This is a genomic window from Streptomyces griseoflavus (genome assembly GCF_014649995.1).
Classification (GTDB): Bacteria; Actinomycetota; Actinomycetes; order Streptomycetales; family Streptomycetaceae; genus Streptomyces; species Streptomyces griseoflavus.
On record NZ_BMUC01000018.1, the window covers coordinates 1 to 115,343 of the forward strand.

Annotated in this window: 102 protein-coding genes, 1 pseudogene and 1 riboswitch (1 of these 104 running past the window's edge); of the genes and pseudogenes, 70 read left to right on the plus strand and 33 right to left on the minus strand. The window is 73.2% G+C overall.

The features are described from left to right. Both IE172_RS29070 and IE172_RS29075 read right to left on the minus strand, forming a co-directional pair. Positions 1-230 (minus strand): annotated as a pseudogene (locus IE172_RS29070) (LPXTG cell wall anchor domain-containing protein); the annotation flags it as partial. 528 nt (positions 231-758) lie between these two features. Then, on the minus strand, positions 759-1,070 hold the full coding sequence (locus IE172_RS29075) for a chorismate mutase (RefSeq protein WP_190100309.1): 312 nt from the start codon (positions 1,068-1,070) through the stop codon (positions 759-761). A gap of 445 nt (positions 1,071-1,515) precedes the next feature. Between IE172_RS29075 and guaA the strand changes: the two genes are divergently transcribed. Next, positions 1,516-3,096: a glutamine-hydrolyzing GMP synthase gene (gene guaA / locus IE172_RS29080; RefSeq protein ID WP_190100310.1), complete on the plus strand. Its 1,581-nt coding sequence runs from the start codon at positions 1,516-1,518 to the stop codon at positions 3,094-3,096. A gap of 9 nt (positions 3,097-3,105) precedes the next feature. On the opposite strand, the gene IE172_RS29085 is transcribed toward guaA, so the two are convergent. Then, on the minus strand, positions 3,106-3,585 hold the full coding sequence (locus IE172_RS29085) for a pyridoxamine 5'-phosphate oxidase family protein (RefSeq protein ID WP_190100311.1): 480 nt from the start codon (positions 3,583-3,585) through the stop codon (positions 3,106-3,108). A gap of 163 nt (positions 3,586-3,748) precedes the next feature. Here IE172_RS29085 and IE172_RS29090 point away from each other — a divergent pair, with 163 nt between their 5' ends. The 3 genes from IE172_RS29090 (at position 3,749) to IE172_RS29100 (ending at position 6,687) form a co-directional block, all read left to right on the plus strand. After that, entirely contained in the window at positions 3,749-4,543 is a 795-nt protein-coding gene (locus IE172_RS29090) for a class II aldolase/adducin family protein (RefSeq protein ID WP_190100312.1), read from the plus strand. Between the two features lie 156 nt (positions 4,544-4,699). Beyond that, positions 4,700-5,986: a hypothetical protein gene (locus tag IE172_RS29095; protein ID WP_190100313.1), complete on the plus strand. Its 1,287-nt coding sequence runs from the start codon at positions 4,700-4,702 to the stop codon at positions 5,984-5,986. 170 nt (positions 5,987-6,156) lie between these two features. Beyond that, positions 6,157-6,687 (plus strand): DoxX family membrane protein, encoded by a 531-nt coding sequence (locus tag IE172_RS29100; RefSeq protein WP_190100314.1) that lies wholly within the window; start codon positions 6,157-6,159, stop codon positions 6,685-6,687. Here the strand turns inward: IE172_RS29100 and IE172_RS29105 are convergent. Both IE172_RS29105 and IE172_RS29110 read right to left on the minus strand, forming a co-directional pair. Then, positions 6,684-6,899, minus strand: a complete 216-nt coding sequence (locus IE172_RS29105; protein ID WP_190100315.1) for a hypothetical protein — start codon at positions 6,897-6,899, stop codon at positions 6,684-6,686. The genes IE172_RS29100 and IE172_RS29105 overlap by 4 nt on opposite strands. Further along, positions 6,886-8,292 (minus strand): PspC domain-containing protein, encoded by a 1,407-nt coding sequence (locus tag IE172_RS29110; RefSeq protein ID WP_190100316.1) that lies wholly within the window; start codon positions 8,290-8,292, stop codon positions 6,886-6,888. Before IE172_RS29110 ends, IE172_RS29105 begins: the two co-directional genes overlap by 14 nt. Before the next feature lie 179 nt (positions 8,293-8,471). Between IE172_RS29110 and IE172_RS29115 the strand changes: the two genes are divergently transcribed. Together IE172_RS29115 and IE172_RS29120 are read left to right on the plus strand one after the other, a co-directional pair. After that, positions 8,472-9,764, plus strand: a complete 1,293-nt coding sequence (locus IE172_RS29115; protein ID WP_190100317.1) for an ATP-binding protein — start codon at positions 8,472-8,474, stop codon at positions 9,762-9,764. Continuing rightward, entirely contained in the window at positions 9,761-10,504 is a 744-nt protein-coding gene (locus IE172_RS29120; RefSeq protein WP_190100318.1) for a LuxR C-terminal-related transcriptional regulator, read from the plus strand. The genes IE172_RS29115 and IE172_RS29120 overlap by 4 nt, the downstream gene beginning before the upstream one ends. Before the next feature lie 19 nt (positions 10,505-10,523). Here the strand turns inward: IE172_RS29120 and IE172_RS29125 are convergent, their stop codons facing one another. Continuing rightward, positions 10,524-11,573 (minus strand): C40 family peptidase, encoded by a 1,050-nt coding sequence (locus tag IE172_RS29125; protein WP_190100319.1) that lies wholly within the window; start codon positions 11,571-11,573, stop codon positions 10,524-10,526. A 362-nt stretch (positions 11,574-11,935) separates the two neighbouring features. Here IE172_RS29125 and IE172_RS29130 point away from each other — a divergent pair, with 362 nt between their 5' ends. Then, positions 11,936-12,289, plus strand: coding sequence for a hypothetical protein (locus tag IE172_RS29130; RefSeq protein WP_190100320.1), 354 nt, complete (start codon positions 11,936-11,938; stop codon positions 12,287-12,289). 31 nt (positions 12,290-12,320) lie between these two features. Here the strand turns inward: IE172_RS29130 and IE172_RS29135 are convergent, their stop codons facing one another. Beyond that, positions 12,321-13,493 carry a C40 family peptidase gene (locus IE172_RS29135; RefSeq protein WP_190100321.1) on the minus strand — a complete coding sequence of 391 codons (1,173 nt, stop codon included), beginning with the start codon at positions 13,491-13,493 and terminating at the stop codon, positions 12,321-12,323. A gap of 477 nt (positions 13,494-13,970) precedes the next feature. Between IE172_RS29135 and pcrA the strand changes: the two genes are divergently transcribed. Continuing rightward, on the plus strand, positions 13,971-16,454 hold the full coding sequence (pcrA, locus tag IE172_RS29140) for a DNA helicase PcrA (protein WP_190100322.1): 2,484 nt from the start codon (positions 13,971-13,973) through the stop codon (positions 16,452-16,454). 125 nt (positions 16,455-16,579) lie between these two features. Here pcrA and IE172_RS29145 read toward each other — a convergent pair whose 3' ends face one another. Together IE172_RS29145 and IE172_RS29150 are read right to left on the minus strand one after the other, a co-directional pair. After that, on the minus strand, positions 16,580-18,268 hold the full coding sequence (locus IE172_RS29145; protein ID WP_190100323.1) for a M23 family metallopeptidase: 1,689 nt from the start codon (positions 18,266-18,268) through the stop codon (positions 16,580-16,582). 180 nt (positions 18,269-18,448) lie between these two features. Beyond that, on the minus strand, positions 18,449-19,318 hold the full coding sequence (locus IE172_RS29150; protein WP_190100324.1) for an esterase/lipase family protein: 870 nt from the start codon (positions 19,316-19,318) through the stop codon (positions 18,449-18,451). Between the two features lie 395 nt (positions 19,319-19,713). On the opposite strand from IE172_RS29150, the gene icmB reads away from it, so the two are divergent. Beyond that, a complete protein-coding gene (gene icmB / locus IE172_RS29155) occupies positions 19,714-20,130 on the plus strand; it encodes a coenzyme B12-dependent isobutyryl CoA mutase small subunit (protein WP_189558344.1) in 417 nt (138 codons plus the stop codon). A 218-nt stretch (positions 20,131-20,348) separates the two neighbouring features. On the opposite strand, the gene IE172_RS29160 is transcribed toward icmB, so the two are convergent. Both IE172_RS29160 and IE172_RS29165 read right to left on the minus strand, forming a co-directional pair. Next, entirely contained in the window at positions 20,349-21,977 is a 1,629-nt protein-coding gene (locus IE172_RS29160) for a DUF5691 domain-containing protein (RefSeq protein ID WP_190100325.1), read from the minus strand. Positions 21,978-22,089: 112 nt separating this feature from the next. After that, positions 22,090-23,433 carry an SWIM zinc finger family protein gene (locus IE172_RS29165; protein WP_190100326.1) on the minus strand — a complete coding sequence of 448 codons (1,344 nt, stop codon included), beginning with the start codon at positions 23,431-23,433 and terminating at the stop codon, positions 22,090-22,092. A gap of 132 nt (positions 23,434-23,565) precedes the next feature. Here IE172_RS29165 and IE172_RS29170 point away from each other — a divergent pair, with 132 nt between their 5' ends. The 6 genes from IE172_RS29170 (at position 23,566) to sucD (ending at position 32,304) form a co-directional block, all read left to right on the plus strand. Beyond that, complete coding sequence (locus tag IE172_RS29170) at positions 23,566-24,663, plus strand: ATP-binding protein (protein ID WP_190100327.1); 1,098 nt, start codon at positions 23,566-23,568, stop codon at positions 24,661-24,663. Next, positions 24,660-27,008, plus strand: a complete 2,349-nt coding sequence (locus IE172_RS29175) for a DUF5682 family protein (RefSeq protein WP_190100328.1) — start codon at positions 24,660-24,662, stop codon at positions 27,006-27,008. The genes IE172_RS29170 and IE172_RS29175 overlap by 4 nt, the downstream gene beginning before the upstream one ends. A gap of 29 nt (positions 27,009-27,037) precedes the next feature. Continuing rightward, entirely contained in the window at positions 27,038-28,204 is a 1,167-nt protein-coding gene (locus IE172_RS29180) for a VWA domain-containing protein (protein ID WP_190100329.1), read from the plus strand. A 161-nt stretch (positions 28,205-28,365) separates the two neighbouring features. After that, the gene (locus tag IE172_RS29185) at positions 28,366-29,640 is read left to right on the plus strand and encodes a hypothetical protein (protein WP_190100330.1); all 1,275 of its coding nucleotides are present in this window, start codon (positions 28,366-28,368) and stop codon (positions 29,638-29,640) included. 581 nt (positions 29,641-30,221) lie between these two features. Next, positions 30,222-31,400 carry an ADP-forming succinate--CoA ligase subunit beta gene (sucC, locus tag IE172_RS29190; protein ID WP_189558339.1) on the plus strand — a complete coding sequence of 393 codons (1,179 nt, stop codon included), beginning with the start codon at positions 30,222-30,224 and terminating at the stop codon, positions 31,398-31,400. A gap of 19 nt (positions 31,401-31,419) precedes the next feature. Further along, positions 31,420-32,304 (plus strand): succinate--CoA ligase subunit alpha, encoded by an 885-nt coding sequence (gene sucD, locus IE172_RS29195; RefSeq protein ID WP_190100331.1) that lies wholly within the window; start codon positions 31,420-31,422, stop codon positions 32,302-32,304. A 93-nt stretch (positions 32,305-32,397) separates the two neighbouring features. On the opposite strand, the gene IE172_RS29200 is transcribed toward sucD, so the two are convergent. After that, positions 32,398-33,597 (minus strand): helix-turn-helix domain-containing protein, encoded by a 1,200-nt coding sequence (locus IE172_RS29200; protein ID WP_190100332.1) that lies wholly within the window; start codon positions 33,595-33,597, stop codon positions 32,398-32,400. A gap of 96 nt (positions 33,598-33,693) precedes the next feature. Between IE172_RS29200 and IE172_RS29205 the strand changes: the two genes are divergently transcribed. Beyond that, complete coding sequence (locus IE172_RS29205) at positions 33,694-35,385, plus strand: cell division protein PerM (protein WP_229886535.1); 1,692 nt, start codon at positions 33,694-33,696, stop codon at positions 35,383-35,385. 95 nt (positions 35,386-35,480) lie between these two features. Here IE172_RS29205 and IE172_RS29210 read toward each other — a convergent pair whose 3' ends face one another. Next, a complete protein-coding gene (locus IE172_RS29210; protein WP_190100334.1) occupies positions 35,481-36,296 on the minus strand; it encodes a hypothetical protein in 816 nt (271 codons plus the stop codon). A 387-nt stretch (positions 36,297-36,683) separates the two neighbouring features. Here IE172_RS29210 and purN point away from each other — a divergent pair, with 387 nt between their 5' ends. From purN to IE172_RS29295, 17 genes are all read left to right on the plus strand, one after another. After that, positions 36,684-37,322, plus strand: coding sequence for a phosphoribosylglycinamide formyltransferase (purN, locus tag IE172_RS29215; protein WP_190100335.1), 639 nt, complete (start codon positions 36,684-36,686; stop codon positions 37,320-37,322). Beyond that, positions 37,319-38,881 carry a bifunctional phosphoribosylaminoimidazolecarboxamide formyltransferase/IMP cyclohydrolase gene (purH, locus tag IE172_RS29220; RefSeq protein ID WP_190100336.1) on the plus strand — a complete coding sequence of 521 codons (1,563 nt, stop codon included), beginning with the start codon at positions 37,319-37,321 and terminating at the stop codon, positions 38,879-38,881. The genes purN and purH overlap by 4 nt, the downstream gene beginning before the upstream one ends. A gap of 181 nt (positions 38,882-39,062) precedes the next feature. Further along, entirely contained in the window at positions 39,063-39,722 is a 660-nt protein-coding gene (locus IE172_RS29225) for a ScbR family autoregulator-binding transcription factor (protein WP_190100337.1), read from the plus strand. 204 nt (positions 39,723-39,926) lie between these two features. After that, on the plus strand, positions 39,927-40,856 hold the full coding sequence (locus tag IE172_RS29230; protein ID WP_190100338.1) for a helix-turn-helix transcriptional regulator: 930 nt from the start codon (positions 39,927-39,929) through the stop codon (positions 40,854-40,856). Then, positions 40,853-41,674: an MBL fold metallo-hydrolase gene (locus IE172_RS29235; protein ID WP_190100339.1), complete on the plus strand. Its 822-nt coding sequence runs from the start codon at positions 40,853-40,855 to the stop codon at positions 41,672-41,674. The genes IE172_RS29230 and IE172_RS29235 overlap by 4 nt, the downstream gene beginning before the upstream one ends. Before the next feature lie 272 nt (positions 41,675-41,946). After that, complete coding sequence (locus IE172_RS29240) at positions 41,947-42,444, plus strand: flavin reductase family protein (RefSeq protein ID WP_229886538.1); 498 nt, start codon at positions 41,947-41,949, stop codon at positions 42,442-42,444. A 30-nt stretch (positions 42,445-42,474) separates the two neighbouring features. Then, on the plus strand, positions 42,475-43,596 hold the full coding sequence (locus IE172_RS29245; protein ID WP_190100341.1) for a Gfo/Idh/MocA family protein: 1,122 nt from the start codon (positions 42,475-42,477) through the stop codon (positions 43,594-43,596). An 81-nt stretch (positions 43,597-43,677) separates the two neighbouring features. After that, positions 43,678-44,826, plus strand: coding sequence for an LLM class flavin-dependent oxidoreductase (locus IE172_RS29250; protein ID WP_190100342.1), 1,149 nt, complete (start codon positions 43,678-43,680; stop codon positions 44,824-44,826). A 221-nt stretch (positions 44,827-45,047) separates the two neighbouring features. Beyond that, positions 45,048-45,704: an AAA family ATPase gene (locus tag IE172_RS29255; protein ID WP_190100343.1), complete on the plus strand. Its 657-nt coding sequence runs from the start codon at positions 45,048-45,050 to the stop codon at positions 45,702-45,704. Positions 45,705-45,750: 46 nt separating this feature from the next. Beyond that, positions 45,751-46,548 (plus strand): ATP/GTP-binding protein, encoded by a 798-nt coding sequence (locus IE172_RS29260; RefSeq protein ID WP_229886540.1) that lies wholly within the window; start codon positions 45,751-45,753, stop codon positions 46,546-46,548. Positions 46,549-46,631: 83 nt separating this feature from the next. Further along, entirely contained in the window at positions 46,632-48,098 is a 1,467-nt protein-coding gene (locus IE172_RS29265; RefSeq protein ID WP_229886542.1) for an MFS transporter, read from the plus strand. A 122-nt stretch (positions 48,099-48,220) separates the two neighbouring features. Next, positions 48,221-49,150 carry an AvrD family protein gene (locus IE172_RS29270; RefSeq protein ID WP_190100344.1) on the plus strand — a complete coding sequence of 310 codons (930 nt, stop codon included), beginning with the start codon at positions 48,221-48,223 and terminating at the stop codon, positions 49,148-49,150. Between the two features lie 119 nt (positions 49,151-49,269). Further along, positions 49,270-50,283, plus strand: a complete 1,014-nt coding sequence (locus IE172_RS29275) for a beta-ketoacyl-ACP synthase III (protein WP_190100345.1) — start codon at positions 49,270-49,272, stop codon at positions 50,281-50,283. A 69-nt stretch (positions 50,284-50,352) separates the two neighbouring features. Next, positions 50,353-50,631 (plus strand): acyl carrier protein, encoded by a 279-nt coding sequence (locus tag IE172_RS29280; protein WP_190100346.1) that lies wholly within the window; start codon positions 50,353-50,355, stop codon positions 50,629-50,631. After that, positions 50,621-51,391, plus strand: coding sequence for an HAD family hydrolase (locus IE172_RS29285; protein ID WP_190100347.1), 771 nt, complete (start codon positions 50,621-50,623; stop codon positions 51,389-51,391). Before IE172_RS29280 ends, IE172_RS29285 begins: the two co-directional genes overlap by 11 nt. 47 nt (positions 51,392-51,438) lie before the next feature. Next, a complete protein-coding gene (locus tag IE172_RS29290) occupies positions 51,439-52,419 on the plus strand; it encodes an NADP-dependent oxidoreductase (RefSeq protein ID WP_190100348.1) in 981 nt (326 codons plus the stop codon). A gap of 142 nt (positions 52,420-52,561) precedes the next feature. Next, the gene (locus IE172_RS29295; RefSeq protein WP_190100349.1) at positions 52,562-53,614 is read left to right on the plus strand and encodes an AfsA-related hotdog domain-containing protein; all 1,053 of its coding nucleotides are present in this window, start codon (positions 52,562-52,564) and stop codon (positions 53,612-53,614) included. 119 nt (positions 53,615-53,733) lie between these two features. Here the strand turns inward: IE172_RS29295 and IE172_RS29300 are convergent, their stop codons facing one another. Beyond that, complete coding sequence (locus IE172_RS29300) at positions 53,734-54,324, minus strand: hypothetical protein (protein WP_190100350.1); 591 nt, start codon at positions 54,322-54,324, stop codon at positions 53,734-53,736. A gap of 293 nt (positions 54,325-54,617) precedes the next feature. On the opposite strand from IE172_RS29300, the gene IE172_RS29305 reads away from it, so the two are divergent. The 9 genes from IE172_RS29305 (at position 54,618) to IE172_RS29345 (ending at position 66,834) form a co-directional block, all read left to right on the plus strand. Then, positions 54,618-55,472 carry a bifunctional methylenetetrahydrofolate dehydrogenase/methenyltetrahydrofolate cyclohydrolase gene (locus IE172_RS29305; RefSeq protein WP_190100351.1) on the plus strand — a complete coding sequence of 285 codons (855 nt, stop codon included), beginning with the start codon at positions 54,618-54,620 and terminating at the stop codon, positions 55,470-55,472. Beyond that, the gene (locus tag IE172_RS29310; protein ID WP_190100352.1) at positions 55,462-55,968 is read left to right on the plus strand and encodes a DUF3017 domain-containing protein; all 507 of its coding nucleotides are present in this window, start codon (positions 55,462-55,464) and stop codon (positions 55,966-55,968) included. The genes IE172_RS29305 and IE172_RS29310 overlap by 11 nt, the downstream gene beginning before the upstream one ends. Before the next feature lie 580 nt (positions 55,969-56,548). Beyond that, on the plus strand, positions 56,549-57,703 hold the full coding sequence (locus IE172_RS29315) for a helix-turn-helix domain-containing protein (RefSeq protein WP_190100353.1): 1,155 nt from the start codon (positions 56,549-56,551) through the stop codon (positions 57,701-57,703). 544 nt (positions 57,704-58,247) lie between these two features. Further along, positions 58,248-59,237, plus strand: a complete 990-nt coding sequence (locus tag IE172_RS29320; RefSeq protein ID WP_190100354.1) for a malate dehydrogenase — start codon at positions 58,248-58,250, stop codon at positions 59,235-59,237. Between the two features lie 283 nt (positions 59,238-59,520). Then, positions 59,521-61,041 (plus strand): aldehyde dehydrogenase family protein, encoded by a 1,521-nt coding sequence (locus IE172_RS29325; RefSeq protein ID WP_190100355.1) that lies wholly within the window; start codon positions 59,521-59,523, stop codon positions 61,039-61,041. Between the two features lie 196 nt (positions 61,042-61,237). Further along, on the plus strand, positions 61,238-62,779 hold the full coding sequence (locus IE172_RS29330) for a GMC family oxidoreductase (protein ID WP_190100356.1): 1,542 nt from the start codon (positions 61,238-61,240) through the stop codon (positions 62,777-62,779). Continuing rightward, the gene (locus tag IE172_RS29335; protein ID WP_190100357.1) at positions 62,776-63,921 is read left to right on the plus strand and encodes a quaternary amine ABC transporter ATP-binding protein; all 1,146 of its coding nucleotides are present in this window, start codon (positions 62,776-62,778) and stop codon (positions 63,919-63,921) included. Before IE172_RS29330 ends, IE172_RS29335 begins: the two co-directional genes overlap by 4 nt. Continuing rightward, positions 63,921-65,870 (plus strand): ABC transporter permease, encoded by a 1,950-nt coding sequence (locus IE172_RS29340; RefSeq protein WP_190100358.1) that lies wholly within the window; start codon positions 63,921-63,923, stop codon positions 65,868-65,870. The genes IE172_RS29335 and IE172_RS29340 overlap by 1 nt, the downstream gene beginning before the upstream one ends. A gap of 1 nt (position 65,871) precedes the next feature. Then, positions 65,872-66,834: an ABC transporter substrate-binding protein gene (locus IE172_RS29345; RefSeq protein ID WP_190100359.1), complete on the plus strand. Its 963-nt coding sequence runs from the start codon at positions 65,872-65,874 to the stop codon at positions 66,832-66,834. Positions 66,835-66,866: 32 nt separating this feature from the next. Here the strand turns inward: IE172_RS29345 and IE172_RS29350 are convergent, their stop codons facing one another. Then, positions 66,867-67,388: a carboxymuconolactone decarboxylase family protein gene (locus tag IE172_RS29350; RefSeq protein ID WP_190100360.1), complete on the minus strand. Its 522-nt coding sequence runs from the start codon at positions 67,386-67,388 to the stop codon at positions 66,867-66,869. A 46-nt stretch (positions 67,389-67,434) separates the two neighbouring features. Between IE172_RS29350 and pdxR the strand changes: the two genes are divergently transcribed. The 4 genes from pdxR to IE172_RS29370 all read left to right on the plus strand — a co-directional run bounded on the left by pdxR (position 67,435) and on the right by IE172_RS29370 (position 72,186). Then, the gene (gene pdxR / locus IE172_RS29355) at positions 67,435-68,817 is read left to right on the plus strand and encodes a MocR-like pyridoxine biosynthesis transcription factor PdxR (protein WP_190100361.1); all 1,383 of its coding nucleotides are present in this window, start codon (positions 67,435-67,437) and stop codon (positions 68,815-68,817) included. Positions 68,818-68,982: 165 nt separating this feature from the next. Next, complete coding sequence (locus IE172_RS29360; protein WP_190100362.1) at positions 68,983-69,336, plus strand: hypothetical protein; 354 nt, start codon at positions 68,983-68,985, stop codon at positions 69,334-69,336. 7 nt (positions 69,337-69,343) lie between these two features. After that, positions 69,344-70,528: a glutathionylspermidine synthase family protein gene (locus tag IE172_RS29365; RefSeq protein ID WP_190100363.1), complete on the plus strand. Its 1,185-nt coding sequence runs from the start codon at positions 69,344-69,346 to the stop codon at positions 70,526-70,528. Positions 70,529-70,598: 70 nt separating this feature from the next. Beyond that, a riboswitch (ZMP/ZTP riboswitch) is annotated at positions 70,599-70,705 on the plus strand. Then, a complete protein-coding gene (locus IE172_RS29370; protein ID WP_438817028.1) occupies positions 70,705-72,186 on the plus strand; it encodes a glycine hydroxymethyltransferase in 1,482 nt (493 codons plus the stop codon). It overlaps the preceding riboswitch by 1 nt. A gap of 65 nt (positions 72,187-72,251) precedes the next feature. On the opposite strand, the gene IE172_RS29375 is transcribed toward IE172_RS29370, so the two are convergent. From IE172_RS29375 to IE172_RS29385, 3 genes are all read right to left on the minus strand, one after another. Continuing rightward, complete coding sequence (locus IE172_RS29375; protein ID WP_190100365.1) at positions 72,252-72,974, minus strand: hypothetical protein; 723 nt, start codon at positions 72,972-72,974, stop codon at positions 72,252-72,254. A gap of 130 nt (positions 72,975-73,104) precedes the next feature. Continuing rightward, positions 73,105-73,977, minus strand: coding sequence for a hypothetical protein (locus tag IE172_RS29380; protein WP_229886547.1), 873 nt, complete (start codon positions 73,975-73,977; stop codon positions 73,105-73,107). Continuing rightward, positions 73,970-74,530, minus strand: coding sequence for an RNA polymerase sigma factor (locus IE172_RS29385; RefSeq protein ID WP_190100367.1), 561 nt, complete (start codon positions 74,528-74,530; stop codon positions 73,970-73,972). The genes IE172_RS29380 and IE172_RS29385 overlap by 8 nt, the downstream gene beginning before the upstream one ends. 131 nt (positions 74,531-74,661) lie before the next feature. Between IE172_RS29385 and trpS the strand changes: the two genes are divergently transcribed. Then, positions 74,662-75,675 (plus strand): tryptophan--tRNA ligase, encoded by a 1,014-nt coding sequence (gene trpS / locus IE172_RS29390; protein ID WP_190100368.1) that lies wholly within the window; start codon positions 74,662-74,664, stop codon positions 75,673-75,675. Between the two features lie 177 nt (positions 75,676-75,852). Then, positions 75,853-76,431 (plus strand): 2'-5' RNA ligase family protein, encoded by a 579-nt coding sequence (locus IE172_RS29395; protein WP_190100369.1) that lies wholly within the window; start codon positions 75,853-75,855, stop codon positions 76,429-76,431. Positions 76,432-76,453: 22 nt separating this feature from the next. Here the strand turns inward: IE172_RS29395 and dprE2 are convergent, their stop codons facing one another. Together dprE2 and dprE1 are read right to left on the minus strand one after the other, a co-directional pair. Then, positions 76,454-77,209 carry a decaprenylphospho-beta-D-erythro-pentofuranosid-2-ulose 2-reductase gene (gene dprE2 / locus IE172_RS29400; protein WP_190100370.1) on the minus strand — a complete coding sequence of 252 codons (756 nt, stop codon included), beginning with the start codon at positions 77,207-77,209 and terminating at the stop codon, positions 76,454-76,456. Between the two features lie 31 nt (positions 77,210-77,240). Then, positions 77,241-78,596: a decaprenylphosphoryl-beta-D-ribose oxidase gene (gene dprE1 / locus IE172_RS29405; RefSeq protein WP_190100371.1), complete on the minus strand. Its 1,356-nt coding sequence runs from the start codon at positions 78,594-78,596 to the stop codon at positions 77,241-77,243. Between the two features lie 133 nt (positions 78,597-78,729). Between dprE1 and IE172_RS29410 the strand changes: the two genes are divergently transcribed. Genes IE172_RS29410 through IE172_RS29425 form a run of 4 tightly spaced genes read left to right on the plus strand, consistent with a single transcriptional unit; the run spans position 78,730 to position 81,546 of the window. Continuing rightward, positions 78,730-79,263 carry a phosphatase PAP2 family protein gene (locus tag IE172_RS29410; protein ID WP_190100372.1) on the plus strand — a complete coding sequence of 178 codons (534 nt, stop codon included), beginning with the start codon at positions 78,730-78,732 and terminating at the stop codon, positions 79,261-79,263. Continuing rightward, on the plus strand, positions 79,260-80,204 hold the full coding sequence (locus IE172_RS29415) for a decaprenyl-phosphate phosphoribosyltransferase (RefSeq protein WP_190100373.1): 945 nt from the start codon (positions 79,260-79,262) through the stop codon (positions 80,202-80,204). Before IE172_RS29410 ends, IE172_RS29415 begins: the two co-directional genes overlap by 4 nt. After that, a complete protein-coding gene (locus IE172_RS29420; protein ID WP_229886549.1) occupies positions 80,201-80,638 on the plus strand; it encodes a GtrA family protein in 438 nt (145 codons plus the stop codon). The genes IE172_RS29415 and IE172_RS29420 overlap by 4 nt, the downstream gene beginning before the upstream one ends. Continuing rightward, entirely contained in the window at positions 80,626-81,546 is a 921-nt protein-coding gene (locus IE172_RS29425; protein WP_190100374.1) for a YihY/virulence factor BrkB family protein, read from the plus strand. The genes IE172_RS29420 and IE172_RS29425 overlap by 13 nt, the downstream gene beginning before the upstream one ends. Here IE172_RS29425 and IE172_RS29430 read toward each other — a convergent pair. Continuing rightward, positions 81,494-82,768, minus strand: a complete 1,275-nt coding sequence (locus IE172_RS29430) for a D-alanyl-D-alanine carboxypeptidase family protein (protein ID WP_229886551.1) — start codon at positions 82,766-82,768, stop codon at positions 81,494-81,496. The genes IE172_RS29425 and IE172_RS29430 overlap by 53 nt on opposite strands. A gap of 172 nt (positions 82,769-82,940) precedes the next feature. Here IE172_RS29430 and IE172_RS29435 point away from each other — a divergent pair, with 172 nt between their 5' ends. Together IE172_RS29435 and IE172_RS29440 are read left to right on the plus strand one after the other, a co-directional pair. Continuing rightward, the gene (locus tag IE172_RS29435) at positions 82,941-83,192 is read left to right on the plus strand and encodes an SCO4848 family membrane protein (protein WP_190100376.1); all 252 of its coding nucleotides are present in this window, start codon (positions 82,941-82,943) and stop codon (positions 83,190-83,192) included. Between the two features lie 24 nt (positions 83,193-83,216). Then, complete coding sequence (locus tag IE172_RS29440; RefSeq protein ID WP_229886553.1) at positions 83,217-84,554, plus strand: metallophosphoesterase; 1,338 nt, start codon at positions 83,217-83,219, stop codon at positions 84,552-84,554. Between the two features lie 187 nt (positions 84,555-84,741). Here the strand turns inward: IE172_RS29440 and IE172_RS29445 are convergent, their stop codons facing one another. Further along, entirely contained in the window at positions 84,742-86,265 is a 1,524-nt protein-coding gene (locus IE172_RS29445; RefSeq protein WP_190100377.1) for a sensor histidine kinase, read from the minus strand. Between the two features lie 26 nt (positions 86,266-86,291). Beyond that, positions 86,292-86,981, minus strand: a complete 690-nt coding sequence (locus tag IE172_RS29450) for a response regulator transcription factor (protein WP_190100378.1) — start codon at positions 86,979-86,981, stop codon at positions 86,292-86,294. A 164-nt stretch (positions 86,982-87,145) separates the two neighbouring features. Between IE172_RS29450 and IE172_RS29455 the strand changes: the two genes are divergently transcribed. Beyond that, on the plus strand, positions 87,146-89,578 hold the full coding sequence (locus tag IE172_RS29455; RefSeq protein ID WP_190100429.1) for an MMPL family transporter: 2,433 nt from the start codon (positions 87,146-87,148) through the stop codon (positions 89,576-89,578). Here IE172_RS29455 and IE172_RS29460 read toward each other — a convergent pair. From IE172_RS29460 to IE172_RS29485, 6 genes are all read right to left on the minus strand, one after another. Next, positions 89,571-90,392 carry a TetR/AcrR family transcriptional regulator gene (locus IE172_RS29460; RefSeq protein WP_190100379.1) on the minus strand — a complete coding sequence of 274 codons (822 nt, stop codon included), beginning with the start codon at positions 90,390-90,392 and terminating at the stop codon, positions 89,571-89,573. The genes IE172_RS29455 and IE172_RS29460 overlap by 8 nt on opposite strands. Positions 90,393-90,653: 261 nt before the next feature. After that, a complete protein-coding gene (locus tag IE172_RS29465; RefSeq protein WP_190100380.1) occupies positions 90,654-91,433 on the minus strand; it encodes a succinate dehydrogenase iron-sulfur subunit in 780 nt (259 codons plus the stop codon). After that, entirely contained in the window at positions 91,433-93,187 is a 1,755-nt protein-coding gene (gene sdhA, locus IE172_RS29470; protein WP_190100381.1) for a succinate dehydrogenase flavoprotein subunit, read from the minus strand. The genes IE172_RS29465 and sdhA overlap by 1 nt, the downstream gene beginning before the upstream one ends. Positions 93,188-93,206: 19 nt before the next feature. Then, a complete protein-coding gene (locus IE172_RS29475) occupies positions 93,207-93,689 on the minus strand; it encodes a succinate dehydrogenase hydrophobic membrane anchor subunit (RefSeq protein ID WP_189558302.1) in 483 nt (160 codons plus the stop codon). A 5-nt stretch (positions 93,690-93,694) separates the two neighbouring features. After that, positions 93,695-94,075: a succinate dehydrogenase, cytochrome b556 subunit gene (sdhC, locus tag IE172_RS29480; RefSeq protein WP_189558301.1), complete on the minus strand. Its 381-nt coding sequence runs from the start codon at positions 94,073-94,075 to the stop codon at positions 93,695-93,697. Positions 94,076-94,253: 178 nt separating this feature from the next. After that, positions 94,254-94,916 carry a 2-oxo-4-hydroxy-4-carboxy-5-ureidoimidazoline decarboxylase gene (locus IE172_RS29485; protein WP_403382056.1) on the minus strand — a complete coding sequence of 221 codons (663 nt, stop codon included), beginning with the start codon at positions 94,914-94,916 and terminating at the stop codon, positions 94,254-94,256. 194 nt (positions 94,917-95,110) lie between these two features. On the opposite strand from IE172_RS29485, the gene IE172_RS29490 reads away from it, so the two are divergent. From IE172_RS29490 to IE172_RS29525, 8 genes are all read left to right on the plus strand, one after another. After that, positions 95,111-96,685 carry a beta-N-acetylhexosaminidase gene (locus IE172_RS29490; protein ID WP_190100431.1) on the plus strand — a complete coding sequence of 525 codons (1,575 nt, stop codon included), beginning with the start codon at positions 95,111-95,113 and terminating at the stop codon, positions 96,683-96,685. 123 nt (positions 96,686-96,808) lie between these two features. After that, entirely contained in the window at positions 96,809-97,312 is a 504-nt protein-coding gene (locus tag IE172_RS29495; protein ID WP_190100382.1) for a hypothetical protein, read from the plus strand. Between the two features lie 108 nt (positions 97,313-97,420). Continuing rightward, positions 97,421-97,978 (plus strand): hypothetical protein, encoded by a 558-nt coding sequence (locus IE172_RS29500; RefSeq protein WP_190100383.1) that lies wholly within the window; start codon positions 97,421-97,423, stop codon positions 97,976-97,978. Positions 97,979-98,116: 138 nt separating this feature from the next. After that, entirely contained in the window at positions 98,117-98,512 is a 396-nt protein-coding gene (locus IE172_RS29505; protein WP_190100384.1) for a hypothetical protein, read from the plus strand. Between the two features lie 370 nt (positions 98,513-98,882). Beyond that, the gene (locus tag IE172_RS29510; protein WP_190100385.1) at positions 98,883-99,500 is read left to right on the plus strand and encodes an RNA polymerase sigma factor; all 618 of its coding nucleotides are present in this window, start codon (positions 98,883-98,885) and stop codon (positions 99,498-99,500) included. A gap of 239 nt (positions 99,501-99,739) precedes the next feature. After that, positions 99,740-100,609 (plus strand): hypothetical protein, encoded by an 870-nt coding sequence (locus IE172_RS29515; protein WP_190100386.1) that lies wholly within the window; start codon positions 99,740-99,742, stop codon positions 100,607-100,609. Positions 100,610-100,999: 390 nt separating this feature from the next. Next, the gene (locus IE172_RS29520) at positions 101,000-101,674 is read left to right on the plus strand and encodes an RNA polymerase sigma factor (protein ID WP_190100387.1); all 675 of its coding nucleotides are present in this window, start codon (positions 101,000-101,002) and stop codon (positions 101,672-101,674) included. Then, complete coding sequence (locus IE172_RS29525; RefSeq protein ID WP_190100388.1) at positions 101,674-102,723, plus strand: hypothetical protein; 1,050 nt, start codon at positions 101,674-101,676, stop codon at positions 102,721-102,723. The genes IE172_RS29520 and IE172_RS29525 overlap by 1 nt, the downstream gene beginning before the upstream one ends. Before the next feature lie 186 nt (positions 102,724-102,909). Here IE172_RS29525 and IE172_RS29530 read toward each other — a convergent pair whose 3' ends face one another. Further along, positions 102,910-103,764, minus strand: coding sequence for a L,D-transpeptidase family protein (locus IE172_RS29530; protein WP_190100389.1), 855 nt, complete (start codon positions 103,762-103,764; stop codon positions 102,910-102,912). Between the two features lie 309 nt (positions 103,765-104,073). Between IE172_RS29530 and IE172_RS29535 the strand changes: the two genes are divergently transcribed. Then, on the plus strand, positions 104,074-105,672 hold the full coding sequence (locus tag IE172_RS29535) for an acyl-CoA mutase large subunit family protein (protein ID WP_190100390.1): 1,599 nt from the start codon (positions 104,074-104,076) through the stop codon (positions 105,670-105,672). A gap of 61 nt (positions 105,673-105,733) precedes the next feature. Beyond that, complete coding sequence (leuE, locus tag IE172_RS29540) at positions 105,734-106,387, plus strand: leucine efflux protein LeuE (protein WP_190100391.1); 654 nt, start codon at positions 105,734-105,736, stop codon at positions 106,385-106,387. A 52-nt stretch (positions 106,388-106,439) separates the two neighbouring features. On the opposite strand, the gene IE172_RS29545 is transcribed toward leuE, so the two are convergent. The 3 genes from IE172_RS29545 to IE172_RS29555 all read right to left on the minus strand — a co-directional run bounded on the left by IE172_RS29545 (position 106,440) and on the right by IE172_RS29555 (position 109,939). Then, the gene (locus IE172_RS29545; protein ID WP_190100392.1) at positions 106,440-107,387 is read right to left on the minus strand and encodes a class I SAM-dependent methyltransferase; all 948 of its coding nucleotides are present in this window, start codon (positions 107,385-107,387) and stop codon (positions 106,440-106,442) included. A 240-nt stretch (positions 107,388-107,627) separates the two neighbouring features. Further along, on the minus strand, positions 107,628-108,962 hold the full coding sequence (locus IE172_RS29550) for a polysialyltransferase family glycosyltransferase (RefSeq protein WP_190100393.1): 1,335 nt from the start codon (positions 108,960-108,962) through the stop codon (positions 107,628-107,630). Then, the gene (locus tag IE172_RS29555; RefSeq protein ID WP_190100394.1) at positions 108,959-109,939 is read right to left on the minus strand and encodes a glycosyltransferase family 2 protein; all 981 of its coding nucleotides are present in this window, start codon (positions 109,937-109,939) and stop codon (positions 108,959-108,961) included. Before IE172_RS29555 ends, IE172_RS29550 begins: the two co-directional genes overlap by 4 nt. Positions 109,940-110,137: 198 nt before the next feature. On the opposite strand from IE172_RS29555, the gene IE172_RS29560 reads away from it, so the two are divergent. The 5 genes from IE172_RS29560 to IE172_RS29580 all read left to right on the plus strand — a co-directional run. Further along, positions 110,138-111,448: a DUF6716 putative glycosyltransferase gene (locus IE172_RS29560; RefSeq protein WP_190100395.1), complete on the plus strand. Its 1,311-nt coding sequence runs from the start codon at positions 110,138-110,140 to the stop codon at positions 111,446-111,448. Positions 111,449-111,492: 44 nt separating this feature from the next. Continuing rightward, entirely contained in the window at positions 111,493-112,752 is a 1,260-nt protein-coding gene (locus IE172_RS29565) for an acylneuraminate cytidylyltransferase (RefSeq protein WP_190100396.1), read from the plus strand. Between the two features lie 14 nt (positions 112,753-112,766). Beyond that, a complete protein-coding gene (locus IE172_RS29570) occupies positions 112,767-113,705 on the plus strand; it encodes an N-acetylneuraminate synthase family protein (RefSeq protein WP_190100397.1) in 939 nt (312 codons plus the stop codon). Between the two features lie 49 nt (positions 113,706-113,754). Beyond that, positions 113,755-114,825: a hypothetical protein gene (locus IE172_RS29575; protein ID WP_190100398.1), complete on the plus strand. Its 1,071-nt coding sequence runs from the start codon at positions 113,755-113,757 to the stop codon at positions 114,823-114,825. A gap of 331 nt (positions 114,826-115,156) precedes the next feature. Next, on the plus strand, positions 115,157-115,343 hold the 5' portion of the coding sequence (locus IE172_RS29580) for a M20 family metallopeptidase (protein WP_190100432.1). It continues 1,043 nt past the right edge of the window; only the first 187 of its 1,230 coding nucleotides appear in the window; the start codon lies at positions 115,157-115,159; the stop codon falls past the right edge of the window.

The window sequence follows — 115,343 nt, forward strand, 5'->3', positions numbered from 1 at the left end:
GGCGGGTTCTCGCCTTCCGCCGGGGGGTTCTCGCCCTCGGCCGGGGGGTTCTCGCCTTCGGCGGGCGGGTTCTCGCCCTCCGCCGGCGGGTTCTCGCTCTCGGTGGAGATCGTCGACGTGCTCGGCGTCTCCTCGCTGCCGGTCGCGAAGGCTGCCGGAGCCGAGAGCAGGGCGAGCGGCGCTATGACGGCCGTCGCGGCCGCTACGGCCATGGCACGGCGAAGCTTCATGAAGACCTCGGGAAGTCCGGTGTGCCGCGCGGTCGCGGCACGAACGAATGCGGGGAGGCCTCCGCGTGTGGGGCGCGGGTGAGGCCCTTGGTTCCGGTGGTTTGATCACCGAAGCCTGTGAATGGTTGTCCCGGATTTCACATGATTCTTATGTGACGTGGATCACTGACTGCTGGGGAGGGTGAGGGGTGCGGCGTCGTGCCGCCGTCCGGGCCCCCGGGGCGCGCCGCCGGAGGAGGCGCCGGCCGGTGAAACGCGTCGGCCGGCTCCGGGCGTCCCCGGAGCCGGCCTTCTGTCGAGTGACCGGGGTGGCTGTCCCCTGCCGCCCGGTCACCTGGCCGGAGCGAGGTCCCACGGCGTACGGCACGATCCGATCCGTACGCCACACCGCTCCGGCGAGCCACGCGTGGTGCTGCTCGGGCCCGCCCCTGGCTGGCACGGACACCGGTACCAACGAGGCGGACGGGGAGCGGGTCACGCACCGGACGGGTGAGAGCCGACGCGTACGCCTGTCCCCGGGACGCGGAATCAGATCCTGCCGCGGCACAGCTCCAGCAGGGTCATCGCGAGCGTGGTGCCGGGCTTGCCCAGGGCGTCCCGGTAGGTGGCGAGGATCTCCATCTCGCGGGAGAGGTTCACCCGCCGGCCGCCGGAGGCGATCCGTTCCTTCTGGATGACGGCCGACACGGCCATCCGTTCCTGCACGAGACCGATGATCCGGTCGTCGAGCGTGTCGATCCGCTCCCGTGCGCCGGTGATCAGTTCGGCGGCCTCCGTGGTGCGGGCGCCGGTCCTCTCGGCCGTCTCCGCGGTGGTCGGCTCGGTCGTGGTGGCGGTCATCTCGGGACTCCTCGGTGGGGTGAAGGGCGGGGGAGGTGCCCCGGAGCGACACGGTCCGGAGGAAAACGCCAGGCGCCCCGGACCTTGTCGGCCCGGGGCGCCTGGGAAGTCGCTTGTCAGTTGCTCAAGCAGCACGACCATGGCAGCCGGCGGGCCGGGTGCCATAGGTAAAGACGAAGGTCTGGTGCGTGAGCATGGGGCCAAGTATGCCCGGCGGGCCCCGGCTGTCCAACAGGGGCCGCATGGTGAGACGAGGGGCGCGCGCCGGGGGAGTGCCGGCGCCGTCCGGCGACCGCCTTCGTCCCGGCCCCTCCCCCGGGCCTCTGCGCCGGCCTCGGTCACGGCCTCTGCCCGGGGCCTCCGTCACGGCCCGGGGCGTGCTCCGCCGCCGTCTCGGTAGACTCGGGAGGCACAAGACCCCCGCCCCACCGCCGGAAGGCACCTCGTGTCATCAGCGTCTCCCGCTGCCAACGCGCCCGACACCGTTCTGGTCGTCGACTTCGGCGCGCAGTACGCCCAGCTCATCGCCCGTCGCGTCCGCGAGGCGCGGGTCTACAGCGAGATCGTGCCGAGCACCATGCCGGTCGCCGAGATGCTCGCCAGGAACCCGGCGGCGATCATCCTCTCCGGCGGCCCCTCGTCCGTGTACGAGGAGGGCGCCCCCCGCCTCGACCGCGAGATCTTCGAAGCCGGCGTGCCCGTCTTCGGCATGTGCTACGGCTTCCAGCTCATGGCCCAGAGCCTGGGCGGCCAGGTGGACAACACCGGAGCCCGTGAGTACGGCCGCACGGACCTGCACGTCTCCCGGAGCTCCTCCACCCTCTTCGAGGGAACCCCGGACGAGCAGGCCGTGTGGATGTCGCACGGCGACGCCTGTTCCGCCGCCCCCGAGGGCTTCTCCGTCACGGCCTCCACGGACGTCGTCCCGGTCGCCGCCTTCGAGAACGACGAGAAGAAGCTCTACGGCGTCCAGTACCACCCCGAGGTGATGCACTCCACGCACGGACAGCAGGTGCTGGAGCACTTCCTGTACCGGGGCGCGGGACTGACCCCGGACTGGACCACGGGCAACGTCATCGAGGAGCAGGTCGCCTCGATCCGCGAGCTGGTCGGCGACAAGCGCGCCATCTGCGGCCTGTCCGGCGGTGTGGACTCCGCGGTCGCCGCCGCCCTCGTCCAGAAGGCCATCGGCTCCCAGCTGACCTGCGTCTACGTCGACCACGGCCTGATGCGCAAGGGCGAGACCGAGCAGGTCGAGAAGGACTTCGTCGCCGCGACCGGCGTCCAGCTGAAGGTCGTGGACGCGCAGGACCGGTTCCTGAAGGCGCTGGCCGGGGTCTCCGACCCCGAGGAGAAGCGGAAGATCATCGGCCGGGAGTTCATCCGGGTCTTCGAGCAGGCCCAGGCCGAGATCATCGCGGACGAGGGCCCGGCCGTGGAGTTCCTCGTCCAGGGCACGCTCTACCCGGACGTCGTCGAGTCCGGCGGCGGCACCGGCACCGCCAACATCAAGTCCCACCACAACGTGGGCGGCCTCCCCGAGGACCTCGAGTTCAAGCTGGTCGAGCCGCTGCGCCAGCTGTTCAAGGACGAGGTCCGCATGGTCGGCCAGGAACTCGGCCTGCCGGACGAGATCGTCCACCGTCAGCCCTTCCCCGGCCCCGGCCTCGGCATCCGCATCGTCGGCGAGGTCACCAAGGAGCGGCTCGACCTGCTCCGCGAGGCCGACGCCATCGCCCGTGAGGAACTCACCGCCGCCGGCCTCGACCGGGACATCTGGCAGTGCCCGGTGGTCCTGCTGGCCGACGTCCGTTCGGTGGGCGTCCAGGGCGACGGCCGCACCTACGGTCACCCGATCGTGCTGCGCCCGGTCTCCAGCGAGGACGCCATGACCGCCGACTGGTCCCGGCTGCCGTACGACGTCCTCGCCAAGATCTCCACCCGCATCACCAACGAGGTGCGGGACGTCAACCGGGTCGTCCTCGACGTCACCTCCAAGCCGCCGGGGACCATCGAGTGGGAGTAGCCCCAAGGGCTAGGTCCGTCTGAGGGTCCGCACCGGCTCTCCGGGCTTCCAGACCTGGACGACCAGGTACTTCTCGTCCTCGACGCAGGTCCGTACGACCTCCGTCAGCTCGGTGCGGAAGAGGTGGAACGGCTCCGGCGGTTCCGCCTCTTCGGCGTACCGGGCCCGGGTCTCCGTGTCCTCGGCGGCGATCTCGACCGCCCGGCCGCCGATGCGGACGTCGCCGCCGCCCATGCCGGTGCCCTCGCCCGGGTTCGCCTGCAGCGCGAAGCGCGGGTCGCGGCGCAGGTCCAGCGCCTTGAGCGAGTCCGGCATCATGCCGAGCCACAGCTCCCCGTCGGAGAAACGGACCTCCAGGCCGGTGGTGCGCGGCGAACCGTCCCGGCGCAGGGTCGCGAGGACATGGTGGGTGTACGCGGCGAAGCGCTCCTCCACGGTCCTCGCCAGCTCCGGTTCCAGCGCGGTGAAGGCCGCCCAATTCGTGTGCATGGGCCGAGTGTGGCGGGGATACCGGACATCCTGTGTCGGGTAACGGCGGGCGTCCTCCGGACGGAGCAGCGGCCGCGTACCGCATCTTTACGGAAGAGAGCTGTCGTACGGCCCGGCCCGCAGGTAACTTCCGCCCCGTACGCCCACCCCCGCGGGAGGACTCATGCACGGGCCCACGCCGCCCCTGCCGCTGCCCACCGACAAGCTGCGCTTCCCCATGCCGCCCATGCACGCGTCGGCCGAGGACGAACGCCGGCACCGCAAGGAACGGCTCGCCGGCGCACTGCGGCTCTTCGGGCGGCTCGGCTACGAGGACGGTGTCTCGGGGCACATCACCGCACGCGACCCCGAGTTCAGCGACTGCTTCTGGGTGAACCCCTTCGGCATGCCCTTCCGCCACGTCACCGTGAGCGACCTGGTGCTCGCCAACCGGGACGGCCAGGTCGTCGAGGGCGGCCACCACGTCAACCAGGCCGCGTTCACCGTGCACGCCCAGGTGCACGCGGCCCGGCCCGACGTGGTCGCCGTCGCCCACTGCCACTCCGTGCACGGGCGGGCCCTCGCCGCCCTCGGTGACCTGCTCGACCCCATCACCCAGGAGAGCTGCGCCTTCTACGAGGACCACGCCCTCTACGACGCCTACAGCGGCGTCACCGTCGACGCCGAGGAGGGGCGGCGCATCGCGGGCGTGCTCGGCTCGCACAAGGCGCTCGTGCTGCGCAACCACGGGCTGCTCACCGTGGGGGACTCCGTCGACGCGGCGGCCTGGTGGTTCATCACCATGGAACGGTCCTGCCAGGTGCAGCTCACCGCCCGCGCGGCGGGCCGGCCCGTCCTCATCGGCCACCGGCCGGCGGTCGCCACACGGGAACAGCTCGGCGGGGACCTCGTCGCGTGGATCAACTACCAGCCGATGTGGCAGGAGATCAGCCGGAGCGAGCCGGATCTGCTGACCTAGACCGGGCGTGTCAACCGGGTGCCGCGAAGTTCACCCGTACCGGCCGGGCCTGCCGGACGGGGAGGCCGCGCGGTAGGGCACAATTCGCTCTCGTCGCAGGGGACTTGTGACGTGGGTGTCGACGGGTGTCAACGGTGGGGAAGGCGGGTTCCGGGCGTGGCGGTGCAGGAGGCCGGACAGAGCGGCGCGGACACGGGCGCGGGCGCGCACGGGGGCGGCTGCACCTGCGGGGACTGCCCGCACGGGGCGCGTGAGGGGCATCGGCGCGCGGTCGCGGCGTTCCTGCTGAAGCGGGACGAGTTCGCGGCCGGACACGGAGTGCCTGCCGCGGTGGCGCACTCCGCGTCCGCCTCTCGGCAGTGGGTGTCGGAGGAACTCACCCAGGCCGCGGAAGCCGTCGCCGTGCGGGGGCGGGCCGAGGGCGAGGCATGGCTGACACGGCTGTGGCGGTGGACCGCGGTCGTGGTCTGGGCGGGCGTGGTGCTGTTGCTCCTCGGGCAGGCGCTCACGGCGATCGGCGCGGGGTGGACCTCCGCGCGCACCGCCGGGCTGCTGGCCGCGGTCGTCGTCGCCGGCGCGCTGACCGCCGCGTCGTGGTTCCACCGGGCCCGCGGTGGCGCGCTGGCGCCCGTGATCGGCGAGGACAACCGGCTCTCCACCTCCCGTGCGGTGGCGGCCTGCTGGGTGCTGCTCGTCGCGTTCGCGGTACTCGTTCTGGTGGGGCGGCTGGCGGCCGCCTCCGGTCACCGGGAGCGCGACGCGCTGATCGACGGGCTCGAACTCGCCCGCGGTGCGGGCGTCGTGACCGTGCTGGCCGTGGTCTGCGGGATCGCCGTGCTGGTGCGGCGCGTGGTCGGGCTGCGCGTGCAGGGACAGCGGCTGCAGAAAGTGCGCGCGCACCGGCCCGGGGCGGCGGATCTGCTGACCGACGACGCCGGGCGGGGGAGCTTCGCCGACATCCAGTACGTCGTGATCAGCGGGGTCGCCCTGGCGTTCGCGGCGGTGCGGCTGGCCCGGCGGCCGGACCAGCTGCCGGATCTGCCGTGGGGGCTCGCGGTGGTGGTGCTGGTGTCGGCGGGGACGTATCTCGCGGGCAAGTACGCGGAGGGCGGGCGTCCGGTGATCCTGTCCGTGGTGCGGGCACGGGAGGCCGGGGACCTGGACGCGCCGATCCGCACCGGGGACGACATCGAGATCCGGGGCGCCGGGTTCGTGCCGGCGGGGGCCCAGGGGGCGGACCGGCTGTCGCGGATGGTGGTGCGGGTGGGCGCGGTGAACGTCCACGTGCCCCTGGTCCCGGTCACCGGCGGCTTCGACAACCCCACGGACGCCCTGCTGACGGTGCCGGTACCGGCGGAGGTGGAGCCGGGCCGGGTGGACGTCCAGGTGATCACCGCGGCGGGCGTGGAGACCAACCGGTACACGATCGACGTGACGGACTAGCGGGGCCCGGCTCCCGGCTTCCCGCGGGTTGCGAGAACGCCCCCGGCCCACACCCGGTCCCCCATCCGCTCAAGAAAAACCCGACACAGAGGGTTGAGGCACGACAGTTTGTCGTACGTATGGTCTTCGAGGAGGCCCTCCGGCATCACAGTGAGAGGCGGCGGACAGCGATGACTCACGGTATGCGCGCGGACACGCACCCCCCACACGCCGGAGACGACAGGGACTGGCGCGACACCGCCACCCGCTACGCCCTCCTCCCCCTGCGCCTCTTCCTCGGCGTCACCTTCATCTACGCCGGCCTGGACAAACTCACGGACAGCGCCTTCCTGAAGGACTCCGGGGCCGGTTCGATCGGCGACATGATGCGCGCCGTCCGGGACTCCTCCGCCATTCCCGCGATGGTCGACATGGCACTGGAGAGCCCCGTCGCGTTCGGCTGTGCCATCGCCCTCGGGGAAGTGGCCGTGGGCATCGGCACCCTGCTCGGTCTGCTCACCCGCCTCGCCGCCCTCGGCGGAGCGCTGATCTCCCTCAGCCTGTGGCTGACCGTGAGCTGGGCGGCCGATCCGTACTACTACGGCAACGACCTGCCGTACCTCATGGCGTGGATCCCGCTGGTGCTCGCGGGAGCCCCGGTGCTGTCCGTGGACGCCGCCCTGCGAGGGCGGCGACGCCGGCGGACGAGGGACGACCGCTAGCTCGCCGCGGTGTCCTCCTTGCCCCGGCGGCGTAGGCGGCCGGCCAGGGAGCCCACCGCGCCGGCCAGGCAGAGTCCCCCGGTCACGACCGGGATGACGACGAACCACGGGGTGTGCCAGGCGCCGCCCGCGTCGCCGGCGTAGGTCACCGCGGCGGCGACGAGGGCGACGCCGGCGACCAGCCTGCCGGGCTGGAACTCATGACGCAGCACGGCTCACCTCCGCCTGTCCCACGCCGACATGGAGTTCGATGTCGAGGGTGCCCGCCTTCTCGGTGCCCGCGGGCGGTCGCAGGGTCACCTCTTCGCGCTTGCCCGGTGCCACGTCCACGTCCTTCCGCTTGTCGCCGGGCAACTGGATGTCGCCCACCCCCACGTCGATGGTCAGCTTCACGATGGCGTCCCTCGGCACGATCACGTGGATCCGGCCCAGGCCGACGTGGAACTCCGTCGAGACGGTGTCGTTCTCGGGCACCCGTATCGCGGACAGGTCCAGTTCGCCCTCGCCCGCGCCCAGGTCGTACAGGGGACGTATCTGCGCGACCGTGGTGGGTCCCCAGGTCGTGCGCGTCCAGTCGGTGCCGATGTTCTCGGGGACGGCGGTCGAACCGGCCAGCAGGCCCGCCGTGACGACCGCGAGGACGACGGATCCCGCGCCGGTGCGGCCGAGGAACGCGCTGACGGCGATGCCGAGTCCGAAGACGGCGAGCGCGCAGGCGAGACCGGTCTGCAGGCTGGTGCCGAGCGGATGCGCCTCCCAGGTCAGACCGGTGCCCAGGCCGGCCGCGAGCAGGGCGAACAGGAAGACCCACCCGCCGATCCCGCGGGGCCCGCGCGGCTTCACCGGCCGGCGGGGCGGTGCGTACGGCGTGTCACGGGTGCCCGTGCCCGTGCCGGTGCGGGTACGGGTGCGGGTGTCGAGGCCGATGTTGACGGCCGCGGCGATGTCCAGGTCGCGGGAGTTCTCCGGCCCCCAGAGATATCCCGTGCCGCCCACATGGGTGCCGTCCTTGACGATCGGGTCGCGCCACCACGAGGGGAAGGCGTCGGGGACCGGCGGCGCCTGGGGCTCCGGCGGGGCGTCGGCGACGGCCTGGGCGGCGATGTGGTCGGGGCTGGGGGTGCCGCGCCGCCGCGACCAGTACCCGGCGCCGGCGAGCAGCAGGGACAGTATGACGGCGAAGCTCAGCACGCCGTCGTTGTTCAGCATGGAGAGGAAGACGCCGCAGCCGACCAGCGCGAACAGCACGGCCGTCAGGGTGTGGCCGTCGACCCGGCCGGTCAGCAGCCGGCGGATCTCGTTCTCCTCGTCGTCGTCGTACGGGACGAAGAGCCAGGCGAAACCGTAGAAGATGAGGCCGATGCCGCCGGTGGCGGAGAGGACCGCGAGGGTGATGCGGAAGATCACCGGGTCCATGTCGCACTGCCGGCCGAGCCCCGCGCACACCCCGCCGAGCATCTGGTGCCGGCGGTCCCGGCGGAAGCGGTGGTCCGCGTCCGCCGGGCCGGTCCCGCCGGGCGCGGCGTCCTGCGGCCCGGTGCCCCGGGAGGGGCGCGGGCCGGAGCCGGGCCCCGGATCCGCCGCGGCGTGCTGGTGATCGGTCATGGGTCCATGGTGACGGGCGAGCCGCCGTGGCGGGAGTCGGAACGACCCTGGCCGGACCCTGATATCGGTCCCTGAGCCGGGACAGGGAAGCGGACGGGGAACCGGCGGCGCGGAGATCAGGGGAGTCTCCGGGACGGACCCTGATGCTCCGGCAACCCGGGCGTGTGACCATCATTGGCATGTCGGAAGCCGCAGCAGCGCCAGTCGTCGAGCCGCGGCCGCCGCGCAAGCTCTACCGCAGCAGTGACGGACGCTGGCTCGGTGGCGTGGCGCGGGGGCTCGCCGGACACCTCGGGCTGCCCGTGATCTGGGTGCGTCTCGTCTTCGTCGCCCTGTTCATGGCCGACGGTCTCGGCGCCCTGCTGTACGCCGCGTTCTGGTTCTTCGTACCGCTCGGTGTCGGAGGGGTGGACGCGCAGAAGCAGACCCCGCCGGTGACGACCGAGACCGCGCCGGACGGCCGGCGCAGGCTCGTCACCCGCAGACCCGACAAGGGGCAGATCGTCGCCCTGCTGCTCATGGTCGTGGTGGCCATGGTCTTCGTGGGCAGCGTCGACCTGAACAACGGCACCAGGGCCTACCTCTGGCCGACCGTCCTGGTCGGCGCGGGTGTCGCCCTGGTGTGGCGGCAGGCGGACAACGCGCGGCGGGCCCGCTGGATGGAGGCCGGCCGCCGCCGGCGCACCGTCACGCTGCTGCGTGCCGTGGCCGGTGTGCTGCTGGTGACGGCGGGCGCCTCGGGCATCTTCGTCCTGCGGGGGTCCGGCAGCCACCTCGGCTCGGTGCTCCAGGCGGCCCTCGCGGTCCTCGTGGGCATCACGCTCCTCGCCGGCCCCTACCTGGTGCGCATGACGCAGGACCTCTCCGAGGAGCGCCTGATGCGCATCCGCGCGCAGGAACGCGCCGAGGTCGCCGCCCACGTCCACGACTCGGTGCTGCACACCCTCACCCTGATCCAGCGCAACGCGGACAACGCCGGCGAGGTGCGCCGGCTGGCCCGTGCCCAGGAGCGCGACCTGCGCGCCTGGCTCTACAAGCCGGAGGGCAACGGGAAGGACGAGGACGACGAGCCCACCACCCTCGCCGAGGCCGTGAAGCGCAACGCCGCCGAGGTCGAGGACAAGCACGGCGTCCCCCTCGAGGTCGTCGTCGTCGGCGACTGCCCGCTCGACGAGAGGATCGGCGCACAGATGCAGGCCGCGCGGGAAGCAATGGTCAACGCCGCCAAGTACGGTGGCGAGGGAGGCGCGGTGCAGGTCTACGCCGAAGTCGAGGGGAAGAAGGTCTTCGTGTCGGTCCGTGACCGTGGCCCCGGCTTCGACCTGGAGTCGATACCCGCCGACCGGATGGGCGTCAGAGAATCGATCATCGGCCGCATGGAGCGCAACGGCGGCACGGCGCGGCTGCGCGCGGTGCCCGACGGCGGCACGGAGGTCGAGCTGGAGATGGAGAGGGCGGAGAAGACGTCATGAGCGAGCCGACCGAGGCGAACGCGACGGCGGGAGCGGGGCAGGGATCCGAGTCCGGCGAGCCGGCCGGGAGCACCGCCGGACGTCATGTGCGGGTCGTCCTCGTCGACGACCACCGCATGTTCCGCACGGGGGTCCAGGCCGAGATCGGGCAGACCGCGCAGACGGGTGTCGAAGTGGTCGGCGAGGCCGCCGACGTCGACCAGGCGGTCACGGTCATCACCGCGACCCGGCCCGAGGTAGTCCTGCTCGACGTGCATCTTCCCGGTGGCGGCGGCGTCGAAGTGCTGCGCCGCTGCGCTCCGTTGATGGCGGACACCGAGCAGCCGGTCCGCTTCCTCGCGCTGTCCGTGTCGGACGCGGCGGAGGACGTGATCGGGGTGATCCGGGGCGGCGCCCGCGGCTACGTCACCAAGACGATCACCGGGACCGACCTGGTCGACTCGATCTTCCGGGTCCAGGAGGGCGACGCCGTCTTCTCGCCGCGGCTGGCCGGCTTCGTCCTGGACGCCTTCGCGTCGACCGACGCCCCGCCGGTCGACGAGGACATGGACCGCCTCACCCAGCGCGAGCGGGAGGTACTGCGGCTGATCGCCCGGGGATACGCGTACAAGGAGATCGCCAAGCAGCTGTTCATCTCGGTGAAGACGGTCGAGTCCCATGTGTCGGCGGTGCTGCGCAAGCTCCAGCTGTCCAACCGTCACGAGCTGACCCGCTGGGCGACGGCACGCCGGCTGGTGTGAACCGGGGGCGCGCGGCCGCTCAACTCACACGCGTGGCGCCCGCGAAGGGCATCTCGTCGACGGGGGCCAGGCGTACGGGCGCCGAGGGGTTCGGGGCGTGGATCATCCTGCCGTCGCCGACGTAGATGCCGACGTGGCTGATGCCGGAGTAGAAGAAGACCAGGTCGCCGGGGAGCAGCTCGGAGCGGGCGACGCGGCGGCCGGCGGCGATCTGGGCGTAGGTGGTACGGGGCAGGGCGACGCCGGCGGAGTGGTACGCGGCCTGGACGAGGCCCGAGCAGTCGAAGGCGTCCGGGCCGGTCGCGCCCCAGACGTAGGGGCTGCCGATCTTCTCGTAAGCGTAGGCGACGGCCTCCGCGGCGCGGGGGCCGGGGGCCCGGGAGGTGACGGAGACGGGGGCGGCCGGGCCGGCACCGGCGTCCGAGGAGCGCGCGGCCTGGCCGGCGCCGCTGCCGCGCTGCCCGGGTGCCAGGTCGGCCAGCAGACGGCGGGCGGCGGTCAGCTTGCCGGTGATCGTCTTCCGGTGCCGCTCCAGCTCTGCCCGGTGGGACGTCAGCGACTCCGCCTCGGCGCGGGCCGCCCCGCGCAACTGCTCGATCTCCCGGAGCCTGCTGCGGACGCGCCCCACCTGTGCCTTCTGGCGGCTGCCCACGCGTTCGGCGAGGGCGGCGCCCTCCAGGTAGCCGTCCGGGTCGTCGGTCAGGATCAGTTGCAGGGCGGGGTCGAGGCCGCCGCCCCGGTACTGTGCCGCCGCCACCGAACCGAGGGCCTCGCGCGCGTCGTCGAGCCGGGCCTTCCCGCGAGCGGTCTCGTCCTGCAGGGCGCGCAGCCGGCGTTGGGCCGACTCGGCCTTCTCCTTCGCGCCGTTGTACTTCTCGGTGGCGGCCTCCGCCTCCCGGTAGAGCCGGGCGACGTCGGCCCTGACCTGCTCCGGTGTCCGCTGGGGTTCGGCGAGCGCGGGCCCGTCGAGGCCGGTCGCGGCGGCCGCGCCGGCGAGGGCGACGGTGGCGGCGGCGCGGGCCGTGCGACCGCCCGCCGTGCGCTTCCCGGTCCTGCGGTGCGCTGCCACCTGAACTCCCTCTCTCCTCCACGGCCACCCCGGGCGGGCTGCCGTCCGGCGGTCCGGCGGCGGGAGTGCACAGGGGGAGCCGTCCGCCGCCGGACCGTCTTCGGCGGTGGTGTCCGGCTGCCGCCCTTGGCCCGGGCGGCGATGGTGAGCCGGTCACCTGGGGCAGGAGGCTAGGCCCCGCCGGGCGGCGCGGGTGGCGGGTTGTGCGGAAGTGGCGGGAGCGGACCGACGGGTGACCGTAAGTGACCGGGAGGCTGCTCCGGCTCTCCCGCTTCTACTCTGAGTGATGACCGATGAGGGGAAGGACGGCGGGGCGAGGGCGCCGGAGTGGTACGGGAGGCGTGTGGTTAGGCTCCGGCCTCATGGACGTACTCACCCACATCTTCGTCGGTCTGCACATCATCGGTATCGCGTCGCTGCTCGGGGGCTTCCTCACCCAGATGAAGGCGATGGGCGAGGGCACCGCCCGCTTCAGCCCCGCGATGCTGCACGGCGCGCTGACCATGCTCGTCACCGGCATAGCCCTGGTCGGCCTCAACGAGGCGCAGGACCACACCGTCGACCACGTGAAGATCGGCGTGAAGCTGGCCCTGCTGATCGTCATCCTCGGCCTGGTCTACGTGAAGCGCGACGACGAGAAGGTGGACAAGGGCCTGTTCGGCCTGGTCGGCCTGCTGACCGTGACGAACGTCTTCATCGCCGTGCTGTGGACCTGACCGCCTCCGCGCAGGTCCACTCCCGGCCGGGTCAGGCGGGGCGCACCACGCTGTGCACCGAGGACTCGCCGTCGTAGAAGATCGACTCCTCGCGGACGTACGTGCCGGGCTTCGGGGCGTGGATCATCATGCCGTTGCCGATGTAGAGGCCCACGTGGGTGACGTCGTCGTAGAAGAACACGAGGTCACCGGGTCGCGCCTGGGACACGGGGACCGTGGTGCCGGCGTTCACCTGGTCGTAGGTGGTGCGCGGCAGGGCGACCCCGGCGGCCTTCCAGGCGGCCTGGGTGAGGCCGGAGCAGTCGTAGGAGCCGGGCCCGGTGGCGCCCCACACGTACGGCTTGCCGATCTGGGCGCGGGCGAAGGCGATGGCCTTCTCGGCCTTGGTTCCGTACGAGGAGCCCGCCGAGGCGGACGGTGAGGTGGCCGAGCCGGAGGATCCGGTGCCGTCCGGGCCGCCGCCGTCCTGCTGGGCCGCCTCCTCCCGGGCCTGCTGCTCCGCCTGCTGCCGGGCGAGCTCGGCGGCCTGGCGGGCGGCCTCCTCCTGCTTCTCCTTCTCGATCGCGGCGAGCCGCGCCTTCTCCTCGGCGGTCAGCTTCGACATCAGCTCGCGCGCGTCGGTGAGCTTCTTCTGGACGGTGGCCTTGGCCGTCTTCAGGTCGTCCTGCGACTCGGTGAGCGTCCGGAGGCTCTCCGTGGCCTCCTGGCGCTTCTTCATCGTCTCGGACTGCTGGGTGACGTAGTCGTCGACCGCCTGCTTCTGGCGGCCGGTCACCCGGTCCATCACCTGGCGCTGGTCGAAGACGTCCTGCGGGGTGTCTGCGAGCAGGAAGGTCGCGGTGTCGGGGACGCCGGCGCCGGTCCGGTACTGCGCGGCGGCGAAGGAACCCAGTTCCTCGCGCGCGTCGTTGAGCTTCTGGGTGCGCTTGGCCACGTCGTCCAGGAGGGTGTCGACGCGCTTGCGCTGCTTGGTGGTCTTCTCCTTGGCCGCGTTGTACTTCTCGGTCGCCGACTCGGCCTGGCGGTAGAGGTCGCCGACCTTCTTCTCGACCTCCTCCAGACTCGGCTTGTCGTCGTCCGTGGGGGCGGCGTTGGCCGTCTGGGAGAGCAGGGCGACGGAGGTCAGGGCGGCCGTGGCCAGGGCCGGGGTCCGTATGCCTGCCACGCGCGTGCCGGGGGTGCGCGACTTGCGGTGCGACGCCAAGGGAGGCGACTCCTTCCACTGCTCCGCCTACCGGGTCAGCGGTGGGGGGCACCTCCCAGGCCGTCCAGGCACTGGGGGAGGGTTCGGGCGGGTGGTTCGGAAGGGTTGCCCTACGGCCGCTCCGCGCGGGAGCGGTCCGATTCACCCCAGGGATTCGGTGGGTCCCCGGCTCCGGCTGTCGCGGCGGACAGTGACGGACTCGGCGGAGGCCGCGCGGTCCGGCGAGGTTCGCCGGCGGGGGACGAGCGGCCTGCCCGCACCGTAGCCAACGGGTGTGGTGCCTGTGAAGGTTGATGGGTGATATGCCCGATACATTTTTGTGACCTTCCGCGACTGGTCACCCAGGGTGAGGGAGCGGTCCTGGAGGGTGGGCGTCCGCGCGACGGCCGGGGCCGGGAGCCCGCGCTGTCAGGGGACCGGGGGATGTTTCCGGGGTGGCACCTCGTTGTCGGTGGGGCACCCTAGACTCGGAGAGCGATGAGCAGCCTCTTTGACGACAGCTTCCTGGCGGACCTCCAGGCCCAGCGGAGCCCAGCGGACGAGCCCCCGCCACCGCCCGAGGACGAGCACGCGCCGGAGACCGTTCCGGACGACCTGTTCGGCGGGAAGTTCGACGTGCCGCCGGACCGGGACGCCTACTACCGCGACGGCGCCCCGCGCCCCGTGATCGACGCCGCGGCGCTGCTGGAAGGGCTGAACGACAACCAGCGCGCCGCCGTCGTGCACTCCGGCACCCCGCTGCTCATCGTGGCCGGCGCCGGTTCCGGCAAGACCCGCGTCCTCACCCACCGCATCGCCCACCTGCTGGCCGAGCGGCACGTCCACCCGGGCCAGATCCTCGCGATCACCTTCACCAACAAGGCCGCGGGCGAGATGAAGGAGCGCGTCGAGCAGCTCGTCGGACCGCGGGCGAACGCGATGTGGGTCATGACGTTCCACAGCGCGTGCGTGCGCATCCTGCGCCGCGAGAGCAAGAAACTCGGCTTCACGTCGTCGTTCTCGATCTACGACGCCGCCGACTCCAAGCGCCTGATGGCCCTGGTCTGCCGTGACCTGGACCTCGACCCCAAGCGTTTCCCGCCGAAGTCCTTCAGCGCCAAGATCAGCAACCTGAAGAACGAGCTGATCGACGAGGAGGACTTCGCCGCCCAGGCGACCGACGGCTTCGAGAAGACCCTCGCCCAGGCGTACGCGCTGTACCAGTCGCGGCTTCGCGAGGCGAACGCGCTGGACTTCGACGACCTGATCATGACGACGGTCAACCTGCTCCGCGCCTTCCCCGACGTCGCCGAGCACTACCGCCGCCGCTTCCGGCACGTCCTGGTGGACGAGTACCAGGACACCAACCACGCGCAGTACGCGCTGGTCCGCGAACTGGTCGGCACCCCCTCCGAGCACCCCGTCGACGTACCGCCGGAGGCCGAGGTGCCGCCCGCCGAGCTGTGCGTGGTGGGTGACGCCGACCAGTCGATCTACGCCTTCCGCGGTGCGACGATCCGCAACATCCTCCAGTTCGAGGAGGACTACCCGGAGGCGACCACGATCCTGCTGGAGCAGAACTACCGCTCCACCCAGACCATCCTGAGCGCCGCCAACGCCGTCATCGAGCGCAACGAGTCGCGCCGCCCGAAGAACCTGTGGACCAAGGCCGGCTCCGGCGCGCGGATCACCGGATACGTCGCGGACACCGAGCACGACGAGGCGCAGTTCGTCGCCGACGAGATAGACCGCCTCACCGACGCGGGCGAGGCCAAGGCGGGCGATGTCGCGGTCTTCTACCGCACCAACGCCCAGTCCCGTGTCTTCGAGGAGATCTTCATCCGCGTCGGCCTGCCCTACAAGGTCGTCGGCGGTGTGCGCTTCTACGAGCGCAAGGAGGTCCGGGACGTCCTGGCCTACCTGCGGGTGCTCGCCAACCCCGAGGACTCGGTGCCGCTGCGCCGCATCCTCAACGTGCCCAAGCGGGGCATCGGCGACCGCGCCGAAGCCATGATCGACGCCCTCGCCCAGCGCGAGAAGATCAGTTTCCCGCAGGCGCTGAAGCGCGTCGACGAGGCGTACGGCATGGCCGCGCGCTCGTCGAACGCCGTGAAGCGGTTCAACACGCTGATGGAGGACCTTCGTACGGTCGTCGAGTCCGGCGCGGGCCCGGCCACCGTCCTGGAGGCGATCCTCGAACGCACCGGCTACCTGGCCGAGTTGCAGGCGTCCACCGACCCGCAGGACGAGACCCGGATCGAGAACCTCCAGGAACTCGCCGCCGTCGCGCTGGAATTCGAGCAGGAGCGCGGCGAGGGCGAGTCGGTCACGCTGTCCGACTTCCTGGAGCAGGTGGCCCTGGTCGCCGACTCCGACCAGATCCCCGACGAGGACGAGGACGGTTCGGGCGTCATCACCCTGATGACCCTGCACACCGCCAAGGGCCTGGAGTTCCCGGTCGTCTTCCTGACCGGCATGGAGGACGGCGTCTTCCCGCACATGCGCGCCCTCGGCCAGACCAAGGAACTGGAGGAGGAGCGGCGCCTGGCGTACGTCGGCATCACCCGGGCGCGGGAGCGGCTCTACCTCACCCGGTCGACGCTGCGCAGCGCGTGGGGCCAGCCGTCGTACAACCCGCCCTCCCGCTTCCTGGAGGAGATCCCGGCCGCCCACCTGGAGTGGAAGCGGACGGGGTCGAGCGCGCCCGCGTCCTCCGGACCGGTGTCGGGGGTCGCGGCCTCGCTGTCGTCGTCCCGCTCCCGCTCGTCGGCCTCGGGCGCCTCCGGCTTCGCCACCCGGCGGACGGCGGAGAAGCCCGTGGTGTCACTGGCGGTCGGGGACCGGGTCACGCACGACCAGTTCGGCCTCGGCACGGTGGTCGGGGTGAAGGGCACGGGCGCGAACGCGGAGGCGACGATCGACTTCGGGGAGTCCAAGCCCAAGCGTCTGCTGCTGCGGTACGCGCCGGTGGAGAAGCTGTAGCCGAAAGCCGGTGACCCGCGAGCCCCGGCCGACGGGGCTCGCGGGTCACCGGCTGTTCGGTGCTGTCTGCCGTGCCCGGGCCGCCCGGCCGTCCGGGCCACCCGGACCGTTCGGAGCGCTCGGCCTCAGGAGGGCTCGAGGCCGTGGCTGCGCAGCCAGGCGAGGGGGTCGATCGCCGAGCCCCCGCCGGGGCGCACCTCGAAGTGCAGGTGCGGGCCGGTCGAGTTGCCCGAGTTCCCGGAGAACCCGATCTGGTCGCCCGCCTTCACGGTCGTACCGGCGGGGACCTGGTAGCTGGAGAGGTGGCAGTACCACGTCTCCGTCCCGTCCTTCGCCACCACGATCATCATGTTGCCGTAGGCGGAGTTGTACTGCGTGCGCACGGTGCCGTCGGTCGCTGCCAGGATCGGAGTGCCGTACGCGACGGGGAAGTCGATACCGGTGTGGACGGACATCCAGTTGATGCCGGACTGTCCGTAGTAGGCGCTGAGGCCGTGCTGCGCGACCGGGAGGGAGAACTTCGGGCGCAGCCGCTCCTTGCGGGCCGCCTCCTCGGCCGCCCGCCTGCGCTCGGCCTCCTGCTGCGCCTTGAGGTCGATGCGCTCCTGGGTGCGGCTGGCCCGGTCGGCGAAGTCGTCCGCGCCGGCGGCGAGGCTCTCCAGCTGGGTGTCCAGCTTGACGTTGGCGGCGGAGGGCTTCACCGGCTGGGCGTCGGCCGCGGCCGACGTCGTCTTCGCGTCCTGGCCGCTGTCCTCGGTCAGATCACCGACCGATGCGGCGGCGATACCGGCGACGCCCATCACACACGCCGAGGGCACGGCCACCGTCAGCAGCGCGGAGCGCTTGGCGGGGGTGCGGCGCCGGGAGCGGGAACCGGAGCGCGAGGCGGCGCGCGGCGGCGGGACGGGCAGGGTCTCCTCCTGCTCGTCGAGCAGGGCCACGGCGGGAAGTTCACCGGTGTCGCCCGCCTCGCCGTGCACCGGCTCGCCGGCGGTGGCGTCCTGGTACGAGTCCTGGCCGTACGCCTCTTGCCGGTAGGCGTCCTGCCCGTAGCCGGCCTGGTCATGGGACTCGGACCGGTCATAGGACTCGGACTGTTGCTCGTACCCCCCGGCGTGCGACTCGTCGGAGTCGGGGACGGCGGCCGGGTCGCCGCCGTCGGAGTTCCACTGCGTGGCGTCGTAGACGCCGCTGTCGAAGGTCTGTGTGCCCCAGTCCCACTGCTGGGTCGGCTCGGCGGGGCTCTCGGCCGGGTCGGGCTGGAGCCAGGCGCCGGCGTCCCACTGGCCGCTCGTCTCGGGCGAGCCCGCCTGCGGAGGGATCACCGTCATCGGCTGGTCGCCGGTGGTCCACGCGGTCGCGTCGTAGCCACCGGTGTCGTACGAGCCGGGGTGCTGTGCCGCGTACAGGTCGTAGTGGCCGCTGTCCTGGCCGCCCGCGGGCCAGTGCCCGGTGTCGTACGCGCCCGTTCCGTGGCCGCCGCCCGGGAGGTCCCCGAAGAGGGGATCGGTGGCGAAGCCTCCGGTGGTGTGAGCACCGGTGCCGTAGTGCGTGGCGTCGTAGCCGGCGGTGTCGTAGCCACCGTAGGCGGTGAAATCGCCGTACTGGGCTTCCTGGGTGCCGTACGACGCGTAGGGCGCCGAGTCGGCATCGGAAGCCGGAGCCGGGGTCATGGTCCCCGACGGGTGACGGTCGTTCACCAACTTCTCTTTCGCCTCGACAACAGGGGCTGGCAGAGCAGTGCGGCGACTGTACCCGGCGGTATGCGGGCGCGACAATCTTCCCCAGGTTTCGGCCGCGCAGGAAACGGGCATTCGGTCGTGTTTTGGGGGACGGCGGGCGCGGTCTTGGCTCTTTGTTCGAAACCTGTTCGAGGGTGGGGGCGGTCCGCAGGCCGTAAGTCGGCGCTGGCGGACCGTTGTTGTTCGGATGGGGGCGCTCGGAACGTGCTTGTCACGGGGGAGCGGGGCCGGGCGTGTCGCGCCCGGCCGTCCTCACGCCACCGTCAGGCCGCCCGCGCGGCCGGTGGACGGCTCGCCGGGGTGCGCCGTGTCCAGCGCCTCCCGGATGCCGGTGGCCACCGTCGGGTGCACGGGCAGGGCGAGATGGCCGACGCCGCTCACCCGGATGTTCACCGCGGTCAGGTCCGGGTGCTCGATGCACGCCGTTTCCAGCGGGTCCATGATGTGGTCGAGGTCGCTCCAGAAGGCGACGAAGTGCGTACGGCAGCCGGGCGCCGGCCGGGTGAGCTCTTCGAGCACCGGTGAGCCGGGGCGCATCTGCCGCACGATGGGGTGCGCGTTGGCCAGCGGCGCGACGCGCGTCCCGGAGTGCGGGGTGCCGAGCGTGACGAGGGTCCGCACGCGGGTGTCGCCGCCCAGTCGCTGCACGTAGTACCGGGCGATCAGCCCGCCGAGGCTGTGACCGACCACGTCGACCCGGCGGCTGCCCGTACGCTCGCACACCTGCTCTATGTGGCGGCCGAGGAGCTCCGCGGCGATGCGGATGTCGCAGGTCAGCGGCGAGTAGTTGAGCGACTCGATCTGCTGCCTGCCGTGCTGGGACAGGCTGCGGCGCAGCAGGAGGAAGACGGAGCGGTTGTCGATGAAGCCGTGCAGCAGCACGACCGGGGGCTTGGCCTCCGCCGGCAGCTTGGGGGTGCCCTTCGGTATCGGCAGCGCGGGGGCGTCCGGCCCGCGCCGCTCCTGGATGATCCCGGCCGGATAGAGGAGGACGTGGCCCGCCAGGATGGCCAGCTCCAGGGCGGTCGCCTTCAGCAGGGCGAGGGAGAGATCCGCCAGCCGGGCCGGCAGCAGACGCCGGCACAGGGGCAGGAAGGGAAGAGCTGCCTCGGTGACCTTCATGGCCGACCTCCTGTCGGCACGCGGAAGGACGGCATCGTCCCCCGTGCGCCCTCATGGGACGTCGTTACGAGAGCGGTCGACGGCGCGCGCGTACGAAGGGTGGAAGGGGCGCGCTGGTACGGCGACCTCGGTACGAATCCCTTATGCGCATGTTCCCACCGATGCCCATGCGTCGCACGAGCACAGGGTGTGCGGGCCCGGGAGCCCGGGAACGCTGCGCGGTGAACGTGTCCCTCTGTGTGATTTCCCCCTCCCTGGGCACCGCGAAACTGCCGGTTGCGGGATGCTGGAGATAACGTTCGTTCACTTCTCCGGCCGGTTCGGGCCGGGGTGTCCGTGCGATGTGTGCGGTACTGGTCGATACGGATGGATGTAGTCGCTTCATGGAGGCAGTGATGGGTGTGGCAGCCGGTCCGATCCGCGTGGTGGTGGCCAAGCCGGGGCTCGACGGCCACGATCGCGGGGCCAAGGTGATCGCGCGTGCGCTGCGCGACGCCGGTATGGAGGTGATCTACACCGGGCTGCACCAGACTCCCGAGCAGATCGTCGACACCGCGATCCAGGAGGACGCCGACGCGATCGGCCTGTCCATCCTCTCCGGCGCGCACAACACGCTGTTCGCGGCGGTCATCGAGCTGCTCGAGCAGCGCGACGCGGCGGACATCCTCGTCTTCGGCGGCGGCATCATCCCCGAGGCGGACATCCCTCCGCTGAAGGAGAAGGGCGTCGCGGAGATCTTCACCCCGGGCGCGACCACGGCGTCCATCGTGGACTGGGTCCGGGCCAACGCCCGCCAGCCCGCCGAGGCGTAGCCGGCCGCGTCCGGCGGGCGGCCATGCGGCGCCCGCACGCCCGAGCGGTGCCGGGCCGGAGGCGGCACGACGGCGGGTGCCGCCGTTCCGCACGGCCACCCGCGCCGGACGCGTGTCCCCGTGCCGCGCGGCAGGGCCCGCCGCGGGCGCTCGGGCACTCCCGTCCGGCGCAGGGGTGCCGGTGCCGCGGGCCGGGGGTCCGTCATGCGCGGGCCGGGTCAGGGCGCCGGCGGTGACAGCTCCGCGAGCATCGCCGCGCGCAGCCGCAGTGTCGTGACCAGCCGCTGGAACGCCTCCGACCAGTAGCCCCCGGCTCCTGGTGACGCGTCCTCCGGCTCGTCCGGTACCGCCAGGAGCGCGTCGAGGCGGCCGGCCTCGGACGGGTCCAGGCAGCGTTCGGCCAGGCCCATGACTCCGCTGAAACTCCATGGATAACTCCCTGCGTCCCGCGCGATGTTGAGCGCGTCGACCACCGCCCGCCCGAGGGGCGCGGCCCAGGGCACGGCACACACGCCGAGCAGCTGGAACGCCTCGGACAGGCCGTGCGTCTCGATGAACCCGGCCACCCACTCCGCCCGTTCGGCGGGGCCCAGCGTGCCGAGCAGCTTGGCGCGCTCGGCCAGGGACACCGCCCCCGGCCCGCCCGCCTCCGGGGCGGAGGGCTCCCCGAGCAGCGCCCGGGACCATGCGGGATCCCGCTGCCGCACCGCCGCCCGGCACCAGGCCGCGTGCAGTTCGCTCCGCCAGTCGTCCGCCACCGGCAGGGCGACGATCTCCCGGGGCGTACGCCCGCCGAGCCGCCGCGACCAGCTGCCGAGCGGCGCCGCCTCCGCCAACTGACCGAACCACCACGAGCGTTCGCCGCGCCCCGCGGGGGCCTTGGCCACCACCCCGTCGCGCTCCATGTGCGCGTCGCACTCGTGCGGCGCCTCGACGACGATGACCGGCGTGTCCCGCGTGCGGTCCACGGCCACACAGGCGCCCGCCCTGACCGCCATCCGCCGCGCCAGGGCCGACCCGGGCAGCGCCGAGAGCAACTCCGCCGCCGTCGCCCGCACGTTCCGGCTGCGGTCGGCAAGAGCCTGCTCCAGGAAGGGCTCGTCGTCCGGACCCAGTCCGGTGCGCAGCGAGTCCAGGAACATCAGCCGGTCCTCGGCCCGCTCCGTCGCCCAGGTCGACGCGAGGAGTTCGCGCGCGGCGGCCGGTTCCCGCGAGCGCAGGGCGCCGAGGACGGCGACCCGTTCGGCGAAGAGGCCCTCCTGCCAGAGCCGGCGCATGCCCCCCGTGTCGTGTCGGGCGGGCACGGACGTGCCGCCGCCCGGGGCGGACCGCAGGGCGAACCGCCAGTCCGGGTTGAGCCGGGCCAGCCACAGCGCGCGCGGCCCCGCGAACCTGAGCGCCGACGGGCGCAGGTCGGTACGGCCCCGCGCCGCGTCGAGCAGGGCGGGCAGGAGGGCGGGAGGCGGCGCGAAACCGCGGGCGTTCGCCACCGCCAGCCACTGGGGCAGCAGCTCCATGAGGTCCGGTGCCGTGCCCCGGCGGCCCGTGCCGGAGGCGCCGGGACGGTTCGCGAGCAGCATCGCGAGCCGGCGGGCGGCGGCCGGCGGCAGCGCGGGGCGCCGGTCCTCCGGCGCGGGCCCGGGACGTTCCGCGGCCGGTGCGGGCCGCAGCCCGGCCCGACGCCGCACGGTCGCCGCCGCCGCGGCGTCCAGCAGGACCGCGGCCGCCTGCCGGCCGGGCCCTACGCCCGCCGGGGCGCGCCGGTCCGTGCCCAGCACGGCCGTGGTCACCAGCTCCTCCCAGTCGCCCGGGAGGGCCGTGTCCACGGCGGCGGTCGTCCGGCTCATGAGCTTCCTTTCCGGCGGGGGTCCCGGTGCGGTCGGACACTCAGGTGGTCCGAGTGTCCCGTGATGTCCGAAAGATGCCTGGGGTGAGGAGGGGCGGTGCCGGGCGCCCCGCTCAGCACAGCGGTACCGCCTCACCGGGCCCCTCGGGCCATGCCGCCAAAGGGGTGAATCCCTGATGGCCGCATTCGCCGAAGACACTGACCGGGGCGCCGCCCGACAGGGCGACCAGGCGCCACAGGCCCGGCCGGGACCGCGCGGTGGGGGAGAGCGGCAGGGCCGTGTCCCCGTCGGCGTCGGCCAGCTGCCAGCCGTCCCCGTCCGGCACCGGCACCACCCGGTCCAGGGTCACCGGGACCGAGTCCAGCCAGGGGTCGTCGCGCAGCGCCTCGCCGTAGCGGGCGACCGCCCGTGGTGTCGACGTGCCCGACGGACGCACCGTCGTCGGCGCGGGGGCGGCGAACCGTTCCCCCAGGGCGGCCCTCGGCCCGGCCCCGCCGCGGTAGGCGGACAGCTCCGCGTCCAGGGCCTGCCCGACCGGCAGCGCGATCTCCGGGGCGCGGCCGGCCGGGCCGTAGGAGAGGAGCAGCGCCGTACGGCCCGAACCGGTGCCGTACAGCCAGATGCGGCGGGTCGTCAGCCGGCTGTCCGCCGTGTCGTACTGGGCGAGGACCAGCCAGTGGTCCCGTACGGGAGGGCCGTCCGCCGAGGCGGGCAGGCCGACACGGGTGCGGACGGTCGCGGCGAGCCCTTCCGGCAGCAGGTCGCGGCGCAGCCAGCCCCGGGCCAGCAGGTGCAGCAGCGCGCACTCCTCCAGCAGCCGGACCGGTCCGCCCGGGAGCGCGCCCAGTTCCCGCACCCGGGTGGCGAGTCCCGGCGCCTGGGCGTCGACCATGCGGGCCGCGGTCTCCTCCCACCGGCCGTGCCCCGCCTGCCCGGCCGAGGCCAGACCGGTCCGGAACAGATCCGTCAGACGCCGCTCCAGCTCCTCCGCTCCCGCCGTGACCCGCTCGGCCCGGCGCTCCGCCCTGCGCCGCGCCGCCTCGCCACCGGCGGCCCGGGGAGGGGAACCCGCCGCGTCCGCGGTCCTCCCCTCCCCGGCGCCGGTGCGCCGGCCCGCGACCCACTGCGCGGCCCACCGCGGTATCTCCGCCCGCGGCACCTTTCCCCCTCCGCCCGCCCAGAGCAGCAGCAGCCCGAGCGCGTGCTCGCACGGGGCCCCACGGCCCGGGCAACCGCACGTGTACGCGGGACCGGAGGCGTCCGCCGTGTCGACGACCGTCCGGTACGGCGCGCCGCCCCCGCCCCGGCACAGCCCCCACACCGTCCCCGAGCCGGAACAGCCGGCCTCCGACCACAGCCCGGCCGCGGCGGCTTCGGTCCCCGCGGCCCGTGACGCGGCGTCGGGCGCCAGTGCCAGCACCCGGTCCGCGGTCCAGCGCACCTCCTGCTCAGTCATGCCGACGAAATTAGATCCCCCCACTGACAATCGGCCCTGACGGTGCATCAGTGCAGGTCGGAGCGATTGTCAGTGGCGTGGTGCACGGTGGGTGACAGATCCGAACCGGCCGAACTGGAGGGGGACTCAGCCATGACTGTGCCTGTCGAACGGGACACGCTGCGGCCGCACGCCGAGGACGCCTTCGCCGCCGAACTCGCCGCGCTGGCCGCGCAGGACGACCGTCCGCGCCCCGCGCGCTGGAGACTCTCGCCGTGGGCCGTCGCCACCTACCTCCTGGGCGGCACCCTGCCGGACGGCACGGTGATCACGCCGAAGTACGTCGGCCCGCGTCGGCTCGTCGAGGTCGCGGTCACCACCCTCGCCACCGACCGTGCCCTGCTGCTGCTCGGGGTGCCCGGCACCGCGAAGACCTGGGTCTCCGAGCACCTGGCCGCGGCGGTCAGCGGTGATTCCACCCTGCTGGTGCAGGGCACGGCCGGTACCCCGGAGGAGGCCATCCGCTACGGCTGGAACTACGCCCGGCTGCTCGCCGACGGCCCCAGCCGGGACGCCCTGGTGCCCAGTCCGGTGATGCGGGCCATGGCGGAGGGCATGACGGTCCGTGTCGAGGAGCTGACCCGCATCCCGGCCGACGTGCAGGACACGCTGATCACGATCCTGTCGGAGAAGACGCTGCCGATACCGGAGCTGGGCCAGGAGGTGCAGGCCGTCCGCGGCTTCAACCTGATCGCCACGGCCAACGACCGCGACCGCGGGGTCAACGAACTGTCCAGCGCCCTGCGCCGCCGCTTCAACACCGTGGTGCTGCCGCTGCCGGGGACACCGGAGGCGGAGGTCGACATCGTCTCGCGCCGCGTCGGCCAGCTCGGCCGCTCCCTCGACCTGCCGGCCGTGCCCGACGGCATCGACGAGATCCGCCGTGTCGTCACCGTCTTCCGCGAGCTGCGCGACGGGGTGACGGCCGACGGCCGCACCAGGCTCAAGTCACCCAGCGGCACGCTGTCGACGGCGGAGGCCATCTCCGTGGTCACGGGCGGACTGGCGCTCGCCGCGCACTTCGGCGACGGGGTGCTGCGGGCCGGGGACATCGCCGCGGGCATCGTCGGCGCGGTCGTCCGCGACCCGGCGGCGGACCGTGTCGTCTGGCAGGAGTACCTGGAGACCGTCGTCCGCGAGCGGGACGGCTGGAAGGACTTCTACCGGGCCTGCCGGGAGGCCGGCGCGTGAGCGGAGGTAAGGCGGACACCACGGAGCCGCTGCTGCTCGGGGTGCGGCACCACGGCCCGGGGTCGGCACGGGCGGTGCGGGCGGCGCTGGACGACGCCCGGCCGGGCGTCGTGCTGATCGAGGGGCCGCCCGAGGCGGACGCGCTGATCCCGCTGGCCGCCGGGGAGGACATGCGGCCGCCCGTCGCCCTGCTCGCCCACGCCGTGGACGAGCCCGGACGCTCGGCCTTCTGGCCCCTGGCCGGGTTCTCCCCGGAGTGGGTCGCCATCCGCTGGGCGCTGGAGCACGGAGTCCCGGCCCGCTTCATCGACCTGCCGGCGGCGCACACGCTGGCCCGCGAGGAGGACGAGGGGCCGGCCCCCGGAGCCGGTGAGGGCACCGTGCCGGAGCCGGACGTGCGGACCGACCCCCTGGGGGTGCTGGCCGGGGCCGCGGGGTACGACGACGCCGAGCGGTGGTGGGAGGACGTCGTCGAGCACCGGGGCGTGGGGAAGGGGGACCCGGTCGCACCGTTCACGGCGCTGGAGGAGGCGATGACCGCGCTGCGGGAGGAGTGCGGCGGCGGGGGACACGGGCGGGACCTGGTCCGCGAGGCCCACATGCGGCTGCGGATCCGGGCGGCGCGGCGGGAGTTCGAGGACGGCGTGGCCGTGGTGTGCGGTGCCTGGCACGTGCCGGCGCTGCGCCGCGGTTCCCCCGTCGCCGCCGACCGGGCCCTGCTGAAGGGGCTGCCCAAGGTGAAGACGGACATGACCTGGGTGCCCTGGACCCACCGCAGGCTCTCCCGGGCGAGCGGCTACGGCGCGGGCATCGACTCCCCCGGCTGGTACGGGCACCTGTTCGACGCCCCGGACCGGCCGGTGGAGCGCTGGCTGACCAAGGTGGCCGGGTTGCTGCGGGCCGAGGACCGGATGGTCTCGTCTGCGCACGTCATCGAGGCCGTGCGGCTGGCGGAGACCCTCGCGGCGATGCGTGGACGTCCGCTGGCCGGGCTGAGCGAGACGACGGACGCGGTGCGGGCGGTGATGTGCGACGGCTCCGACGTGCCGCTGGCGCTGGTGCGCGACCGGCTGGTCGTCGGCGACGTCCTGGGGGAGGTACCGGCCACGGCGCCCGCCGTCCCGCTGCAGCGGGACCTCGCGCGGATCCAGCGCCGGCTGCGGCTGAAGCCCGAGGCGGCGGAGCGGGAACTGGATCTCGACCTGCGCAAGGACACCGACGCGGAGCGCAGCAGACTGCTGCACCGGCTGCGGCTGCTCGGCATCGCCTGGGGGGAGACCGCCGTCTCGCGCGGCGGCACCGGGACCTTCCGGGAGAGCTGGCGGCTGCGCTGGGAGCCGGAGCTGTCCGTACGGGTCGCCGAGGCCGGGGTGTGGGGGACGACCGTCCACGCCGCCGCGACCGCCAAGGCGGAGACGGACGCCGTCACCGCGCGGGGCCTCGACGCGGTCACCGGGCTCGCCGAGCACTGCCTGCTGGCCGGGCTGTCCGGGGCGCTGCCCACCGTGATGCGGATTCTCGCCGACCGGGTGGCCCTCGACACGGACGTCGGCCGCCTCGCCCGGGCGCTGCCCGCCCTGGTCCGCTCCCTGCGCTACGGGGACGTGCGCGGCACGGACACCGCGGCGCTGGCGGAGGTCGCCTCCGGGCTGGCCGGGCGGATCTTCGTCGGCCTGCCCCCGGCCTGCGCCGCACTGGACGCGGACGCCGCCGAGGAGATGCGCGGCCACGTCGACGCGGTCCACGGCGCGGTGGGCCTCCTCGGCGACTCGCCCGCACCGGACCACCGGACGCTCCGCGCCCGCTGGCAGTCGGTCCTGCGGACACTGTCCGCCCGGGACACCGTGCCCGGCGTCATCCGGGGCCGGTGCGTACGGCTGCTGCTGGACGGCGGGGAACTGGCGCGGGACGAGGCGGCGCGGCTCATGGGGCTCGCGCTGTCGCGGGGCACGCCGCCGGCGGACGCCGCCGCCTGGATCGAGGGGTTCGTCGGCGCGGAATCCGGCGGCGGACTGCTCCTGGTCCACGACGAGCGGCTGCTCGCACTGGTCGACGCCTGGCTGACCGGGATACCGGCGGAGGCCTTCACGGACGTACTGCCGCTGGTGCGGCGCACGTTCTCGGCGTACGAGCCCGGGGTGCGGCGCACCCTCGGCGAACTGGTCCGGCGCGGACCGGGAGCACGCGGGAGCGTGACGGGCACGGGCGGCGGCCCACCCGGCTTCGCGCCCGGCCTCGACACCGCCCGCGCGGACGCCGTGCTGCCGGTGCTGCGACTGCTGCTGGGCGGTCCGGACGCGGAGGACGAGGAGGCGGCCACCGGACCGGCCGGGCCGGCGGGATGACGGGCACGCACCGGGAGGAGGAGACGGGCATGGCGGGCACGACGACGGACCCGGCGGCGGGGGAGCGGCTGCGCAGATGGCGCCTCGTGCTCGGCGGGGACGCGGCCGACGGGACCGGCCACGCGCTGTCCGGGCAGGACACCGCGATGGACGGGGCGCTCGCCGCGCTCTACGGCACGGCGGACGGACCGCGGGCGGGCGGGGACCGTTCGGCGGCGCTGGGGGCGTCGGCGCCGTCGGTGGCCCGCTGGCTGGGGGACATCCGCACCTACTTCCCGGCCTCCGTCGTCCAGGTCATGCAGCGCGACGCCATCGACCGGCTCGGACTCGCCACGCTGCTGCTGGAACCGGAGATGCTGGAGGCGGTCGAGGCCGACGTCCATCTCGTCGGGACGCTGCTGTCGCTCGACAAGGCCATGCCCGAGACCACGAAGGAGACGGCACGGGCCGTCGTGCGCAAGGTCGTCCGGGACCTGGAGGAGCGGCTCGCCACCCGCACCCGGTCCACCCTCACCGGCGCCCTCGACCGCGGCGCCCGCGTCAGCCGGCCGCGCCACCACGACGTCGACTGGACCCGCACGATCGCGGCCAACCTCAGGCACTACCTCCCGGAACACCGGACGGTCGTGCCCGAGCGGCTCATCGGATACGGGCGCGCCTCGCGGTCGGTGCGCAAGGAGATCGTCCTGTGCGTCGACCAGTCGGGGTCGATGGCGGCGTCCGTCGTGTACGCGTCGGTGTTCGGGGCAGTGCTGGCGTCCGTGCGGGCGGTGGACACGCGGTTCGTCGCCTTCGACACGGCGGTCGTGGACCTCACCGACCGGCTCGACGACCCCGTCGACGTGCTCTTCGGCACCCGGCTCGGCGGCGGTACGGACATCAACCGGGCGCTCGCCTACTGCCAGTCGCGGATCACCCGGCCCACGGAGACGGTGCTCGTGCTGATCAGCGACCTCTACGAGGGAGGGATACGCGACGAGATGCTCCAGCGGGCGGCGGCGATGAAGGCGTCCGGGGTGGGGTTCGTGGCGCTGCTGGCGCTGTCCGACGACGGGGCGCCCGCCTACGACAGGGAGCACGCGGCCGCCCTCGCCGCGCTGGGCGTGCCGGCGTTCGCCTGCACACCCGATCTGTTCCCGGAGGTGATGGCGGCGGCGATCGAGAAGCGGCCGCTGCCGGTACCGGACGCGGGATGACGGCGCCGCACCCGCGACCGGGCCGGGGAAAACGGACATGACCGCCCAACGGTGACCCGGGGCTTGCGCGGGCTCGGGAGCCGCGTGCGAGGATCGGCGCCGTTCGACGCGGACCCCGATCGGTGTCCCCACTCGTCCCGCCGTCCGGGAGGAAGCCCCTCTTGACCCGGTCCCCGGCCCTGCCCGGTGCCGCCCCGCGCACGCTGCGCGGCGCGGCCGGGCGGCGTGCGGTCCGGCTGGCGCTGCTGGTGGGTGCGGTGTTCGTGCTCGGAGTGCTGTGCGGGGAGCGGGCACGGGCGGCGGACGACACGCCGGACGCGGGAACCTCCGCCGTCGTCGAAGCACGGGCGGCGAGCGGACCGGGTGCATCCACTGGATCGGGCGGGCCGACTGGACCGGATGGAGGCACCCCACCGACCGCGCCGACCGGATCAGCGGCACCGACCGCGCTGGCCGCACCGACCGCGCCGGCCGAATCGGCGGCACCGACCGTGCTGGCCGCACCGACCGTGCCGGCCGGATCGGCGGCACCGACCGTGCTGGCCGCACCGACCGTGCTGGCCGCACCGACCGTGCCGGCCGGATCGGCAGCACCCACCGCACCCACCGCACCGACCGCACCGACCGGATCAACCGGACCAAGCGGCTCGCCGAGCCCCGCTGCGTCCCCCGGCCCCCGTGTTCCGTCCCTCTCCGCTGCTCCCGGAGTGGTCGTCGGCGCCCTCACCGCGTCGCGTCAGGACGAGGCCGGGCGTCCGCTGACCGAAACGGTGGTCCGTTCCGTGGGCCGGCGGACCGTGCGACCGGCCGGCGACCTGGTGGGCGAGGTGGCCGGAGACCTGGGCCGGGCAGCCTCGGAGCTGACCGCCACCGTCGGGAAGCTGCCCGTGCCGCACCGGCCCGCGCCGCTGCCGGAATTCCCCCCGCTGCCCGGCCCGTCCGCGCCCGCCCTCCCCGGTAGCCCCGGGACGGGCCCGCCCGGCACGCGCCAGCCCACCTCCCCGCCCCCCGGCGATCGCGCTCCCGACGTACCTGACACCCCCGGCATCCCGGGCGCGCGGAGCGGACCGGCCGTGACCGCGCACCCCGTCACCCACGGCCAGCGGTCCACGGACGGGTTCACCGACGGCCACGGCGCGCCGTACGACAGCGGCCGCGAGGGCCGGGACGCCCAGCGGGCCGAGCGGGACGGCACCCGCGCGCCGGGCACCGGGCCCGCCCTGCTCGCCCCCCACGCTCCCCCCGGCGGCATGCCGGACGGCGTCCTGGGCGGCCGTTCGTCGGCGGACCAGGGCACTCAGCGGCACGGCGACGCGGGTGCCGTCCCGGCGATCCACCACCGGCCCGCCACCGGGCTCGTCCCCGGTGCCACGGCGCGCGCCGAGGTGTCCGGGACCCGGGACCGGTGCCGGGACGTCCCGGTCCCGCCCGCCTGACGAAGGCCCTCACCCGCCGCGGGACGAGCGCGTGAGGGTGTGAGCGGGCGGTCCCGGCGGATGATCTCCCCGCCCGGGCGGAAACCGCCGTGAACCGGACGGCGTTCGGTGCGCTTGTCCGTACCCGCCTCCCGCCCTCACCTGACTCACGGGTAACAAAGGACTCCGCAGAGCATCGGTAACCGGACAGTCGAAATCCGTCGGCTCGTCCGGGCGCGACCTCGCGGAGGGGTGACCGGTCCCCTTGGGGTGGGCCCGGTCGCCCCGCCATCCCGGAAGCCGGACATCCGCCCCTTCCGGGTGGTGCGGCAGGGCCTCACCGGGCCAACCCCAGCCCGGTGAGGCCCCTCACCTCCGGCACGCCGTGCCAGGGAGCGCGGCATCATGTGACAGGTATCACCGCTCACGTGTGACCCGCGATTTAGAGAGGTCACCCAAGCGGCGATAGCCTGCGAGATGGACATGCCGCGCGCTCGGACACCGTGTGCGCCTCCCTTGTGACACAGCGGACGTCACGTTGCCCTTCGCGGCACGCCCACGCATCCAACGAACCGCGAGATCACTGATAGGGACGGAAGCGCGTGGACCTGTTCGAGTACCAGGCGAGGGACCTCTTCGCCAAGCACGATGTACCGGTGCTGGCCGGTGAAGTCATCGACACGCCTGAGGCGGCCCGCGCAGCCACTGAGCGTCTCGGTGGCAAGTCCGTCGTCAAGGCCCAGGTGAAGGTGGGTGGCCGAGGCAAGGCCGGCGGCGTCAAGCTCGCCGCGACCCCGGACGAGGCCGTCGCGCGGGCGACGGACATCCTCGGCATGGACATCAAGGGCCACACGGTCCACAAGGTGATGATCGCCGAGACGGCTCCCGAGATCGTGGAGGAGTACTACGTCTCCTTCCTCCTCGACCGTGCCAACCGCACCTTCCTCTCCATCGCCTCCGTCGAGGGCGGCATGGACATCGAGGAGGTGGCGGCCACCCGCCCGGAGGCCGTCGCCAAGACCCCGATCGACGCCAACGAGGGTGTGACCCCCGCCAAGGCGCGCGAGATCGTCGAGGCCGCGAACTTCCCGGCCGAGGTCGCCGACAAGGTCGCCGACGTCCTGGTCACCCTGTGGAAGACCTTCGTCGCCGAGGACGCGCTCCTCGTCGAGGTCAACCCGCTGGCCAAGGTCGCCTCCGGTGACGTCATCGCCCTGGACGGCAAGGTGTCCCTGGACGAGAACGCCGAGTTCCGTCAGCCGGAGCACGAGGCCCTGCAGGACAAGGCCTCCGCCAACCCGCTCGAGGCGGCCGCCAAGGAGAAGAACCTCAACTACGTCAAGCTCGACGGTGAGGTCGGCATCATCGGCAACGGCGCGGGTCTCGTCATGAGCACCCTCGACGTGGTCGCCTACGCCGGTGAGGCGCACGGCGGCGTCAAGCCCGCCAACTTCCTCGACATCGGCGGCGGTGCCTCCGCCGCCGTCATGGCGAACGGCCTGGAGATCATCCTCGGCGACCCGGACGTCAAGTCCGTCTTCGTCAACGTCTTCGGCGGCATCACCGCCTGCGACGAGGTCGCCAACGGCATCGTGCAGGCGCTGCAGCTGCTCGCGGACCGGGGCGAGGAAGTCACCAAGCCCCTCGTGGTCCGCCTCGACGGCAACAACGCCGAGCTGGGTCGCAAGATCCTCTCCGACGCCAACCACCCGCTGGTGCAGCGCGTGGACACCATGGACGGCGCGGCCGACAAGGCCGCCGAGCTCGCGGCTGCGAAGTAAGGGACGAGGACACACAGCCATGGCTATCTTCCTCAACAAGGACAGCAAGGTCATCGTCCAGGGCATGACCGGTGCCACGGGCATGAAGCACACCAAGCTCATGCTGGCCGACGGCACCAACATCGTCGGTGGCGTGAACCCCCGCAAGGCGGGCACGTCCGTCGACATCGACGGCAACGAGATCCCGGTCTTCGGCACGGTCGCCGAGGCGATGGAGAAGACGGGCGCGAACGTGTCCGTCCTCTTCGTCCCGCCGGCCTTCGCCAAGGCCGCCGTCGTCGAGGCCATCGACGCCGAGATCCCCCTCGCGGTCGTCATCACCGAGGGCATCGCGGTGCACGACTCCGCCGCCTTCTACGCGTACGCCGTGGAGAAGGGCGACAAGACCCGGATCATCGGCCCGAACTGCCCGGGTCTGATCACCCCCGGTCAGTCGAACGCCGGCATCATCCCGGGCGACATCACCAAGCCGGGCCGTATCGGCCTGGTCTCGAAGTCCGGCACGCTGACGTACCAGATGATGTACGAGCTGCGTGACATCGGCTTCTCCTCCGCCGTGGGCATCGGCGGCGACCCGGTCATCGGCACCACGCACATCGACGCGCTCGCCGCGTTCGAGGCCGACCCCGACACCGACCTGATCGTGATGATCGGTGAGATCGGCGGCGACGCCGAGGAGCGGGCCGCGGCCTACATCAAGGAGAACGTGACGAAGCCGGTCGTCGGCTATGTCGCGGGCTTCACCGCGCCCGAGGGCAAGACCATGGGCCACGCCGGCGCCATCGTCTCCGGCTCCTCCGGCACGGCCGCCGCCAAGAAGGAGGCCCTCGAGGCCGCCGGCGTCAAGGTCGGCAAGACGCCGACCGAGACGGCGAAGCTGGCGCGCGCGATCCTCGCCGGCTGAGTCACCGGCACCCGCGCACCGTACGGGTGGGCCCGTTCCCCGGCAGGGGGACGGGCCCACCGTCGTCCGTGCCGGCGTTCACCCGGCGGCGGTTCATCCGGCCCGCGGCGTCAGCCGCTGCGTTCCGTGCGGCAGCTCCTCACGGAGGCTGTCCCGCAGCTCCCGCTGCTCCTGCGACAGCGGACCGGGCGCCACCCGCGGCGGCACGCCCCGGACCGTCTCCCCCGGAGGCACCGGCGGCTCGTACCGGGTGGGCGCCGTGTGCAGGGTGAGGGCCGTGGTGCCGATCAGGGCGACCGTGAAGGCGATGGCGGCCCTGGTCCAGAAGCGTGCCCGGCGCTCGCCGCCGCCGCGCACCGCGGGCGGCTCCGCCGCCCGCGGCCGGCCGGTGGAGCCCAGCTCGGCCAGCCGTCGGTGCAGCTCGCGCGGATCGGACAGTTCCGGCAGCCGAGCGGCGACGGTCTCCCGCGCGTGCACCAGCCGTCTGGCCGCCGCCTTGGTGGTGGCCTCGGTCTCCGCGGCCGTCTCCGGCAGACCGACACCGATCCCGTCGTACAGCAGCAGCGTGCGGCGGTACGGCGGCGGCAGGAGCAGCAGCGTCTCCAGGAGCGTGCGGTCGTCGTCATCGGACGGCGGAGGCTCGGGCCGCCGGTGACGGCGCCGGAACCGGTGCCACGGGGAGAGCGCCCACTCGTGCGCAGCCGCGCGCACCCAGCCGGCCGGGTCGGGGTCGCGGGCCACTTCGGGCCAGTGGTCCCAGGCCCGCTGGAAGGCGCGCTCCACCGACTCCAGCGCGAGGTCGCGGCGGCCGCCGAGCAGATACGTCTGCCGGACGAGGGCCGGGGCGCAGTAGGCGTACAGGGCGTCGAACGCCTGGGCGGGTGTCAGTCCGTCCGGGGCCTCCCCGGGGGCGGCCGGGGGCGCCTGGGTGAATGCCGACGGCTCCGGCGCGACACCGCCCGGGGGGCCGCCGGCCGGCTCGTCCGGACGCACCGTCACCACCGCCGCCGCGCCCTTTCTCCGCCGACGGCCCGGTGCGCGGTCCACGGCCCCGGCTCGCGCCTCCGCCCCCGGGCCGGGTGCCGGCGCCGGCCCGGTCAGCCCGGCCAGCAGCGTGGCGTACGCCTCCCGGGTCCGGCCGCGCGGGACGCTGCGGCCGGACTCCCACGCACGCACCGTCGCGGGCCGTACGCCCACCCGCGCGGCGACCTGAGCCCACGTCAGGGCGCCCGCCTCGCGCAGGCGTCGGCGTTCCGCGGGCGGGGGGAGCGGAGTGGCGGGACTCCGTGTCACTGGACACCCCTCCGTACGAAAAAGTACATAAACGTATATTGGGCGACACAGCGGGGCTTCGCCCGTTACACCGGGAAAGCGCGTGTCGTTGGGAGCATGGCGGGCGTGACGATGACCGCTCGCCGTTCCACACCGCCCGCCCTGCTCGTCCGGATGCGCGACCGCTCGCCCGGACTGGCCTCCGGCCTCCTCGGCGGTGCCCTCGCGGCCGGGCTCGGACTCGCGGCGTTCACCGTGCTGGTGATGCTGCTGTGGGTCAGCTCGCCGTACCCGGACAGCGGCCCCGGCGGCGCCCTGCACACCGCGGCGGCGCTCTGGCTGCTCGCCCACGGCGCCGAACTGGTCCGCGCCGGCACCCTCTCCGGAGCCCCCGTCCCGATGGGCCTCTCCCCGCTGCTGCTGCTCACGCTTCCGGTGTGGCTGCTGCACCGCGCGGCCCGCGACGCCGCGGACGGGGACGCGGGCGACGACGCCCCGCTGGTGCCCGGCCGTACGGCGCTGGCGGGCGTCGTCCTCGGCTACCTGGCCGTCGGCGTGCCCGCCGCGTGCTACGCCGCCGGCGGGGCGCTGCGGCCCGTGTGGGCGTCGGCCGCGGTGTGGGTGCCGCTGGTCGCGGTGGGGGCCGCCGGGACGGGCGTGTGGTCGGCGTACGGCCGCCCGAGCGGGCCGCTGGAACGCGTACTGGGCCGGGTGCTGCCCCGGGGCGCACGCCATCTGGTGCTCGGACCGGACGGACGCCCCGGGGTCGCGGCGCGCGCCGCGGCGGCCGGGGCGGCGGTGCTGGCCGGCGGCGGGGCGCTGCTCCTGGCGGTGTCGCTGGCCTGGCACGGGGAGGAGACGCGGGAGGCGTTCCTGGGACTGACCGAGGCCTGGTCGGGCCGGCTGGCCGTGCTGCTGCTCTGCGTCACCCTGGCGCCGAACGCCGCCGTCTGGGCCGCCGCCTACGCCCTCGGCCCCGGCTTCCTCCTCGGCGACGGCGTCCCGGTGACCCCGCTCGCCTCCGCCCCCGCCCCGCTGCTGCCGCCGTTCCCGCTGCTCGCGGCGGTACCGGACGCGGGGGCGGGAACGCCGTGGAACTGGGCGGCCGGGACGGTACCCCTGGCGGCCGGGGCGGTGACGGGGTGGTACGTCGGCCGGGGCGCCACGATCAGCGGACGCGCCCCGGCTCCCGTCTGGCCGGCCGGCCGGACCGCCGGGGCGGCGGCCCTGGCGGGCGTGCTCTGCGCGGTGGCGCTGTCCGCTCTCGCCGCACTCGCGGGCGGCCCGCTGGGGCCGGCGGCACTCTCCCGGTTCGGTCCGGTGTGGTGGCAGGTGGGAGCGGCGACCCTGGTGTGGGCCGGCGCGACGGCGATCGTCACGTCGCTGGCGGTACGGGTCTGGCGTGCCCGCCCGCGCCCCGGCGTCCCCGCGGTACACCTCCCGGCGCCGGCGGGACACCCCCGGCGCGGGGGCGGCGGACGCTTCCGCCTCCCGCGCCACGGCGCCGGCGGGCGGCCGGCCGCGACGGTCACGTCCCGCAAGCCGAAGGGGGACCCTGCCCCGGGCGGCGAGGACCCGGGCGAGCCGTACCTGTTCCTCGACCAGGAGTCGCCGGGGCGCCCCGCCCCGGAGCCGGGCGGCGGCGGTCCGGACGAGCCGTACCTGTTCCTCGACGAGGGCGCTCCGGACCGCACCGCCTCCGGCGCACACCGCCGGAGCACCGATCCGCGTCCGCCCGCGTCACCCGCGCACGGGGCGTCCGCCGTCCCGCACGCCGACGAGGGTCCTCCGTCACCGGAGCGCGGCTAGGGTCTGTCGTTCGGATCAGGCCGCAGGAAATCGCCGGTGCCTTGGACCCCCACGTCTGCGGTGTGATCCAAACGACAGGCCCTGGCCCCATGCGGTCACTCGCCTTCGCTCAGGAGGCCGCGGAGTTCCTTCGGCAGGAGGTCGCTGCAGCCGTCGCGCGCCTGCTGCGTGAGGGCGTCGTTGGTGCAGGTGTAGTAGTCGCTGTAGACCAGCTGGGCCGTGAACGACGCGGCGACCAGGGCGAGTGCCAGGGACGCCGTGACCAGACCGCTCACCGCGGCCGTGGTCTGCGGGCGGCCCTTCTGCTCGGGCGCCGGGGCGTCCGGGTCCTGTGCGCGGGGCTTGGCGCGCAGGGCGCTGATGGACCAGTACAGGGCGAGCGCGCCCAGCAGCAGCGCGACGTACGGCCAGTTGAAGAGGGCGAAGAAGAACGCCCACATGCCGGACAGCAGCGCGTACCGGGCCCGGCGCTGGGCCGGGTCCGTGGGGTCCCAGCGCGGGCCGGGAGCCTGCGGGCCGCCGCCCTGCCCCTCGGGGCGGCGCGGACGGTCCCCGAAACCGCCGGAGGAACGGCCGGGCTGCCGGTCGCTCCAGTTCCGGCCCCAGGGGGAGCGGCCGCCGCCCTCCCCGCCCGAGGGGTGCCTCGGCTGCCAGGGCCGGTCGGGAGTGCCCTCCGGCGGCGGCGCGAACGGATTGTCCTCCTGGGAACCCTGCGACCCCCGAGCGCCCTGTGCGTCCGGCGCGCCCCCGGTGCCCCGGGCGCCCTGGGTGTCGCGCTCGTCGTCACCGCCCCCGCCCCGGTGGGCGTCGGGCGCGGAGGAGGGGCGCTCCCGCAGCAGCACGGCGCCACGCTCCCCTCCCTGAGCCGACTGCTGAGGGAACGTGAGGAGTCGCAGGCTGCGGTCCGGCATCAAGTGAGCGTCTTCCCCTTAATGAAGCACGGCGTGGTCCGGCACGGCCGCCTCGCACGACGTATCGACTACGACTGAGCTGTGAGCTGGTGCGTTCCCGTCAGCTCTCCGCGGCCCGGGTCCGTCCTCCTGTGAACGCTCGGTGCGCGATACGCGTTCCCGCGCGCCACCGGCGATCCAGTCCCGGCGTTCCCGGACCGGCTCGTCCCAGACGCTACCTTCCGGCCGCGCCCCCGTCCCGTGGGGGCCGCCCGGTGTGCCGGTATCGTTGCTGACGGTCGGCCGCTTCGTAGGCTTCCCCGTATCCGGGGGCCCGAAGCATTCGTATGAATGTACAAAGCGCTGTGCAGCCGGCCGCGCAGACGCTCCCCGAGAAAGGGCCCCACCGTGGCCGCCAAGCCCGTGGCCGAGCGCGCCAGGCGTCTCGTCGTACTGGTCTCCGGATCCGGCACCAATCTGCAGGCGCTCCTCGACGAGATCACCGCCGTCGGCGCCGAGGCGTACGGAGCCGAGATCGTGGCCGTCGGCGCCGACCGCGAGGGCATCGAGGGGCTGGCCCGCGCCGAGCGCGCCGGGCTGCCGACCTTCGTGTGCCGGGTCAGGGACCACGCGACCCGGGAGGAGTGGGACGCGGCGCTCGCCGGGGCCGTCGCCGCCTACGAGCCCGACCTCGTCGTGTCCGCCGGGTTCATGAAGATCGTGGGGAAGGAGTTCCTCGCGCGCTTCGGCGGGCGGTTCGTCAACACCCACCCCGCGCTGCTGCCCAGTTTCCCCGGGGCCCACGGCGTGCGGGACGCGCTCGCGTACGGCGCCAGGGTCACCGGTTGCACCGTCCACTTCGTCGACGACGGCGTCGACACCGGGCCGATCATCGCGCAGGGCGTGGTGGAGGTCCGGGACGAGGACGACGAGAGCGCTCTGCACGAGCGCATCAAGGAAGTCGAGCGAAGGCTGCTCGTCGAGGTCGTGGGGCTCCTCGCCCGCAACGGCTATCGCATCGAGGGACGAAAGGTAGTTATCCAGTGACCGCCGAGAGCAACAAGCGGGCCATCCGACGGGCGCTCGTCTCCGTCTACGACAAGACCGGCCTCGAGGACCTCGCGCGGGGACTGCACGAGGCCGGCGTGGAGCTCGTCTCCACCGGCTCCACCGCCGCGAAGATCGCCGCCGCGGGCGTCCCCGTCACCAAGGTCGAGGAGCTCACCGGCTTCCCCGAGTGCCTGGACGGCCGCGTCAAGACCCTGCACCCCAAGGTCCACGCCGGCATCCTCGCCGACCTGCGCCTCGCCGACCACCAGCAGCAGCTCGAGGACCTCGGCGTGAAGCCGTTCGACCTCGTGGTCGTGAACCTCTACCCGTTCCGCGAGACCGTCGCCTCCGGCGCCACCCCCGACGAGTGCGTGGAGCAGATCGACATCGGCGGCCCGTCCATGGTGCGCGCCGCCGCGAAGAACCACCCGTCCGTCGCGGTCGTCACCAGCCCGGCGCGCTACGCCGACGTCCTCGCGGCCGTCCGCGACGGCGGCTTCGACCTCACCACCCGCAAGCGGCTCGCCGCGGAGGCCTTCCAGCACACGGCCGCCTACGACGTCGCCGTCGCCTCCTGGTTCGCCTCCGACTACGCCCCCGTGGACGAGTCGCGGTTCCCCGACTTCCTGGGCGCCACCTGGGAGCGCAAGAACACCCTGCGCTACGGCGAGAACCCGCACCAGCCGGCCGCCCTGTACGTGTCCGGGACGGGCGGCCTCGCCGAGGCAGAGCAACTGCACGGCAAGGAGATGTCGTACAACAACTACACCGACACGGACGCCGCCTTCCGTGCCGCGTACGACCACGACGCCCCGGCCGTCGCGATCATCAAGCACGCCAACCCGTGCGGCATCGCGACCGGCGCGGACGTCGCCGAGGCGCACCGCAAGGCGCACGCCTGTGACCCGCTGTCCGCGTTCGGCGGCGTGATCGCCGTGAACCGCCCGGTCAGCAAGGAGATGGCCGAGCAGGTCGCGGAGATCTTCACCGAGGTCATCGTCGCGCCGGACTACGAGGAGGGCGCCCTCGAGGCGCTCACCAAGAAGAAGAACATCCGCGTCCTGCGCGCCCCCGAGGCCCCGTCCGCCCCGGTCGAGGTCAAGCCGATCGACGGCGGCGCGCTGCTCCAGGTCACCGACCGCCTCCAGGCCGAGGGCGACGACCCGGCCGGCTGGACGCTGGCCACCGGCGAGGCCCTCTCCGAGGCGGAGCTGGCCGAGTTGGCCTTCGCCTGGCGGGCGTGCCGCGCGGTGAAGTCCAACGCGATCCTGCTCGCCAAGGACGGCGCCTCCGTCGGCGTCGGCATGGGCCAGGTCAACCGCGTCGACTCCGCGAAGCTGGCCGTCGAGCGGGCGGGCGCCGAGCGTGCGGCCGGTTCCTACGCCGCCTCGGACGCGTTCTTCCCCTTCCCCGACGGACTGGAGATCCTCACCGGGGCCGGCGTGAAGGCCGTGGTCCAGCCCGGCGGCTCGGTCCGCGACGAACTGGTCGTCGAGGCAGCGAAGAAGGCGGGCGTGACGATGTACTTCACGGGGACGCGGCACTTCTTCCACTGACACACGGAGCGGTTCGGCCGTCCGGGGGCGGCGCCGCGCGGAGACGCGCGGCGCCGCCCCCGTTGTCGTTCGGCGCCCCCATGGGTCGAAGGCCCGCGCTCCAGGTAACATACAGATCTACCTGTTTTTTTGGGTTCAACGTCCGGTTACCCGCCCGTCGCTCACCTCGGAGACTCCGTCCATGCCACGTCAGGAACGAGCCGTGCGGACCAGGGCGCTGCTGCTCAGGTCGGCCGCCGAATGCATCAAGGAGCACGGCTACGACGGCTCCAGCACCACGGAGGTGCTGCGACGGGCGGGCGTGACGCGGGGGGCGCTCTACTTCCACTTCCCCTCCAAGGAGGCGCTGGCCGACGCCATCGTCGAGTACCAGATGCCGCTGCTGCGGCCGCTGTCCGCGGACTGCCCCCTGCAGGCCGCCATCGACCTGACGCTGTCCTACGCGCGGCTGCTGCAGACGGACGTGATCCTCCAGGCCGCCGTGCGGCTCGCGACGGAGGAGACCTCCTACCATCCGGGCACCCGGCCCTACGTGTGGTCCCAGGAGACCGTCGGTGACCTGCTGCGACAGGCCCGGAACCGGGGCGAACTGCTGCCGCACACCGACACCGACGAGATCGCGGTCCTGGTCGTGGGGTCCTTCACCGGCATCCAGCTGCTGTCCCAGTTGTCCACCGGGCGGGCCGACCTGCTGTACCGCGTCTGCGTCCTGTGGCGGGCCGTGCTGCCCGGGATCGCCGCCCCCGGGCTGCTGCTGCGTCTGCGGACCGACGAGCAGCGGGCGGAGGAGCTGGAGCAGGCCGACCGGGCTCACGGCCGGGTGCCGTACGACGCGGGGTGACGCCGGAGGCACTCCGGGTGACGAGCGTCACACCCTCGAAACCCGTCGGCTGAAAATATTCGTCACACGGAAACAAACAGACGAGTAGGTTTGTTTAAGACGCCAGGCGGCACGGGGGAGCCGCACGACGCCGACACCTCCCCCTGCTCCGCCACGATCAGAAGGGGACCGCAACCGATGGGAAATGCTGCTTCCGCCAGGCGCGTGGCACCTCCGCACCTCCTCGAACTCGGCCGGTTCCTCATGGCGCGGCGGGCCGAGGTGTCCCCGAACCAGGTGGGCCTCCCGGACGCCGGCAAGCGCCGCACGCCGGGGCTGCGCCGGGAAGAGGTCGCGCTGCTCGCCGGCGTGGGCGTCTCCTGGTACACGTGGATCGAACAGGGCCGTGCCGAGAACGTGTCGGGCGAGGTGCTGGACTCCATCGCCCGGGTGCTCCGCCTCAGCGAGAACCAGCGGCTGTACCTGCGTCAGCTCGCCGGCGTACAGGCCGTGCCCCTGCTGCCGCAGGCTCCGCCGGAGGCGGAGGCCATGCGCCCGTTCGTCGAGAACTGGTGGCCCAACCCCGCGTACATCGCCGACCACGCGTGGAATGTCGTGGTGGCCAACGCGGCCGCCGAGACGCTCCTCGGCATGGGCGAGGAGCACTCGGGCTGCTCCCGCGTCGGTGAGGGGCGGGCTTCCGGAGCCCTCACGGGCCGGCGGCCGTACAACATCCTCCGGGAGTTCTTCACCAACGACGACGTCCGGTCCGCCTACCCCCTGTGGGAGAAGGTCGCCCCGAGCGTCGTGGCCCGCTTCCGCAGCCAGGCGGCGCTGCACATCGAGGACGCGGCGATCCCCGCGCTGGTGAGGGAACTGCGCGTCGCCAGCCCCCTGTTCGCGCAGCTGTGGGACCGGCACGAGGTGCTGGAGGACTCCTGCGGCCCCGAGGTGCTCACCCACGCGGCCGTCGGCGACCTGCACTTCACCCGGGCCACGCTCGACTTCACCCGCCGCATCGCCCTGCGGATGACGGTGTTCCTGCCCGCTCCGGGCACCGGAACGGAGGCGGCGCTGCGCAGGATGTCGCACCTGACGCTGGAGCGGCGGATGAGCGGCCTCGGCTCCGGCGACCTGGTGGGGGAGGCCCGGTGAGCACCGCGGTGAACCGCCATGTGACCGACCTGGTCCGCGTCGAGCTCGGCACGCACCGGCTGACCTACCTCCCGGACGGTCATGTCCAGCTGAACCCGCGGGCCTGGTTCCCCGACTCGCCCGAGGCGTTCTGGGCGGACCACGCCGGCCACCTCGACGAGGAGGGTTTCCTGCCGGCCTCGGTCGGAGCACTGCTCGTCGAGTACCGGGACCGGGCGATGCTCTTCGACACCGGCTTCGGACCGGCCCGCATCCCCGCGGAGCACACGATCCCGCCCCTGGGCCGGATCGAGGGCGGCGGCCTGCCGGACGCCCTCGCCGCCGCGGGGAGCACCTGGGAGGCGGTGGACACCGTGGCGTTCACCCACCTGCACGACGACCACGTCGGCTGGGCCGGGCAGGAAGGGCTGCGCGGGGCGCGGTTCGCGGCCTCGGCGGCGGAGTGGCGTGGGGCCCACCGGCGTCCGGCGGGGCAGCCGGTGGCCGTGGAGGACGGCCAGGAGGTGTTCCCCGGGGTCACGGCACTCGCCACTCCCGGGCACACCCCGGGCCACCTCTCGTACCTGATCCGCGGCGGGCCGGACGGACCGGACGCCGTGGTGGTCGGCGACGTGCTGCACTCGGCCCTGCAACTGGCCGACCTGACCTGGCGGGCGGCCTCCGACATCGACCCCGCCGAGGCCGTGCGCAGCCGTCACAAGGTGGTGGCGGAGCTCTCCCGGCCCGGCGTGACCGGCTTCGCCGGCCACTTCTCCGGCGCGGTGTTCGGACGGCTCTCCGCCTCCGGCAGCCGACTGCGGTGGCACCCGCTCGGCTGAGAACACCTCTCCCGCACGGAAGACCACGACCCCGACGGCCGCCGGTTCCCGGCGGCCGTCCGCCGTGTCACGCGCTCCCGCGACGCCGCCGGGCGGGACACCGCACGCCGTCGCGTCCGCGCCCCCGCACAGCCCGGGTCCCGCGGATATTCCCCGTCCGGGGACAGATGGCCGTTCCCTTCTGTTGGCGCGACCAATATGTTCCTTGCGCACTGGTAGGGCGCCGGGGCCCGGCTGAGCCTGGAGGCATGTCCTCAACGGTTGTTACCCCGATGTCCTCCACGGCACCGGTCGAACCGCGGCGGCTGCGCACCGTCGCCGGACGGTTCACCACCGGAGTGGTGGCCGTGACGGCACTGCGTGGCAGCGACGGCGCCCCGGCAGGGCTGGCCGTCAACTCGTTCACCTCGGTGTCCCTGGACCCGCCGCTCGTCCTGTTCTGCGTCGGCAGGACCAGCAGCAGCTGGCCCGACGTCCGGTCCGCCGGCCGGTTCTGCGTGAACATCCTCGGCGAGGCCCAGCGCGATCTCAGCGCCCGTCTCGCGACCAGCGGCACCGACAAGTTCGGCGGCGTCTCCTGGCAGCCCTCGCCCGGCGGGGCGCCGGTGCTCGACGGCTCGATCGGCTGGATCGAGTGCTCGGTCGAGGAGGAGATACCCGCCGGCGACCACGACGTGGTGATAGCCCGCGTCCATGACCTGGACACCCACCAGGAGGACGCGCCGCTGCTGTTCTTCGGCGGCCTGTACGGGCGTTACGCCCGGCTCTGACCCCGTTTCACAGGAAAGGACGATGCATTCGTGAAGCACACAGCGGCCCCGCTCGGCGTGGGGATCGTCGGACTCAGCGCGGACGGCGGCTGGGCGGCACGCGGTCACCTGCCCGCGCTGAGGGCCGTCGAAGGATACGAACTGCGTGCGCTGACGGCGTCCACACCCGATTCCGCGCGCAAGGCCGCCGCGGCGTTCGGCCTGCCCGAGTCGGCCGCCGGCACCGACGCCGCCGCCCTCGCCGCCCGGGACGACGTCGACCTGGTGGTGATCACCGTCCGGGTGCCCCGCCACCGGGAGCTGATCCTGCCCGTGCTGGAGGCCGGGAAGACGGTGCTCAGCGAGTGGCCCCTGGGCAACGGCCTGGCCGAGGCCGAGGAACTCGCGGCGCTGGCGGCCGGGACGGGCACGCGGACGGCGGTGGGCCTGCAGGCCCGTTCCGCTCCCGTGGTCCGCTACCTCCGGGACCTCGTCGCGGGCGGCTTCGTCGGTGAGGTGCTGTCCACCACCCTGGTGGGATCCGGCGGCGGCTGGGGCCCCGCGGTGGCGGAACGCGCCGCGTACACCGCGGACCGGGCCAACGGCGCCACGCTGCTGACCGTCCCCTTCGGGCACACCCTGGACGCGCTGACGATGGTGCTGTCCGGTTTCGCGACGGTGACCGCCACCACGGCGACGCGGCGCCCCCGGGTACGGATCGCCGAGACCGGCGCCCCGCTGCCCATGACCGCCGAGGACCAGATCGCCGTGACCGGGCGCCTGGAGAGCGGGGCGGTCGCCTCCCTGCACTACCGGGGCGGCTCGTCGCGCGGCACCAACCTGCTGTGGGAGATCAACGGCACCGAGGGCGACCTGGTGCTGACCGGCGACTCCGGCCACCTGCAGTTCGGCCAGGCGGAACTCCGCGGCGCCCGGGGCGACCGGCGCGAGCTGCGCCCGCTGCCCGTGCCCCGCGACTACCTGGCGCCGGACGGCCTCGACCGCCTCGCGGCCGTCGACGGGCCCGCCGGCGTCGTCGCCCACGCCTACCACCAGTTGCGCGCCGACCTGCGGGATGGCACGTCCGTCGTGCCGGACTTCGCGCACGCCGCCGTGCACCACCGGCTGCTGGACCGCATCACCCGCGCGGCGGAGACCGGCACCGCGCGGTAACCCCCCGCCCCGGCGCACCCGAGCCGCGCTCGCCCGGCGCACGACGGTGGCCGCCACCCCCCTTCCTACGACAGGAGAACCATGCACACCGGCTTCGGAGCCTTCCTCTCCCCCCTCCACGCGCCCGGACAGGACCCGCACCTGACCATCCGCCGTGACCTCCGGCTCGTCGAGCACCTCGACGAGCTCAACTTCGACGAGTGCTGGTTCGGCGAGCACCACTCCCTGTCCTGGCCCACGATCGGCGCCCCGGAGACGATGATCGCGGCCCTCGCCGAGCGGACCCGGCAGATCAAACTGGCCAACGGGGTGGTGACCCTGCCCTTCCACCACCCGTTCCACGTCGCGACCCGGGCGATCATGCTGGACCACCTGACGCGCGGCCGGTACATCCTCGGTGTCGGCCCCGGCGCCACCCCCAACGACGCCCACATGCTCGGACTCGACCTGGGCGAGCTGAAGCGCATGGCCCGCGAGGCCGTCCCCACCGTCGTCGAACTGGTCAACGGCGAGGAGCGGATCAGCGAGAAGACGGACTGGTACACGCTCCAGGACGCCAAGATGCAGCTGCCGCGCTACAGCAAGCCCGGCATCGAGATCGCCGTCTCCAGTGTCGGGACCCCCAACAGCCCCCAGATCGCGGGCAAGTACGGCCTCGGCCTGCTCTCCTTCGGAGCGCCGCCGCCCGGCTGGCCGGCCGTCGACCTGGCCCGGCAGTGGAGCTACGCCGAGGAGTCGGCCGAGGAGCACGGCCGGACCGTGGACCGCCGCAACTGGCGCATCGCCGTGCCCCTCCACATCGCCGAGACCCGCGAGGAGGCCTTCCGCGACGCCCGCGACGGGTTCGGCCAGTGGCTGCACGGCTACTGGGGCGAGGCGGTCGGCGCCGATGTCCTGGGCGGCCTCGAGGGCGTGCCGGAATCCCGCCACCTGGAGGCGACCGTCGAACAGGGCCGGGCCGTCGTCGGGTCGGTCGAGGACGCGGTGGAGGCGATCCGGCACCTGCAGGAGACCACCGGCGGCTTCGGCACGCTCCTCACCTACGTCGTCAACTGGGCCTCCTTCGAGAAGGTGAAGCGCAGCTTCGAACTGCTGGCGACCGAGGTGGCGCCCCGGTTCACGGGCTCCGCCGACCGAGGTCTGGAGTCGGTGCGGTGGAGCACCGAGAACCGGGCCCTGTTCCCGCACACCGAACCGCTGCGCGCGCGCCTGGCCGCGGGCACCCGCTGACCGGACCCCTCACCCGCTCCCCCTCCCAGCGCCCGGCACGCCGGCCCACCGGCATGCCGGGCGCGCCGGTGTTGCGGAATTGTCAATTCCATGTTCCGTTCCTTCGTAATGACGTACCGTGTGGTCGCGGTTTCGATTCCGGATTCCCGGCATCCTGTTGGTCGTGGCAATAGCGTTGATGGCCACTGGTTCGAGCCAAAGTCCCCTGTGATGCTTGATCCGTGACGAAACGAATCGCCGTCGTAGGCGCCTACGGATCGGGAAAGACCACGCTTTCCACGGCGCTCTCGCATCTGACCGGACTGCCCCGCACCCACGGTTCGCCCATGCGGGAGCCGATCGGGGGCGAGGGCCGCAGTGTGCACAACTGGACCGACGGGCAGCTCGTGCAGCTCACCGTGAACCGCTACGCGGAGCGCCTGCTCGGCGAGGCGGCCCACCCGGAGGGCTTCGTGTCCGACGGTTCGGTGGTGCACGAGTGGGTGTACGCCAAACTCCGCCTGGTGGCCGGCTCCTGTCCGGGCACGTGCACCCCGCTCGAGGACCGGCACCGCAGCACCACGACGGCCGCGCTCGAAGCGGCGGTGGACGACATCGGCCTGCTGATGAAGCACCACGCCGGCACCGCCTACCAGGCGTTCGTGCACGTGCCGGTGGAGTTCGGGCTGGCACCGGACAACCGCCCGGTCAGCGAGAACTTCCGGTACCTGTCCGACTCCCTGCTGCTGCCCGCCCTGGAGGCCACGGGCGTCCCCGTGCACACCGTCCACGGCGACGTGGCCGAGCGCCTCGCCCAGACCGTCAAGCACCTGGGGCTCCAGGACGCGACGGTCATGACGGCCGAGGAGGCCGCCGCACTCGCCGCCCCCACCCGCTGACCCACCCACCGAGCCCCGTGGCTCCCTTTCGTGAAGGTGACCATCTGTGTCCGCGCTCGAAGTACCCAGTTTCAAGGAAAACCCCAAGCTGAAGCTCGCCATTTCCGGCACGTACTCGACGGGTAAATCGACGACGACCGAGGCTCTTTCCATAGCCACCGGAATACCGCGTACGCACGCCAAGACGTCCCGCGAACTGCTGGTGGACCTCGTTCCCGGTAAAACCGTCATGGAACTCAACGCCATGGAACTCGTGAAACTCGGACTGCGCCGTTTCGAGGAGCGCGTGCACAACGAGTCGAGCGGTGACGCGTTCATCTCCGACGGCGGCGTGTTCCACGAGTGGGTGTATTTCGAGGCGCGGATGCGCGTCGGCATCAACCCCGGCGCCGACTGGTGGTTCAAGGGCATCAAGAAGGTCATGGGCCTGCCGGTGAAGCACTTCTACCAGCGCTACACCGACACCCTGGGCGACATCACCCGCGCCCGCGCCAAGCGGATCTACGACGCCTACGTGCACCTGCCGGTGGAGTTCGACATGGAACCCGACGGCCACCGGCCCGTCTCCGAGAAGTTCCGCCGCCTCTCCGACGATCTGCTCATCGAGGCGCTGGAGCGGATGGACATCCCCTACCGCGTCGTCGGCGGTCCCATCCCGGACCGGATCGAGAAGATCGTCAAGCTCTTCGACCTGCCGGTGGTGGTCCCCATCGAGGAGGCCATCGAGGAGGCGCAGCGCCGCGTCAAGGCCGACATCGAGGACCTCAAGGCCGACGCCCGCTTCCACGAGGCCCAGCGCCAGAAGAGCCTGGCCCGCCGCGTCGCGTACGCACTGCGCTACTGACCCGCGCCGTCCCCGCCCGCCCCTCGACGGGGCACTGACTTCCCCTTCCCGTCCCCCCGACGTCAACCACGAAAGGAACCGGCGTGTCCGGCATCAACTCGACACGGCCGCGTCATCTGGGAGCGGTGCTCGCACTGCTCGCGTTCGCCCAGATGATCATTGCGATCGACTACAACATCGTCTTCGTCTCCCTGCCGGAGATCGGAGAGAACCTCGGCTTCGGCGCCCAGGACCTCCAGTGGGTGGTCTCCGCCTACGCCGTCGCCTTCGGCGGATTCCTGCTGCTCGGCGGCCGGGCCACCGACCTCTTCGGCCGCAAGCGGATGTTCGTCCTCGGCCTCTTCCTGTACGCGGCGTCCTCCCTCGCGGGCGGATTCGCCGAGGACCCCTGGCTGCTCATCGCGGCCAGGGCCGTGCAGGGCCTGGGCGGCGCGTTCCTCGCGCCGGCGACCCTCTCCCTGGTCACCACGCTCTTCGCGGAGGGCGCCGAGCGCAACCGCGCCCTGTCCGTCTGGGGCGGTGCCGGCGGCTCCGGCATGGTGCTGGGCTCGATCCTCGGCGGTCTGCTCACCGACGCCTTCGGCTGGCCCTCGGTCTTCTACGTCAACGTGCTGCTGGCCGGCGCCGCCATGTTCGTGGCGATGTGGCTGCTGCCCGACGACAGCCCGCAGGCCGGCGGCGGCTTCGACCTGCCGGGCGCCGTCACCGGCACCGTCGCCTCCACGCTGTTCGTCTTCGCCCTCGTCCAGGGTCCCGAGGCGGGCTGGGGCTCCGGCCAGGTCCTGGCGGCGCTCGGCGTGGCCGTCGTCACCTTCGCGCTGTTCCTGGTCATCGAGAGCCGGAGCGCGGCCCCCATGGTGCCGCTGCGGCTGTTCGGCAACCGCAACCTGTCCACCGGCGCCGGCATCACCTTCCTGTTCATGGCCACCTTCGGCGCGCTGGCCTACTTCCTCACCCAGTACTGGCAGACCGTTCAGGGATACAGCGCCTGGACCACGGGCTTCGCCTTCGCGCTGCCGTCCGGCAGCGTCCTGGTCGGCACCATCGTGGGCGGCAAGTGGGCCACCAGGTTCGGTGTGCGCAACACGCTGTTCATCGGCCTGACCATGGGCCTGGCCGGCACCGTCGTCCTCGCGCTCACGATGGGCCAGGACGCCTCGTACGCTCTGATCGCGCCGTCGCTGTTCGTGCTCTCGCTGGGCCAGGGCATCGTCTTCACCACCATGTTCGCCGCGGCCACGACCGGAGTGCAGCCGGCCGACCAGGGCATCGGCTCGGGCATCGCGACGACCGGTCAGCAGATCGGCGGAGCCGTCGGTCTGGCCGTGCTGATCGCCATCGCCAACGCCGCCGGCGGCGACACCAAGGACGCCGGGCAGCTGATGGACGGCGTCACCACCGCCACCTGGGCGATCGCCGTCGGCATCGCGCTCACGTTCCTGGTGGTGCTCAACTTCAAGAAGCCGGCCGGGGGCGACACCGTCGACCCCGCCGAGACCGAGCCGGTCGCAGGCACCGCGGAGCCCGTCCAGGTCACCCGGACCGCCTGAGCACCGCTCGCACCTGGACGCCGGCGATACCCGGTCCACTGTCGCGGAGGGTCCCGGGCATCGCCGTCGCCGTTCAACGGCCCCCGCCCCGAGGGGTGTCGGCCGCCTACGAAGGAAACTCTATGACTACGGCAGCACCTCTCGTCACCCTGGGCACCGTGGACGACTTCCTCGGTGCCAGGGAAGGACGGTTCTTCGGAGAAGGATTCAAACGGGTCCACCACTCGCTCACCGGCCTCACGGTCGACGACCGGGGCGTCACCGCCACCGCCGGCCTGGAGATCCCGGGCGCCTGGTCCCGCAAGGGCGACAGCACCCAGCGGCCCCACCTGTCCACCATCGACGCCATGCTGTACGGCGCTCAGCTCGCCGGACTGCACGCGGCGCACACCCGCGGCCTCGGCCCGGACGCGCCGTTCACCGTCCGGTCGCTGACGATCAAGGCCGGCAACACGCCGCAGGAGGACGGCCTCGACACGTTCGCGGTCTCGGGCCGGCTCCTGGACACGGCCGACGACGGCACGACGACCATGGAATGCCGGGTGGGCCTGCTGACCGTGCGGGTCGAGACGACCGCCGGCACACCCGAGGCGGCCCGCCCGCACCCCGGCACCGCCTCCTACGCGAACGCCGCCGCCCTGCCCGGACCCTGGAACGACGCGCCCTTCGGCGTCCCGCACCGTGACCGGCGGCAACTGCTCACCTCCGTCGACGTGCTCCCGGACGCCTCGCTGGCCCGCGCCGACCTCACCCTCGCACCGGACGGGCCGGCGTCGATGATCGACCTGTTCGTCGCGGCCCTGCAGCTCGGTCAGGTCCTGCTCTACTCGCTGGACGGCGTGGCCCGGGCCGACAGCAACACGCTGTGGATGCGGCGCACCGCCATCCGCCCCGCGCCCGGCGCCACCGCGGCGGACGGCCGGTTCGAGGTACGCCTGCGGGAGCCGCGGCTGCTGCACAGCGGCCGGGGCACCTGGCGCAGCGCGGAGGTCGTCACCGACCACGCCGGTCTCCGGCTGAGCTGCGCCGTCGCGCACCTGCTCCCCGCCTGAGCGCCGGACGAGCGCCCCACCACCGGAGCCGACCGCTCCGATCCCACGTTTGCGTCCTCGGCCGCAGCCGCACATCACCGGCCCCGGCGGCCCACGGCCCTTCACGGGAGGCGAGAGACATGTCCCTGACCGCCGTACTCACCGGACTCGGCGCCTACCTTCCCCCGCGTCGCGTCAGCAACGAAGAACTCGCGGACCGTTTCGACACCACCGAAGAATGGATCACCTCCAGAACCGGCATACGCAGCCGGCGCTGGGCGGACCCCGGCACCTCCACCGGCGACCTCGCCGTGGAGGCCGGGCACCGCGCGCTGAAATCCGCGGGCATCGACCCGGAGCCCGGCGCGGTCGACCTCGTGGTCCTGGCGACCACCACACCCGACCACCTCTGCCCGGCCACCGCGCCCGACGTCGCGGCCCGGCTCGGCCTCGCCGGAGCGGCGGCGTTCGACATCAGCGCGGTCTGCTCCGGGTTCGTCTACGCGCTGGAGACCGCGGCCAACGCCATCGGCGCCGGACGGGCGGCCACCGTCCTGGTCATCGGCGCCGAGACCTACTCGACCATCCTCAACCCGGCCGACCGCACCACCTCCGTGATCTTCGGGGACGGGGCGGGCGCGGTCGTCCTCACCGCGGGCGACGCGGACCGGCCCGGAGCGCTGCACGGCTTCGAGCTCGGCTCCGACGGAACGCAGAAGGACGTCATCCGCATCCCGGCCGGAGGCTCGCGGCAGCGCGCCGCCCTGACCGAACCGGCTCCCGGCGACGAGTACTTCACGATGGAGGGCCGCAAGGTCTTCGTGTCGGCCGTGCAGCGCATGAGCGAGTCGTCGCGCTCGCTGCTCGACCGGATCGACTGGCCGGTCGACAGCCTCGGCCACCTGGTCGGTCACCAGGCCAACGTCCGCATCCTGCGGGCGGTCGCCGAACAGCTCGGCGTCCCCGCCGAGCGGGCGGTGGTCAACCTCGACCAGGTCGGCAACACCTCGGCCGCGTCCATCCCCCTCGCCCTCGCGGACGCCGCGGCCTCCGCCTCCCTCACCGTGGGGGAGCGGGTGCTGCTCACCGCCTTCGGCGGCGGCCTCACCTGGGGCTCCGCCGCGCTCACCTGGCCCGACGTCGTACCCGCCTGAACCCGCCCGGCCGTCCCCCACGCCCCGCGGCCGTACTCCACGCCCGCCCGACCGAACGAGAAGGACACCATGACCGCACCGACCACCGCCGGCAGCCACCTCGCGCCGGACGACCTCACCCACGCCGTGCTCGCCCTCGTCCGCGACAAGTTCGAGGCCCCGCGGGACACCACCGCCACCACGCCGTACGCGGACATGGACTTCGACTCCCTCGTCCTGCTGGAGCTCGCGGTGCACCTGTCCAAGGTGTACGGGGTGGAGGTCACCGACGACGAGATACTCGACGCCGCGAACGTCGCCGAGACCGCCAGGCTGCTCACCGCCAAGGGCGTGCACGGTGCCGGCTGACGGCCCGGGAGGCGCCCCGGGTGCGGCGTTCTTCGACGTCGACGGCACGCTGACCACCGGGACCACGCTGTTCCGGTTCCTCCGGTACCGCTTCGCCGCCGAAGGCCGCCCCCCGCAGGCCTACACCCAGGAGCGGCAGCGGCTGCGCGCCATGACCGAAGCGGGCGTCTGCCGGTCACTGACCAACCGCGCCTACTTCGCCGGCTACGCCCACCTCAGCGCCTCCTACGTGAGGGACCTGGCCGAGGAGTGGTTCCGCGCGGAGCTGGCGACGGGCGGATTCCTGCACGCGGCGGCCGTCGCCGAACTGCGCCGGCACCAGGCGGCGGGGGAGCCCGTGGTGCTCGTCTCGGGCTCCTTCCCCGCGCTGCTCGCCCCGCTCGCCCGTCTGCTGGGCGTGGACGCGGTCCTGGCGACGCAGCCCGAGATCGTCCTCGGCCACTACACCGGCGACGCCGCGGTCACCATGATCGGGAGCACCAAGGCCGAAGCGGTCCGGTCCTGGTCCGCCGGGCACGGCGTCGAACCGGCCGCCACCACCGCGTACGGCGACCACGCCTCGGACCTGCCCATGTTGCGGGCCGCGGGCCGGGGCGTGGTCGTCGGCGGCGACCGGGAGATGCGGGCCGTCGCCGCGCGGGAGGGCTGGCGTCTGCTCCCCGCCGCGCCGGAGGCGCCGCCGCAGCGGCTCCCCGGGGCCCGGTGGCCGGCGCGGCCACGGCCCGCCCCCGTCCGGGCTTCCGCCCACACCCCTCAGTGACACCCCACCCGCAGGCCTCACCGGCCCCAACACGGAAGTGCACCACCATGCGCGCAGTCGGAATCCTGGAATACGGCGGACCGGACGTGCTCGAGGTCATCGACCGGGGGATACCCGATCCCGGACCCGGAGAGCTGCGGATCCGGGTGGCCGCCGCGGCGGTCAACCCCACCGACCTCATGCTCCGTTCGGGCCTGCTCGCGGCCTACCTGTCAACGGTCGAACCCCCGTACGTCCCCGGTATGGACGTCTCCGGCACGGTCGACGCCGCGGGTGCCGGCACGCTGTTCGCCCTGGGCGACCGGGTCATGGCCTTCGTCAACCCGTTCCGCCCGCAGGGCGGGGCACAGGCCGAGTACGTCGTCGTCTCCGCCGCGGACACGGTCCTGGTGCCACCGGGCCTGGACCTGGTGGAGGCGGCGGGGCTGCCGATGAACGCGCTCACCGCCCACCAGGCGCTCGCCCTGCTCGCCCTGCCGCCGGGGTCGACCCTGGCCGTCACCGGCGGGGCGGGGGCGGTCGGCGGTTTCGTGATCCAGCTGGCCGCGCACCGCGGCCTGCGGGTGGTGGCCGAGGCCGCCCCGCGGGACGAGCCGCTGCTCAAGCAGCTCGGCGCGGAGACCGTCGTGCCGCGCCATCCGGACCCGACGGACCCGGGCACGCCGGGCGAGCGGTACCGCCGTGCCGTGCCCGGAGGTGTGGACGCGCTGGTGGACGCCGCCGTACTGGGCGAGCCGGTCCTGGACGCCGTCCGGGACGGCGGCGCCGTGGTGACCTGCCGGCCGGGGGCACTGGACGTGCCCCGCGGCATCGTGCGCCACGAGGCCGACGTCATGGCCTACCCGGACAAGGCCGCCGCCCTCACCGAACTCGCCGCACTCGCCTGCGAGGGAGTGCTCTCGCTCCGCACGGACTCGCTGCTCACCCCGTCCGCCGTGCCGGAGGCCCACCGCCGGCTCGCCGCGGGCGGCGTACGAGGACGCCAGCTCCTCGTCTTCGGGGGACGGGGGGCCGCGGCCGGTTCCTGACCGGCCGTCCGCCACCCCCCTCCCCCGAGCCCGCCCGGGGCGGCGGCGGTCCCCCGCCCCGCCGCCGCCCCGGCTGCCGCCCCGGCCTCCGGCCCGGCACCGCCCCATCCGACATCCGACCCGCCCGAGGAGGCACCACCCCATGACAGACGGGGCCCTGTCCTACACACGGACCGTCGACCGCGCCCTCACCCACCGCGCCGCCGTCAGCGAGTGCTTCCTGACCGACGCCCGGCGCACCGGCAAACGCACCTTCCGGGTGGCGGCCCAGCCACCGCGGGCGCACCTGTACTACAGCGACCACCTGCGGGACGGACCGGCGGCCTCGTCCTACGACCCGCTGCTCGTCGTGGAGATCTTCCGGCAGGCCTGCATCCTCGCCTCGCACGCGTACCTGTCGGCGCCCGAGGACAGCAGCTTCGTCTTCGACCGGGGCGCCCTGGAGATCGTCGACGCGGACGCCCTGCGCATGGGCGCGGCGCCCGCCGCCGTCACCGTGGAGGGGGAGTTCACCGACCTCCGGGAGCGGGCCGGCCGGCCGTGCGGCGCCCTCGTGGAGGTACGGGCCCTGTTCGACGGCCGGGCGGCGGCGACCATGCGGCTCGCCTACCGGTGGACACCGCGCCGGGCCATGCGGCAGCTGCGCGCCCGGGCCCGGGCCGGCCTGGCCCTGACCCCACGGCGCGCCCACCCCCTGGGCAACCGCCAGGCGCCCGCGAAGGTGGGTCGCGAACTGACCGCCAACGTCGTCCTGGGCCGGGTCACCGTGTCCGGTTCCGAGGTGGTGGCCCAGGTGGTCGTGGACCGCACCCACCCCGCGTTGTTCGACCACGACGTCGACCACATCCCGGGCGCGGTGATCTTCGAGACCTTCCGGCAGACGGCCCTCACGGCCGCCCGGGAGCTGTGGGACCTCGACGCCGCGCCGCACCGGCTGGCGCTCACCGGCTGCGACGTCGCCTTCCTGCGCTTCGGGGAGTTCGAGCTGCCCACCGACTGCCGCGCCCGGGTGGCCGGGGACACCGGCGGCCGCCCGGTGATCGATCTCGTCCTGGAGCAGGAGGGGGACGTCCTGGGGACGGCGCGGGTGACACTCGCCGTCGGGGGGCGCGCCCCCCGGGAGCGGCCGGACCCCGCCGTCGTCAGCGGCGTCGTCGCGGCGGGCACCCACCGCCGGCTCGTTCCCGCGGCCTGAGCCCACCGTCCGGCCGCCCGCCCGGGCGGCCGGGTGCCGCAACGCATCAGGGCCGTGCCCCCACGCTCGGGTGGGGACACGGCCCGAGGGCGGTGAACGGCGCGGACGCGCCCGCCGGTTCAGTACCTGGGTCGCCTGAACCATTCCGCGCTGGCGCGCTTCGCCGCGAAGACGATCACCAGGATCGAGACGACCCAGATGACCAGGCCGAGCCCGTACATGCCGAGGGCGAAGATGCCGCTGACTATCGCGAACGAGGCGTACACGATCGAGCAGACGCGCACGCCGTTGCCGCCCTTGGCGTACTGCAGCAGCAGCACCAGGCCGAGGATCGCGAAGACGGAGGCCAGGCCGACGAAGAAGACGATGACGCCCTTGCCCAGGTCGGCGAACTCCTCCGCGTTGACGTCGCCGCTGATGCCGGCCTCGTCCACCAGCTCGTCCCACTCGGCCAGCGCCACGGCGTACACGGCCGCGATGATCACGTGGGCCACGGCGATCACGGCGAGCAGGATCTGCGCGGCGCGCGTGATGCCGGGCATCTGGGTGGGGGCGTAACCGCCGCCGTACGGCTGGGACACCGGCGGGGCCGCGGGGTAGCCGTAACCCTGCTGCGGGGCACCGGGCTGCTGGGGGTAGCCGTAGCCGGGGCCGGCCGGGGGCTGCTGGGGCGGCTGCCCGTAGGGGTTGTTCGGGTCGCCGAAACTCATGGCGGTTCTTCCTCCGTTTGCGCTTCGAGTGCGGGGACGACGCGAGGGCCGGCGCGGAGGAAGGTACACAGATGCGGTCCGTCCCCCCGGTTCTGCCCGCGGCACTGTGCCACTCATCGTTCTTGACCGTTCCTTTCCTTGTCCAGGCGTACGCCGTATGTGTTGTGCAAGTGCAACATCGCTGATCTTGGACCGGTTCGGACCGAAGACGATCGATTACGGGGGCGGGCGCCGGGTGGCCGGAATGCGGGCTGATTGGAACCGGGGCCCGGTCATCCGCGAGGATGGGGGGCATGACCGCCCAGATTCTCGATGGCAAGGCCACCGCAGCCGAGATCAAGTCCGATCTGACCGCCCGCGTGGCGGCGCTGAAGGAGAAGGGCGTCACGCCCGGCCTCGGCACGATCCTCGTGGGGGAGGACCCCGGCAGCCAGAAGTACGTCGCGGGCAAGCACCGTGACTGCGCCCAGGTGGGCATCGCCTCCATCCAGCGCGAACTGCCGGGAACGGCGACGCAGGAGGAGATCGAGGCGGTCGTCCGGGAGCTGAACGAGGACCCCGCCTGCACCGGTTACATCGTCCAGCTGCCGCTGCCCAAGGGCATCGACGAGAACCGCATCCTCGAACTGATGGACCCCGAGAAGGACGCCGACGGCCTCCACCCGATGAACCTCGGCCGTCTCGTCCTCAACGAGCCGGCCCCGCTGCCCTGCACCCCCAACGGCATCATCACCCTGCTGCGCCGCCACGGCGTGGAGATCAAGGGAGCCGAGGTGGTGGTCGTCGGACGCGGTGTCACCATCGGCCGCCCGATGCCGCTGCTGCTGACCCGGCGCAGCGAGAACGCCACCGTGACCCAGTGCCACACCGGCACCCGCGACCTGGCCGCGCACCTGCGGCGGGCGGACATCATCGTGGCCGCCGCGGGCAGCGCCCACCTGATCCGCCCCGAGGACGTCAAGCCGGGCGCGGCCGTCCTGGACGTCGGCGTCTCCCGCAGTGCCGAGGGCAAGATCGTGGGCGATGTCCACCCGGGCGTGGCCGAGGTGGCCGGCTGGGTCGCCCCGAACCCCGGCGGTGTCGGCCCGATGACCCGGGCCCAGCTGCTGGTCAACGTGGTCGAGGCGGCGGAGCGCAGTGTCGGCTGAGCACGACGCCCCCGAGGCGTCCGGCACCCCCGGGGCGCCGGAGCGGCCCGAGGAGATCACGGTCCGCGACCCCGTCAGCGCGCCCGACGCCGAGGGCAGGCCGCGGCGCGCCACCCGCCGGTTCCCGCTCTTCACCCGGGACACCGCGCGCCCCGAGGGCGGTGGCAGGGCGGCCCCGAGTGACGCCCCCGCGCCCGCCCGCCAGTGGCCGATCCTCGCCGTCCTGCTCACGGTCGGGATCGGGCTGCTGGTCACCGCGGTGGACCAGTTCCGGCTCGGCACGCTGCTGATCGGTGTGGCCCTGGTGGCCGGGGCGCTGATGCGCTGGCTGGTGCGGAACGTCGGCATGCTCGCGGTGCGCTCCCGCTTCACCGACATCGTCACGTACGGCGGGCTGGGCCTGGGGATCGTGGTGCTGGCGCTGATGGTCCAGCCGGAGCCGAAGCTGAGGATCCCGTTCCTGGCGGATCTGCTGCACTTCACGATCAGCGGCTGAGCCGCATCCGGATCGTCGGCGGCGACGGCCCGTCCTCACCCCCGTGAGAGGACGGGCCGTCGCCGCGCACCACACTCCTGCACGGTGAAGCGCCTGTTCAACGGCTGCCCGGCCGCTGTGGCACGGAAGTGACCGTTCCGCTACGTCGCCCGGAATCCGCTGACAGCCCCGCGATGCGACTGCGACATGCCCGCGACACATCCGCACGTCAGGCGGGCGGCACGCCCGTGAAGCACGCCGCGGGCGGACGGTCGGGGCCGCCGGACGCGTGGGGCGTACGGGATTCATGCGACAAGATGCCGGACAGGGGATCGAACAGGGGCAAACGGGTGCGGTGCGACACGTTCCACCCGCTTCTTCCGGGTTCTGTTCGGTCCAGGGTCCGACCGGTGGGACACTGGGGGCGAGCGAGCGGGCGTGCGACGGTGCACGCCCACGGCCCAGATGCTCCCGTGCGCCCCCACCCCGGGAACTGAGACCCTGGCTGGCGGCATCCCTGTGGGTAGCCGGACGGGGACTCGGCAGAGGGCACCATGCGCGAGGGAAGAACAGCACGAACCGGGGGGAAGAGGGGGAAGCAATGCCTCGTTGGAAGGCCTTGCCGGAGGAACTCGATCCGCAGATCAGGGAGTTCACGAGCCAGCTCAGGCGAGTGGTGGACCGCAGCGGCCTGAGCGTCGCGTCGGTCTCCGACCGCACGGGCTACAGCAAGACGTCCTGGGAGCGCTATCTGAACGGGCGCCTGCTGGCGCCGAAGGGCGCGATCGTGGCCCTGGCCGAGGTCACCGGGACCAACCCGCTGCACCTCACCACCATGTGGGAGCTCGCCGAGCGCGCCTGGAGCCGCTCGGAGATGCGTCACGACATGACGATGGAGGCGATCCGGATCTCGCAGGCGCGTGCCGCGCTCAGCGAGCTCGCCGGGCCGTCCTCGGGCGGCAGGCCCCGCAAGGGCGGGGCCGCCGTCCGTCCGGGTGTCGCGGGGCCGGCCGGTGTCGCGCCGAGCGTGCCGCCGCAGCCGACCGCCTCCGACGTGCGGGACGCCGCCGGCGGCGTCCGCCAGGACGACGCGCCCGGGAACTCCTGGGGTGTCTCCGGTTCCGCCGGGGCGCCGCAGGGCCGGCGCGGCACCCGCGCCCCGTCCGCACCGCCCGCCGGTGGACGGACGGCGGGGGCGCACGGAGCGCCGCCCCGGGGCACCTCGGGTCGCGGCCGCCAGGCCGGCCCGGGCCGTCCCGGCGGCAAGAAGCGGACGTCGACGTTCATCGCCGGTGCGGTGGGGGCGCTCGTGCTGATCGCCGCGGCGTTCTACGTCACCGGGACCGAGAACGACAGGAAGAAGGACGACGCCGCGAAGTCCCCGTCGCCGACGGCCACCAGCGACGTGAACCTGCCGCCGGGTGTCGAGTGCAGCGGCGCGAGCTGCGACGGCAAGGACGCCGAGGCCATGGGATGCAGCGGTGACCTCGTCACCACGGCGCAGACCGTGACCGTCGGCACCGCCACGGTGGAGGTCCGCTACAGCGAGACCTGCGGCGCGGCGTGGGGGAGGATCACCCAGGCGGGGCAGGGCGACACGGTCGAGATCAGTGCGGGTTCCTCGAAGCAGAGCGACACCATCTCCGCGGCCGGTGACACGGTCACCTACACCGCGATGGTGCCGGTCGAGAACGAGACCGACGCCAAGGCCTGCGCGACGCTGGCGGCCTCCGGTGAGAAGGGCTGCACGGAGTAGCCCGCAGCAGGGGCTCCCAGCCGGCCCGACGCCTCGGACACTCCGGGGCGGCCGGGCCGCACGTCTTTCCGCCCCCGGGGGCTCCGGCCCCGGAATCCTGGCGCGGCATCTTCTCCCGGGCCCCCGGCCGGGGCACCCGCACGTAAGCCATACGGGCGCACATGTGTGGGGGAATCGTGGGAACGTGAATGGGCCCGCGAAAGGCGGGCAGGCGACAAGTACCCCCACGGGAGTCCGGCACGATCGGTCCCCGACGGCGGCCGCTCCGTCCCCACCTCTCCCGGACGGAGCGGCCGCCCCTCCCGTGTCCTGCCCGGTACCCGCGTACGCGGCCCGTCACTCTGTGGGGCGGGCCACAGCGGACCCGGCCGTCCGCCCTCGCGGATGCGCGATAGCCTGACCGCTGGATCTCTCTTGACGCCAAGAGATCGATCATTCGAACCGATGATCGATCATCCTGGCGGTCGCCGGTCACGAGCCGGAGCGGGATCCAGCATCCCGGGGCAGGGACCGCCCCACCGCCAGCTGTCATACGGAGAACGCCATGACCCGCACTCCCGTGAACGTCACCGTCACCGGCGCGGCCGGCCAGATCGGTTACGCCCTGCTCTTCCGCATCGCCTCCGGCCAGCTGCTCGGCGCGGACGTGCCGGTCAAGCTGCGCCTGCTGGAGATCACCCCGGCGCTGAAGGCCGCCGAGGGCACGGCCATGGAGCTCGACGACTGCGCGTTCCCGCTGCTGCAGGGCATCGACATCACGGACGACCCGAACGTGGCGTTCGACGGCGCGAACGTCGGCCTCCTCGTGGGCGCCCGTCCGCGTACCAAGGGCATGGAGCGCGGTGACCTCCTCGAGGCCAACGGCGGCATCTTCAAGCCGCAGGGCCAGGCCATCAACGCCCACGCCGCGGACGACATCCGCGTCCTGGTCGTCGGCAACCCGGCCAACACCAACGCGCTGATCGCCCAGGCCGCCGCCCCGGACGTGCCGGCCGAGCGGTTCACGGCCATGACCCGCCTGGACCACAACCGCGCGCTGACCCAGCTGTCGAAGAAGACCGGCGTCCCGGTCTCGGAGATCAAGAAGCTGACGATCTGGGGCAACCACTCCGCCACCCAGTACCCGGACATCTTCCACGCCACCGTCGCCGGCAAGAACGCCGCTGAGGTCGTGAACGACGAGAAGTGGCTGGCCGAGGACTTCATCCCGACCGTCGCCAAGCGCGGTGCCGCGATCATCGAGGCCCGTGGCGCCTCGTCGGCCGCCTCCGCCGCCAACGCCGCCGTCGACCACGTGCACACCTGGGTGAACGGCACCGCCGACGGCGACTGGGCCTCCATGGGCATCCCGTCGGACGGCTCCTACGGCGTGCCGGAGGGCCTCATCTCCTCCTTCCCGGTCACCGTGAAGGACGGCAAGTACGAGATCGTCCAGGGCCTGGAGATCAACGAGTTCTCCCGCGCCCGGATCGACGCCTCCGTCAAGGAGCTCGAGGAGGAGCGCGAGGCGGTCCGCGGCCTCGGCCTCATCTGATCCGACCCGCGCCGGGTCCCCCCGCGCAGGCTCTCGGGCCCCGTACCGGTTCCACCGGTACGGGGCCCGCCGCGTTCCCGGCCGGACCGCTGCCTGGCGAAGTCCGCGGGGCTCCCGCCGCCGGTCCGGCACCCGCACCTCCTCCCGGCCACCCCGTGACCCGGCGCACTCCGGACGCGGAATCGGCATGCATCCGGGGCGTCCGGGCAGGAGCACCCGGTCCCGTGGGTGACACCTGTGTGATGCACGGACAGGGAACAGGAACGGAAGGCAGTTGACGGTCATGGCGGACAGCACAGAACTTCGGGCGCGCGGCACCATCCACGCGGGGGGCGAGTGGCGGGCCGCCGCCTCGGGGGCCACCCGCGAGATCCTCGACCCCGCGGACGCCCTCCCGTTCGCCGTCGTCGCGGAGGGCGACGAGAGGGACGCCGACCTCGCGGTGGCCGCCGCGCGCCGCGCCTTCGACGAGGGCCCCTGGCCGCACACGCCGGCCGCCGAACGGGCCGCGCTGCTGCGCCGCGTCGCCGAACTGCTCGTACGGGACCGGGAGAAGCTCGGTCTGCTGGAGAGCAGGGACGCGGGCAAGACCGTCGAGGAGGGCCGCGTCGACATCGACTGCGTGGCCGACGCCTTCCGTTACTTCGCCGACCTGGTCGCCGGGGAGGCGCCCGGACGGGTCGTCGACGCGGGATCGCCCGACGTCCACAGCGTCGTCGTGCACGAGCCGGTCGGCGTCTGTGCCCTGATCACCCCCTGGAACTATCCGCTTCTCCAAGCCAGTTGGAAGATCGCACCGGCTCTCGCGGCCGGCAACACCTTCGTCGTCAAACCCAGCGAGATCACCCCGCTCACCACCGTCGCCCTGATCGACCTGCTGACCGAGGCCGGACTGCCCGCCGGAGTCGCCAATGTCGTCACCGGCCCCGGCCACACCGTCGGCGCCCGGATGGCCGGGCACCCGGACGTCGACCTGGTCTCCTTCACCGGCGGCCTGGCCAGCGGCACCAAGGTCGCCCAGGCCGCTGCCCCGGGAGTGAAGAAGGTGGCCCTGGAACTCGGCGGCAAGAACCCCAACGTCGTCTTCGCCGACGCCTGCGCCACCGAGGAGGGCTTCGACACCGCCGTCGACCAGGCCCTCAACGCGGCCTTCATCCACAGCGGCCAGGTCTGCTCGGCGGGTGCCCGCCTCATCGTCGAGGAGCCGGTCCGGGACCGCTTCGTCGCCGAACTCGCCCGCCGCGCCGAGCGGATCAGGCTCGGCCGGGGCACCGAGGACGGCGTCGAGTGCGGTCCGCTGGTCTCCGCGCAGCAGCGCGCGAAGGTCGAGGAGTACGTCGAGTCCGCGCTCAAGGAGGGCGCGGTGCTGCGCTCCGGCGGCAAGCGGCCCGAACCGTCCGCGGAACGGCCCGAGGCCGGCTACTTCTACGAGCCGACCGTCCTCGACCGCTGCCACCGCGAGATGCGCGTCGTGCGCGAGGAGGTCTTCGGTCCCGTCCTCACCGTCGAGACCTTCCGCACCGAGGACGAGGCCGTCGCCCTCGCCAACGACACCGAGTACGGCCTGGCCGGCGCGGTGTGGACCGCCGACGCGGGCCGCGCCCGCCGGGTGGCCGGACGGCTGCGCCACGGCACCGTGTGGATCAACGACTTCCACCCCTACCTCCCGCAGGCGGAGTGGGGCGGGTTCGGCAGGAGCGGAGTGGGCCGTGAACTCGGCCCGGCCGGTCTCGCCGAGTACCGCGAGACCAAGCACGTCTACCAGAACCTGGCGCCCAAGCCGGTGCGCTGGTTCGCCGGCTGACCCACGGACCGCCGGGCGGTGCCCCCGCACCGCCCCCGGCTCCGTCCCCACCGCCCACCGTGCCGCGCACCGGCGGTACCGCGGACCCCGGCGAGGGGCACGGCACGCACAGCCGTACCCCTCGCCGCCGGCCGTACCGCGCGTCGTACCCGCGACCGACCACCCGTCCCCGAGTCCCCGGAGGAGTACCACCCCGATGCCAGCTCACACCCCCGAACGTGAACTCACCTACGACTACGTCGTCATAGGCGGCGGCACCGCCGGATCCGTCATCGCCTCCCGGCTGACCGAGAACCCGGACGTGACCGTCGCCGTCATCGAGGGCGGCCCCAGCGACGTCGGCCGCGACGACGTACTGACCCTGCGCCGCTGGATGGGCCTGCTCGGCGGCGAACTGGACTACGACTACCCGACCACCGAACAGCCGCGCGGCAACTCGCACATCCGGCACAGCCGCGCCCGCGTCCTCGGCGGCTGCTCCTCGCACAACACGCTCATCGCGTTCAAGCCGCTGCCGTCCGACTGGGACGAGTGGGAGGCGGCCGGCGCCAAGGGCTGGGGCGCGGTGCAGATGGAGGCCTACTACGCCCGGCTCCGCAACAACATCGTCCCGGTCGACGAGAAGGACCGCAACGCCATCGCCCGGGACTTCGTCGACGCCGCGCGGACCGCCCTCGACGTGCCCCGGATCGAGGGCTTCAACGAGAAGCCGTTCGCCGAAGGCGTCGGCTTCTTCGACCTGGCCTACCACCCGGAGGACAACAAACGCTCCTCGGCCTCGGTGGCCTACCTCCATCCCGTGATGGACGAGCGCCCCAACCTCACGCTCATGCTGGAGACCTGGGCGTACCGGCTGGAACTGGACGGCACCCGCGCCGAGGGCGTCCACGTGCGCGCCAAGGACGGCGAGGAGATCCTCGTCAGGGCGCGGCGCGAGGTGGTGCTGTGCGCCGGAGCCGTCGACTCCCCGCGGCTGCTGCTGCACTCCGGCATCGGTCCCCGTGCCGACCTGGAGGCGCTCGGCATACCCGTGGCGCTCGACCTGCCCGGCGTCGGTGAGAACCTGCTCGACCACCCCGAGTCGGTGATCGTCTGGGAGACGGACGGCCCCATCCCGGAGAACTCCGCGATGGACTCCGACGCCGGACTGTTCGTGCGCCGCGATCCCGAGCACGCGGGCCCCGACCTGATGTTCCACTTCTACCAGATCCCGTTCACCGACAACCCGGAGCGACTGGGCTACCGGCGGCCGGAGTTCGGTGTCTCCATGACCCCGAACATCCCCAAGCCGAAGTCTCGCGGCCGCCTCTACCTCACCAGCGCCGACCCGGACGTCAAACCGGCCCTCGACTTCCGCTACTTCACCGACGAGGACGACTACGACGGGCGCACCCTCGTCGACGGCATCCGCATCGCCCGCGAGATCGCGAAGACCGAACCGCTGGCCCACTGGCTCAGGCGTGAGGTCGCGCCCGGACCTGACGTCACCGGCGACGAGGAACTGAGCGAGTACGCCCGCAAGGCCGCCCACACCGTCTACCACCCGGCGGGCACCTGCAGGATGGGCGACGCCGGCGACGAACAGGCGGTCGTCGACCCGGAGCTGCGGATCCGCGGACTGCGGGGCATCCGGATCGCGGACGCCTCCGTCTTCCCGACCATGACCGCCGTCAACCCGATGATCTGCGTCCTCATGGTCGGCGAACGCGCCGCCGACCTGATCGGAGGCGCCGCGTGACGACCACCGGCACTCCCGCCACCGACACCCCCGTCTTCGCCGTCCACGGCCTGTGGAAGGTCTTCGGACCCAAGGCCGGCCGGGTCCCCGGCGACCCCCGGCTCGCCGACCTCGACCCCGCCGCACTGCGTGCCCGCACCGGCTGCACGGCCGCCGTGCGCGACGTGAGCTTCGACGTCCGCAAGGGCGAGGTCTTCGTCGTCATGGGCCTGTCCGGCTCCGGCAAGTCCACGCTGGTGCGCTGCCTGACCCGGCTGATCGAGCCGACCGCGGGCACCATCGCCATCGACGGCGAGGACGTCCGCGCCATGGACCGGGCACGCCTGCGCACGCTGCGCCGGCACCGCGCCGCCATGGTCTTCCAGCACTTCGGCCTGCTGCCGCACCGCACCGTCCTCGACAACGTCGCCTACGGCCTGGAGATCCAGGGCATGGGCAGGGGCGAGCGCCGTGAGAAGGCCGCCGAGGTCGTCGCCAAGGTCGGCCTGGAAGGCATGGAGCAGCGCAGACCCGCCCAGCTCTCCGGCGGCCAGCGCCAGCGCGTCGGACTCGCCCGCGCCCTCGCCGTCGACCCCGAGGTCCTCCTCTTCGACGAGCCGTTCAGCGCGCTCGACCCGCTGATCCGGCGCGACATGCAGGAGGAGGTGATCCGGCTGCACCGGGAGGAGGGCCGCACCATGGTCTTCATCACCCACGACCTCCAGGAGGCCCTGAAACTCGGCGACCGCATCGCCCTCATGCGGGACGGCCGCGTGGTCCAGCTGGGCACCCCGGAGGAGATCGTGGGCTCGCCCGCCGACGACTACGTCCGCGCGTTCGTCCGCGACGTCCCGCGCGAACAGGTCCTGACCGTCCGCACCGCGATGCGCCCCCCGCTCTCCTCCGAGGAAGCCGCCACGGGCCCCGGCGTCAGCCCGGACGCCACGGTCTCGGAGGCCATCGAGGCGGTGTCCCGGGCGGGCACCTCCGCCCGGGTCCTGGACCGGGGCAAGTGCGTGGGCGTGGTCGACGCGGGCGCGCTGCTGGACGTGGTCGCCGGAGCGTCCGCCACGACCGCGGACGCCCGCGCCGACAGGGCCGTACCGGCGCCGCGCCGTGAACCGGCACCCCCCACGGCCACCACCAGCGAGGAGCCGGTGTGATGGCGATCCTCACCGCACCGGCCGGCAAGGCGTCCCCGCGGGGCGTCCGGACCAGCCCGGCCGTCCGCAAACTGGCCGCCCTGACCCTCGTCGCGGCCGTCCTCGTCCCCCTCGCCGCCGCCCGCTGGGCGAGCGGCACCTGGCCCGAGGCCCTGACGGTCGACGTCTCCGGACCCCTCGGCGGGGCCAGCGACTGGATCATCGACAACCGCGACTCCCACCCCCTCTTCCTCCACTTCCTCGGCCACGTCAGCAACGCCGTCGTCCTCTCCGTACGCGCCGTCTACCTCGCCCTCCTCGCCGTCGGCTGGGCGGGAGTGACCGGCGTGGCCGCCCTGATCGCCTGGCGCGCGGCGGGCGTCCGCCTCGCCCTCGGAACCGCCCTGGCGTTCCTCGCCTGCGGCCTCCTCGGCATGTGGGTGCCGACCATGCAGACCCTCGCGCTCATGGTGGTCGCCGTGGCCGCGTCCGTCCTCGTGGGTGTGCTCCTCGGCCTCGCCGCCGGCCTGTCCGACCGCATGGACCGCGTCCTGCGCCCGGTCCTCGACACCATGCAGGTCCTCCCGGCCTTCGCCTACCTCCTCCCCGTCGTCCTGGTGTTCGGCATCGGCGTCCCCGCGGCCGTCCTGGCCACTGTCGTCTACGCCGCCCCGCCGATGGCCCGTCTCACCGCGCTCGGGCTGCGCGGCGCCGACAAGGAGGTGCTGGAGGCGGTCGAGTCGCTCGGGACCACCGCCCGCCAGCGCCTGCTGACCGCGCGCATCCCCCTTGCCCGGAAGGAACTGCTCCTCGGCCTCAACCAGACGATCATGATGGCGCTGTCCATGGCCGTCATCGCCTCCGTCATCGGCGCCGGCGGTCTCGGCGACCGCGTCTACCAGGCCCTGGCCTCGGTCGACGTGGGCGCCGCGCTCGCGGCCGGCATCCCGATCGTGCTGCTCGCGGTCGTCCTCGACCGGGTGACCGGCGCGGCCGGCGCGCGGCTCGGGCAGGCGCCCGTTCCGCACGCCCGCGCGCTGTGGGCGGGCGCCCTGGCCGCCGCCGCGGCCGTCGCGGTCGCCGGACGGCTCACGGACCGCCTGGAGTGGCCCGACGGCTGGGTCGTGGGCATCGCCGAACCGGTCAACCGGGCCGTCGACTGGATGACCGACCACCTGTACTCGGGCGTGCCCGTCGTCGGAGGCACCGCCGACTGGGCGGGCCGCTTCACCACCTGGGTCCTCGACCCGCTCCGGGACGGCCTGCAGTGGCTGCCCTGGTGGTCGGTGCTCCTGGCCGTCGCCGCCCTGGCCTGGGTGATCGGCACGTGGCGCACCGCGCTCACCGCCGTCTCGGCCATGGCCGCGATCGGCGTGCTCGGCGTGTGGAACGCCTCGCTGGACACCCTCTCGCAGGTCCTCGCGGCCGTCGCCGTGACCCTCGTCATCGGCTTCGCGACCGGTGTCGCCGCCGCCCGCAGCGACCGTGTCGAACGCCTGCTGCGACCCGTGCTGGACGTGTTCCAGACCATGCCGCAGTTCGTGTACCTCATCCCCGTCGTCGCCCTGTTCGGCGTCGGGCGCGCCCCGGCCGTCGCCGCCGCGATCGTCTACGCGCTGCCGGCCGTCGTCCGCATCACCGCCCAGGGCCTGCGCCAGGTCGACCCGGCCGCCCTGGAGGCGGCCCGCTCGCTCGGCGCGACCAGCGGCCAGCAACTGCGCCAGGTCCAGCTCCCGCTGGCCCGCCGGGCGCTGCTGCTCGCCGTCAACCAGGGCGTCGTGCTCGTCCTCGCCGTCGTCATCATCGGCGGTCTGGTCGGCGGCGGCGCGCTCGGCTACGACGTCGTCCTCGGCCTCGCCCAGGGCGACCTGGCGACCGGTCTGGTCGCCGGGGCGGCGATCGTCTGCCTGGGCCTGACGCTCGACCGGGTCACCCAGCCGACCGGACGCCGCACACGGAAGGGAGCGTGACATGCGATTCCGTACGATGCCGGCGGTGGCCGCCGGTTCCGCGTTCGCGCTGCTGACCCTGACCGGCTGCGGCGCCGCCGACATGACCCGGCAGGCGTCGCCCTTCGCGAACGCCCAGGGAGCCAGGACGGTCACCCTCTCCGTGCAGTCCTGGGTGGGCGCGCAGGCCAACGTGGCCGTCGCCCAGTACCTGCTGGAGCACGAGCTCGGCTACCGCGTCGACACCGTCCAGGTCGACGAGGTGCCCGCCTGGGACGCGCTCAGCCAGGGCAGGGTCGACGCGATCCTGGAGGACTGGGGGCACCCCGAGCAGGAACAGCGGTACGTCGAGGAGAAGAAGACGATCACCCCCGGCGGCGACCTCGGCGTCACCGGGCACATCGGCTGGTACGTGCCGACGTACTTCGCCGAGCAGCACCCGGACGTCACCGACTGGAAGAACCTCAACAAGTACGCCGACCGGTTCCGCACCCCGGAGAGCGGCGGCAAGGGCCAGCTGATGGACGGCTCGCCCTCCTACGTCACCAACGACAAGGCGCTGGTGAAGAACCTGAAGCTGGACTACCGGGTGGTGTTCGCCGGCTCCGAGGCGGCGCAGATCACCCAGATCAAGCAGTTCGCCAAGGAGAAGAAGCCGTTCCTCACCTACTGGTACACGCCCCAGTGGCTGTTCGAGCAGGTACCGATGACCGAGGTGAAGCTGCCCGCATACGAGGAGGGCTGCGACGCCGACCCGGCGGAGGTCGCCTGCGCCTACCCGGTCACGCCGCTGCAGAAGTACCTCAACGCGGACTTCGCGAGGAACGGCGGCGAGGCGGCCGAGCTGCTCAGGAACTTCAGGTGGACGACGGAGGACCAGAACGAGGTCTCCCTGCTGATCGCCGACCGGAAGCTGTCACCGCGCCAGGCGGCCGAGAAGTGGGTGGACAGCCACGCGTCCGTCTGGAAGGAGTGGCTGCCCTGACCCCCGGCGCGGCGGGACGGTCGTAGGAACCGTCAGCGGTGCTGTCCCGGCTGGTAGTGACCCGGCGCCATGCGGCACGTCACACCGAACCGGTTCCAGGCGTTGATCACCGTGATCGCGGCGATCAGCTGGGACAGCTCCGCCTCGTCGAACCACTCGGCGGCCCGCCCGTACACCTCGTCGGGCACGAAGCCGTCCGTCAGGACGGTGACGGCCTCCGTCAGCTCGATCGCCGCGAGCTCCTTCTCCGTGTAGAAGTGCCGCGACTCCTCCCACGCGGTGAGCTGCACGATCCGCTCGATGCTCTCGCCGGCCGCGAGGGCGTCCTTGCTGTGCATGTCCAGGCAGAAGGCGCAGCGGTTGATCTGCGAGGCACGGATCTTCACCAGTTCGTACAGGGTGGGGTCGAGGCCCTTCCTGGCGGCGGAGTCCAGCCGGACCATCGCCTTGTAGACCTCGGGAGCGTGCCGGGCCCACTCCACCCGGGCGGGCACCTCGGCGGCGTACGGTGGGGTCGCGGTGGTCGTGGCCGGCGTCGTTTCGGTGGTGGTCATGCCTCGACCCTAGGAGCGGTCCGGCCCAGGAGTATGGTCCATTTCCATGGCGGAACGCTGGGCCACTTTCGGCATCGATCTCCACCTCGACCCCACCGGCCCCGGCCTGCGCCGCGGCCTCACCGACGCCCTGCGCGAGGCCGTCCGCACCGGCCGCCTCGCACCGGGCACCCGCCTGCCCTCCTCCCGCTCCCTCGCCGCCGACCTGGGCATCGCCCGCAACACCGTCGCCGACGCCTACGCCGACCTGGTCGCCGAGGGACGGCTCACCGCACGGCAGGGCTCCGGCACCCGCGTCGCCGACCGCGCGGCCCCCGCCCCGCCGGCCGCCGCTCCCTCCCCCCGCCGGACGCCCGGCCGCCTCCCCTACAGCCTCGTCCCCGGCACCCCCGACCTCTCCTCCTTCCCCCGCGCGGAATGGCTCAGGGCCACCCGCCGCGCCCTCGCCGCCGCGCCCCACGACGCCTTCGGCTACGGCGACCCGCGGGGCCGCCCCGAACTGCGCACCGCGCTCGCGGACTACCTGGCACGCGTCCGGGGCGTGCGCGCCGACCCCGAACACCTCGTCGTCCGCCCGGGTTTCGCCGACGGCCTCCGCCTGCTCTGCGAGGTCCTGCGCGCCCGCGGCGCCCGCACCCTGGCCGTGGAGTCCTACGGTCTGGACGTCCACCGGGACCTGGCCACCCGCGCCGGCCTGCACACCACCCCGCTGCCCCACGACGCCCTCGGCACGCGCGCCCAGGAGCCGGGGACCGCCGACGCGGTACTCCTCAGCCCCGCCCACCAGTTCCCCCTGGGCGGCGCCCTCCTCCCCGAACGCCGCGCCGCCGTCGTCGACCTGGCCCGCCGCACCGGCACGCTGATCCTGGAGGACGACTACGACGGCGAGTTCCGCTACGACCGCCAGCCCGTCGGCGCGCTCCAGGACCTCGACCCCGACCACGTCGTCTACCTCGGCACGGCCAGCAAGTCCCTCGCCCCGGGCCTCCGTCTGGGCTGGATGGTCGTGCCCCCGTCGCTCCTCCCCGCCGTCACCGAGCACGGCGGCCTCACCGTCGGCGTCGTCGAACAGCTCACCCTCGCCGAGTTCCTCACCTCCGGCGCCTACGACCGTCACGTCCGCGCCGCCCGCCTGCGCTACCGCCGGCGCCGCGACGCCCTCGTCCGGGCCCTCGCCGAACGGGCACCGGACGTCCAGGTCACCGGCATCGCGGCCGGCCTCCACGCCGTCCTCCGGCTGCCGCCCGGCACCGAACGGTCCGTCGTGCAGGCAGCCACCTGGCACGGGCTCCTGGTCCACGGCCTCTCCCGCTTCCGCCACCCCGACGCCGACGTCACCCCCTCCGACGCCCTGGTCGTCGGCTACGCGACGCCTCCGGACCACGCCTGGGCCGCCACCCTGGAGGCCCTGTGCAGGGCGCTGCCCTGAGGAACCAAGCGCGCATTCGGCGCCAACAGGCGCAAAGGGGCGGTGTCACGAGGGCGGCAGCCGGGGGCTGTTGGTGCCGGACGGCGGGTGGTCTCTAGGCTGTCCGCCGCGAGCCGGGAGCGGACATGGCCCCGGCGGACGTGGAAGCGGCACACAGGGGGAGTCATGGCGGAGTCACGGCGGCGGTTGCGGTCGAGCACGGTGGTACTCGGAGGGATGGGTGTGCTCGCGGCGGCCCTGACCTCCTGCGGGTCGGACCCCGACCGGCGGTGCGTGGACCGGGACAGCTACGACTACGTCAAGGGCTACAAGGTCGTCGCGGACAAGAACTGCACGTCCTCTTCTTCTTCCTCCTCCTCCGGGTCGTACGGCAAGAGCAGGTCCCGTGGCGGCGACGCCGACTGGTACTACGACGCCGACGTCAGCGCCGGCTACGCCGATCGCGGCACGTTCAGCCGCAGCGAGGCGGTCGACCGGGGCGGCTTCGGCTGCTCGGGCTCCGGCAGCGGCGGCGGCTGAGCGGACCGTGGAACGGCGCACCATCGAGCCCCGCCCCGGCTGGCAGGAGACCGTCGAGGAGCAAGGGCTCATCTATCCGCTCACCCGCTATCCCGACGGGTCGCTGCGCCCCTACTGGGACGAGAGCGCCTATTACGTCTTCTCCCTGGACGAGGTCGAGAGGCTGGAGGAGGTCGTCGAGGAGCTGCACCACATGTGCCTCGCGGCGGCCGAGCACATCGTCACCGCCGACCGCTTCGCCGATCTCGGCATCACCGACCCGCGGATCGCCCGCGTGGTCGCCGAGGCCTGGCACCGGCGCGCCGAACTCCCCTCGCTCTACGGCCGCTTCGACCTCCGCTACGACGGCACGGGCCCCGCGAAGCTGCTGGAGTACAACGCCGACACCCCGACCTCCCTGGTGGAGGCGGCCTCGCCCCAGTGGTTCTGGATGGAGGAGCGCTTCCCCGGCGCCGACCAGTGGAACTCCCTCCACGAACGCCTCGTCGACGCCTGGCGGAAGCAGGCCTCCCTCCTGCCGCCGGGCAGCCCCCTGTACTTCGCCCACTCCTCCGCCGACGAGCTCGGCGAGGACCTGATGACCGTCGCCTATCTCAAGGAGACCGCCGAGCAGGCCGGTCTCGCCACCGACTGGCTGTCCATGGAGGAGATCGGCTGGGACCGCCTGTCGGGCCGCTTCGTCGACAACGGGCTCCGCTTCATCCGCAGCATCTTCAAGCTCTATCCCTGGGAGTGGCTGACCACCGACCGCTTCGCCGGTCATGTACTCGACACCCTCGACAACGGCGGCGGCACGGGCTCCACCCTCTGGATCGAGCCCGCCTGGAAGATGCTCCTCAGCAACAAGGCCCTGCTCGCGATCCTCTGGGAGCTGTACCCCGGCCACCCCAACCTCCTCCCCTCCTACCTCGACGGCCCGCGGGAACTGGCGGACACCACCGGCTGGGTCGCCAAGCCCCTGCTCGGCCGCGAGGGCGCGGGCGTGACCGTCCACCGGCCCGGCACCGGGCCCGTGCTCCGCGACGAACCCTGCTGTTACCAACAGCTCGCCCCCCTGCCCGACTTCGACGGCAACCACGTCGTCCTCGGCACGTGGGTGGTGGAGAACGAGGCGGCCGGTCTCGGCATCCGCGAGTCCTCGGGCCTGGTGACCGACGACTACGCCCGCTTCCTGCCGCACGTGATCCTCTAGGGGCCGGGCGGACGCCGACGCCCGTATGGTGGACGCCCACCCGTGGCACTGCGTGCCGCCCGGTAACCTGACCGTGGGCCGTGACTGGCGCGCTGGGATGGAGCAACCATCGGGAAGCGGCCCCCGGACCCGCACACCGCCGGGGCCGGCACCGTGCCGTGCGCCTGGGCCGTACCGTGAACGCCGAACGCCACGTCCGGAGGTCCTCCATGTCCGCCGAGCCCGTCTCCACCGCTTCCACCGCCTTCCGCTCCGCCCTCGACGTGATCCGCGCCGTCGAGCCGCGCGTCGCCGACGCCATCGGCCAGGAGGTCGCCGACCAGCGCGAGATGCTCAAGCTGATCGCCTCCGAGAACTACGCTTCCCCGGCCACCCTCCTCGCGATGGGGAACTGGTTCAGCGACAAGTACGCCGAGGGCACCGTCGGCCGCCGCTTCTACGCCGGCTGCCGCAACGTGGACACCGTCGAGTCGCTCGCCGCCGAGCACGCCAAGGAGCTCTTCGGCGCCCGCCACGCCTACGTCCAGCCGCACTCCGGCATCGACGCCAACCTCGTCGCCTTCTGGGCGGTCCTCGCCGACCGCGTCGAGGCGCCCTTCCTGGAGAAGACCGGCGCCCGCCAGGTCAACGACCTCTCCGAGGCGGACTGGGCCGAACTCCGCCAGGCCTTCGGCAACCAGCGCATGCTCGGCATGTCCCTGGACGCCGGCGGCCACCTCACCCACGGCTTCCGCCCGAACATCTCCGGCAAGATGTTCGACCAGCGCTCCTACGGCACCGACCCGGCCACCGGCCTGATCGACTACGAGGCCCTGCGTGCCTCCGCCCGCGAGTTCAAGCCGCTGATCATCGTCGCCGGCTACTCCGCCTACCCCCGTCTGGTGAACTTCCGGATCATGCGCGAGATCGCCGACGAGGTCGGCGCCACGCTCATGGTCGACATGGCGCACTTCGCCGGTCTCGTCGCCGGCAAGGTCCTCACCGGAGACTTCGACCCGGTCCCGCACGCCCAGATCGTCACCACCACGACCCACAAGTCGCTGCGCGGCCCGCGCGGTGGCATGGTGCTGTGCGACGACTCCCTCAAGGACCAGGTCGACCGCGGTTGCCCGATGGTCCTCGGCGGTCCGCTCCCGCACGTGATGGCCGCCAAGGCCGTCGCCCTCGCGGAGGCCCGGCAGCCCGCCTTCCGGGACTACGCCCAGTGCATCGTGGACAACTCCCGGGCCCTCGCCGAGGGGCTGATGCGCCGCGGCGCGGCCCTGGTCACCGGCGGCACCGACAACCACCTCAACCTGATCGACGTCGCCACCTCCTACGGCCTCACCGGCCGCCAGGCCGAGGCGGCCCTGCTCGACTCGGGCGTCGTCACCAACCGCAACGCGATCCCCGCCGACCCCAACGGAGCCTGGTACACCTCCGGCATCCGCGTCGGCACCCCCGCGCTGACCACCCGTGGTCTGGGCACGGCGGAGATGGACGAGGTCGCCGGTCTCATCGACCGTGTCCTGACGTCCACGGAGGCCGGCACCACCAAGTCCGGCGCCCCTTCCAAGGCCTCCCACGTCCTCGACGAGAAGATCGCCGACGAGGTCTCCCGCCGCGCCACCGATCTGGTCGCCGGCTTCCCGCTGTACCCGGAGATCGACCTCGGCTGAGGCGCCCCCCGCGTCGCTCGGTCCCGCGGCGGTCCGGTCACCCACCGGGCCGCCGCGGCCCGCCGTCAGACGTCCAGCAGCTCCTGCCTGGGTCCCGGGTCGCCCTTCTGCCGGCGCCTGGTCGGCCACCGCTTCAGGTACGGGCGCAGCACCAGAGCCAGCGCCGCTCCCACCGCCACCCCCGGTATCGCCCACCACCAGTCGGCGCCGTCGCCCGCCCTCGCCGCGGCGGGGGTCCCGGAGACTGCCGTGTCCCGCTCCGTCCCGGGGCCGGCCGACTCGGTCTCCCACGGTGCCGGGTAGATCCCGGGGGCCGATCCGGCGCCCGCCGTCTCGCCCATCACACCCAGCGCGAACAGGAACGTGCGCACGTCCCTCGGGTGCTCGGCCCGGTGCCAGAGGCCGTTCGGCGCATCACCGGGATGGGCCGCGGTGTGTATCCACACGTCCTTGTCCGCGTCGCCCATGAAGACACGGTCCACCCGCCACGGCGTCACGTCGTGCACCATCCACGTCACGTTGATCAGCCGGGCCGAGGCCGAGACGGCCTCCGGGGGCCTCTCCCGGGTGCCCTTGCCGGCGGGTCCGAGCAGCCGCTCCAGCTCGGCGTACCCCTGGTCGGAGTGGTACAGCGAAGCGGTCTCCTCGCTCTCCGGCGAGACCACCAGCACGCTCGTCGGCCCCCCGGCGGAGGCCGGCGACGCTCCCCACACCGTCAGGGCCAGCGCGGCCGCCGACGCGCCCACCCCTGCCGTCAGTCGTCGAAGTCTGTCCTTCCACGCGCGCATCCGGGCCCCCACTCGGCCGGTCGATCCCCGTGCGGCCCGACCACGGGCCGCCTGTCACTTCTGGTACACCGCCCGACCCGCCGGGGTTCCCATTCGGTCCGTCACGACGTCCGGTAGCCGGGACACCTGGCTACCCGGACGCTTCCCCCACCGCCCCCGCGATCTCCAGCGCCCGCGCCTTCGACGCCACCCCCTCCAGCCGCAGCGTCACCCCGTCCGCGGCCACCCCCTCGCCGCCCGCGCCCCGGTGGGACCACAGCAGGGTCGGCCCGGCCGTGCGCTCGGCCCGGGTGAACCGGTGACCGTCCGTGTCCACCATCCAGAAGCTCAGCACATGCGGCCGCGAGAACCACAGGACCGGCTCCGGGACCCCTTCCTCCCCGTCCTCCCCGGCCGACGACAGCCACTCGGGCTGCTCGCGCACGCTCTTGACGAAGGTGACGTCCAGGCGGCCAGGGAACTGGTCGAGACGGATCGTCCGCCCCTCCTCCCGCCAGCACAGACTCACCAGGAACCGCCCCCGCGGCAGCCCGCTCACCGCCACCGCGTCCGGGAGTCCCAGCGTCTTCGGCACCAGTGGCGCGAACCCCGCCCGCCGCTCCGCCTCGCCGAGCGACACCGACCGCCCGCACCCTGGTACCTGCGCCCCCGGCGAGGGCTCCGCCGACGGGTCGTACCGCACCTCGACCCCGCCGAAGCCGAACCAGTCGGTCACCGCCGCCCGCACCGGAGGGGTCAGCGCCAGCACCGTCAGCAGCCCGCACAGGGCCGCGACCAGCGACCGCCACCGCGCCCGCGTCCAGCGCCGCACCGCGCGCAGCCGCGGGCCGGCGCCCGCCGGCCGGGTGACCGGAGCCGGCAGTTCCCCGGCGAGTATCTGACCCAGCACCCGCTCGACCATCGACTCGGACCCCGCCGCCCCGTCCGGCCCGTCCAGGGACCGGCCGAAGGCCCGCAGCTCCTCCCGCAGGCGCTCGGCCTCACCGTCGTCCCGCTCACCCACCCGTCTCACCCCCTTCCCGGGGCCGGAAGTCCGGCAACAGGCGCTCCAGCTTGCGCAGCGCGCGGTTCAGCCGGGACTTCACCGTGCCCCGGGGCCAGCCCAGCGCCTGGGCGGTCTCCCGCTCGTCCATCTCCAGCAGATAGCGGTAGGTGACGACCAGCCGGTGCTCCTCGCTCAGCTTCTCCAGGGCGGCCTCCAGCGCCCGGCGGCGCTCCGTCTCCAGCGTCGCCACCGCCGGATCGGCCGACGCCGGTATCACCGGCTCCGCCTCCACGAACGCCGCCTCGCGGCCGGCGAGGGTGTGCCGCCGCACCGCCGCACGCACTGTGTTCCTCGTCTCATTGGCCACGATCGACAGTAGCCACGGCCGGAACGCCATGCCGTCCCGGAACCGGCCGAGCGCGCAGTACGCCTTCACGAAGGCCTGCTGCACCACGTCCTCCGCGTCCGCCCCCGCCCCGAGCGCGGCCGCCGCCCTGAGCGCGATGCCCGTGTGGGCCCGCACCAGCTCCGCGTACGCCTCCGGCTCCCCGGCGCGTACGCGTGCGATCACCGCGGCCTCATCGACGATGCGGCCCCCCTCCCGCGTCCTCACACTCTTGTTACACCGCCGGGCACGGATCGGTTCCCACCTGTTTCCGGTCGGTTCCGGACCGCCTCCCGGGACCTGAGAGAATGGTGGGCATGGCGACTGACCGACCTCGTGTGCTCTCCGGAATCCAGCCCACCGCAGGCTCGTTCCACCTCGGCAACTACCTCGGCGCCGTCCGCCAGTGGGTGGCCCTCCAGGAGACCCACGACGCGTTCTACATGGTCGTCGACCTGCACGCGATCACGCTCCCGCAGGATCCGGACGTGCTGCGCGCCAACACCCGGCTCGCCGCGGCCCAGCTGCTGGCCGCCGGCCTCGACCCGGACCGCTGCACGCTCTTCGTCCAGAGCCACGTGCCGGAGCACGCCCAGCTCGCCTGGGTCATGAACTGCCTCACCGGCTTCGGCGAGGCCTCCCGCATGACGCAGTTCAAGGACAAGTCCGCCAAGCAGGGCGCCGACCGCGCCTCCGTCGGGCTGTTCACCTACCCGATCCTGCAGGTCGCGGACATCCTGCTCTACCAGGCCGACGAGGTGCCGGTGGGCGAGGACCAGCGCCAGCACATCGAGCTCACCCGTGACCTCGCCGACCGGTTCAACGGACGGTTCGGCCAGACCTTCACGATGCCGAAGCCGTACATCCTCAAGGAGACGGCGAAGATCTACGACCTCCAGGACCCGACGGTCAAGATGAGCAAGTCGGCGTCCACGCCGAAGGGCCTCATCAACCTCCTGGACGAGCCGAGGACGACCGCCAAGAAGGTGAAGAGCGCGGTCACCGACACCGACACGGTGATCCGCTACGACGTCGTGGACAAGCCCGGTGTGAGCAACCTGCTCACGATCTACTCGACCCTCACCGGCACCGGCATCCCCGAACTGGAGGAGAGGTACGCCGGCAAGGGCTACGGCGCGCTCAAGACGGACCTCGCCGAGGTCATGGTCGACTTCGTGACCCCGTTCAAGGAGCGCACCCAGCAGTACCTCGACGACCCCGAGACCCTCGACTCGGTCCTGGCCAAGGGCGCGGAGAAGGCCCGCGCGGTCGCCGCGGAGACCCTCGCCCAGGCGTACGAGCGGGTCGGCTTCCTGCCCGCCAAGCACTGAACCGGCGCTGAACCGGCCCACGGTCGCGATCCGTACCACCGCACAGCGCTGCACATCACTCCGCTTGCGCCTGCCCGCATCCGGGTCGTGGTCGTACAGTCGATGACAGGGTGACCGCCCCGGCGGTCACCCCGGGCATCACCACCACGCTTCACCACCACAACGACAGGAGACGACGTGGGGACCGTAACGATCGGCGTGTCGATCGCGGTCCCGGAGCCTCACGGCAGCCGGCTTCAGCAGCTGCGCGCGGGCTTCGGCGACGCCGCGGCCCACGGCATCCCCACGCACGTCACCCTGCTGCCGCCGACGGAGGTCGGCGACACCGACCTCGCGGCCGTAGAGACGCACCTCGGCGAGGTCGCCGCGGCCGCCCGCCCGTTCCCCATGCGGCTGTCCGGCACCGGCACCTTCCGGCCGCTGACGCCGGTGGTGTTCGTCCAGGTCGTCGAGGGCGGCGCGGCGTGCACCTGGCTGCAGAAGCAGGTCCGGTCCGCCTCCGGCCCGATGGCGCGCGAGCTGCAGTTCCCCTACCACCCGCACGTCACCGTGGCGCACGGGATCGACGAGGCGGCCATGGACCGCGCCTACCAGGAGCTCGCCGACTACGAGGCCCGGTGGGCGTGCACCGGCTTCGCGCTCTACGAGCAGGGCGCCGACGGGGTGTGGCGCAAGCTGCGCGACTTCCCCTTCGGCTCCCTCGTGGTGCCGCCGCAGACCGGACGCGCGGACCTGGGCTCGGTCTCCGCGCACTGAGGCCGCCGGCCGCCCCCGGCTCTCACACCGGCAGCCGCCGGAACACCCCGCGCGGCAGATGCCGCAGCGCCGACATCACCATGCGCAGCGCCCCCGGCACCCACACCGTCTCCGCCCGGCGCCGCAGTCCCAGCTCCACGGCCGCCGCGACCGCCTCCGGGGTGGTCGCCAGCGGCGCCTCGGGCAGCCCGGCCGTCATCCGCGTCCGCACGAATCCGGGGCGCACGACCATGACGTGCACGCCCGTGCCGTACAGGGCGTCACCGAGGCCCTGGGCGAAGGCGTCCAGGCCGGCCTTGCTGGAGCCGTAGATGAAGTTCGCGCGGCGGGCCCGCTCGCCCGCCACGGACGACAGCACCACCAGCGAGCCGTGGCCCTGTGCCTGGAGGGCGCCAGCGCACACCAGGCCCGCCGAGACCGCGCCGGTGTAGTTGGTCTGCGCGACCCGCACCGCCGCCCGCGGGTCCCGTTCGTCGTGCGCCTGGTCGCCCAGGGTGCCGAAGGCGAGCAGCACCATGTCGATGTCGCCGTCGGCGAAGACCTTGCCGAGGGCGTCCTCGTGGGCGGCGGGGTCGAGCGCGTCGAAGGCGACGGTGCGCACCTCGGCGCCGAGTCCGCGCAACTGGTCCGCGGCCTCGTCCAGGCCGGGGGAGGGGCGGCCGGCGAGCCACACCGTGCGGGTGCGGCGGGCGATCAGCCGCCGCGCGGTGGCGAGCGCGATCTCGGACGTGCCGCCGAGGACGAGCAGGGACTGGGGGAGGCCGAAGGCGTCCTTCACGGCAGCTCCTTGTCAGAAGGGGTCGACGGTTTCAGAGGTGGAGCCGGCGGGACAGGTCGGAGGTGAACACCCCGCGCGGGTCCAGTTCGGCGCGCAGCGCGCGGAAGTCACCCAGACGGGGGTACATGGCGGCGAGGAGTTCCGGGCGCAGCCGGGAGTCCTTGGCGAGGTAGACGCGCCCGCCGGCGTCCGCGACCTCCTCGTCGAGTTCGTCGAGGAAGCCGCCCAGGCCGGGCAGGGCTGCCGGGATGTCCAGGGCGAGGGTCCAGCCCGGCAGGGGGAACGACAGCCAGCCCGGGTCGGCGTCGCCGAAGCGCTTGAGAACCGCGAGGAAGGACGGGCAGCGCCGCTCGGAGATCCGGTGCACGATCCGCCGCAGGGCGTCCTCCCGGTCGTGCCCGACGACGAACTGGTACTGGACGAAGCCGCCCCGGCCGTACACCCGGTTCCAGTGCGGCACCCCGTCCAGGGGGTGGAAGAACGCCGGGATCCGCTGGAGCTGCCCGGTCCGCGAGCGGGGCGCCTTGCGGTACCAGAGCTCGTTGAACAGGCCCACGGTGGTGCGGCTGAGCAGGCCCTCCGGGACGAAGGAGGGGGCGGCCGGCAGGCGGGAGGTGCGGAAGGACAGGGGGTCGCGGCGTGCGCGGGTGCCGCGCGGCAGGGCGTCCAGCGGCGCGTGGTCGCCGCGGGTGAGCACCGCGCGGCCGGTGGCCCGGCCGCGGGCGAGGAGGTCGATCCAGGCGACCGAGTAGCGGTAGCGGTGGTCGGTGTCGGCGAGACGGGCCATCAGGTCGTCGAGGTCGTCCGCGCGTTCGGTGTCGACGGACATCAGCGAGGTCTCGACGGGCTGGAGCCGGATCGTCGCGGTGAGGATCACCCCGGTCAGGCCCATGCCGCCCGCGGTCGCCTCGAACAGCGGTGTGCCCGGAACGGCCGTACGGACCTCGCCGTCGGCGGTGAGCAGTTCCAGGGAGAGCACGTGGCGGGAGAAGGAACCGGAGACGTGGTGGTTCTTGCCGTGGATGTCGGCGCCGATCGCCCCGCCGACCGTCACGTAGCGGGTGCCGGGCGTCACCGGCACGAACCAGCCCAGCGGCAGCAGCACCTCCATCAGCCGGTGCAGGGAGACGCCCGCGTCGCACAGCACGGTGCCGCCGTCGGCGTCGATCGCGTGGACGCGGTCCAGGCCCGTCATGTCGAGCACCGCGCCGCCCGCGTTCTGCGCCGCGTCCCCGTACGCCCGCCCCAGGCCCCGCGGGATGCCTCCCCGGGCCCCGCACTCCCGGACGGCCAGCGCGGCCTCCTCGTACGTCCGGGGGCGGACCAGCCGGGCGGTGGTGGGAGCGGTGCGGCCCCATCCCGTGACGGAAACCGTGTCGGCGCACATGACGGCGACCGTATCGCCCCCCTGTGCCCCATTGGTTTTGAAACGTCACCGCCGTCCCCGGAACGGGTGATTAATGGGATGTCGCTCCGAAGTGGCGGAATTCCGGCCCGCCCAGGGTGAACAGTGGGTCCACATGGACGACCACCACGACCTCCCGCGCCCCCGCGGTCTCCACGGCATGGACCACCGGATCGTCGCCGCGCTCAGAGCGTGCGGCACGGACCCCCGCGTGGCCGGGGCCGCGCGCGCCCTGTCCTGGGCGGGGGAGCACGGTGCGCTGTGGCTCGCGGCCGGCCTCACCGGAGCCGTCGTGGACCGTCCGCGGCGGGCGGCCTGGCTGCGCGGCACCGCCCTCACCGCGGGCGCCCACGCCGTCAGCATGGGGGTGAAACGGATCGTGCGCCGCCCCCGCCCCACCCATGTGGAACCCCTGGTCGGCACCGTCGGCCGGCACTCCTTCCCCAGCTCGCACGCCACCTCCGCCGCGGCCGCCGCCGTCGCCTTCGGCGCGCTGGGCGCCCGCGCGGTGCCCCCGCTGGCCGCCGCCGTGTGCGTCTCCCGTCTGGTGGCCGGCGTCCACTACCCCTCGGACGTGGCGGCCGGCGCCGCCCTGGGCGCGCTCACCGCACGGCTCGGCGCCCGCTGGATGGCGGGAGGCCCCGCGTGACCGACACCGCGCTCCTGCACGAGAGCACCGGTCAGCGCCAGGCACCGCCCCCCTCCGGGGGCGGTCTCCTCACGGGCCTGCTCAGGACCGCGCGCCCCAAGCAGTGGGTCAAGAACGTCCTGGTGATCGCCGCCCCGGCCGCCGCCGGTGAACTGTTCTCCGCCGGCGCCCCGGCCACGCTCGCCCTGGTCTTCGTCCTCTTCACGGCCTGCGCCGCCGCCGTCTACCTGGTCAACGACGCCCGCGACGCCGAGGCCGACCGCGCCCACCCCACCAAGTGCCGCCGCCCCGTCGCCGCCGGACAGGTCCCGGTACCCGTCGCCTACACCGCCGGCGTGGTCCTCGGCGTCCTCGCGCCGGTCGTCGCGGCCCGGCTGTGCCCGCCGGAGGTCGCGGCGCTGCTGACCGCCTACCTCGTCATGCAACTGGCGTACTGCGTCAGCCTCAAGCACGTCCTCGTCGTCGATCTCGTCGTCGTCACCACCGGTTTCGTGATGCGCGCGGTGGTCGGCGGGCTCGCCCTCGGCATTCCCCTCTCGCGCTGGTTCCTGATCACCACCGGGTTCGGGGCGCTGTTCATGGTCGCGGCCAAGCGCTACTCCGAGGCCGTGCAGCTGGCGGGGAAGGAGGGCGCCACCCGCGCGCTGCTCACCGAGTACACCACCGGCTACCTGCGCTTCGTGTGGCAGCTCGCGGCCGCCGTCGCCGTCATCGGCTACTGCCTGTGGGCCCTGGAGGACGGCGGCGCGCACCACACCGGGCTGCTGCCCTGGCGGCAGCTCTCCGTGGTCGCCTTCGTCCTCGCCGTCCTGCGCTACGCCGTCTTCGCCGACCGGGGGACCGCCGGCGAGCCGGAGGAGGTGGTCCTCGGCGACCGCGCGCTCGCCCTGATCGGCGTGGTGTGGGCGGCGATGTACGCCCTGGCGGTGGCCGACTGGTGAGGGACCGGCTGCTCCGGCACCGGCGGGAGCTCGTCGGCTTCGCCACCGCCGGTCTGCTCGCCTACGCCGTCGACCTCGCCCTCTTCGTGTACCTGCGCGGGCCCGGCGGACTCGACCCGCTCACCGCCAAGGCCCTCTCCTTCGTCGCCGGCTGCACGGTCGCCTACGCGGGCAACGCGCGCGGCACGTACCGCGCGACGCGGGTGCGCGGTGCCCGCCCCTACGCCATGTTCTTCGCGGTCAACCTCGCCGGTGCCGCCGTCCAGCTGCTCTGCCTGGCCGTCAGCCACTACGGGCTCGGCCTCACCTCGCAGCGCGCGGACACGGTCTCCGGTGCCGTGGTCGGCATGGCACTGGCCACCGGTGTCCGGTTCTGGGGCACGAGGACATTGGTCTTCCGCAATGCGGGCAGAGTCCGCTCATGGACTGGCTGAAAAAGCTCCCGGGCGTGGGGCCGTGGGTGACGAGGGCGATGCGCACCCACGCCTGGCGGTCGTTCGAGCGCCTGGACCGGGTGCACTGGACACGGCTGGCCGCGGCGATGACGTTCCGCAGTTTCGTCGCGCTGTTCCCGCTGCTCACCGTCGCGGCCGCGATCGGCGCCGCCACCCTCGGCCAGGACCAGCAGAAGGCCCTCCAGCGCAGGATCGCCGACCAGGTGCCCGGCATCTCCGACCAGATCGGCGACCTGGTGCAGAACGCCGGCACCGTCGGCCTGATCGCCGGTGCCGCCCTGTTCTTCACCGGTGTCAGCTGGGCCGGTGCCATGCGCGACTGCCTGCGCGCGGTGTGGGAACTGCCCGACGAGGAGGAGAACCCCTTCGTGCGCAAGGGCAAGGACACGGGCGTCCTCGCCGGGCTCGGCGGCGCGCTCCTGCTCACCCTCGTCGCCTCCGCCGTCGCCTCCGCCCTGGTCGGCCGGATCAGCGACGCCATCGGCCTGGAGAAGGGCGGCTGGGGCGGTGTCGTCCTGCACGTCACGGCGTTCGCCGTCGCCGTGGGCGCCGACTTCCTGCTCCTGCTGTACGTCCTCACCCTGCTGCCCGGCGTCGAACCCACCCGGCACCGGCTGACCGTCGCCGCGCTCACCGGCGCGGTCGGTTTCGAACTGCTCAAGCTGCTGCTCAGCGGCTATGTGCAGGGCGTGGCCGCGAAGAGCATGTACGGGGCGTTCGGCGTCCCCGTGGCCCTGCTGCTGTGGATCAACTTCACCACGAAGCTGGTCCTGTTCTGCGCCGCGTGGACGGCGACGCCCGGCAAGCGGGACGAGGGGGCCGGGGAGGCCCCGGTCACGGACGCGGGCGGCGGCGCACCAGGTCCGGCAGCGGCCAGCGCCGGTTGACCAGGAACCCACCGCCGGCGAGCAGCACCAGCACCCCGCCCGTGATGCCCAGCGCGACCCCGATGCCGTCGGTCCCGCCGCCCGCCGGGGCGCTCGCCACCGGCTGCGACCCGGCCACGGCACCTCCGGCCTCACCGGGGGAGGCGGACGGACCCGGCTGCGCGCCGGCCTGGACGGCGCTCTTCGGCGGCACCAGCTCCCCGACCGGTTCGACCTTGCCGGCCGCCTGGAAGCCCCAGTCCAGGAGCCGCGCGGTCTCCTTGTAGACCCCGTTGGACTCGTCCTTCTCCGGGTTCATCACGGTGACCAGCAGCACCTTGCCGCCCCGCTCGGCGACACCGGTGAAGGTCGCGCCGGCGTTGGTGGTGTTGCCGTTCTTCACACCGGCTATGCCCTGGTAGACGGGCACGTCGGAGGCTCCGCTCAGCAGCCGGTTGGTGTTCTGGATCTCGAAGGACCCCCGGACCTGCTTGCCCTTCTTGTCCTTCTTCGTCTCGCCGGGGAACTTCGCCCGGACCGTCGAGGCGTACTCCCGGAAGTCCTTCTTCTGCAGCCCCGAACGGGCGATCAGCGTCAGGTCGTACGCGGACGAGACCTGCCCCTCGGCGTCGTAGCCGTCCGGGCTGACCACCTGGGTGTCGAACGCCTGGAGTTCGTCGGCGTGCGCGTTCATCTCCCGGACGGTGTTCTCCACGCCGCCGTTCATCGCCGCCAGCACGTGCACCGCGTCGTTGCCGGAGCGGAGGAAGACACCCTGCCACAGTTCGTGGACCGTGTACGTCTCCTCCTCCTTGATCCCGACCATGCTGGAACCGGAACCGACCCCGGCCAGGTCGGAGACCTCGACCCGGTGCTCCGTCGTCTTGGGCCACTTCGGCAGCAGCGTGTCCGCGAACAGCATCTTCAGGGTGCTCGCCGGGGCCAGCCGCCAGTGCGCGTTGTGCGCGGCGAGCACCTCGCCGGACTCGGCGTCGGCGACGATCCAGGACCGGGCGGACAGCTCCTTCGGCAGGACCGGCACCCCGCTCGCCAGGTTGACCTGCGTGCCCGGCTGCCCGAGCCGCGCGCCGCCCACCGTGGACATCGCGGCCGGGGGCGTGGCCGAGGGTGTCGCCGGGGGTTTGGGGGCCGCCAGGGCGACGGGCGCGGTCAGCGCGGTGGACAGCAGGACCGTGGTGGCGACCAGCAGGGAGCGCCGGACGGTGTTCTTGGGTGCGGGCACGGACGGAAACGTACATGCCACATCGGAGGATGTCCCGCCCCGGTCGCCACCCCCGGAAAGGAACCGGACAGGGGCCGGTGATACTGGACGTATGCCGTGCTCACCCGGGGGACAACCCCTGGACCCCCGGCCGCCCGCGGGAGCCCGGTACCGCGATGAAAGGTCTTGTTCGGTGAAGCTCAGCCGCCCCGTCTCCTGGTTCCTGCTCACCTTCGGGGTGTGGAGCTGGATCATCTGGATCACTTTCGTCAAGAACCTGGTCAAGGACAGCAGCGGGCTCGCGTTCGAAAACGGGAATCCGACGGCGTACTTCTTCGTTCATCTGACGCTGGCCGTCGTCTCCTTCATATGGGGGACGGTCATCGGGGGCATCGGGTTGCGCGGACTGCGCGCATTGAGCCGGACGTCACGGACGACGTCGTAACGGAAAGCAGGGGAACACCGCACCGTGGCCATCGTTGTCTTTGTACTCGTCGCGCTCCTGGTCCTGGCCGTCCTGGTCACGGGCAACTGGTACGTGTGGCGGCGCCTGTTCCGGGACACCACACGGGGCCCGGGCGCCGTGCGCCGCGCCGGTGCGGTGCTGATCGCCGGAGGCTGGGCGCTGACCTTCGGCGCGTTCGCCGTCTCGCGGTCCGGGGCGCCCTTCTGGCTCCAGCAGGTGCTGGCCTGGCCCGGTTATCTGTGGCTTGCGCTGTCCCTGTACCTGCTGTTGGCGGTGCTCGCGGGTGAGCTGGTGCGGCCGGTGCTGCGCAGGGTTCTCCAGCGGCGGGACCGGGCCGCGGGGGCGACGGCGGTGCCGGCGGACCAGCCCGCGAAGCCGGAGGCCATATCCGTGGGCAAGGGGGCGGGCCCGGTGCGGGACACCGGGACGGACGCCGGACCGGATGCCGGACCGGGTGCGGGACCGGACGGGGGAGAAGCCCCCGCGGTGCCGGAGGTTCCGGCTCCGGCGGCCGGGCCCTCGCGCCGGCTCTTCGTCTCCCGGGTCGTCGGCGGGGCCGCCGCCGCGGCGGCCGTGGGGACGGTGGGTTACGGGACGTACGGGGTGCTGCGCGGGCCGCGGGTGAAGCGGGTCACCGTGCCCCTGGCCAAGCTGCCCCGCGCGGCGCACGGCTACCGCATCGCGGTGGTCAGCGACATCCACCTGGGGCCGGTGCTGGGGCGGGGGTTCGCGCAGAAGGTCGTCGACACGATCAACTCGACCCAGCCGGACCTGATCGCGGTCGTCGGGGACCTCGTGGACGGTGACGTGAAGGATCTCGGGCCGGCCGCGGCCCCGCTGGCGCAGCTGAGGGCACGGCACGGGTCGTTCTTCGTCACCGGCAACCACGAGTACTTCTCGGGTGCCGGGCAGTGGGTCGAGGAGGTGCGGCGGCTCGGACTGACCCCGCTGGAGAACGCGCGCAGGGAACTGCCGTACTTCGACCTGGCCGGGGTCAACGACGTGGCCGGGGAGGACGAGGGCCAGGGGCCGGACTACCAGCGGGCGTTGGGGGACCGGGACCGGGAACGGGCGTGCGTGCTGATGGCCCACCAGCCCGTGCAGATCCATGACGCCGTGGACCACGGGGTCGACCTGCAGTTGTCCGGTCACACGCACGGGGGACAGCTGTGGCCCGCGAGCCTGCTCGCCGCTGCGGCCAACCCGACGCTGGCGGGCCTGGAGCGCTACGGGGACACGCAGTTGTACGTCAGCCGGGGAGCGGGTGCGTGGGGGCCGCCCACCCGGGTGGGAGCGCCGTCGGACGTCACGGTGATCGAGCTCGCCTCGCGGGAGGCGTGAGGGGCACCGCACCGTGAGGCCCTCGACCGGCTCACCGCGCTCGTCGCGGGCACCGCACGCGTCGCGGAACTCACGGCAGCGGAACCGGACGCCTCCGCCTGAGCCCGGCCCGGCGGCCCCCGTCCGCCCGGACCGCCGTCGTGTCCGGTGCCGGGCGCTGCCGTGTACGCCGGGGGGCCGCCCGGCCTCACCGGGCCGGAGGGTCCGGGGTGCTGACGTGTGCGGTGCCGGGCGCGTGAGCCCGGGGCCGTCCGGCGTCGGCGGCCCCGGGTGTCCGGGGCGCCGTCGGCTCCGGTGCGGGGCGGTTCGGGAGTGTCACGGTGACGGTCAGGCCCTCGCCCGGTGCCGTGCTCACCGTCACCTCGCCGCCGTGCGCCCGCACGACCCCCTGCACGATCGCCATGCCCAGACCGCTCCCCGCGCCCCCGCCCACCCGGAAGAAACGGTCGAAGACCCGGGCCGCGTCCTCGGGCGCGAGCCCGGGCCCGTCGTCCGTCACGGACAGCCGCACCTCCCCGTCCTCGCGGACCACCCCCAGCCGCACCGGTACGTCGGCCGGGGTGTGCGTGCGCACGTTGCCGAGCAGGTTGCCCAGGACCTGCCGCAGCCCGGCCTCGTCCGCGCGCACCAGCACCGAGCCGCCGGCGTCCACGGTCACCGGACGCTCCGGCTGCTGCGCCCGCACGTCCTCCGCCGCGTCCCGCACCAGCCGGCACACGTCCACGTTCCGCAGCCGCAGTTCGGGACGCTGGTCCAGCCGGGCCAGCAGCAGCAGTTCGTCGACCAGCCGGGCCATCCGCTCGGACTCCGTCATCATCCTGTCCCAGGCCCGCCCGCGCTCCGCCGGCTTCCGCAGCATCCCCCGGTCGTACAGCTGGAGGTAGCCGCGTATCGCGGCCAGCGGTGTGCGCAGTTCGTGCGAGGCGTCGGCGACGAACCGGCGCAGCTGGGCCGCGCTGCGCTCGCGCGTGCGGTACGCCGACTCCACCTGCTGGAGCATCGAGTTGAGGGCGAGCCGCAGTTGCTCCACTTCGAGGATCGTCTCCCGGCTGGAGGGCACCCGCCGGGTCAGGTCGCCTTCCGCGATCGCCGACGACGTCTCCACCATGTCCTCCAGCGACCGCATCCGGCGCCGCACACTGAACATGGTCAGGCAGGCGAGCAGCGACAGCAGCAGCGTGCCGATGGCCAGGTCGAACCTGACCGCCTTGGCGACGACGTCGTGCACCGCCTCGGTGGACGCGGCGATCATGATGTACGTGCCGTCCGCGAGCCGGGTGCCGGTGACCCGGTAGGCGGAGCCGCGCACGGTGACGTCGCGCGGCTCCGGGTCCCGCAGCAGCGCCGGCACGTCGCCCACCGCGTCCGCCAGGGCCCGCTGGGCGTCGGTCGGCGCGAAGCCCAGGACGCCGACGGGCTCGCCCCGGGCGTCCACCGCCGCGAAGATCGAGTCCGGGTCGTCCTCCCTCTCCCAGTCCGGATCCACCCGGTCGCGGAAGAAGCTCAGCACGCTCAGGGAGTCGATCTGCCGCAGCGTCAGCTCGGAGCCGCCCAGCGAGTCGCGGGTCCGGGTCAGCTCCGCGTCGATCTGGTCGAGCAGGTAGTAGCGCATGCCCAGCACGCTCACCACGGTGGCGGCGACGATGCCGAGCGCCAGCAGCACCACGTTGGCCAGGGTCAGCCGGCCGCGCAGCGAGTGAACACCCCGCATGCGAGCAGGCCTTCGCGCGGGCAGCCTCACGTCAGCCCGTACCCGACCCCGCGCCGGGTGGTGATCACCGGCGGGCCCAGGGTGTCGAGCTTGCGCCGCAGATAGCTGATGTAGGTCTCCACGACGGTCGATTCGGCGGGCGCGTGCTCGTACTGCCAGACGTGGCGCAGGAGTTGCTCCTTGGGCACGATGCGGCCGCCGTTGCGCACCAGGAAGCGCAGCAGCGCGTACTCGGTGGGGGTCAGTTCCACCGAACGGCCCGCGCGGCGCACCGAGTACGTCGTCTCGTCCAGTTCCAGGTCGCCGTGGCGCAGCGGAGCCCGCTGCGGCAGCACGTCGGCGGGGCGGGTGCGGCGCAGTACGGCGGTGATCCGGGCGACGACCTCGTCGATGTTGAACGGCTTGGTGATGTAGTCGTCGCCGAAGCCGAGCGCGCCGACGATCTCGGCGGGCGCGTCCCGTGCGGTGAGGAAGACCAGCGCCGTCTCCGGGAGCCGGGCACGCAGTTCACGGCCGAGGGCGCGGCCGTCCCCGTCGGGCAGCATCACGTCGAGCAGGGCGCAGTCGGGGCGGAAGCGCTCGGTCAGGGTGAGCGCCTCCCGGACCGTGGCCGCGGTCATGACCTCGAAGCGGTGGTAGCGCAGGGCGATGGCGAGGACGTCCGCGATGCTCTCCTCGTCCTCCACGACCAGCACGGTGCCGGGAGCTGTCGTCATGCCCCCAGTATCGGTGCGACCGCATGCCGCCGTGGGGGTCAACGCCTTGGAGTTCCTTGAGAGTCCGGCGCGAGTCGTGTCGCCGGGCGGGCACCGCCGCCGATCCTGCTGCCCAGGACCTGGGGGACCGACCGATTCGACGAAGGAGCTGGAACGTGGCGGCATTGGCACGCTGGTGCTATCGGCATCGGCTGGTGGTCCTGTTGCTGTGGGTGGGGGCACTGCTCGGACTGGGGGTCTCGGCGAGCAGTGCGGGCACGAACTACGCGGAGGTGTTCTCGCTCCCGGACACCGACTCCAAGCGCGCGTACGACCTGATGGAGCGGGCGTTCCCGGACCGCGCGGGCGACACCGACACCGTGGTGTGGAAGGCCGGGGAGGGTTCGGTGCGCGACGACGCGGTACGGTCCCGGATCGAGCCGGCGCTGGCGGAGATCGGGCGCATGGACGGCGTCGGCGACGTCACGGGTCCGTACGGCGAGCGGGGCGCGGCGCAGATCAGCGAGGACGGACGGATCGCCTACGCGCAGGTCACGTTCGCCGAGCAGGCGGACGCCGTGCCGAAGGAGCTGGTGCGGGACGTCGTCGACACCGCGCGGGGCGCCGCGCGCGACGGGCTCCAGGTGGAACTGGGCGGCCAGGCCATCACGCGCGTGCAGGAGCCGCCGACGGGCACGGCCGAACTGGTGGGCATCCTCGCGGCCGCCGTCGTGCTGTTCGTGGCCTTCGGGTCGCTCTTCGCGATGCTGCTGCCGATCGTGGTCGCCGTCTTCGGCGTCGGCGCCGGCATGTTCGGCACCCAGCTGATGGGCCACGTCACCGACGTCCCCGAACTCGCCTCGCTGCTCGCCACGCTGATCGGGCTCGGCGTGGGCATCGACTACGCCCTGTTCATCGTCACCCGGCACCGGCGTGGCATCCTGCGCGGCGCCGATCCGGAGGAGGCGGCGGTCACTGCTCTCGACACGTCGGGCCGGGCGGTGCTGTTCGCGGGCGGCACGGTGTGCATCGCGCTCGCCGGGATGCTGGTGACCAACCTGCGGTTCCTGGACGGTGTGGTCATCGGGACCTCGCTGACCGTCGTGCTGAGCGTGCTGGCCGCCGTCACCCTGCTGCCCGCGCTGCTCGGGCTGCTCGGCCACCGGGTGCTCAGCCGCCGCCAGCGCCGCGCGCCGGCGGCGCGGGGGCCGCAGGCCCGGGAGGCGAGCGGTCTCGCCGCGCGCTGGTCCGCCACCGTCGAACGCCGTCCGCGGTCCGTCGCCGTGCTCGCCGTCGTGCTGATGGCCGCGCTCGCGCTGCCGCTGCTGTCGCTGCGGCTGGGCACCGTGGACCAGGGCAACGACGACACCTCCCTGACCACCCGGCAGGCCTACGACCTGCTCGCCGAGGGCTTCGGGCCCGGGTTCAACGGACCCCTCCAGGTGGTCGTGGACGGGGAGGCGTCCGACGCCCTGGTGACGGCGGTACGGGAGACCGAGGGGGTCGCCCGGGTCGCCGCGGTGCCGCCCGCCAACGGGGTGAGCGTCATCCAGGTGATCCCCGAGACGTCACCGCAGGACGTGGAGACGGACCGGCTCATCGACACCCTGCGCGAGGAGGTCATTCCCGGGGCGGGCGCCGAGGCGCACGTCGGAGGCGTGACGGCGGTGTCGAAGGACTTCGCGTCGGTGACGGGCGACCGGCTGCCGCTGTTCATCGCCACGATCATCGGTCTGGGCTTCCTGCTCCTGCTGCTGGCGTTCCGTTCCGTCGTGGTGCCGCTGACGGCGGCCGTGATGAACCTGCTCGCGGCGGCGGCGTCCTTCGGCGTCCTCGTGGCGGTCTTCCAATGGGGCATCGGCCTGGACGTGCTGGGCCTCGGCCAGGAGGGCCCCATCGCGTCCTTCCTGCCGATCATCATGCTGTCGCTGCTGTTCGGCCTCTCCATGGACTACCAGGTGTTCCTGGTGAGCCGGATGCACGAGGAGTGGGTGCACACCCGGGACAACGCCCGCGCGGTGCGCGTCGGCCTCGCGGAGACCAGCCGGGTCATCAACTCCGCCGCCCTGATCATGGTCTGCGTCTTCCTCGCGTTCGTGCTCAGCGGTGACTACGGGGCGGCCATGGCGGGTGTGGGCCTGGCCGCGGCGGTCGCCCTGGACGCGTTCATCCTGCGCACCGCGCTGGTCCCGGCCGTGATGCACCTGCTCGGCCGGTCCAACTGGTGGCTGCCGGCCGGACTCGACAAGCGGCTTCCGCACCTGGCGGTGGAGCCCCGGGAGGACACCGCTTCGCGGCCCGCCGCCGGAACACCGTCGCCGGACCCCGGCGGGCGCGACGGCGGCCCCTCGGTCGTCCACGGTTTCGTACGCACCGCCGACGGTGAGCCCGTCGAGGGCGCGGACGTGGCCCTGATGACCCCGGGTGGCCGCCGGCTGGACCGGGTGGTCTCCCTCGCCGACGGCGCGTACATCGTCTCCGTGCCGGCCCCGGGCACCTATCTGCTCGCGGCGACGGCGACCCGGTACGGCGCCCGCGCGGCACACGTGACGGTGACGGAGGATCCCCTGGTGCACGACGTGGAACTGACGCCCGGTGAGGTGGACGCCGTCAACTGACGGTGCCGGGGCGCTCGTCGCCGACGGGCGCCCCCTTCTCCGCGGGCGCCCTCTTCTCCGCGGGCGTCCCCTTCTCCGCGGGCGCCGCCTTCCCGGCGGGGTCGGGAAGCGCCTTGGTCATCCCGGGCAGGAACTCCGTGAACAGTTCGTGCACCTCCCGGACCAGGGGCCGCAGCACCCGGAAACGGGCCAGGGCGACACCCCGCGCGGTGATCCGGGCCCCCCGCTCGGCGAGCCGGTAGCTGCGCTCGCGGCCCTCGGTCCGGTCGAAGATCCAGTAGAGGCACAGCCCCATCTGCGACAGCCACATCAGCTCCGGCAGGATGTCGCGCAGTTCCTCGGGCACCTTGGTCCTCGTCCCGGCCAGCACCGCGCGGTGCACGCTGATCGCCTCCTGGCGCGCGTGCTCGGACTCGGGGGAGAAGGGGCTGAGCGGGCTGTCCGGGTCGGCCGCGTTCTTGAAGAACTGCACCGCGAACTCGTGGTACGGCGTGGCGATGTCCAGCCACGCCTTCAGCACCCCCGCGAGGCGGGCCTCCAGGTCGCTCTCGCGGGCCAGGACCTCCCGGGTCGCCACCTGGTGCTCGGCGGCGATCCGGTCGTAGAAGCCCTGGATCAGGTGCTCCTTGCCCTCGAAGTAGTAGTACGCGTTGCCGACGGAGACGCCGGCCTCCTTGGCGATGGCCCGCATGGTCGTCTTGTCGTAGCCGCGCTCCTGGAACAGCCGCATGGCCGTCTGGAGGATCAGGGCGCGGGTCTGCTCGGACTTGCTGAGGGGGGCGCCGTCGCCGGGGCCGTCGTTCTTCGCGGGCACGGGAAGAGAGCCTAACGCCAGGGGCGGGCGCCCCACGGCGCGGTGCGGGTACCGGCGTCGCAGGTCGGCGGGGTGCGGCTGAGGTCCGCCGCGCGGATCGGGGGCGCGGTGCCTCCCGGGAGTGGGCGTCGAGACCGTCACCGTAGGGGCGGAGTGTGCCCTCACGTCCGTCTCGGGCCCGTGCGCCCGGACGTGTGGCACAGCCGGAGGGCCCCGGTCTCCGGCGGAGACGGGGCCCTCTCGGACGTACGGCGGCGTACCTCAGTAGCGGCGCGTGATCAGCGCACGCTTCACTTCCGCGATCGCCTTGGTGACCTCGATGCCGCGCGGGCAGGCGTCCGTGCAGTTGAAGGTCGTGCGGCAGCGCCAGACGCCGTCGCGGTCGTTCAGGATCTCCAGGCGCTGCTCGCCGGCCTCGTCACGCGAGTCGAAGATGAAGCGGTGCGCGTTGACGATGGCCGCCGGGCCGAAGTACTGCCCGTCGTTCCAGAACACCGGGCACGAGGACGTGCACGCGGCGCACAGGATGCACTTGGTCGTGTCGTCGAAGCGCTCGCGGTCCTCGGCGGACTGCAGCCGCTCGCGCGTCGGCTCGTTCGTCTCCTTCGTGATCAGGAAGGGCATCACGTCCCGGTACGCCTGGAAGAACGGCTCCATGTCCACGACCAGGTCCTTGAGGACCGTCAGGCCCTTGATGGCCTCGACCGTGATCGGCTTCTCGGGGTTGATGTCCTTGATCAGCGTCTTGCACGCCAGGCGGTTCTTGCCGTTGATCCGCATGGCGTCGGAGCCGCAGATGCCGTGGGCGCAGGAACGGCGGAACGTCAGGGTGCCGTCGAGATCCCACTTGATCTTGTGCAGCGCGTCGAGGACGCGCTCCTTGGGGTCGATCTCCAGCTGGAAGTCTTCCCAGACCGCCTCCGCGGAGACCTCCGGGTTGAACCGGCGGATCCGCATGGTGACGGTGATGTAGGGGGAGTCGGCGAAACCGGGCTCGGGGGAACCGGCCGCGTCCGCCTTGTCCAGAACAGGGGTAGCCATCAGTACTTACGCTCCATCGGCTGGTAGCGGGTCTGGACGACCGGCTTGTAGTCCAGACGGACGGTCTCGGTGCCGTCGGCGCCGACCTCGCGGAACGCCATCGTGTGGCGCATGAAGTTGACGTCGTCGCGGTGGGGGAAGTCCTCGCGGTAGTGACCGCCGCGGGACTCCTTGCGGGCCAGTGCCGAGACGGCCATGACCTCGGCCAGGTCGAGCAGGTTGCCCAGCTCGACGGCCTCCAGCAGGTCGGTGTTGAACCGCTTGCCCTTGTCCTGGATGGCGACGTTCTTGTAGCGCTCGCGCAGCTCGGCGATCTTCTCGACCGCCGTCTTGATCGTCTGCTCGGTGCGGAACACCATGACGTTGGCGTCCATGGTCTCCTGCAGCTCGCGGCGGAGCTCGGCCACCCGCTCGTTGCCGGTGGAGGAGCGCAGCCGCTCGATCTGCTCGAGGACCAGGGACTCCGGGTTCTCCGGCAGCTCGACGAAGTCGGCCTTCTGGGAGTACTCCGCCGCGGCGATGCCCGCCCGCTTGCCGAACACGTTGATGTCCAGCAGCGAGTTGGTGCCCAGGCGGTTGGCGCCGTGCACCGACACGCAGGCGACCTCGCCGGCCGCGTACAGGCCGGGGACGACGGTGGTGTTGTCCGCCAGCACCTCGCCCTGGACGTTGGTCGGGATGCCGCCCATCGCGTAGTGCGCGGTCGGCTGGATCGGGATCGGGTCCGTGTAGGGCTCGATGCCGAGGTAGGTCCGCGCGAACTCCGTGATGTCGGGCAGCTTGGCGTCCAGCTGCTCCGGCGGGAGGTGCGTGAGGTCCAGGTAGACGTGGTCGCCCTCGGGACCGCAGCCGCGGCCCTCGCGGATCTCCGTGTAGATGGAGCGCGAGACGACGTCACGCGAGGCGAGGTCCTTCATGACCGGCGCGTACTTCTCCATGAAGCGCTCGCCGTCCTTGTTGCGGAGGATGCCGCCCTCACCGCGGGCGCCCTCCGTCAGCAGGATGCCCATGCGCCAGATGCCGGTCGGGTGGAACTGGAAGAACTCCATGTCCTCCAGCGGCAGCCCGCGCCGGTACACGGCCGCCTGGCCGTCGCCGGTCAGCGTGTGCGCGTTGGAGGTCACCTTGAAGAACTTGCCGGTGCCGCCGGAGGCGTAGATCACGGCCTTCGCCTGGAAGACGTGGATCTCACCGGTGGCCAGCTCGTAGGCGACCACGCCGGCCGACTTCTTGACGCCGTCGACCTCGGTGATCAGCTGGTCCAGGACGTAGAACTCGTTGAAGAACTCCACGCCCTCCTTGACGCAGTTCTGGTACAGCGTCTGGAGGATCATGTGGCCGGTGCGGTCGGCCGCGTAGCAGGACCGGCGGACCGGGGCCTCGCCGTGGTTGCGGCTGTGACCGCCGAAGCGGCGCTGGTCGATGGTGCCGTCGGGGGTCCGGTTGAACGGCAGGCCCATCTTCTCCAGGTCGAGGACCGAGTCGATGGCCTCCTTCGCCAGGATCTCGGCGGCGTCCTGGTCGACCAGGTAGTCACCGCCCTTGACCGTGTCGAAGGTGTGCCACTCCCAGTTGTCCTCCTCCACGTTGGCCAGCGCGGCGGCCATGCCGCCCTGCGCGGCGCCCGTGTGGGAGCGGGTGGGGTAGAGCTTGGTCAGGACGGCGGTGCGGCTGCGCTTCGTCGACTCGATGGCCGCGCGCATGCCCGCGCCGCCGGCGCCGACGATGACGGTGTCGTACTTGTGGATCTTCATATCTCTCGCAGCCCCGTGCCTAGCGGATGTTCGGGTCGAAGGTGAAGATCACCAGCGTGCCCAGCAGGATGGTGAACACCGTGGCGGTGTAGAGCAGGCCCTTGAGCCACAGCCGGGTGTTCGGCCGCTCCGCGTAGTCGTTGATGACCGTGCGCAGGCCGTTGGCGCCGTGCAGCATCGCCAGCCACAGCATCAGCAGGTCCCAGACCTGCCAGAACGGCGAGGCCCAGCGGCCGGCCACGAAGGCGAAACCGATCTTGGAGACGCCGCCGTCCAGCACCAGCTGGATCAGCAGGTGGCCGATGACGAGGACGACCAGGACGACACCGGACAGGCGCATGAACAGCCAGGCGGCCAGCTCGAAGTTGCCCCGGGTGCTCTTCGGGGTCTTCTTGGTCCGCTTGCGCGGCGGCTCGATGACCGGCGCCGGGTTGTCGACGGAGTAGAGCGAGGCGCCCTCGACGGGGCCGACGCCCGAGGCGTTGGTTTCAGTGGTGGACATGGGCGTCAGCTCCCGAACAGTTCACGAGCGGCGTGGCCGAGGACGGGGTAGATCGCCCCGAGCATCAGCACGGCCCACAGGGCGACGACGGTCCAGAGCATCTGCTTCTGGTAGCGGGCGCCCTTGACCCAGAAGTCGACGGCGATGACACGCAGGCCGTTGAGCGCGTGGAAGAGGATGGCGGCGACGAGGCCGTACTCCAGCAGCGCGACGATCGGCGTCTTGTACGTGGCCACGACGGTGTCGTAGGCCTCGGGGGACACGCGCACGAGAGCGGTGTCCAGCACGTGAACGAACAGGAAGAAGAAAATGAGGACGCCGGTGACTCGATGAGCCACCCAGGACCACATTCCTTCCCGGCCGCGGTACAGCGTTCCAGCCGGCACGGAAATTTCCTCCGGGAGCGGGGGTCGGGGCCGCGCCGGCTTTCCTTGTCGGTCGGGCCCGGCCGGGTACGGTCCACCGGCCCCCAGCATGGTAGCGACGAGTGCCTGCGGTGCTTACAGGGGGCCTGCCGGTGTGATCAAACTTGCACTCGAAGGGGTGCGCGCCGGTCCTCGACGGCTACCGGGGCGGGGCTTTGTCGCGTTTGCCGGGGGCCGGGCCGTCGCCCGCCGGTCGGGCGGTGCCCCGCGCACCCAGCATGCCGAGCAGCCGCTCCCTGGCCAGGCGCCGGAGTTGCTCGGCCGCCATGACCCGCTCGTCCTCCGGATCGTTGGCCAATCGTGACCGGATGTCCTCGAGGACGCGGTCCAGGGTCTCTTCCTCGGGGACCCCGTCCAGCGCGATGACGAACACGTGTCCGAACTTGGCCTCGTAGGCGGCGTGGGCCGCGCTCAGGGCGGTGTGGGCGGCGCTGTAGGTGTCCTCGGGGAGGGCGGGGAGGGATTCCGCCGCCAGGGCCTCGGCGAGCTCCTTGGCGGAGAGGTCGTACGCCGCCTCGTCCGCGGCCGCCAGGAGGGACGCCGGATCCGGGTAGGGGCGGTGCCCCGCGACGCGCAGGGCCCAGCGCAGGCTGTGCAGGCAGGCCAGCAGGTCGCGCTCGGCGTCCTGGGCGGGGGCGGTGTTGAACCGCTCCAGCGGGGGCGGAGGGCCGGGCGCGCCGCGGGCCTGTGCGGGTATGGCGACTCGGCCGGGGAGGTCTGGGAGACGGTGCGCAGGCAGCGTGGGTCCTCGTGGGCGTCGCGTGTGTGTCGATGGAAGATGCTGTGAGAGTTCTGACGACACGTTACCGAGTGCGCCCGGGACGTGTCCGATCGGTACCCCGAATTCACCCGGACGGCGGGGTTTGGGAGCGGCTCGTGGACGCCTCTCACCCGATCGGGTCGTACGTTGGCTGGGTGAGTCGGCACAGGCAGCGCAGGCAGCAGGGTCAGCACGGACGTCGCCCGACGGCGGGGGCGGTGCGGGAGCGACGGGTCCTGGTCGCGGCGGTCGCCGCGGGCGTGCTGGTGGCCGCGTCCGGCGTGGGCATCGGGCTGTGGGCGTCCTCGGGCGACGACGGCTCCCCCGCGGGCTCGACGGCGGCGTCCTCCACCCGGAGCCCAAGCCCGAGCCCCACCCGCTCCTACCCGCTGTCGCAGGCGCCGCGCACCATACCCGCGGTCCGCGAGCACGCGGCGGAGCGCGGCCCGGGCTGGCGCCCCGCGCGTGAGCACCGGGTGGTCGTGGCCGATCCGGCGCTCGCCGACGAGGGCCGGCTGATAGCCGGCGAGCTGGGGCTGACGTACGCGGGGGAGAAGGACGACGAGCGGGACGGGGACCTGCGGCTGGAGCTGAACCGCGACGCGGGCGCCGGCCCCGAGTCGTACACGATGACCGTGCGGGGCGGGCGGGTGACCGTGGCCGCCCCCGCGGAGGCGGGCGTCTTCTACGGCACCCGCACCCTCAAGCAGGAGACGAAGGGCGCCGGCACCGCCCCCGAGGGCGTGGTGCGCGACGAGCCGGCCAAGCAGCGGCGCGGCATGATGCTGGACATCGCGCGCAAGCACTACAGCGCCGACTGGATCGAGGACCGCGTCCGCGAGCTCGGCGACCTGAAGTTCAACGAGCTCGGCCTGCACTTCTCCGACGACCAGGGCTTCCGTGTCGAGTCCGACTCGCACCCGGAGATCGTCTCCGCGCAGCACCTGACCAAGGCGCAGGTCGAGCGGATCGTCGACCTGGCCGCGTCCCGGCACATCACCGTCGTCCCCGAGATCGACTCGCCCGGGCATCTCGGCGCGGTCCTCGCCGCCCACCCCGGCCTCCAGCTGCGTGACGCGAGCGGCCGGGCCGTGCGCGGCGCGATCGACATCTCGAAGCCGGGGGCCGCGGAGATCGTCGACGACCTGCTGAAGGAGTACGCCGGACTCTTCCCCGGCGGGCGGTGGCACCTCGGCGCCGACGAGTACCAGGCCCTGGTGGTCTCCGATCCCGAGGCGTCGTTCCCGGGTCTGGCCGCCGCCGCGCGGAAGAAGTACGGCGCCGGCGCGACCGTCGAGGACCTGACCACCGGGTGGCTGAACGACCGGGCCGCCACCGTCCGGGCCCTCGACCGCGTGCCCCGCGCCTGGAACGACGGCTTCTTCCGGGGCGGGTCGGTGCGGGCTGACAAGGACATCGAGGTCGCCTACTGGACCGGCAAGGAGATCGGAGCCCGGCAGCCGGCCGAGTACCTGGCCGAGGGCCGCCAGGTGATCAACTACAACGACGAGTTCCTCTACTACGTGCTCGGGGAACCGCTGACCTTCGTCTACCCGACGGGGGAGCGGATCTACGAGCAGTGGACACCGCTGGTGCTGCGCGGTACCACAGCCGTCCCGGAGCGGTACGACGACCAGATCCTCGGCGGGTCCTTCGCCATCTGGGGCGACCTGCCCCGCTCCCAGACCCAGGAGCAGATCGCGGCCGGCATCCGCATGCCGCTGCGGGCGACGGTCCAGAAGCTGTGGGACACCGACGAACCCGAGCTGTCCTGGGCGGAGTTCCGCGCACTGGCGGACGAACTGGGCTGACCCCGCCGGCCCCGGCGCACCCCGGACGGGGTCGCGGATTGCCGGATATGCCTGCGAACCCCCGTACGACTGTGGTGGTGTTTCGGGTGATCCGAACCGACGCACCGGGGGGAACACCAGCACATGGGCTACTGGGGGTATTTCGTCGTGGGCCGCGGGGAGCGGCCGCTCGCCGAGCTGGACGCGCTGGCCGGCGCGTCCGGCGGCATGACCCTGCGCACCTCCGCGCCGGACGGGTGGCAGGTGTGGGAGTACCCGGGTGACGGGGGCGACGTCGGGAACATGAACGACCTGGCCCGGGAGACCGGGGCGCCCGCGCTGTTCGGGTACGTCATGGACAGCGACTGCGTGGTCGTGGAGGCGGCGTCACCGGAGAGCGGGGCGTGGACGACCTGCCTGGCCCGGACCGCCATGGCCGGGTATCTCGACGGGCAGCAAGGGCTCACGGTCGACGACTACTTCCTGGAGCCCGCCGACGCCGCCGAGCGGGCGGTCTTCTGGGCCGAGGAGGCGGGGCACACGGTGTCCGCGGAGGACGTGGCCCGGGTACTGACCGCCGACCCCGACCCCGTGGCCGAAAACCTCTTCTTCCGCCTTCTCGACCGGCTCGGTGTGGTGCCCGAGTGACACTCCCGGCCCGTCGCACGCAGTAAGGGGAGATGCGGGCTCCGTGAGGCATGAGGCCCGTAATGGGCCTCATGGGGGGCCTGTGACGACCCGCAGAGGGAGGCGTGGATGAGCCTGGTGGAACTGATCGCGCAGGCCGACGAGCACGGACTGGCCGTGAGCGGGTTGGCTTGTTTGGATCGGTGCGTGCCGTTGCTCGGTGGCGACGACGAGGCGGTGCGGCCGCTGTGGGCCAGCCTCGCGGAGGACGCCGCCCCCGGCGACTGGGCCGAACGGCTCCGGCAGACGCGCGGCAGGCTGGACGCGGCGGTCGACGGCGCGCGGGAGTGCGCGGTGGAGGCGCGGCGGATGCTCGCCACCGCTCCCGCGGAGCTGTCCGGCGCCGGGCTGCGGGAGTGGGCCGACGCGTGTTCCCTCGGCGCGCTGCGCATCCACCGGCTGCTGGACGGCGCCGCCGGTGACGCCGGGCTCGCGGACGCCTGCCGTGAGGGTGCCGCGGAGGGCCTGTCGCCGCTCCTCGCCGCCGAACTGCGCCGTCAGACCGCCGTCCTGGAACTGATGGCCGCCCGCGGCCCGGCAGGGCTGCGCGGTGCGCTGGAGGTGTCGACGGAGGGCCGGCGGGTGCTGCGCGCCGCGGTGTCCCGCCGCAGCCGCAGGGACGGCTGAGGCACGCCGAAGCCGTCACGGGCGGCAGGTCCTGTGACCGTCCCGGGGTGGTCCTGCGCCCTTTGGGAGAACCCCCGGGACCCGGGTGACGAAACGGTTCGCCGCAGCGCTCTTCATGGTGTGACGACTGCGACGACTGTGACGACACAGCAGGAGACCAGGCCCTCGGCCGCGACGAAGCCGGTCCGCTGGGCGGCGGACGCGGTGGCGGCGCTGCGCGAAGGGGCACGGCTGCGCCTCGACTACTCGGCGCGCAGCCTGTGGAGCGTCGACCGGGTGATCGAGGACATCCGCCGCGAGGCCGCCCCGTACGCCGCCGTGGAACTGGTGCTGCGCGGATTCGGCGCCTACGCCGGTGAGGTGATCGCGCGTCAGTCCGGTGCCGAGTGGTGGGCCTCCGGCGGGGAGCACTGGATCCGCACCCCGGACGGCCGCCTCTGGGACCCGATCGACGAGGCCCGCCGCTGCTACACCGGAGAGGGGTCCCTGCGCCTGCTGTGCCGTGACGCCTGCGGCGACGGACGGAACCCGTGAGCCCCGGCCGCCGGGCGGCCGGGCAGGAGGGATGACGGGACGGTCCGCCGGGCGTGCGCGGCCGGACGCGCACGCCGGACGCCCGGACCCCCGCCACCGCGACGTCACGGCGGATCACGCTCCCGGCGCCCGTGCCGCCGGCGCCCGGCCCAGGGGGTGTGGCGGCACGTCACCGGTGCGGGCCGCCCTCCCCCGAGGCCGTCCGGACCGGTGGTGCCACCGGCCCGGACGGGCCGCACCAGGCGTCTGACGAGCTGTGACACATTCGTCGCGCCGAACGCTGATGACCGTGGGGGTGCGAGCGCCGGCGGACGTGCTCACGCCAAGCGTGTCGGAGGCGCTACCCGCTCGGAACGGACGAGGACGGTTCTTGGGCCACGGAGGGGAATCCCGCCGCACACAGGCGTACGACGGGGAACTGGGCGCGGCCGTCGCGCGGGCCCAGGAGGGGGACGAGTCCGCCTTCGCCACGGCCTACCGGCTCGTCCAGCCGGGACTGCTCGCCTACGTGCGGGGGCTGGTCGGGGACGACGCCGAGGACGTGATGTCGGACGCCTGGCTGGAGATCGCCCGCGACCTGGGCAGGTTCAAGGGCGACGGGGCCGGCTTCCGGGGCTGGACGGCGACCATCGCCCGGCACCGGGCACTGGACCACCTGCGCCGGCAGCGGGTGCGGCCCCGGGCGTCGGCGCTGGAACAGGACCTCCTGGACCTGCCCGGACCGCAGAGCACCCACGACCAGGCCATGGAGGCCCTGTCCACCGAGTACGCCCTGGACCTGGTCGGCGGCCTGCCGCGGGACCAGGCGGAAGCCGTACTGCTGCGCGTGGTCGTCGGCCTCGACGGTCCCGCCGCCGCGCGGGTCCTCGGCAAGCGGCCGGGTGCCGTGCGGACGGCCGCGTACCGGGGGCTGAAGCGGCTGGCGCAGCAGCTCGGCGCCGACGGTGTGACGGATGAGGCGCCGAAAACGCTGGGTGGTTCGGCATGAACACCGGCCGGCCCGGCAGCCCCGGAGGGCGGCGCGGCGACACCCGGCCCGGGCCGTCCGGGCCCGGCGGCCCGCGGCGGCCCCCGCGAGCCGGGCGCTGAACAGGCCCGACACGCGGAACGTATCCGTCGGTCCGGGCGGCATCACCCGCGCGGCCGGACCGGACGGGATCCGCGCGGGCCGCGAGCGCCGGGCGCCCGCGCGGGACGGAGCAGGACCGAGCAGGGACGGGAACGGACATGGGTGAACGGCGGAGCGACGGCGAACGGGCCGGCCGCCGGCGTGCGCACCCCCGGGGCACGCCGGCCGCGCGGAGCGGTCCCGGCTCCGTCCCCGAAGGCCGGGCGGCCGTCGACGCCGCCGGCCTGGAGGCGCTGCTCGCCGCCGCCCTGATCCGCGACCGGGTGGACGCCGGGGCCGAACAGCGGGCCGTCGCCGCGTTCCTGGCGGCCCGGGAGGCGGCGGCGCACGGCGCGCGCACCCGGCGCCGGGACGACTGGCGGGCCCGTCGGCGACGGATCGGCGGCCGCTCGCTGAAGGCCACGCTCTCCGTCCTGGTCGCCGGCCTCGCCCTGAGCGGCGTCGCGGTCGCGGGGATCGGCGCGACGGTCTCGTCACCGGACCGCCCCGTGCGCGACACCGGGCGCACCCACGCGCCCCCGGGCGCCACCGCCCCGGCCGTCCCCGACTCCGCCGCACCCGAGGCCGGTTCCGGCCGGGAGGAAGCGGACCGTCCCGCGAGCGCCCGGGACACCGAGGCCCACTGCCGCGCCTTCGAGCGGGCGGGGGGACGCGGCCGGGCTCTGGAGTCGGCGGCCTGGAAGCGGCTCACCGCGGCCGCGGGCGGCCCGGCGCACGTCGAGGCGTACTGCGCCGGACAACGGGAAGAGCTCGAACAGGGCACGGCGCGGCCCGGGAGTTCCGCGACCCCGGGCCGGCAGGGCACCGGCCGGCCCGGCGCGGCCGGAAACCGCTCCTCCGGCGACCCGGGCCGCGAGGCGGGCCAGGGCCCGGACGGCGCTCCGGGCGACGACCGGGGCAAGGGGCGGGACGGGGGGCCGGGCGGCGGCACGGGCAGACCCGCCGAGCCGGGCGCCGGCAACCCGTAACGTGCGCCGCCCCGCGGGGGTTACCGGTGAAGACGGAGAAACCCGCGCTCACGACGCCGCAACCGAGGCAACGGCCGGGGCCGCCACCCCCCACAGGAGAGGCCCCGGCCGTCGCGCGGCACGGGCCGCGCGGCGACCCGTACCCTCTACAGCGCCATGAGTGCGTTTTCTGTCACACCATCCTGTGTCACGGGTCAGTTGCATCTTGGACGGACATGGACGGGGAGAGGATTCAGGCCGTAACGTGCCATTCGCGCCAGGCCGCGACGGACACCTGACCACGAACCGCCCACGGCCCAAGACCGCAAACCACTGATCGAGCAACCACGACGGCGAGCAACCCGGTCCGCGAGAGCGGCGCCGGCTGAGAGCGCAGAAGGGCGCGCGCGTGTGCTGGGGGACGACGCGGAGTTGACCGCCGCGGTGCGTGCGGCGCAGGACGGGGACGAGACCGCGTTCCGGACTGTGTACCGCGCGGTGCACCCGCGGCTGCTGGGGTACGTCAGGACACTCGTCGGCGAGCCCGACGCGGAGGACGTGGCGTCCGAGGCCTGGCTGCAGATCGCCCGTGACCTGGGACGGTTCACCGGCGACGCCGACCGCTTCCGCGGCTGGGCCGCCCGCATCGCCCGGAACCGGGCACTGGACCACATACGGATGCGGGGACGCCGCCCCACGATCGGCGGCGACGAGACCGAACTCGCCGGGCGCCCCGCCGAGTCCGACACCGCCTCGGAGGCGATGGAGGCACTGGCCACCGACGGCGCGTTCTCGTTGATCTCCCGGCTCCCGCACGACCAGGCCGAAGCCGTCGTGCTGCGGGTCGTGGTGGGCCTGGACGCCAAGACCGCCGCCGAGACGCTGGGCAAACGCCCCGGTGCCGTCCGCACGGCGGCGCACCGTGGCCTGAAACGACTGGCGGAGTTGCTGGGTGACGATCCGGAAGCCCAACCGGAATCCGCCGGAGTTCTCGACGCCCTTCCGCCCCAGCGAGAACCACGCCGTCGTACGGTGACGTCCGCGAGTGTGACGCAGATGCGAGCGAGGACGCAGAAGGACATGTGATGGCCGATGAGCAGCACCGGTGGCTGGACCGCGAGACGGCGGAGCGTCTGCTGAACGGAGAGCCACCCGAAGCTGCCGATCCCGCCATCCGTGACCAGGCCGAACGGCTCGCCGGAACACTCCGCGCCCTCTCCGCCCCACCCCCCTCGGCCGACGGGGAACTCCCCGGGGAGGCGGCCGCGCTGGCCGCCTTCCGCAAGCAGCGGGAGGAACGCGAGGGCCGGAGCGGCCCGGACACCGCCACCGGGGCGGCGGACTCCGACGTCGGGCTGGTCCGCCTGGGCTCCCGACGCGGTGAGGGTTCCGGAACGCCGGACGGACGCCGCCCGCCGCGTCCCCTGCGGCTCGGGCTGGCCGCCACGCTGGTCGCCGGCATGGTCGGCGGCGCCGCCGTCCTGGCCGGTGCCGGGGTCCTGCCGACGCCGTCCGGCGACGCCGGGGCCGACCCGGCGGTCTCCGCGAGCGCCCCGCCTTCCGAACGCCGCACGCTGTCGACCCCGCCGGACGCCGGCCGCGCGACACCCGAGGGCACGGCCGGCCGGGGCGAGGACGGGCCGGGGGCCCGGCATGACGCCGACACCGGCAGGGGCGGACGGCCCACGCCCGGGCGGACCGGCCCGGACTCCGGTGATGCGGCGGCCCGTCCCAGCCGCGGGGGGACGCAGACCGCCTCGTCGTGCCGTGCCTGGCGCGACGGCGAGAAGCTGAACGACGAGCGCCGCCGCCTCCTGGAGGAGGCCGCGGGCGGCCCCGGCCGGGTCGGCCCGTACTGCCGGGCCGCGCTGTCGGCCGACGGCGGCTCCGGCACCTCGGCCCGCGGGGACACCGGCGACACCCCCGAGGGCAACGGCAAGGGCAACGAGAAGAAGGACAAGGGCCGGGGCAACGGCAACAACGGCAACGGCAACAACGGCAACAATGGAAACGGCGGCAACAGCAACGGAAGCGGCAACAACGGCAACAGCGGCAAGAAGGGCAACAGCGGCAACCAGGGGCAGGGCGACGGTCACGGGCAGGGCAACGGGAAAGCCCAGGGAAACACCCAGTGACCTGCGTCTTTGCCGGTCGCTGAACTGTCTTCGCCGTCAGGTGTGACACTTCCGGCCCGCGTGACGCAGTAATGAGTGAGCCGACTGGTCATCGGCCGTCGCACGGAGCCGGGGTTCCCCCCGTACTCACGGCTCGTGCACCCGGCGCGGGCGGGACACGTTCCCCCGGTCCCGCCCGCGCCCCTCTCACCGGTGCACGACGACCTTGTCGCCGTCCCTCACCTGCGCGTACAGCCGCGCGATCGCCTCCTCGTCCCGCACGTTGACGCAGCCGTGCGAGGAACCGGCGTACCCCCGCGCGGCGAAGTCGGCCGAGAAGTGCACGGCCTGGCCGCCGCTGAAGAACATGGCGTACGGCATGGGCGAGTCGTAGAGCGTGGACACATGGTGCCGGGACTTCCAGTAGATCCGGAAGACACCCTCGCGGGTCGGTGTGTACTCGGAGCCGAAGCGCACCGGCAGGGTCGACACCGTCCGTCCGTCGATCATCCAGCGCAGGGTGCGGCTCGACTTGCTGATGCACAGCACCCGGCCGGCCGCGCAGCGCGGGTCGGGTGCGTCGGCCGGCTGGCCTCCCATCAGGTACAGCTCCCACCTGCCCGGCTCGCGCGTCATCGCGAGCAGCCGCTGCCAGGTGACGCTGTCGGTCACCCCGGTCGCCGGCAGCCCGCGCCTGCCCTGGAAGCCGCGGACCGCCTTCGCGGTCAGGTCGTCGTAGGTCCCGGTGGGCCCGTGGAAGATCCAGGCGACCTGCCGCAGCCTGGCCTGGAGCTCGCGCACGTCACGTCCGGAGTCCCCCGGGGACCACAGCACGCGCGGGGCCGGGCGGGTCGCCGAGGGGCCGCCGGGGGCGGACGGCTTCCCCGCGCCGTCCGGCGCCCGGGACGGCGACGGCGCACCGGACGGCGTCCGGCCCGGCACGTCGATCCGCACCGGCGCGCTGCCCTCCCCGTCCGCGCCCGCCGGCCGCACCGTGCAGCCGGCCGCGCCCGCCGTGAGAGCGGTGAGCGCCGCGACGACGGCGATCCCCTTCCTCCGCATGCCCGTACCACGCACTCGAGCCCCCCTCGTCCCACCGGCCGGGTGTCCGGTCGTCACCTGAGGTGTACCCCTGAGGTGACCACCGCCGAACAAAGGGGCATGGTGGTGAGTGACCGGAAGACGACCGCCGGGGCGGACCCTGTGAGCGGGGTCCCACCGCGGCTGTGAGGAAGGTCCCAGCGTGCGCCCCTCCACCGGGCCGCACGCGCACCGCTACAGTCCGTCGAAGGGTCGGCCAGTACTGGTGAGTAACTGACGGGTAACGGGCGATCAGGTCGAGCAACGCCGCTCAGCGGGAGGCATCACACCATGGCGCGCGAGTCGGGCAGTGCCCGGTCCACCGAGAGTGGACTGCCCATCGAACCGGTCTACGGGCCGGACGCCCTCGAGGGCTGGGACCCGGCCGGGAAGCTGGGCGAGCCGGGGTCGTACCCCTTCACCCGGGGCGTGTACCCGACGATGTACACGGGCCGGCCGTGGACGATGCGCCAGTACGCCGGTTTCGGCACGGCGACGGAGTCCAACGCCCGCTACAAGCAGCTCATCGCCAACGGCACCATGGGCCTGTCGGTCGCCTTCGACCTGCCCACCCAGATGGGTCACGACTCCGACGCCCCGATCGCCTCGGGCGAGGTCGGCAAGGTGGGCGTCGCCATCGACTCCATCGACGACATGCGGGTGCTGTTCGGCGGCATCCCGCTGGACCGGGTGTCCACGTCGATGACGATCAACGCCCCCGCCGCCCTCCTGCTGCTCCTCTACCAACTGGTCGCCGAGGAGCAGGGCGTGAGCGCCGACAGGCTCACCGGCACGATCCAGAACGACGTGCTGAAGGAGTACATCGCGCGGGGCACCTACATCTTCCCGCCGAAGCCCTCCCTCCGGCTGATCGCCGACATCTTCAAGTACTGCCGGACCGAGATCCCGAAGTGGAACACCATCTCGATCTCCGGCTACCACATGGCCGAGGCGGGCGCGTCCCCCGCGCAGGAGATCGCCTTCACCCTCGCCGACGGCATCGAGTACGTGCGTACCGCGGTCGCGGCCGGCATGGACGTGGACGACTTCGCCCCGCGCCTGTCGTTCTTCTTCGTGGCCCGCACGACGATCCTGGAGGAGGTCGCCAAGTTCCGCGCGGCCCGCAGGATCTGGGCGCGGGTGATGAAGGAGGAGTTCGGCGCGAAGAACCCCAAGTCGCTGATGCTGCGCTTCCACACGCAGACGGCCGGGGTGCAGCTGACCGCCCAGCAGCCCGAGGTCAACCTGGTCCGCGTCGCCGTCCAGGGCCTGGGCGCGGTACTCGGCGGCACCCAGTCGCTGCACACCAACTCCTTCGACGAGGCGATCGCCCTCCCCACCGACAAGTCCGCCCGGCTCGCCCTGCGCACCCAGCAGGTCCTCGCCTACGAGACGGACGTGACGGCGACGGTCGACCCCTTCGCCGGCTCCTACGTCATCGAGAGGATGACCGACGACGTCGAGGCGGCGGCGCTGGAGCTGATGGGCAAGGTCGAGGACCTCGGCGGCGCGGTCAACGCCATCGAGCACGGCTTCCAGAAGAGCGAGATCGAGCGCAGCGCCTACCGCATCGCCCAGGAGACCGACTCCGGCGAGCGGGTCGTGGTCGGCGTCAACCGCTTCCAGCTCGACGAGGAGGAGCCCTACGAGCCCCTGCGCGTCGACCCCGCCATCGAGGCCCAGCAGGCCGAACGCCTCGCCCGGCTCCGCGCGGAACGCGACCAGCAGGCGGTCGACTCGGCGCTCGCCGCGCTGCGGAAGGCCGCCGAGGGCGAGGACAACGTCCTCTACCCGATGAAGGACGCGCTGAAGGCCCGGGCCACGGTCGGCGAGGTCTGCAACGCGCTGCGGGAGGTCTGGGGCACGTACGTGCCGAGCGACGCGTTCTGACGCCTTCTCGCGGGGTGAGACCCCTGGCGGGAGTGCCGTACCCCCGTGCGACACTCCCTCCATGTTCGGCGTCATCGACCTCCCCACCTACCTGGCGGGCCTGGCCCTCATCATCCTGCTGCCCGGCCCCAACTCGCTCTACGTCCTCTCCGTCGCCGCCCGCAAGGGCGTGCGCACCGGCTACGCGGCCGTGGCCGGGGTGTTCACCGGGGACGCCGTCCTGATGACGCTCGCGGCGCTCGGCGCCGCCTCCGTCCTCACCACGACCCCGCTGCTGTTCCTGGTGGTCAAGTACGCCGGCGCCGGATACCTGGCGTGGATGGCGTACGGCATGCTGCGCTCGGCGTGGAGCATGTGGAAGGCGCACGACGAGCCGGCGTCCGGCGGGACACCGCAGGGCGCTCCCGCCGACGACGAACACCCCTACCGCCGGGCCCTGGTGGTGTCGCTGCTCAACCCGAAGGCGATCCTCTTCCTGATCTCCTTCTTCGTGCAGTTCGTCGACCCCGGGTACGCGCACCCCGCGCTGTCCTTCGTCGTCCTCGGCGTCCTGCTCCAGACGGCCAGCTTCCTGTACCTGTCGCTGCTGATCTTCGGCGGCACCCGGCTGGCCGACATGTTCCGACGCAGGCGGCGGCTGGCGGCGGGGGCCACCTCGGCGGCCGGCGCCCTCTTCCTCGGGTTCGCGGCGAAGCTGTCCGTGGCGGGCGCGTAGCCGGCGTGCGGGCCGGCCGGGACCCCGGGCGGGGACCGGCCGGTGACGGTGCTCAGGCCGCCCGCAGGTACGCCGAGCGGGCGGCCTTCCCCAGGTAGGTGAAGCGGCTGTCGCCCTTCAGATGGGCGTCCAGGGCCTCCTTGATGCCCGGCCAGCTCGGGTCGCCGTAGTCGTCCAGGACCACGACGCCGCCCGGTGCGGCGATCTCCTCGGCCCACCGCAGGTCCTGCGCGACTCCCTCGGCGGAGTGGTCGCCGTCCACGACGATCACGCCGTAGCCGCGGTCCGACACGGCCGCGCGGGTCCCGGGGTCCTCGGAGAACCCCCGCTGGACGCGTGCCGCCGCGCCCGCCGGACCGGCCAGGCCGAGATTGGTGCGTACGGCCCGCTCGTCGACCGGGGCGCCGGTGGGGTCCGGGCGCCGGTCGGTGCCGGGCTGGAGCTGCACGCCGGCGAAGGGGTCGACAATGGTCAGGGCCGGGCTGCGGCCGTCGCGTTCCATCATGCGGACCAGCCCGGCGGAGAACATGCCGTACAGCGTGCCGATCTCCAGGATCTCGTCGTTCGGCGGGTCGAGCAGCGGGATCGTGCCGAGCTTGCCGCAGATGTTCATGGTGCCGCCCGCGACGCGGCCGACCCCGAGCGACTCCAGGGCGACGAGCAGCCGGAAGGCGGCGGCGACGTTGCGCACGGCCGCGTCACGGTCCCCGGTCAGGGCGGCCACCTCGGCGCACAGGCTCTCCAGCGGCTCCTCGGCCACCCGGCGGGAGATGCCGCGCCCGCGGGGGCCGAGGAGCAGTTCGAAGGTGAGCCGGTCGCTCCTGAGCTGTTCGACGTCCCGCTTCAGGCGTTCGAAGTCCGCCGCGGTCGGTGACGCCCGGCCGGCCGGGCGCGGGACGGCGGAGCGGACCTGCCGCTCGATGCGCCGGTCGATGAGGTCGGCGACCGGGCGCAGCAGACGCCGGGAGACGGAGCTGCGGAGCAGGGAACTGCTGTTCATTGACCAACGACCTCGATTCGTGGCGGAGCCGGAGGTGGAGCGGGGCCGAATCCGTTGCGGTTTTCCTTCGAAGGGAAGACGGCCATCGGGGACAGGTGAATTCCCCGATGAATTCCAGGCCAGGATCATGGCACGGGACGCGGCGGCCGAGGGGTGAAGGAAGAATGAACGAAAGGCGACCGAAAGGCGGAAGAGTACGGGGTGAACCGCCCGTTCACCCGCTCGTCACCGGACGGCGATTCACCGTTTCACCGAGCGCCGGATCGCCCGCGCCCGCCGCACCACGGTGCGGGCCGCGGCGCTCCGCGGCAGGAATGCCAGTCGCTCCGGAATTCCACCGGGCAGCCCCAGCGACGTCAGCCGCCGTTTCCTGAAGTACCGCCAGGTACGGGCGTCCAGCCGGCCGCGCAGGTACTCCTCGGCTTCCGGCCGCAGCTCCGGCAGGATCCTGGGCTGCATCACGAAACCGACCGCCCGCACCAGCGCGGCGAGCGACTCGGGGTCCGTGCCCGGCCGCCCCTCGGTGACGGCGGCGGCGTCGGCCGGCTCCGGCAGCAGCGCGTCGACGACGGTGACGGGGACCCGGTTGCTGTTCTCGTACGGGGTCAGCCGCTCCAGCAGCGTTTCCGTGCCCACCCGGGCCACCGGCAGGCCGTACAGCCGGGACGCGGTGAGCAGGGCCGTGGAGAAGCAGCCGATCACCAGCGCCGGGCGCATCCGCTGGTACAGCACCTCCGCCAGGACCGGCGTGCCGACCACGGTGAGGCCGACGCCGAGCCGGTCCGCCTCCCGCTCCAGGGTGCGGGCGAACCGGGCCGGGGCCGTGGGATGGGGCTTGAAGACCACCCGCTCGTGGCCGAGGCCGACGGCACCCTCGAGCATCCGCACGTGCAGGTCCTCCTCCTCGTCCGCGGAGAGGATGCCCAGCGCCGACAGGTACTGGCCGAGCAGCAGCGCGGGAGCCTCCACCTCGGGCAGGCCCGCACCGGTCCTGTCCAGTTCGGCCAGCACCCGGGTGAACGCCTCGGTCGGCACCAGTTCCGGCTCCACCCCGAACTCCGTTAGCAGCAGGGGCCGCAGCCCCGGCACCAGGTCGAGGTGGAGCAGCCGCTCCACGCGCGTGCCGACCAGCGGATCGATCTTGTTGCGGGTGGGGCCGTAGCTCATCAGGCCGTCCGCGTAGACCGTGACCGGCGCGTCGGGGAAGATCTGCGCCACCCCGAGCGCCGGGTTGACCTGGATCGACTCCACGGCGAGCGACACGTCGTCGTCGCCCAGGCCCCAGGCCAGCCGGAGGTACCTCTCCCACATCGGGACGTCGTCCCGGCGCGGGGCCCAGCCGCCCGGGTGGTGGGGGAAGACCGTCTCGTTCCACGACACGACGTCGTCGAAGCGGTCACGCAGCCGTTCGAACCCCGGCATCGCGTCCACCGCCGGCGTCGTCTCCGGTGTCACCGCGTTGTTGGACACCAGCAGCACCCGCCGGCCGGCGGGCGCGAAGCGGCCCGCGTCCAGGGCGGCGGCCAGCGTGGCGGTGCCGTACAGCGTCGAGGCCAGGAAGATCTGCGTGGTCACGCCGCGACCTCCGCGGCCCGCACGGGACGGCGGCGCAGCCGGCGCAGCCGGGTGGCCCGCGCGGCGTCCATCGACGCCAGCGCCTCGTCGAGCACGTCCTGGGGCATCCGCCGCAGCGCGGCCGTGCTCATCGCCTTCAGTTTCCGGGCCACGGGTGCCTCGAACCTTTCGATGGTGCCGAGATGGTGGGAGATGATCGCGCAGTAGGTGCGCACCGCCTTCGGCAGCAGACGCGCCGCCTCGGGGTCGGCGGCGGTCTCCGCCACGACCTGGTCGAAGGCGCGGACGAAGTCGAGCTGACGGTCGTCCCCGATCTGCGTCAGCGACGAGGAGACCCCCCGCCGGTAGAACACGCCGAGCAGGCCGGTCACCGCGAAGGTCTCCGCCTCCCGGTGCAGCCTCCAGATCCACGGACGGTCCTCCGCGGTGCGCAGCCCGTCCGTGAAGTGCAGCAGGCCGCGGTCGGCCAGCCGGCGGTGGTAGACGCCCGCCCAGGCGTACGCGTAGTCGACGGAGGTGGGCCGGTGGGCGGGCAGGATCGCCTCGCGCGGGGACAGCACCACGTTGCGGCGGCCGTGCGGCACCCGCTGCACGGAGCGGTTGCGCGCCGTGCACTGCACGTGATCGGTGCGTACGAAGTCGCAGCCCAGTCGCTCGATCACGCCGACCAGCCGGTCGTAGTGGCCGGGCGCCAGCCAGTCGTCGCCGTCGAGGAACGTCAGGTACTCCCCGCGGGCGGCGTCGATGCCGGTGTTGCGGGCGGTCGCCAGCCCGCCGTTTTGTTCGTGCCTGACCAGCACCGCCCCCGGCAGTTCGGACTCCGCGCGCGCGAGGAGGTCCGCGGTCCCGTCGGTGGAGCAGTCGTCGACGAGAATGAACTCGAAGTCGTCGCGCGCGTTCGCACGCAGACTGCGCAGGGCATCGGGAACGTATTGCCGGACGTTGTAGAACGGCACGATGACGGAGAGCTTGGGCACGCGTCAGACATTAGAAGACGGTCCGGCCCGCGGATCGACCCTCGCCTTGATTGCCGGTGAACGGAACATGGTGAAGCGGTGAAGCGCGGCCCTTTCCCGTCGTCCGGCGGCCCGATTCCTCATTCGGCGTTGTGCTGTTAACCCTTTGTTGTGTTCAGGTTGGGCGGTTCATCGGAATCGATTCCTAGCGTCTTCGGCGTGCCAGCAAGTGCTACGAAGCCTCTCCGTGTCGCGGTCCTCGCGGATTCCGACACCCGGTGGAAATGGGGCGCGCTCACCGCGTCCCGCGTCGCGCCGGGGGACATCCGGACGGACGGATACCTCCTGCGGGGCCGCGCCACGCCCACCGCCCGCCAGCTCGGCGAGGTCGGCGTCCGCACGGACTCCCTGCGGGAGGTCACCGCGGCCGGGTTCCTGCACGCGATGCGCGAGGAGCCGTACGACCTCCTCGTGCTCGCCCTGGTCGGCGGCGGTGTGCAGGCGATGCTGCACGGGCTGAAGCGGGCCTGGCAGGACCGGGCCGAGCGGCCCGTCGTCGTCACCGGCTACGTCGGTGTCGTCTACGAGAAGCTCGCCGACGGTCTGCTGCTGCGCCACGGCGCCGATCTGGTGCTCGCCAACTCCCGGCAGGACGCGGAGCGTTTCCGCGCCGTGTACGAGGGAGTGGGCGCCGACGCCGGCTCGGTCACCGAGGTCGCCCTGCCGTTCCTCGGCGGCGCCCCCTACACCGGTGAACACGACCCCTACACGGTGGTGTTCGCCGCGCAGCCCTCCGTCCCGGACAACCGCCGGGACCGCACGTACCTGCTGAACCGGCTGATCGGCCACGCCCGCCGGCACCCCGGGCGCGAGGTGCTGCTGAAGCTGCGCTCCAAGCCCGGCGAACACACCACCCACATCGAGGAACTGCCCTACCAGAAGCTCGCCCAGCGCCAGGACCTCCCGCCCAACTTCCGCCTCGTCTACGGGCACATGGGCGAGGTGCTCGACCGGACCGACCTCCTCGTCACCGTCAGCTCCACGGCCGCCCTGGAGTCGCTGCACCGCGGCGTGCCCACCGCCGTCCTCACCGACCTCGGCGTCCGGGAGGCGCTCGGCAACCACCACTTCGTCGGCTCCGGATGCCTCGCCTCCTGGGACCGGCTCGACGCCGGCCACCGCCCGGAGCCGGACCAGGAGTGGGTGGCCCGGCAGGGCGTCGACGGCGGGGGAGGCGCGTACGAGACCGCCTTCGACACCGCCCGCGCACGCATCGCCGGGCTCCTCGCCCGCCCCGGCGGAATCCCCCCGCTGGCCCCCTACTACACACCCGCCACCGCGCCCGGCTACCTGCCCGGCATCCTCGCCCGCCACCACCTCGGCCCCGACGGCACGCCCCTGCCCGGCGCGCCCGCCGCCGGCACGGAACCGGGACCGGTCCGCCAGATCGTGCGCCGGGCGGCGCGCGGCGCCTACCGGCACGGAGTGCAGCGCGTGGCCCCGGTGATCCGCCGGATGGGCGAGCTGTGACCGCCCCCGCCGCCGCCCCGAACCCCGACCGAGGAGCTGACCCCATGTCCAACCCGCCGACGGCACGCCGGGTGCTCGCCGTGATCCCCGCGCGCGGCGGATCCAAGGGGGTGCCCGCGAAGAACCTCGCCCCCGTCGGCGGCGTGCCCCTGGTGGCGCGCGCGGTGCGCGAGTGCCGGGCCGCGCGGTACGTCACGGACGTCGTCGTCTCCACCGACGACCCGGCCATCGCCGCGTGCGCCCGGCAGGCCGGCGCGGAGGTCGTGCTGCGGCCCGCCGCCCTCGCCGGCGACACCGCCACCTCGGAAGCGGCCGTCCTGCACGCCATGGACGCCCACGAGGCCCTGCACGGAACCCCCGTGGACGTCGTCCTGCTCGTGCAGTGCACCAGCCCGTTCCTGCTCCGCGAGGACGTCGACGGGGTGGCCGCCGCGGTCGCCGGCCAGGGCGCCGACACCGCGGTGACGGTCGCCCCGTTCCACGGCTTCGTCTGGCGGGACACCGCGGACGGCGCCCCCGGCTCCGCCACGGAGCCCGCCCACGACGGCGGTGGCGCCGCCGCCGGAGGGCACGGCGTCAACCACGACAAGTCCTTCCGCCCCCGCCGCCAGGACCGCCCCCAGGACTTCCTGGAGACCGGCGCCGCCTACGCCATGGACGCGGCCGGGTTCCGCGAGCACCGGCACCGCTTCTTCGGCCGCACCGAACTCGTGCGCACCGACCCGGCCCGCGTGCTGGAGATCGACGACCCGCACGAGCTCGCCCGCGCCCGCGCCCTCGCGCCGCTCTTCGACGCGGAGCGGCCCGGCGCCCTGCCGACCGCCGACGACATCGACGCGGTCGTCCTCGACTTCGACGGCACCCAGACCGACGACCGGGTGCTGATCGACTCCGGGGGACAGGAGTTCGTCGCCGTGCACCGCGGTGACGGACTCGGCATCGCCGCCCTGCGCAGGAGCGGACTGAAGCTGCTCGTCCTGTCCACCGAACAGAACCCGGTCGTCGCCGCCCGCGCACGCAAGCTCAGGATCCCCGTGCTGCACGGCGTCGACCGCAAGGACCTCGCCCTCAAGCAGTGGTGCGAGGAACAGGGCATCGCGCCCAAGCGCGTGCTCTACGTCGGCAACGACGTCAACGACCTCCCGTGCTTCGCCCTCGCCGGCTGGCCCGTGGCGGTCGCCGGCGCCCACGACGCCGTACGCGGCGCCGCCCGCGCCGTCACCACCCTCCGCGGCGGCGACGGCGCGATCCGGGAGATCGCCGGCTGGATCCTCGGCCCCTCCCTCGATTCCCTCCCCACGTAAGGAAACCCCCGGTCATGAGCACCAACTCCCGCATCCGCACCCTCGGTCCCCGCGAGGCCGGCCCCGGCCGCCCCGTCTACATCACCGGCGAGATCGGCATCAACCACAACGGTGACATCGAGAACGCCTTCAAGCTGATCGACGCCGCCGCCGAAGCCGGCTGCGACGCCGTCAAGTTCCAGAAGCGCACGCCGGAGATCTGCACCCCGCGCGATCAGTGGGACATCGAGCGCGACACCCCCTGGGGCCGGATGACGTACATCGACTACCGCCACCGCGTGGAGTTCGGCGAGGACGAGTACCGCCAGATCGACGCCTACTGCAAGAAGCGCGGCATCGACTGGTTCGCCTCCCCGTGGGACACCGAGGCCGTCGCCTTCCTGGAGAAGTTCGACGTCCCCGCGCACAAGGTCGCCTCCGCCTCCCTCACCGACGACGAGCTGCTGCGCGCCCTGCGCGCCACCGGCCGCACGGTCATCCTGTCCACCGGGATGTCGACGCCCAAGCAGATCCGCCACGCCGTCGAGGTCCTGGGCAGCGAGAACATCCTGCTCTGCCACGCCACCTCGACCTACCCGGCGAAGGCCGAGGAGCTCAACCTCCGGGTCATCAACACCCTCCAGCAGGAGTACCCGAACGTCCCGATCGGCTACTCCGGCCACGAGACCGGCCTGCAGACCACCCTCGCCGCCGTCGCCCTCGGCGCCGCGTTCGTCGAGCGCCACATCACCCTCGACCGCGCCATGTGGGGCTCCGACCAGGCCGCCTCCGTCGAGCCGCAGGGCCTGACCCGCCTGGTCCGCGACATCCGCACCATCGAGGCGTCCCTCGGCGACGGCGTGAAGAAGGTCTACGAGTCCGAACTGGGCCCGATGAAGAAGCTGCGCCGCGTCACCGGCGTGGTCGCCGAGGCGGAGATCGCCACGGCCGCGGGCGAACCCCTCTCCGTCTGACCCGCCCCACCCCTCCCCACCCCACGACGACGGGAACGGTCGTACGTCGATGAGCCCCCGCGCCGGCCGGCCCGGCCCCCACACACTCGCCTTCGTCGAGAGCCCGGTACAACTGCTCAACGTGCTGGAGTGGGCGCACGCGCACGCGCCCGGAGTGGAGCTCACCCTCGTGGTGCTGTCCCCGGTCGACCCGATGACCCGCGGCCAGCTGCGCCGGATGGCGGAGCTGGCCCGCGAGGAGGGCCACCGGGTCCGCTGGGAGGAGGCACGCGCGGGAGCGGCCGCCCCGCTGCACACCGTCGGCGGGCTGACCGGGCCGCTGCGCCGCGCCACCCGGGTCGTCCTCGGCGACCCCTTCTCGCGCTACGTCCAGCTGCTGCTGACGATCACCAGGGCCCGGGACGTCGTCGTGGTCGACGACGGCACCGCGACCATGGAGTTCGTCGGCCAGCTGGCCCGCGGCGAACGCCTGGTGCGCTGGCACCGCAAGGGCGGCCGCCCCGGCCCCCGCGACCTCCTGCTCGCCCCGGTGTCCGCCGCCGCACGGCGCCGGCTCACCCCGGGCGGGACACGCACCGTGGAGGTCTTCACCTCCATGCCCATGGAGGACACCCCGCCCGGCGTCACCGTCCGCGCCCACACCTTCGCCTGGACCCGGGCCCGCTTCGGCCCGCCCCGCATCATCCAGGGCGCCGACCTGGTCGGCACGTCCCTGGTGGAGACCGGCGTGGTGGACGGCGACGCCTACCTGGAGGCCGTCCGCTCCCTGGCGGGGACGCACGGCGCCCGGCGCTACTTCGCGCACCGCCGCGAGAGCACGGTGAAACTGCACCGGCTGGCCGTCGAGACGGGCCTGGAGATCGTCCGCCCCGAACTCCCGCTGGAGCTGATCGCCCGCCGCGGCCCCATCGGCCGTACCGTCCTCAGCTTCCCGTCCACGGTCGTCCACACCCTGCCCCTCGCCCTGACCGGCACGGACGTCCGGGTGACGGTCTGCGACATCGACCCCGCCTGGCTGACCCGCACGGCCTCCCCCCGCGCACAGGGCTTCCTGTCCGGTGTGACGGACTCCGCGCGGGCCGTCCACCGGCTGCCGTCGGCGGCGCCCGCGCGGCCGTAGGGCATCCGTCACCGGCCCCGCCCCGCTCGTGTGCCCACCGCCCGGACGGCCCCTCGGTGTCCGCCAGATGAACCGGTCCGCGTGGGCTGGGCCGAGCGTGGTATCCGTGAAGAAGTGGATGGGTGCCGGAGCCACTGGTGCGGCAGTGACGGACGTCACGATCCGGCAGGTCAAGCGGCCTCGACCCCGCGAAAGGGCGGCGAGTTTACCCATCCCGATGGACAGCTATGCGTGGGGCTGCCGATTTTTCTTCCCCTGACGGGCTGATTTTTCTTGATCGAGGGTCAGTGGTCGGCTTCGGCGCCCTACTCTTCAAAGGGTGAAACCACTGATGTCACTGGAGTCCGAGGTCGACCTCCCCGGCGGAGCGGTGCTCCCCGGCGCGTTGCCCGAGGCCCTGCGTGCCGAGCTGGTCGCGTTCCGACGCGACCTGCACATGCACCCGGAGCTCGGCAACCAGGAGTTCCGCACCACCGCCGCGATCAAGGAGCGTCTGGAGCGGGCCGGCCTCCGGCCGC

Excerpts from the sequence above, each read along its gene's own strand:
- trpS (WP_190100368.1), top strand. The coding sequence starts at position 74,662 with ATGGCGACTGACCGACCTCGTGTGCTCTCCGGAATCCAGCCCACCGCA.
- IE172_RS29340 (WP_190100358.1), top strand. The coding sequence starts at position 63,921 with ATGGCGATCCTCACCGCACCGGCCGGCAAGGCGTCCCCGCGGGGCGTC.
- IE172_RS29115 (WP_190100317.1), top strand. The coding sequence starts at position 8,472 with ATGTCGGAAGCCGCAGCAGCGCCAGTCGTCGAGCCGCGGCCGCCGCGC.
- IE172_RS29500 (WP_190100383.1), top strand. The coding sequence starts at position 97,421 with ATGAGCCTGGTGGAACTGATCGCGCAGGCCGACGAGCACGGACTGGCC.
- IE172_RS29090 (WP_190100312.1), top strand. The coding sequence starts at position 3,749 with ATGCACGGGCCCACGCCGCCCCTGCCGCTGCCCACCGACAAGCTGCGC.
- IE172_RS29210 (WP_190100334.1), bottom strand. The coding sequence starts at position 36,296 with ATGCCGGACCGCAGCCTGCGACTCCTCACGTTCCCTCAGCAGTCGGCT.
- IE172_RS29110 (WP_190100316.1), bottom strand. The coding sequence starts at position 8,292 with ATGACCGATCACCAGCACGCCGCGGCGGATCCGGGGCCCGGCTCCGGC.
- IE172_RS29535 (WP_190100390.1), top strand. The coding sequence starts at position 104,074 with ATGGCGCGCGAGTCGGGCAGTGCCCGGTCCACCGAGAGTGGACTGCCC.
- IE172_RS29530 (WP_190100389.1), bottom strand. The coding sequence starts at position 103,764 with ATGCGGAGGAAGGGGATCGCCGTCGTCGCGGCGCTCACCGCTCTCACG.
- IE172_RS29130 (WP_190100320.1), top strand. The coding sequence starts at position 11,936 with ATGGACGTACTCACCCACATCTTCGTCGGTCTGCACATCATCGGTATC.
- dprE1 (WP_190100371.1), bottom strand. The coding sequence starts at position 78,596 with ATGTGCGCCGACACGGTTTCCGTCACGGGATGGGGCCGCACCGCTCCC.
- IE172_RS29450 (WP_190100378.1), bottom strand. The coding sequence starts at position 86,981 with ATGACGACAGCTCCCGGCACCGTGCTGGTCGTGGAGGACGAGGAGAGC.
- IE172_RS29225 (WP_190100337.1), top strand. The coding sequence starts at position 39,063 with ATGCCACGTCAGGAACGAGCCGTGCGGACCAGGGCGCTGCTGCTCAGG.
- IE172_RS29270 (WP_190100344.1), top strand. The coding sequence starts at position 48,221 with ATGACTACGGCAGCACCTCTCGTCACCCTGGGCACCGTGGACGACTTC.
- IE172_RS29290 (WP_190100348.1), top strand. The coding sequence starts at position 51,439 with ATGCGCGCAGTCGGAATCCTGGAATACGGCGGACCGGACGTGCTCGAG.
- IE172_RS29570 (WP_190100397.1), top strand. The coding sequence starts at position 112,767 with ATGAGCACCAACTCCCGCATCCGCACCCTCGGTCCCCGCGAGGCCGGC.
- IE172_RS29515 (WP_190100386.1), top strand. The coding sequence starts at position 99,740 with ATGGGTGAACGGCGGAGCGACGGCGAACGGGCCGGCCGCCGGCGTGCG.
- IE172_RS29445 (WP_190100377.1), bottom strand. The coding sequence starts at position 86,265 with ATGCGGGGTGTTCACTCGCTGCGCGGCCGGCTGACCCTGGCCAACGTG.
- IE172_RS29495 (WP_190100382.1), top strand. The coding sequence starts at position 96,809 with ATGGGCTACTGGGGGTATTTCGTCGTGGGCCGCGGGGAGCGGCCGCTC.
- IE172_RS29410 (WP_190100372.1), top strand. The coding sequence starts at position 78,730 with ATGGACGACCACCACGACCTCCCGCGCCCCCGCGGTCTCCACGGCATG.
- sdhA (WP_190100381.1), bottom strand. The coding sequence starts at position 93,187 with ATGAAGATCCACAAGTACGACACCGTCATCGTCGGCGCCGGCGGCGCG.
- IE172_RS29315 (WP_190100353.1), top strand. The coding sequence starts at position 56,549 with ATGCCTCGTTGGAAGGCCTTGCCGGAGGAACTCGATCCGCAGATCAGG.
- IE172_RS29575 (WP_190100398.1), top strand. The coding sequence starts at position 113,755 with ATGAGCCCCCGCGCCGGCCGGCCCGGCCCCCACACACTCGCCTTCGTC.
- IE172_RS29180 (WP_190100329.1), top strand. The coding sequence starts at position 27,038 with ATGGCGGGCACGACGACGGACCCGGCGGCGGGGGAGCGGCTGCGCAGA.
- IE172_RS29545 (WP_190100392.1), bottom strand. The coding sequence starts at position 107,387 with ATGAACAGCAGTTCCCTGCTCCGCAGCTCCGTCTCCCGGCGTCTGCTG.
- IE172_RS29145 (WP_190100323.1), bottom strand. The coding sequence starts at position 18,268 with ATGCCCGTTTCCTGCGCGGCCGAAACCTGGGGAAGATTGTCGCGCCCG.
- IE172_RS29325 (WP_190100355.1), top strand. The coding sequence starts at position 59,521 with ATGGCGGACAGCACAGAACTTCGGGCGCGCGGCACCATCCACGCGGGG.
- icmB (WP_189558344.1), top strand. The coding sequence starts at position 19,714 with ATGGGTGTGGCAGCCGGTCCGATCCGCGTGGTGGTGGCCAAGCCGGGG.
- IE172_RS29565 (WP_190100396.1), top strand. The coding sequence starts at position 111,493 with ATGTCCAACCCGCCGACGGCACGCCGGGTGCTCGCCGTGATCCCCGCG.
- IE172_RS29085 (WP_190100311.1), bottom strand. The coding sequence starts at position 3,585 with ATGCACACGAATTGGGCGGCCTTCACCGCGCTGGAACCGGAGCTGGCG.
- IE172_RS29160 (WP_190100325.1), bottom strand. The coding sequence starts at position 21,977 with ATGAGCCGGACGACCGCCGCCGTGGACACGGCCCTCCCGGGCGACTGG.
- IE172_RS29240 (WP_229886538.1), top strand. The coding sequence starts at position 41,947 with ATGTCCTCCACGGCACCGGTCGAACCGCGGCGGCTGCGCACCGTCGCC.
- IE172_RS29205 (WP_229886535.1), top strand. The coding sequence starts at position 33,694 with ATGGCGGGCGTGACGATGACCGCTCGCCGTTCCACACCGCCCGCCCTG.
- IE172_RS29360 (WP_190100362.1), top strand. The coding sequence starts at position 68,983 with ATGGCGGAGTCACGGCGGCGGTTGCGGTCGAGCACGGTGGTACTCGGA.
- IE172_RS29275 (WP_190100345.1), top strand. The coding sequence starts at position 49,270 with ATGTCCCTGACCGCCGTACTCACCGGACTCGGCGCCTACCTTCCCCCG.
- IE172_RS29350 (WP_190100360.1), bottom strand. The coding sequence starts at position 67,388 with ATGACCACCACCGAAACGACGCCGGCCACGACCACCGCGACCCCACCG.
- IE172_RS29375 (WP_190100365.1), bottom strand. The coding sequence starts at position 72,974 with ATGCGCGCGTGGAAGGACAGACTTCGACGACTGACGGCAGGGGTGGGC.
- IE172_RS29525 (WP_190100388.1), top strand. The coding sequence starts at position 101,674 with ATGGCCGATGAGCAGCACCGGTGGCTGGACCGCGAGACGGCGGAGCGT.
- IE172_RS29425 (WP_190100374.1), top strand. The coding sequence starts at position 80,626 with ATGGACTGGCTGAAAAAGCTCCCGGGCGTGGGGCCGTGGGTGACGAGG.
- sucD (WP_190100331.1), top strand. The coding sequence starts at position 31,420 with ATGGCTATCTTCCTCAACAAGGACAGCAAGGTCATCGTCCAGGGCATG.
- pcrA (WP_190100322.1), top strand. The coding sequence starts at position 13,971 with ATGAGCAGCCTCTTTGACGACAGCTTCCTGGCGGACCTCCAGGCCCAG.
- IE172_RS29475 (WP_189558302.1), bottom strand. The coding sequence starts at position 93,689 with ATGTCCACCACTGAAACCAACGCCTCGGGCGTCGGCCCCGTCGAGGGC.
- leuE (WP_190100391.1), top strand. The coding sequence starts at position 105,734 with ATGTTCGGCGTCATCGACCTCCCCACCTACCTGGCGGGCCTGGCCCTC.
- IE172_RS29165 (WP_190100326.1), bottom strand. The coding sequence starts at position 23,433 with ATGACTGAGCAGGAGGTGCGCTGGACCGCGGACCGGGTGCTGGCACTG.
- IE172_RS29075 (WP_190100309.1), bottom strand. The coding sequence starts at position 1,070 with ATGACCGCCACCACGACCGAGCCGACCACCGCGGAGACGGCCGAGAGG.
- IE172_RS29150 (WP_190100324.1), bottom strand. The coding sequence starts at position 19,318 with ATGAAGGTCACCGAGGCAGCTCTTCCCTTCCTGCCCCTGTGCCGGCGT.
- IE172_RS29280 (WP_190100346.1), top strand. The coding sequence starts at position 50,353 with ATGACCGCACCGACCACCGCCGGCAGCCACCTCGCGCCGGACGACCTC.
- IE172_RS29305 (WP_190100351.1), top strand. The coding sequence starts at position 54,618 with ATGACCGCCCAGATTCTCGATGGCAAGGCCACCGCAGCCGAGATCAAG.
- IE172_RS29345 (WP_190100359.1), top strand. The coding sequence starts at position 65,872 with ATGCGATTCCGTACGATGCCGGCGGTGGCCGCCGGTTCCGCGTTCGCG.
- IE172_RS29120 (WP_190100318.1), top strand. The coding sequence starts at position 9,761 with ATGAGCGAGCCGACCGAGGCGAACGCGACGGCGGGAGCGGGGCAGGGA.
- IE172_RS29465 (WP_190100380.1), bottom strand. The coding sequence starts at position 91,433 with ATGGCTACCCCTGTTCTGGACAAGGCGGACGCGGCCGGTTCCCCCGAG.
- IE172_RS29330 (WP_190100356.1), top strand. The coding sequence starts at position 61,238 with ATGCCAGCTCACACCCCCGAACGTGAACTCACCTACGACTACGTCGTC.
- IE172_RS29170 (WP_190100327.1), top strand. The coding sequence starts at position 23,566 with ATGACTGTGCCTGTCGAACGGGACACGCTGCGGCCGCACGCCGAGGAC.
- IE172_RS29250 (WP_190100342.1), top strand. The coding sequence starts at position 43,678 with ATGCACACCGGCTTCGGAGCCTTCCTCTCCCCCCTCCACGCGCCCGGA.
- IE172_RS29320 (WP_190100354.1), top strand. The coding sequence starts at position 58,248 with ATGACCCGCACTCCCGTGAACGTCACCGTCACCGGCGCGGCCGGCCAG.
- IE172_RS29100 (WP_190100314.1), top strand. The coding sequence starts at position 6,157 with ATGACTCACGGTATGCGCGCGGACACGCACCCCCCACACGCCGGAGAC.
- IE172_RS29300 (WP_190100350.1), bottom strand. The coding sequence starts at position 54,324 with ATGAGTTTCGGCGACCCGAACAACCCCTACGGGCAGCCGCCCCAGCAG.
- IE172_RS29295 (WP_190100349.1), top strand. The coding sequence starts at position 52,562 with ATGACAGACGGGGCCCTGTCCTACACACGGACCGTCGACCGCGCCCTC.
- pdxR (WP_190100361.1), top strand. The coding sequence starts at position 67,435 with ATGGCGGAACGCTGGGCCACTTTCGGCATCGATCTCCACCTCGACCCC.